The organism is Actinoplanes rectilineatus, from assembly GCF_000962825.1.
In the GTDB taxonomy this organism is placed as follows: Bacteria; Actinomycetota; Actinomycetes; order Mycobacteriales; family Micromonosporaceae; genus Actinoplanes; species Actinoplanes rectilineatus.
In genome coordinates this window covers 1-115,343 of the sequence record NZ_JZKF01000016.1, presented here as the reverse complement: position 1 = coordinate 115,343, position 115,343 = coordinate 1, and the positions used below count along the sequence as shown (strand labels likewise).

At 71.3% G+C, this 115,343-nt stretch carries 97 protein-coding genes and 1 pseudogene (1 of these 98 running past the window's edge); 39 read left to right on the top strand and 59 right to left on the bottom strand.

The features are described 5' to 3' along the window. Window positions 1-870: the start of an acetolactate synthase large subunit gene (locus WH85_RS15085; RefSeq protein ID WP_045742481.1), read on the bottom strand. The gene continues 960 nt to the left of window position 1, outside the view; only the first 870 of its 1,830 coding nucleotides appear in the window; its start codon is at window positions 868-870; its stop codon lies off the left edge, out of view. Between the two features lie 143 nt (window positions 871-1,013). Next, on the bottom strand, window positions 1,014-3,368 hold the full coding sequence (locus tag WH85_RS15080; RefSeq protein WP_342669793.1) for a putative bifunctional diguanylate cyclase/phosphodiesterase: 2,355 nt from the start codon (window positions 3,366-3,368) through the stop codon (window positions 1,014-1,016). Window positions 3,369-3,469: 101 nt separating this feature from the next. Between WH85_RS15080 and ilvD the strand changes: the two genes are divergently transcribed. Together ilvD and WH85_RS15070 are read left to right on the top strand one after the other, a co-directional pair. After that, entirely contained in the window at window positions 3,470-5,317 is a 1,848-nt protein-coding gene (ilvD, locus tag WH85_RS15075) for a dihydroxy-acid dehydratase (protein ID WP_083449014.1), read from the top strand. A gap of 306 nt (window positions 5,318-5,623) precedes the next feature. Continuing rightward, window positions 5,624-6,637 (top strand): LacI family DNA-binding transcriptional regulator, encoded by a 1,014-nt coding sequence (locus WH85_RS15070; protein WP_045742478.1) that lies wholly within the window; start codon window positions 5,624-5,626, stop codon window positions 6,635-6,637. Here WH85_RS15070 and WH85_RS15065 read toward each other — a convergent pair. Next, the gene (locus WH85_RS15065) at window positions 6,634-9,126 is read right to left on the bottom strand and encodes a putative bifunctional diguanylate cyclase/phosphodiesterase (protein ID WP_245673942.1); all 2,493 of its coding nucleotides are present in this window, start codon (window positions 9,124-9,126) and stop codon (window positions 6,634-6,636) included. The two genes, WH85_RS15070 and WH85_RS15065, sit on opposite strands and share 4 nt — an antisense overlap. 161 nt (window positions 9,127-9,287) lie before the next feature. On the opposite strand from WH85_RS15065, the gene WH85_RS52910 reads away from it, so the two are divergent. From WH85_RS52910 to WH85_RS15050, 3 genes are read left to right on the top strand one after another with little or no spacing between them, the layout of a single operon-like run. After that, a complete protein-coding gene (locus WH85_RS52910) occupies window positions 9,288-9,674 on the top strand; it encodes a PH domain-containing protein (RefSeq protein WP_045742476.1) in 387 nt (128 codons plus the stop codon). Further along, window positions 9,671-10,915 carry a PQQ-dependent sugar dehydrogenase gene (locus WH85_RS15055; RefSeq protein ID WP_083449013.1) on the top strand — a complete coding sequence of 415 codons (1,245 nt, stop codon included), beginning with the start codon at window positions 9,671-9,673 and terminating at the stop codon, window positions 10,913-10,915. Before WH85_RS52910 ends, WH85_RS15055 begins: the two co-directional genes overlap by 4 nt. Before the next feature lie 48 nt (window positions 10,916-10,963). Then, window positions 10,964-12,580, top strand: a complete 1,617-nt coding sequence (locus WH85_RS15050; protein ID WP_052720468.1) for a metallophosphoesterase family protein — start codon at window positions 10,964-10,966, stop codon at window positions 12,578-12,580. A gap of 60 nt (window positions 12,581-12,640) precedes the next feature. On the opposite strand, the gene gatB is transcribed toward WH85_RS15050, so the two are convergent. The 12 genes from gatB to WH85_RS14990 form a co-directional block, all read right to left on the bottom strand. Further along, complete coding sequence (gatB, locus tag WH85_RS15045; RefSeq protein ID WP_425394645.1) at window positions 12,641-14,122, bottom strand: Asp-tRNA(Asn)/Glu-tRNA(Gln) amidotransferase subunit GatB; 1,482 nt, start codon at window positions 14,120-14,122, stop codon at window positions 12,641-12,643. 79 nt (window positions 14,123-14,201) lie between these two features. Next, on the bottom strand, window positions 14,202-14,849 hold the full coding sequence (locus WH85_RS15040; RefSeq protein WP_045742474.1) for a DUF4276 family protein: 648 nt from the start codon (window positions 14,847-14,849) through the stop codon (window positions 14,202-14,204). Continuing rightward, complete coding sequence (locus tag WH85_RS15035) at window positions 14,849-16,186, bottom strand: AAA family ATPase (RefSeq protein WP_052720467.1); 1,338 nt, start codon at window positions 16,184-16,186, stop codon at window positions 14,849-14,851. The genes WH85_RS15040 and WH85_RS15035 overlap by 1 nt, the downstream gene beginning before the upstream one ends. Window positions 16,187-16,203: 17 nt before the next feature. After that, on the bottom strand, window positions 16,204-17,667 hold the full coding sequence (gene gatA / locus WH85_RS15030) for an Asp-tRNA(Asn)/Glu-tRNA(Gln) amidotransferase subunit GatA (RefSeq protein ID WP_045742473.1): 1,464 nt from the start codon (window positions 17,665-17,667) through the stop codon (window positions 16,204-16,206). A gap of 2 nt (window positions 17,668-17,669) precedes the next feature. Next, on the bottom strand, window positions 17,670-17,969 hold the full coding sequence (gatC, locus tag WH85_RS15025) for an Asp-tRNA(Asn)/Glu-tRNA(Gln) amidotransferase subunit GatC (protein ID WP_045742472.1): 300 nt from the start codon (window positions 17,967-17,969) through the stop codon (window positions 17,670-17,672). Further along, window positions 17,942-20,017, bottom strand: coding sequence for a putative bifunctional diguanylate cyclase/phosphodiesterase (locus WH85_RS15020; protein WP_083449012.1), 2,076 nt, complete (start codon window positions 20,015-20,017; stop codon window positions 17,942-17,944). The genes gatC and WH85_RS15020 overlap by 28 nt, the downstream gene beginning before the upstream one ends. A 126-nt stretch (window positions 20,018-20,143) precedes the next feature. Next, entirely contained in the window at window positions 20,144-22,249 is a 2,106-nt protein-coding gene (gene ligA / locus WH85_RS15015; RefSeq protein ID WP_045742471.1) for an NAD-dependent DNA ligase LigA, read from the bottom strand. A 63-nt stretch (window positions 22,250-22,312) separates the two neighbouring features. Continuing rightward, window positions 22,313-23,308, bottom strand: a complete 996-nt coding sequence (locus tag WH85_RS15010; RefSeq protein WP_045742470.1) for a uroporphyrinogen decarboxylase/cobalamine-independent methonine synthase family protein — start codon at window positions 23,306-23,308, stop codon at window positions 22,313-22,315. Beyond that, complete coding sequence (mnmA, locus tag WH85_RS15005) at window positions 23,301-24,389, bottom strand: tRNA 2-thiouridine(34) synthase MnmA (RefSeq protein WP_045742469.1); 1,089 nt, start codon at window positions 24,387-24,389, stop codon at window positions 23,301-23,303. The genes WH85_RS15010 and mnmA overlap by 8 nt, the downstream gene beginning before the upstream one ends. A 9-nt stretch (window positions 24,390-24,398) precedes the next feature. Next, window positions 24,399-25,574: a cysteine desulfurase family protein gene (locus tag WH85_RS15000; RefSeq protein WP_045742468.1), complete on the bottom strand. Its 1,176-nt coding sequence runs from the start codon at window positions 25,572-25,574 to the stop codon at window positions 24,399-24,401. A 285-nt stretch (window positions 25,575-25,859) separates the two neighbouring features. Next, entirely contained in the window at window positions 25,860-26,810 is a 951-nt protein-coding gene (locus WH85_RS14995; RefSeq protein ID WP_045742467.1) for an electron transfer flavoprotein subunit alpha/FixB family protein, read from the bottom strand. Between the two features lie 21 nt (window positions 26,811-26,831). Continuing rightward, the gene (locus tag WH85_RS14990) at window positions 26,832-27,608 is read right to left on the bottom strand and encodes an electron transfer flavoprotein subunit beta/FixA family protein (RefSeq protein ID WP_045742466.1); all 777 of its coding nucleotides are present in this window, start codon (window positions 27,606-27,608) and stop codon (window positions 26,832-26,834) included. Window positions 27,609-28,019: 411 nt separating this feature from the next. Between WH85_RS14990 and WH85_RS14985 the strand changes: the two genes are divergently transcribed. The 3 genes from WH85_RS14985 to WH85_RS14975 are packed head-to-tail and all read left to right on the top strand — an operon-like array spanning window position 28,020 to window position 29,122. Beyond that, window positions 28,020-28,403, top strand: a complete 384-nt coding sequence (locus WH85_RS14985) for a YidH family protein (protein ID WP_045742465.1) — start codon at window positions 28,020-28,022, stop codon at window positions 28,401-28,403. Then, window positions 28,400-28,747: a DUF202 domain-containing protein gene (locus tag WH85_RS14980; RefSeq protein WP_045742464.1), complete on the top strand. Its 348-nt coding sequence runs from the start codon at window positions 28,400-28,402 to the stop codon at window positions 28,745-28,747. The genes WH85_RS14985 and WH85_RS14980 overlap by 4 nt, the downstream gene beginning before the upstream one ends. 39 nt (window positions 28,748-28,786) lie before the next feature. Beyond that, window positions 28,787-29,122, top strand: coding sequence for a PLD nuclease N-terminal domain-containing protein (locus tag WH85_RS14975; RefSeq protein ID WP_045742463.1), 336 nt, complete (start codon window positions 28,787-28,789; stop codon window positions 29,120-29,122). Window positions 29,123-29,137: 15 nt separating this feature from the next. On the opposite strand, the gene WH85_RS14970 is transcribed toward WH85_RS14975, so the two are convergent. The 3 genes from WH85_RS14970 to WH85_RS14960 are packed head-to-tail and all read right to left on the bottom strand — an operon-like array spanning window position 29,138 to window position 33,527. After that, on the bottom strand, window positions 29,138-30,751 hold the full coding sequence (locus WH85_RS14970; RefSeq protein ID WP_045742462.1) for an acetolactate synthase: 1,614 nt from the start codon (window positions 30,749-30,751) through the stop codon (window positions 29,138-29,140). A 16-nt stretch (window positions 30,752-30,767) separates the two neighbouring features. Continuing rightward, complete coding sequence (locus WH85_RS14965; RefSeq protein ID WP_045742461.1) at window positions 30,768-32,711, bottom strand: Hsp70 family protein; 1,944 nt, start codon at window positions 32,709-32,711, stop codon at window positions 30,768-30,770. Window positions 32,712-32,753: 42 nt separating this feature from the next. Next, window positions 32,754-33,527 carry an enoyl-CoA hydratase/isomerase family protein gene (locus tag WH85_RS14960; protein ID WP_045742460.1) on the bottom strand — a complete coding sequence of 258 codons (774 nt, stop codon included), beginning with the start codon at window positions 33,525-33,527 and terminating at the stop codon, window positions 32,754-32,756. A gap of 80 nt (window positions 33,528-33,607) precedes the next feature. Here WH85_RS14960 and WH85_RS14955 point away from each other — a divergent pair, with 80 nt between their 5' ends. The 4 genes from WH85_RS14955 (at window position 33,608) to WH85_RS14940 (ending at window position 35,958) form a co-directional block, all read left to right on the top strand. Then, window positions 33,608-34,069 (top strand): DUF6232 family protein, encoded by a 462-nt coding sequence (locus WH85_RS14955; RefSeq protein WP_045742459.1) that lies wholly within the window; start codon window positions 33,608-33,610, stop codon window positions 34,067-34,069. Further along, a complete protein-coding gene (locus tag WH85_RS14950; protein WP_045742458.1) occupies window positions 34,066-34,452 on the top strand; it encodes a DoxX family protein in 387 nt (128 codons plus the stop codon). Before WH85_RS14955 ends, WH85_RS14950 begins: the two co-directional genes overlap by 4 nt. Window positions 34,453-34,513: 61 nt before the next feature. Beyond that, a complete protein-coding gene (locus WH85_RS14945; RefSeq protein ID WP_045742457.1) occupies window positions 34,514-35,056 on the top strand; it encodes a PAS domain-containing protein in 543 nt (180 codons plus the stop codon). Further along, window positions 35,053-35,958 (top strand): methyl-accepting chemotaxis protein, encoded by a 906-nt coding sequence (locus tag WH85_RS14940; RefSeq protein ID WP_045742456.1) that lies wholly within the window; start codon window positions 35,053-35,055, stop codon window positions 35,956-35,958. Before WH85_RS14945 ends, WH85_RS14940 begins: the two co-directional genes overlap by 4 nt. Before the next feature lie 65 nt (window positions 35,959-36,023). Here the strand turns inward: WH85_RS14940 and WH85_RS14935 are convergent, their stop codons facing one another. The 3 genes from WH85_RS14935 to WH85_RS14925 are packed head-to-tail and all read right to left on the bottom strand — an operon-like array spanning window position 36,024 to window position 38,977. After that, on the bottom strand, window positions 36,024-36,923 hold the full coding sequence (locus tag WH85_RS14935; protein WP_045742455.1) for a ribokinase: 900 nt from the start codon (window positions 36,921-36,923) through the stop codon (window positions 36,024-36,026). Beyond that, window positions 36,924-37,802, bottom strand: a complete 879-nt coding sequence (locus WH85_RS14930; RefSeq protein WP_425394646.1) for an ABC transporter ATP-binding protein — start codon at window positions 37,800-37,802, stop codon at window positions 36,924-36,926. After that, window positions 37,799-38,977, bottom strand: coding sequence for an ROK family transcriptional regulator (locus tag WH85_RS14925; RefSeq protein WP_045742453.1), 1,179 nt, complete (start codon window positions 38,975-38,977; stop codon window positions 37,799-37,801). Before WH85_RS14925 ends, WH85_RS14930 begins: the two co-directional genes overlap by 4 nt. A gap of 173 nt (window positions 38,978-39,150) precedes the next feature. On the opposite strand from WH85_RS14925, the gene WH85_RS14920 reads away from it, so the two are divergent. From WH85_RS14920 to WH85_RS14905, 4 genes are all read left to right on the top strand, one after another. Further along, window positions 39,151-40,599: a glycoside hydrolase family 3 N-terminal domain-containing protein gene (locus WH85_RS14920; protein ID WP_045742452.1), complete on the top strand. Its 1,449-nt coding sequence runs from the start codon at window positions 39,151-39,153 to the stop codon at window positions 40,597-40,599. A 201-nt stretch (window positions 40,600-40,800) separates the two neighbouring features. Beyond that, entirely contained in the window at window positions 40,801-41,232 is a 432-nt protein-coding gene (locus WH85_RS14915; RefSeq protein WP_045742508.1) for a hypothetical protein, read from the top strand. Then, window positions 41,229-41,654: a thiol-disulfide oxidoreductase DCC family protein gene (locus tag WH85_RS14910; RefSeq protein WP_045742451.1), complete on the top strand. Its 426-nt coding sequence runs from the start codon at window positions 41,229-41,231 to the stop codon at window positions 41,652-41,654. Before WH85_RS14915 ends, WH85_RS14910 begins: the two co-directional genes overlap by 4 nt. Next, window positions 41,635-42,372, top strand: coding sequence for a TetR/AcrR family transcriptional regulator (locus tag WH85_RS14905; RefSeq protein WP_045742450.1), 738 nt, complete (start codon window positions 41,635-41,637; stop codon window positions 42,370-42,372). The genes WH85_RS14910 and WH85_RS14905 overlap by 20 nt, the downstream gene beginning before the upstream one ends. A 405-nt stretch (window positions 42,373-42,777) precedes the next feature. On the opposite strand, the gene WH85_RS14900 is transcribed toward WH85_RS14905, so the two are convergent. Next, window positions 42,778-47,727, bottom strand: coding sequence for an NAD-glutamate dehydrogenase (locus tag WH85_RS14900; protein WP_045742449.1), 4,950 nt, complete (start codon window positions 47,725-47,727; stop codon window positions 42,778-42,780). 199 nt (window positions 47,728-47,926) lie between these two features. Here WH85_RS14900 and WH85_RS14895 point away from each other — a divergent pair, with 199 nt between their 5' ends. Continuing rightward, on the top strand, window positions 47,927-49,831 hold the full coding sequence (locus WH85_RS14895; protein ID WP_045742448.1) for a penicillin-binding transpeptidase domain-containing protein: 1,905 nt from the start codon (window positions 47,927-47,929) through the stop codon (window positions 49,829-49,831). Window positions 49,832-51,295: 1,464 nt separating this feature from the next. Here WH85_RS14895 and WH85_RS53995 read toward each other — a convergent pair. From WH85_RS53995 to WH85_RS14875, 4 genes and pseudogenes are all read right to left on the bottom strand, one after another. Beyond that, window positions 51,296-52,193, bottom strand: a pseudogene (locus WH85_RS53995) (arginase family protein); the annotation flags it as partial. A gap of 10 nt (window positions 52,194-52,203) precedes the next feature. Next, entirely contained in the window at window positions 52,204-53,160 is a 957-nt protein-coding gene (locus tag WH85_RS14885; protein WP_045742446.1) for a tetratricopeptide repeat protein, read from the bottom strand. 73 nt (window positions 53,161-53,233) lie between these two features. Continuing rightward, complete coding sequence (gene icmA / locus WH85_RS14880) at window positions 53,234-54,907, bottom strand: coenzyme B12-dependent isobutyryl-CoA mutase large subunit (RefSeq protein ID WP_045742445.1); 1,674 nt, start codon at window positions 54,905-54,907, stop codon at window positions 53,234-53,236. A 200-nt stretch (window positions 54,908-55,107) separates the two neighbouring features. Further along, entirely contained in the window at window positions 55,108-56,277 is a 1,170-nt protein-coding gene (locus WH85_RS14875; protein WP_045742444.1) for an FAD-dependent oxidoreductase, read from the bottom strand. Window positions 56,278-56,329: 52 nt separating this feature from the next. Between WH85_RS14875 and WH85_RS14870 the strand changes: the two genes are divergently transcribed. After that, a complete protein-coding gene (locus WH85_RS14870; RefSeq protein WP_083449010.1) occupies window positions 56,330-56,911 on the top strand; it encodes a PadR family transcriptional regulator in 582 nt (193 codons plus the stop codon). Here the strand turns inward: WH85_RS14870 and meaB are convergent. Together meaB and WH85_RS14860 are read right to left on the bottom strand one after the other, a co-directional pair. Next, on the bottom strand, window positions 56,904-57,860 hold the full coding sequence (gene meaB / locus WH85_RS14865; RefSeq protein WP_045742442.1) for a methylmalonyl Co-A mutase-associated GTPase MeaB: 957 nt from the start codon (window positions 57,858-57,860) through the stop codon (window positions 56,904-56,906). The two genes, WH85_RS14870 and meaB, sit on opposite strands and share 8 nt — an antisense overlap. After that, window positions 57,857-59,032: an acetyl-CoA C-acetyltransferase gene (locus WH85_RS14860; RefSeq protein ID WP_045742441.1), complete on the bottom strand. Its 1,176-nt coding sequence runs from the start codon at window positions 59,030-59,032 to the stop codon at window positions 57,857-57,859. The genes meaB and WH85_RS14860 overlap by 4 nt, the downstream gene beginning before the upstream one ends. An 85-nt stretch (window positions 59,033-59,117) precedes the next feature. On the opposite strand from WH85_RS14860, the gene mce reads away from it, so the two are divergent. From mce to WH85_RS14840, 4 genes are all read left to right on the top strand, one after another. Then, window positions 59,118-59,606, top strand: coding sequence for a methylmalonyl-CoA epimerase (gene mce, locus WH85_RS14855; protein WP_045742440.1), 489 nt, complete (start codon window positions 59,118-59,120; stop codon window positions 59,604-59,606). A gap of 260 nt (window positions 59,607-59,866) precedes the next feature. Beyond that, entirely contained in the window at window positions 59,867-61,240 is a 1,374-nt protein-coding gene (locus tag WH85_RS14850; protein WP_045742439.1) for a coiled-coil domain-containing protein, read from the top strand. A 236-nt stretch (window positions 61,241-61,476) separates the two neighbouring features. Continuing rightward, the gene (locus tag WH85_RS14845; protein WP_245673944.1) at window positions 61,477-63,006 is read left to right on the top strand and encodes a coiled-coil domain-containing protein; all 1,530 of its coding nucleotides are present in this window, start codon (window positions 61,477-61,479) and stop codon (window positions 63,004-63,006) included. A 54-nt stretch (window positions 63,007-63,060) separates the two neighbouring features. Next, the gene (locus WH85_RS14840) at window positions 63,061-64,173 is read left to right on the top strand and encodes an AI-2E family transporter (protein WP_045742438.1); all 1,113 of its coding nucleotides are present in this window, start codon (window positions 63,061-63,063) and stop codon (window positions 64,171-64,173) included. A gap of 285 nt (window positions 64,174-64,458) precedes the next feature. Here WH85_RS14840 and WH85_RS14835 read toward each other — a convergent pair whose 3' ends face one another. Then, window positions 64,459-65,247 carry an alpha/beta hydrolase gene (locus WH85_RS14835; RefSeq protein ID WP_045742437.1) on the bottom strand — a complete coding sequence of 263 codons (789 nt, stop codon included), beginning with the start codon at window positions 65,245-65,247 and terminating at the stop codon, window positions 64,459-64,461. Between the two features lie 35 nt (window positions 65,248-65,282). Next, window positions 65,283-65,609 carry a hypothetical protein gene (locus WH85_RS14830; RefSeq protein ID WP_045742436.1) on the bottom strand — a complete coding sequence of 109 codons (327 nt, stop codon included), beginning with the start codon at window positions 65,607-65,609 and terminating at the stop codon, window positions 65,283-65,285. Window positions 65,610-65,636: 27 nt separating this feature from the next. Between WH85_RS14830 and WH85_RS14825 the strand changes: the two genes are divergently transcribed. From WH85_RS14825 to WH85_RS14815, 3 genes are read left to right on the top strand one after another with little or no spacing between them, the layout of a single operon-like run. Beyond that, on the top strand, window positions 65,637-67,130 hold the full coding sequence (locus WH85_RS14825) for an aldehyde dehydrogenase family protein (RefSeq protein WP_045742435.1): 1,494 nt from the start codon (window positions 65,637-65,639) through the stop codon (window positions 67,128-67,130). Between the two features lie 56 nt (window positions 67,131-67,186). Next, entirely contained in the window at window positions 67,187-67,873 is a 687-nt protein-coding gene (locus WH85_RS14820) for an ABC transporter ATP-binding protein (RefSeq protein ID WP_045742434.1), read from the top strand. Continuing rightward, window positions 67,870-69,438: a DUF6297 family protein gene (locus WH85_RS14815; protein ID WP_045742433.1), complete on the top strand. Its 1,569-nt coding sequence runs from the start codon at window positions 67,870-67,872 to the stop codon at window positions 69,436-69,438. The genes WH85_RS14820 and WH85_RS14815 overlap by 4 nt, the downstream gene beginning before the upstream one ends. 94 nt (window positions 69,439-69,532) lie before the next feature. On the opposite strand, the gene nucS is transcribed toward WH85_RS14815, so the two are convergent. Next, window positions 69,533-70,192, bottom strand: a complete 660-nt coding sequence (nucS, locus tag WH85_RS14810) for an endonuclease NucS (RefSeq protein ID WP_045742432.1) — start codon at window positions 70,190-70,192, stop codon at window positions 69,533-69,535. Window positions 70,193-70,252: 60 nt separating this feature from the next. Here nucS and WH85_RS14805 point away from each other — a divergent pair, with 60 nt between their 5' ends. Genes WH85_RS14805 through WH85_RS14790 form a run of 4 tightly spaced genes read left to right on the top strand, consistent with a single transcriptional unit; the run spans window position 70,253 to window position 75,503 of the window. Next, the gene (locus WH85_RS14805) at window positions 70,253-70,873 is read left to right on the top strand and encodes a DUF4126 domain-containing protein (protein WP_045742431.1); all 621 of its coding nucleotides are present in this window, start codon (window positions 70,253-70,255) and stop codon (window positions 70,871-70,873) included. Beyond that, window positions 70,870-72,189 carry a hypothetical protein gene (locus tag WH85_RS14800; RefSeq protein WP_245673939.1) on the top strand — a complete coding sequence of 440 codons (1,320 nt, stop codon included), beginning with the start codon at window positions 70,870-70,872 and terminating at the stop codon, window positions 72,187-72,189. The genes WH85_RS14805 and WH85_RS14800 overlap by 4 nt, the downstream gene beginning before the upstream one ends. Window positions 72,190-72,226: 37 nt before the next feature. Beyond that, window positions 72,227-74,758, top strand: coding sequence for an FtsK/SpoIIIE domain-containing protein (locus WH85_RS14795; protein ID WP_045742429.1), 2,532 nt, complete (start codon window positions 72,227-72,229; stop codon window positions 74,756-74,758). Beyond that, complete coding sequence (locus tag WH85_RS14790) at window positions 74,745-75,503, top strand: hypothetical protein (RefSeq protein ID WP_045742428.1); 759 nt, start codon at window positions 74,745-74,747, stop codon at window positions 75,501-75,503. Before WH85_RS14795 ends, WH85_RS14790 begins: the two co-directional genes overlap by 14 nt. A gap of 172 nt (window positions 75,504-75,675) precedes the next feature. Here the strand turns inward: WH85_RS14790 and WH85_RS14785 are convergent, their stop codons facing one another. After that, a complete protein-coding gene (locus tag WH85_RS14785; protein ID WP_045742427.1) occupies window positions 75,676-76,524 on the bottom strand; it encodes a 3-hydroxyacyl-CoA dehydrogenase family protein in 849 nt (282 codons plus the stop codon). Window positions 76,525-76,654: 130 nt separating this feature from the next. Here WH85_RS14785 and WH85_RS14780 point away from each other — a divergent pair, with 130 nt between their 5' ends. Next, window positions 76,655-77,011 (top strand): hypothetical protein, encoded by a 357-nt coding sequence (locus tag WH85_RS14780; RefSeq protein ID WP_045742426.1) that lies wholly within the window; start codon window positions 76,655-76,657, stop codon window positions 77,009-77,011. Window positions 77,012-77,063: 52 nt separating this feature from the next. Here the strand turns inward: WH85_RS14780 and murA are convergent, their stop codons facing one another. Continuing rightward, window positions 77,064-78,353: a UDP-N-acetylglucosamine 1-carboxyvinyltransferase gene (gene murA, locus WH85_RS14775; RefSeq protein ID WP_157411003.1), complete on the bottom strand. Its 1,290-nt coding sequence runs from the start codon at window positions 78,351-78,353 to the stop codon at window positions 77,064-77,066. Window positions 78,354-78,395: 42 nt separating this feature from the next. On the opposite strand from murA, the gene WH85_RS14770 reads away from it, so the two are divergent. Next, window positions 78,396-78,971, top strand: coding sequence for a cob(I)yrinic acid a,c-diamide adenosyltransferase (locus WH85_RS14770; protein WP_045742424.1), 576 nt, complete (start codon window positions 78,396-78,398; stop codon window positions 78,969-78,971). 105 nt (window positions 78,972-79,076) lie between these two features. Here WH85_RS14770 and WH85_RS14765 read toward each other — a convergent pair whose 3' ends face one another. From WH85_RS14765 to WH85_RS14700, 14 genes are all read right to left on the bottom strand, one after another. Beyond that, window positions 79,077-79,889: a PhzF family phenazine biosynthesis protein gene (locus WH85_RS14765; protein WP_045742423.1), complete on the bottom strand. Its 813-nt coding sequence runs from the start codon at window positions 79,887-79,889 to the stop codon at window positions 79,077-79,079. 629 nt (window positions 79,890-80,518) lie between these two features. Further along, window positions 80,519-80,986 (bottom strand): DUF2550 domain-containing protein, encoded by a 468-nt coding sequence (locus WH85_RS14760; protein ID WP_045742422.1) that lies wholly within the window; start codon window positions 80,984-80,986, stop codon window positions 80,519-80,521. Between the two features lie 8 nt (window positions 80,987-80,994). Beyond that, window positions 80,995-81,276 carry a F0F1 ATP synthase subunit epsilon gene (locus WH85_RS14755; protein WP_045742421.1) on the bottom strand — a complete coding sequence of 94 codons (282 nt, stop codon included), beginning with the start codon at window positions 81,274-81,276 and terminating at the stop codon, window positions 80,995-80,997. 81 nt (window positions 81,277-81,357) lie between these two features. Continuing rightward, window positions 81,358-82,473 (bottom strand): LCP family protein, encoded by a 1,116-nt coding sequence (locus WH85_RS14750; RefSeq protein WP_045742506.1) that lies wholly within the window; start codon window positions 82,471-82,473, stop codon window positions 81,358-81,360. Window positions 82,474-82,704: 231 nt separating this feature from the next. Then, window positions 82,705-84,153, bottom strand: a complete 1,449-nt coding sequence (atpD, locus tag WH85_RS14745; protein WP_425394644.1) for a F0F1 ATP synthase subunit beta — start codon at window positions 84,151-84,153, stop codon at window positions 82,705-82,707. After that, window positions 84,150-85,082, bottom strand: a complete 933-nt coding sequence (locus tag WH85_RS14740; RefSeq protein ID WP_045742419.1) for a F0F1 ATP synthase subunit gamma — start codon at window positions 85,080-85,082, stop codon at window positions 84,150-84,152. Before WH85_RS14740 ends, atpD begins: the two co-directional genes overlap by 4 nt. A 2-nt stretch (window positions 85,083-85,084) precedes the next feature. Then, window positions 85,085-86,635 (bottom strand): F0F1 ATP synthase subunit alpha, encoded by a 1,551-nt coding sequence (gene atpA / locus WH85_RS14735; RefSeq protein WP_045742418.1) that lies wholly within the window; start codon window positions 86,633-86,635, stop codon window positions 85,085-85,087. A gap of 78 nt (window positions 86,636-86,713) precedes the next feature. Next, entirely contained in the window at window positions 86,714-87,532 is an 819-nt protein-coding gene (locus tag WH85_RS14730; RefSeq protein ID WP_045742417.1) for a F0F1 ATP synthase subunit delta, read from the bottom strand. Continuing rightward, a complete protein-coding gene (locus tag WH85_RS14725; RefSeq protein ID WP_045742416.1) occupies window positions 87,529-88,089 on the bottom strand; it encodes a F0F1 ATP synthase subunit B in 561 nt (186 codons plus the stop codon). Before WH85_RS14725 ends, WH85_RS14730 begins: the two co-directional genes overlap by 4 nt. 25 nt (window positions 88,090-88,114) lie before the next feature. After that, window positions 88,115-88,351, bottom strand: coding sequence for an ATP synthase F0 subunit C (locus WH85_RS14720; RefSeq protein ID WP_045742415.1), 237 nt, complete (start codon window positions 88,349-88,351; stop codon window positions 88,115-88,117). 76 nt (window positions 88,352-88,427) lie between these two features. Next, window positions 88,428-89,216, bottom strand: a complete 789-nt coding sequence (gene atpB / locus WH85_RS14715; RefSeq protein ID WP_045742505.1) for a F0F1 ATP synthase subunit A — start codon at window positions 89,214-89,216, stop codon at window positions 88,428-88,430. Window positions 89,217-89,231: 15 nt separating this feature from the next. Then, on the bottom strand, window positions 89,232-89,393 hold the full coding sequence (locus WH85_RS14710) for an AtpZ/AtpI family protein (RefSeq protein WP_169792445.1): 162 nt from the start codon (window positions 89,391-89,393) through the stop codon (window positions 89,232-89,234). A gap of 276 nt (window positions 89,394-89,669) precedes the next feature. Further along, complete coding sequence (locus WH85_RS14705) at window positions 89,670-90,101, bottom strand: hypothetical protein (protein WP_083449016.1); 432 nt, start codon at window positions 90,099-90,101, stop codon at window positions 89,670-89,672. Window positions 90,102-90,148: 47 nt separating this feature from the next. After that, window positions 90,149-91,444: a serine hydroxymethyltransferase gene (locus WH85_RS14700; protein ID WP_045742413.1), complete on the bottom strand. Its 1,296-nt coding sequence runs from the start codon at window positions 91,442-91,444 to the stop codon at window positions 90,149-90,151. A gap of 134 nt (window positions 91,445-91,578) precedes the next feature. On the opposite strand from WH85_RS14700, the gene WH85_RS14695 reads away from it, so the two are divergent. Continuing rightward, a complete protein-coding gene (locus WH85_RS14695; protein WP_045742412.1) occupies window positions 91,579-93,057 on the top strand; it encodes an SDR family oxidoreductase in 1,479 nt (492 codons plus the stop codon). Window positions 93,058-93,155: 98 nt separating this feature from the next. Here the strand turns inward: WH85_RS14695 and WH85_RS14690 are convergent, their stop codons facing one another. Genes WH85_RS14690 through prmC form a run of 4 tightly spaced genes read right to left on the bottom strand, consistent with a single transcriptional unit; the run spans window position 93,156 to window position 96,251 of the window. Then, window positions 93,156-94,118 (bottom strand): L-threonylcarbamoyladenylate synthase, encoded by a 963-nt coding sequence (locus WH85_RS14690; RefSeq protein WP_045742411.1) that lies wholly within the window; start codon window positions 94,116-94,118, stop codon window positions 93,156-93,158. Next, window positions 94,115-94,711 carry an arsenate reductase/protein-tyrosine-phosphatase family protein gene (locus tag WH85_RS14685; protein ID WP_045742410.1) on the bottom strand — a complete coding sequence of 199 codons (597 nt, stop codon included), beginning with the start codon at window positions 94,709-94,711 and terminating at the stop codon, window positions 94,115-94,117. Before WH85_RS14685 ends, WH85_RS14690 begins: the two co-directional genes overlap by 4 nt. Before the next feature lies 1 nt (window position 94,712). Then, window positions 94,713-95,357, bottom strand: a complete 645-nt coding sequence (locus WH85_RS14680) for an L-threonylcarbamoyladenylate synthase (protein WP_045742409.1) — start codon at window positions 95,355-95,357, stop codon at window positions 94,713-94,715. Window positions 95,358-95,393: 36 nt separating this feature from the next. Then, complete coding sequence (gene prmC, locus WH85_RS14675) at window positions 95,394-96,251, bottom strand: peptide chain release factor N(5)-glutamine methyltransferase (RefSeq protein WP_083449015.1); 858 nt, start codon at window positions 96,249-96,251, stop codon at window positions 95,394-95,396. Between the two features lie 82 nt (window positions 96,252-96,333). Between prmC and WH85_RS14670 the strand changes: the two genes are divergently transcribed. From WH85_RS14670 to WH85_RS14660, 3 genes are read left to right on the top strand one after another with little or no spacing between them, the layout of a single operon-like run. Continuing rightward, complete coding sequence (locus tag WH85_RS14670; protein ID WP_045742408.1) at window positions 96,334-97,830, top strand: GGDEF domain-containing protein; 1,497 nt, start codon at window positions 96,334-96,336, stop codon at window positions 97,828-97,830. Next, window positions 97,831-99,087, top strand: coding sequence for an outer membrane protein assembly factor BamB family protein (locus WH85_RS14665; protein ID WP_045742407.1), 1,257 nt, complete (start codon window positions 97,831-97,833; stop codon window positions 99,085-99,087). It abuts the gene before it with no gap. Next, window positions 99,084-100,406 carry an outer membrane protein assembly factor BamB family protein gene (locus WH85_RS14660; RefSeq protein ID WP_045742406.1) on the top strand — a complete coding sequence of 441 codons (1,323 nt, stop codon included), beginning with the start codon at window positions 99,084-99,086 and terminating at the stop codon, window positions 100,404-100,406. Before WH85_RS14665 ends, WH85_RS14660 begins: the two co-directional genes overlap by 4 nt. A gap of 14 nt (window positions 100,407-100,420) precedes the next feature. Here the strand turns inward: WH85_RS14660 and prfA are convergent, their stop codons facing one another. Both prfA and rpmE read right to left on the bottom strand, forming a co-directional pair. Further along, a complete protein-coding gene (gene prfA / locus WH85_RS14655; protein ID WP_045742405.1) occupies window positions 100,421-101,494 on the bottom strand; it encodes a peptide chain release factor 1 in 1,074 nt (357 codons plus the stop codon). Between the two features lie 84 nt (window positions 101,495-101,578). Further along, the gene (rpmE, locus tag WH85_RS14650; RefSeq protein ID WP_045742404.1) at window positions 101,579-101,803 is read right to left on the bottom strand and encodes a 50S ribosomal protein L31; all 225 of its coding nucleotides are present in this window, start codon (window positions 101,801-101,803) and stop codon (window positions 101,579-101,581) included. A gap of 196 nt (window positions 101,804-101,999) precedes the next feature. Here rpmE and WH85_RS14645 point away from each other — a divergent pair, with 196 nt between their 5' ends. Genes WH85_RS14645 through WH85_RS14635 form a run of 3 tightly spaced genes read left to right on the top strand, consistent with a single transcriptional unit; the run spans window position 102,000 to window position 104,578 of the window. Beyond that, window positions 102,000-103,067, top strand: a complete 1,068-nt coding sequence (locus WH85_RS14645; RefSeq protein ID WP_045742403.1) for an RNA ligase — start codon at window positions 102,000-102,002, stop codon at window positions 103,065-103,067. Then, window positions 103,064-103,960, top strand: coding sequence for a phosphatase domain-containing protein (locus WH85_RS14640; protein ID WP_045742402.1), 897 nt, complete (start codon window positions 103,064-103,066; stop codon window positions 103,958-103,960). The genes WH85_RS14645 and WH85_RS14640 overlap by 4 nt, the downstream gene beginning before the upstream one ends. Continuing rightward, window positions 103,961-104,578, top strand: coding sequence for an RNA ligase family protein (locus WH85_RS14635; protein ID WP_045742401.1), 618 nt, complete (start codon window positions 103,961-103,963; stop codon window positions 104,576-104,578). On the opposite strand, the gene WH85_RS14630 is transcribed toward WH85_RS14635, so the two are convergent. From WH85_RS14630 to WH85_RS14605, 6 genes are all read right to left on the bottom strand, one after another. Next, on the bottom strand, window positions 104,562-104,957 hold the full coding sequence (locus WH85_RS14630; RefSeq protein WP_045742400.1) for a VOC family protein: 396 nt from the start codon (window positions 104,955-104,957) through the stop codon (window positions 104,562-104,564). The genes WH85_RS14635 and WH85_RS14630 overlap by 17 nt on opposite strands. Then, window positions 104,954-106,114: a nitric oxide synthase oxygenase gene (locus tag WH85_RS14625; RefSeq protein ID WP_045742399.1), complete on the bottom strand. Its 1,161-nt coding sequence runs from the start codon at window positions 106,112-106,114 to the stop codon at window positions 104,954-104,956. The genes WH85_RS14630 and WH85_RS14625 overlap by 4 nt, the downstream gene beginning before the upstream one ends. A gap of 128 nt (window positions 106,115-106,242) precedes the next feature. Continuing rightward, window positions 106,243-108,267, bottom strand: a complete 2,025-nt coding sequence (rho, locus tag WH85_RS14620; protein WP_045742398.1) for a transcription termination factor Rho — start codon at window positions 108,265-108,267, stop codon at window positions 106,243-106,245. Between the two features lie 295 nt (window positions 108,268-108,562). Beyond that, window positions 108,563-109,507 (bottom strand): homoserine kinase, encoded by a 945-nt coding sequence (gene thrB, locus WH85_RS14615; protein ID WP_045742397.1) that lies wholly within the window; start codon window positions 109,505-109,507, stop codon window positions 108,563-108,565. Between the two features lie 83 nt (window positions 109,508-109,590). Then, window positions 109,591-110,817, bottom strand: coding sequence for an MFS transporter (locus WH85_RS14610; RefSeq protein ID WP_045742396.1), 1,227 nt, complete (start codon window positions 110,815-110,817; stop codon window positions 109,591-109,593). Window positions 110,818-110,892: 75 nt separating this feature from the next. Next, window positions 110,893-114,108 (bottom strand): efflux RND transporter permease subunit, encoded by a 3,216-nt coding sequence (locus WH85_RS14605; protein ID WP_045742395.1) that lies wholly within the window; start codon window positions 114,106-114,108, stop codon window positions 110,893-110,895. A 174-nt stretch (window positions 114,109-114,282) separates the two neighbouring features. On the opposite strand from WH85_RS14605, the gene WH85_RS14600 reads away from it, so the two are divergent. After that, window positions 114,283-114,708, top strand: coding sequence for a MarR family transcriptional regulator (locus tag WH85_RS14600; protein WP_045742394.1), 426 nt, complete (start codon window positions 114,283-114,285; stop codon window positions 114,706-114,708). Window positions 114,709-115,343: the final 635 nt, after the last annotated feature.

The following is a 115,343-nucleotide window of genomic DNA, read 5'->3' as shown; positions in this document are numbered from 1 at the left end:
CGTGCCGTGCATGCCGGGCATGCCCAGGTGCTGCGGGTGCGAGTCGGGGAACGCGCCGAGCGCCATCAGCGTGGTGACCACCGGGATGCCGGTCGTCTCGGCCAGCTTGCGCAGGCCGTCGGTGGCTCCGGCCTTGAGGACGCCGCCACCCACGTACAGCACCGGGCGCTTGGCCGCGGCGATCAGACGGGCCGCCTCACGGATCTGCTTGCCGTGCGGGTGCAGGGTGGGGCGGTAACCCGGCAGGTCGAGCGTCGGCGGCCACTGGAAGGTGGTCGGCGACTGCTGCACGTCCTTGGGGATGTCGACCAGGACCGGGCCGGGCCGGCCGGTGGCCGCCAGGTGGAACGCCTCGGCCAGGATCCGGGGCAGCTCCTCCGGGGTCTGCACCAGGAAGTTGTGCTTGGTGATCGGCAGCGTGATGCCCTGGATGTCCGCCTCCTGGAAGGCGTCCGTCCCGATCGACGCACGCGACACCTGACCGGTGATCGCCACGATCGGCACCGAGTCCATGTACGCGTCGGCGATCGCGGTCACCAGGTTCGTCGCACCCGGCCCGCTGGTGGCCATGCAGACGCCGACCTTGCCGGTGGCCTGCGCGTAACCGGTGGCGGCGTGACCCGCGCCCTGCTCGTGCCGGACCAGGATGTGCCGCACCTTGGAGTCGAACAGCGGGTCGTACGCCGGGAGGATCGTCCCGCCGGGAATGCCGAAGAGGACCTCGACCCCGAGCGCCTCGAGCGACCGGACGAGCGCGCCGGCACCGGTGGTGGCGACCGGGGCCACTACGGCGGGGGCGTGGTTCACAGCCGCCGCGACGGTGGCCGGAGTGACTCGATGGGCGAGCGTTTCGGGAGTGGGTCTCGTCATGGCATTCAGACCTTTTCGGGTTGGTCGGGTCCGGTACTTGAGCAACAAAAAAGGTCCTCGTGCGATGCACGGGACCTAGCGCACTCTCCTATCTCTCAGGAGGGTGCGCTCAGATAAGTACTCGGGACGCGAAGCACATGCGACTAACCTTGCCCGATCTCACGCCCTGAGTCAACTGATCCCACATTTTGATCACCGGTCGGGGCGGCGAAGTCCGGATCGCTCGGCAACAGGGCCCTGACCTGCCGCATTCCGGGTCCGAGGCGTACCACCTGACTTCGCGCGGGTGCGTCGTTCGGCGGGCTGCTCCGCGGTGCCGGGACCGGTCGCGGCCCCGCCGGGCGCAGCGACCGCAGCCGCGTCTCGAAGTGCTCGGCGGGCACTCCCCAGCCGAACAGTGAGCCCTGCCCGAGACGGCAGCCGGCCTCCTCGACGACCGCCCGCTGCGCCGGGGTGCCGATGCCCTCGGCGAGCACCTCCAGACCCAGCCGGTGCCCGAGCCGGACCACCACGTCGACGAGCGGCGCGGCGGTGCCGGTCCGCGACTCCGGCTCGGCCACCAGCGCGTGATCGATCTTGAGGATGTCGACCGGGAGCGTACGCAGCTGGGTCAGCGACGAGTAGCCCGCGCCGAAGTCGTCGAGCGCGATGCGCACCCCGGTCCCGCGCAGCTCGGCGAGCCGGCCGACCAACTCCTCCATGTCGGTGGCCACGGCATGCTCGGTCACCTCCAGGACCAGGCGCTGCGGGGGTACGTCGTACCCGGCCAGCACGTCGGCGACCTGACCGGCGTAGTCCGCGTTGTGCAGCTCCTTGGGCGACAGGTTCACCGACACCCACACGTCGTGCCCCTGCGCGAGCCACTCGGCGAGCTGGCGGCAGGCCTGCTCCAGCACCCACGCGCCGATCCGGTTGATCAGCCCGGACTCCTCGGCGACCGGGATGAACTCGTCCGGGCGGACCGCGCCCAGCTCCGGATGGGTCCAGCGGAGCAGCGCCTCGGCGCCGACCGGCCGCATCGACGGCAGCGCCACCACCGGCTGGAACACCAGGCGCAGCTGCCCGCGATCGATGGCGTGGCGCAGCTCGCCCTCCAGGGTGCCGCGGCGTCGCAGCAACTCGTCGTAGCCGGGCTGGTAGCGCTCCACCCGGTTCTTGCCGCGCTGCTTGGCGTACCGCAGCGCGAGGTCCGCGTCGTGCAGCAGCTCACCGGTGTCGGCCACGCCCACGCTCGCGGACAGGAAGATCGAGGTGCCGTCGACCTCGTACGGCTCCCCGAGCACCGCCAGCAGCCGGTGCGCCGCCAGCACGGCCTCGTCCGCGTCACCGTGCATCAGGACCGCGAACTCGTCGCCGCCGAGACGCGCCGCCACGTCCCCGGCCAGCAGGTTGCGCCGCAGGCGGTCGCCCACCTCGGCCAGCACCGCGTCGCCCACGTCGTGCCCGCGCATGTCGTTGACGGTCTTGAAGCCGTCCATGTCGATGCCGATCAGGGCCGCGGTGTCGCCGGTCACGCGCAGCGCCTGCTGCAGTCCGCGCCGGTTGGCCAGGCCGGTCAACGGGTCGGTGTGCGCCAGCTCGCGGAAGTGCGCCTCCCGCTGCCGCAGCTGCACGGTGTAGCGCCGGACGTCGGCGAGAGCGAGGTACTGCCGGGCGACCAGGGCCAGGCCCTCGACGCTGGCGCCGAAGTAGCCGAGCACGTCCACGGCGCCGCCGCGGGCCAGGTGGTAGCCGAGCGCGGCGAGGACGGCGAGCATCGGGACGACGACGTAACCGCCGCCACGTTCCAGCACGTCACCGGTGGCCTGGACCGGACGGTCGGCGGCGCGTACCGCGTACGCCACCGTGATCAGACCGGTCGTCAGGAGCAGCACGCTGCCCAGCGCGAACAGCTCGTCCTGCCGGCAGATCCCGGTGGACAGCCATGCGGCGGCGACGGCCACCACGCTCACCCCGGCACCCACCCGGACGGTGTTGCGGCGTGGCCGGTGCGCGTGCAGGCCCAGGACGGCGGTCAGGCCCAGCGACAGGACCACCAGCACCGCCGGGAGGAGGATGGCCAGGCATCGTTCCGGGGTGGCGTCCCCCAGGACACGGGTGGGACGCGAGATCAGCACCCAGCCGACGAACCAGATCGCCGCGGCGATCACCAGTCCGTCGAGCACGTGCCGCAGGGCGGCGGCCGGCCCGCGGGTCGCGCCTGGCAGCACCACCGTGCCGGCCAGCAGCGTGAACGTGCCGGAGGCCATACCGATCGCGACCGCGGTGGCCAGCGTCTTCGCGTGCCCGGGATCGTCGTGATGACCGCTCAGCAGCGCGCTGGCCAGCCCGGCCAGGGCTGCGGCGGTGGTCACCGCGCCACCGGCGGCCAGCAGCAGGTGTGCCCGGCGGGCCGCGCCGGTGTGCCGGCGACCGGACTGCCCCAGGTAGGCCACCGCCGGCACGGCGACGAGCAGGCAGACGAGACCGGCCAGCTCCATACCGGACGGTGAGTGCACGGACACACTTTGCCGGATCTCCGTCGATTCCGACACCCCCGCCGTCCCGCGCTGTGGACGTCCCGGGCCGTCTCCGCCCTGGCCGGTGGCAGTATGGAGAAATGCCTGAGCTGCGCTCCCGGACCTCGACACACGGTCGCACCATGGCCGGCGCACGCGCCCTGTGGCGCGCCACCGGTATGACGGACGACGATTTCGGCAAGCCGATCGTCGCGATCGCCAACAGTTACACCCAGTTCGTACCGGGACATGTCCACCTCAAGGACCTCGGTGGCCTCGTCGCCGATTCGATCGCCGAGGCGGGCGGCGTCGGGCGCGAGTTCAACACCATCGCCGTGGACGACGGCATCGCCATGGGCCACGCCGGCATGCTCTACTCGCTGCCCAGCCGCGAGCTGATCGCCGACGCCGTCGAATACATGGTCAACGCCCACTGCGCCGACGCCCTGGTCTGCATCTCGAACTGCGACAAGATCACCCCCGGCATGCTGATCGCCGCACTGCGGCTCAACATCCCGACCGTCTTCGTCTCCGGCGGCCCGATGGAGGCCGGCAAGACGGTCGCCATCGAGGGGATCGTGCACGAGAAGCTCGACCTGGTCGACGCGATGAGTGCCGCCGCCAACGACGCGGTCACCGACGCCCAGCTGGACACCATCGAGCGGTCGGCCTGCCCGACCTGCGGCTCCTGCTCCGGCATGTTCACCGCCAACTCGATGAACTGCCTGACCGAGGCGATCGGCCTGTCGCTGCCCGGCAACGGCTCGACGCTGGCCACGCACGCGTCGCGCAAGGCGCTGTTCGAGGAGGCCGGGCGGCTGATCGTGGAGATCGCCCGGGACTACTACGAGAAGGACGACACCTCGGTCCTGCCCCGCGAGATCGCCAACCAGAGCGCCTTCGAGAACGCGGTGGCCCTGGACGTCGCGATGGGCGGCTCCACCAACACGGTGCTGCACCTGCTGGCCGCCGCCCGTGAGGCGGGGCTCGACTTCAGCGTCTCGGACATCGACGCCATCTCGCGCCGGGTGCCCTGCCTGTCCAAGGTCGCGCCGAACAGCCCGAAGTACCACATGGAGGACGTGCACCGGGCCGGCGGCATCCCCGCCCTGCTCGGCGAGCTCCACCGGGGCGGGGTGCTGAAGACCGACGTCCGCTCGGTCCACTCGCCCGACCTGGACAGCTGGCTGAGCAAGTGGGACATCCGTGCGGAGAACCCGTCGCCCGAGGCGCTGGAGCTGTTCCACGCCGCACCGGGCGGGGTGCGCACCACCGAGCCGTTCAGCACCACCAACCGCTGGGCGAAACTGGACACCGACGCGGTCGAGGGCTGCATCCGGTCGATCGAGCACGCGTACACGGTCGACGGCGGCCTGGCGATCCTCTTCGGCAACCTCGCCCCGGACGGCTGCGTGGTCAAGACCGCCGGCGTCGACGAGTCGATCTGGAAGTTCACCGGCCCGGCCCGGGTCTTCGAGTCCCAGGACGACGCGGTCTCCGGCATCCTCGGCAAGCAGGTGGTGGCCGGCGACGTGGTGATCATCCGCTACGAGGGCCCCAAGGGCGGTCCGGGCATGCAGGAGATGCTCTACCCGACGTCCTTCCTCAAGGGCCGCGGCCTGGGCAAGGCGTGCGCGCTGATCACCGACGGCCGCTTCTCCGGCGGCACGTCCGGCCTGTCCATCGGCCACGTCTCCCCCGAGGCGGCCGGCGGCGGCCTGATCGCCCTGGTCGAGACCGGCGACGAGATCATCATCGACATCCCGGGCCGCAGCATCACCCTGAACGTGCACGACGAGGTGCTGGCCCAGCGCCGGCACGAGCAGGAGCGTCGCGCCAAGCCGTACAGCCCGGTCGACCGGGATCGGCCGGTGTCGGCGGCTCTGCGCGCCTACGCCTCGATGGCCACGAGCGCGAGCGACGGCGCCTACCGCAACGTCCCGGAGTAGCCACCGATCCCCCGCAGGCGCTCGAGTGCCTGCGGGGGCTCTTCATCGGGTACGCGACGAAGCAGCACCGACGTCGGCGCCGTGTGCACTGAACCGGATAAGCCACTGTCACCCTGAGGCATGGTCGAAGCGGGTCGATACCCGGGAATTCCCGTCGGGTCGTTCGGGACGAAAAAGACTTACCGGTGAAGCGTTTACACGCGGCGATCAGTGGCGTAACACTTAACCGATCAAGTCCCTGATTCCGTCGCCGAAGGACTTCCCGCGACCGATAAGCTCGGCGGCAGTGGTCACAGAGGAGATCGAGTGAAGCGGCCCACGATCGCCGACATCGCGCGGCGGGCGGGCGTGTCGAAAGGCGCGGTCTCCTATGCGCTCAACGGCCAGCCCGGCGTCTCCGAGGCGACCCGCAAGCGGATCCTCGCCATCGCCCAGGAGATCGGCTTCAACGCCAACAGTGCCGCCCGCGCCCTCTCCGGCGCCCGGGCCCGCGCCGTCGGCCTGACCATCTGCCGCCCGGCCCGGATCCTCGGCATCGAGCCCTGGTTCATGGGCCTGATCAGCGGCTTCGAGGCCGAGCTGGGCGCCCGGTCCTACGCGCTCACGCTGCAGGTGGTGGCCACCCCCGAGCAGGAGGTGGAGGTCTACCGCCGCTGGTGGGGTGAGCGCCGCATCGACGGCGTGATCGTCACCGACATCCGGGAGAACGACGTCCGCATCCCGGTGCTGCAACAACTCCAGCTCCCGGCCGTGGTGATCGGCGGCCCCGGCGACACCGGCTCGCTGGCGCAGATCTGGTCCGACGACGCCGGCGCGATCACCGAGGCGGTCCGCTACCTGGTCGCTCTCGGACACCACCGGATCGCCCGGGTCAGCGGCGTGCCCGATCTGCTGCACACCCAGGTCCGGACCACGGCGTTCGCCGAGGTGTGCGCCTCGCTCGGACTGGACAGCGCGATCACCATCCCGGCCGACTACACCGGCGAGGAGGGCAGCCGCGCGACCCGGCGGCTGCTGATCGGCGGCGACCGGCCGACGGCGATCATCTACGACAACGACGTGATGGCGGTCGCCGGTCTCGCCGTCGCGCAGGAGATGGGCCTGTCCGTGCCGGGCGACCTGTCGATCGTGGCCTGGGACGACTCGCCGCTGTGCAGCCTGGTGCACCCGCCGCTCACCGCGCTCAGCCGGGACATCTCGGCGTACGGTGCGCAGGCGGCCCGCGAGCTGCTCAAATCCATCGACGGCGACCAGGTCGGCGACGTCGAGGCGGCCCGGGTGCACCTGACACCGCGCGGGAGCACCGCACCGCCCCGTTAGGTCCGGTGGCTCTCGAGATAGGCCTCCATGCGTTCGGCGGGTGCCGGGCGGCCCAGCACGTTCCCCTGGCCGTACGCGCAACCGGCGGCCAGCGCACGGTCCTTCTGTTCGGATGTCTCCAGCCCCTTGGCGACGATCTCCAGACCGAGCCTGCGGCCGAGGCTGACCACCACGTCCAGGACCGCCGGGCTGCCCTCGGCCTGCTCGGCGAGCAGGGCCGGGCTCAGCTTCAGCATGTCCACCGGCAGCCGGCGCAGGTGCGACAGCGACGTCTGGCCGGCGCCGAAGTCGTCCAGGGCGGCCCGGACGCCGAGTTTGCCCAAGCCGCTGAGGGCCGCCACGATGGCCGGCACGTCCTCCGCGATCCACGTCTCGGCCACCTCGACGACCAGGCGCTCCGGCCGGATCCGGTACTGCTTGAGGGTCTCCGCGACCCGTTCCGGGAACCTCGCGGTCAGCAACTCGCGCGGTCCCACGTTCACCGACAGCCAGAAGTCGTCGTCACCGGACCAGCCGGCCAGATGCCGGCAGGCCTCGTCCAGCACCCACTCGTCCAGTTCCGCGGTGATCCCCAGCGACGAGGCGATCGGCAGCAGCTCGCCCGGCAGGATCGTGCCCAGCTGCGGGTGCCGCCAGCGCAGCAGCGCCTCGACGCCCGCCGGGCGGCCGTCGCGCAGCCCGGTCACCGGCTGGAACGCCAGGTCCAGTTCGCCGCGGGCGGCCGCGCCGAGCAGCTGATGTTCCAGCTCCATCCGGCGGTGCAACTGGATCTCGACGTCGGTGTCGTACCACTCGACGCGGTCCCGGCCGATCTGGCGGGCCCGCTGCCGGGCCAGGTCGGCGTGCCGGAGCACCTCGTCGGAGTCGGCGCCGCCGGACAGTTCGGCCAGGCCCACGCTGGTGTGCAGGATCACCGCGGCGCCGGGCAGCCGGCAGGGCTCGCCGAGGGCCGCGACGATCCGGGTGGCCAGCGCGTACGCCGGAACCGCCGATTCGCCGGTCAGCACCGCGAACTCGTCCCCGGCCAGCCGGGCCGGCACGTCCTCGCCGCCGACCAGGCCGCGGATCCGCCGGCTCACCTCGATCAGGACCGCGTCGCCGACCTCGCGCCCGTGGGTGTCGTTGACCTCGGCCAGCCCGTGCAGGTCGATCACCAGCAGCGTGCCGGGCCGGCCCGGACGGCGGCGCCGTTCGAGCAGGTCCCGCATCAGGGCCGGCCGGTTCGCCAGGCCGGTCAGCTGGTCGATGAACGACAGCCGGTGCAGCGCCCGTTCCAGGTGGACCCGTTCGCCGACGTCCCGGACGTGCACCACCAGCGCACCCACCTCGGGGACGTCCCGCTGGTCGGAGATCGTCGACTCGGTGTCGCGCCACAGCTTCGCGCCGTCCCGGATCTTGGCGCTGAGCAGCACCGGCGGGCCGCCCTCGTGTTCGCCGGCCAGCACCGAACAGATCACCGCCCGGGCGTCGGCGACGTCCTCCGGGTGGATCAGGTCGGCGAACTCACGGCCGATCACCTCCTCGTCGCGCAGACCGAACAGGCGGGCGGCGGCCGGCGACTGCCAGCGGACGGTCAGCTGCTCGTCGAGGACCAGGGTGAGATCGGTGGCACCGGCGACCAGCGAACGGAAGTGCGCCTCGGCCACACGCAGGCGGCTCGCGTACCGGCGGATGTCGCGGACCACGAGCATCTCGCGGACGGTCAGCACGCTGACCATGACGAGGCCGAAGACGACCGCCTCGTTGTTGAAGTCGCGGACGGTGAGCAGGTGCCAGAGCGCGGCGAGCACGCCGACGGCGGCGGGCGCGGCCAGCAGCGGGTAACTCGCCAGGTACTGGTCCGGGTGCCGGGGTTCGCGCCGCTGAACGGCCGCTCCGTCCGCGGTCCGCAGGACGGCCATCCCGGCCACCATCGGCAGGCCGGCCAGCGGCAGGACACGCGCACCGGCACCAGCGGCCATCAGCTCGGCCAGAGCGCCGAGAGAGACCAGGACCAGTGCGGCGCCGCCGCCGGTCCACAACGCGGACCGGGTCCGCGGGTCGGCCCGCAGGACGATCACGACGACCATGCAGGCGCCGCCGGCCGCGATCAGCATCGCCGGGGCGGCGGCGTTCGCCGTGCCGGGCAGCAGGTACAGCGCGAAGCCGATGCTCACCGCCAGGCCCACCCCGTCGAAGGCGCGCCGGATCCGGACCTGCCAGCTCGGGGTGGCGCCGGGCAGCAGCGACACGCCGACCACCGAACAGGCGGTGGCCAGGGTGAGCGCGACGGTGAGCCAGAACAGCGGCAGCGGCCGGTCCCACCAGGGGACCGAGGCGGCGACGGCGGCGAACAGGGTGCCCGCCGCGGCGAACCCGCCCAGCCGGGATGCGGTCCACAGCGCCGTGCCGCCGACCGCGAGCGCCAGCGCCATCGGCGGGCTCATCAGGCCGCACGCTCCCGCGAGCAGCACCGCGGCGGCGGCGAGGCAGGCGGCGATCCGAGGCACGGCGATGTCCTCTGCTCTACGAGACCCGATTGCCCGGTCAACGAGGTTCCCCGCGCCGGGTTACGGCCGGTACACGGATCGTCGGACATCCAGTGACAGCGGTCAACCCGAGGTCGCGGGCCTGTTCCACCGCCTGCGACCTCGGGTGGGAGAATAGGCAGGTGAGCACTCGTCCCGTCCTCCGTGTCCGCAAATCCGGAGCCGTCCTGCTGGCGGCGCTGATCGCGGTGGTCAGCGCGGTCCCCCTGGCCGGTTCCTCGCGGGCGCTGACGCCGGTGCTGCTGATCCCGGTCGTCGTGCTCCTCTGGGCCTGGCGCGCCGGCACCGACGTCTACCCCGACGGGCTGCGGGTCCGCGCCCTGATCGGTGGCAGCCGGGTGCCGTGGACCCGGGTCGCCGAGCTCGCCCCGGACGAGCGCGGCCGGGTCTCCGCCCTGCTCGACAACGGCAACATGATCCGGCTGACCGGTGTCACCCGGGACAACCTGCCGATGGTGCTGGCCGCCGGTGGCCACCGGATCGAGGACCGGCCCAGCACCGATCAATGATCAGCGTGGCCGTTTCTCCACCGGAACACCCAGATCTCTTGGCTACCCTGGTCCGCAGTGAACGAGGGGGTGGTCTGGTCGTGCGTTTCCGCCGGGGCCGTGGCGCGGTCGCGACAGCCGGTGCCGTGCTGGCGCTGACAGCAGGGTGCAGTTTCGGGCCGCCCGGCCCGGACCAGGCCGGATCCCCGCCCAACCTGCCACGCCCGTCGGTCGCGCCGACCGCCGGGTCGTCCGGCGACGACCGTGAGGTCGCGATCACCGTGATGGCCAAGAGCCTCGAGGTGCCGTGGGGCATGGGGTTCCTGCCCGACGGGTCGGCCGTGGTCACCGAACGCGACACCGCCCGCATCCTGAAGGTCGGGCCGGAGTCCGACGCCAACGGTCTCACCGTGACCGAGTTGCAGCGCCTCGACGAGGTCAAGGCGTCCGGCGACGGCGGCCTGCTCGGCATCGCCGTCTCGCCCGGTTACGTCGACGACAAGACCGTCTACGTCTACTACTCCACCGAACGCGACAACCGGGTCGGCAAACTGGTGATCGGCGGCGCCCTGCAGCCGATCCTCACCGGCATCCCGCACTCCGCCGACCAGAACGGCGGGGCGCTCGCCTTCGGACCGGACGGTTTCCTCTACGTCGGCACCGGCGACGGCACCCCCACCGGCACCCAGGCCGGCAACGCGAAGAGCCTGGGCGGCAAGATCCTGCGGATCACCACGGCCGGCAGGCCCGCCGCCGGCAACCCGGTCAAGACCTCCCCGGTCTGGTCGTCCGGTCACCGCAACGTGCAGGGCCTGGCCTGGGACGCCCAGGGCACGTTGTACGCGACCGACCGCGGCCAGCCGCGTTTCAGCGAGCTGAACGTGGTGAAGAAGGGCGGCAACCACGGTTGGCCCACGGTGGACGGCTCCGGCACCGACACCAGGTTCGTCAACCCGTTGGTCTCCTGGCCCGCCGAGGCGTCGTCGTGCGGCGGCGTGGCCACCCTGGAGAGCATGGTCGCCACCGCCTGCCTGCTCGGTAAGAAGGTCTACCTGCTGAACGTCACCGGCAACGGCACGGTGCTCGGCAGCCCGCAGGAGCTGCTCACCGGCGAGTACGGCAGGCTGCGCGCGCTCGTCGCCGCACCGGACGGCTCGCTCTGGGTCAGCACCTCCAACCAGGAGGACGCCGGTGAACCGGACCCCGAGGACGACCGCATCATCCGGCTGGTCTTCTCGGACGGCGGCGCCGGCCGGAGTTGACGGCCATGACTGTTTCGCGCCACATCCGTTCGGGCAGGTGAGCCCCCGATGACTCAGGAACCGGTCGACACCGTGCCCGTCTGGCGCCGCTATCTGATCCTCTCCCGACGGGCCCGGATCCTCCTCCGGCACGGCCTGCGCAACCGCTGGACCCGCCGGGCCGGCCTCGCCGTCGCCGTCGGGCTGGTCAGCGTGACCGGCTCGATGGTCGGCGTGATGCTCTTCGCCCAGTCCGACCTGAACATCGGCCCGTTCAAGGCCGAGATGTCGATCACGCCGTCGGCCGACGGCGGCACCGAGATCGACATTCCGCCGCTCGGTTCCCTGCACCTGGACAGCCACCGCGGGCCGCTGCACCTCAAGGTGGCGCTCGGCTCACTGGACCAGAGCCGCACCGAGGCGCTGATCGACAACCCGTCCACCATCACCTCGGCCGGTGACCGGGCCGTCGAGGAGGTCGTCGACGCGGTGTCCCGCCTCGGCCTGCGCGCGGCCGGCCTGGCCGTGGCCACCACGCTCTTCTGCGCGGCGTTCGTCTTCCGTGACGTGCGCCGGACCGCGGCGTCCGGCGTCACCGCGCTGGTGCTGACCGGCGGCAGCCTGGGCCTGGCGGCGGCCACCCTCCGCCCCGACGCGATCAGCGAGCCCCGCTACGAGGGTCTGCTCGTCAACGCGCCCGCGGTGGTCGGTGACGCCCGCCGCATCGCGGACAACTACGGCCGGTACGCGGAGCAGCTCCAGCAGATCGTCAGCAACGTCAGCCGCGTCTACGCGACGATGTCGGCGCTGCCCGTCTACGAGCCGGCCGGCAACACGACCCGCCTGCTGCACGTCTCCGACCTGCACCTCAACCCGTCGTCGTGGGGCCTGATCCGGACCGTCGTGGAGACCTTCGAGATCGACGCGGTGATCGACACCGGCGACATCGTCGACTGGGGCAGCAGCGCCGAGACCTCCTACGTCGCGTCGATCCCGTCGATCGGGGTGCCGTACATCTACGTCCGCGGCAACCACGACTCGACGGCGATCCAGGCGGCGGTCGCCCGGCAGAGCAACGCGATCGTCCTGGACGACGGGCTGACCGAAGTGGACGGCCTGACCATCGCCGGCATCGGCGACCCCCAGTTCACCCCGGACAAGAGCGAGACGAACGTGGCCGGTGACGACGCCGGCCCCGAGGTGCTCGAGGCCTCCGGGGAGAAACTGGCCACCACGATCCGCGACTCCGGCAAGAAGGTGGACATCGCCCTGGTCCACGACCCGGCGATGGCCCAGCCCCTCTCCGGACTGGTCCCCCTGGTCCTGTCCGGACACAAACACCAGCGGTCGGTGACCATGCTGCCCGCGCCCACCGAGCCGGAACCGGACCCGTCCGCCTCACCCACCCCGTCACCGGCGGCCTCCGCCGACCTGACCCCGGTCACCACCCGGATCATGGTCGAGGGCTCGACCGGCGGGGCGGGACTGCGAGGCCTGGAGAACGACGCGGCCACACCGCTGACCCTCTCGGTCCTCTACTTCGACGAGAACCGCGAGCTGAAGGCGTACGACGACATCCAGCTCGGCGGCACCGGCGAATCCAACGTCACGATGCAGCGCAACGTGATCGGACTGGACGACGAGCCGGTACCGGCGCCCACCCCGTCGGTGGCGCCCAGCCAGTGACGACAGCACCGCCCGCCCCCACGGAGAACCACGGGAACGGGCGGTGCGGCGTACCAGAGATCAGGAAGCGCCGAGACGCTCCAGGATGAGGTCGCGGACGGTCTTGGCATCCGCCTGGCCGCGCGTGGTCTTCATGACCGCACCGACCAGCGCGCCCGCCGCCGCCACCTTGCCGTCGCGGATCTTCGCCGCGATGTCCGGGTTCGCGGCGATGGCCTCGTCCACCGCGGCCGTGAGCGCACCGGTGTCGTTGACCACCTCGAGCCCGCGGGACGCCATCACGGCCGCCGGGTCACCCTCGCCGGCCACGACACCCTCGAGGACCTGACGGGCCAGCTTGTCGTTCAGCTTGCCGTCGTCGACCAGCTTCTGCAGCTCCGCCACCTGGACCGGCGTCGCGCCGGCCTCGGAGAGTTCGACACCCAGCTCGTTGGAGCGCCGGGCCAGCTCACCGAGCCACCACTTACGCGCACCGGCCGGCGACGCGCCCGCCGCGATGGTCTCCTCGATCAGCTCGACGGCACCCGCGTTGGCCGCGGACTGCATGTCGCTCTCGCTGATGCCCCACTCCTCGCGGAGCCGGGCCCGCTTGACGCTGGGCTTCTCCGGCAGGGCCTCCCGCAGCGAGGTCACCCACACCGGGTCCGCGGCGATCGGCACCAGGTCGGGCTCCGGGAAGTACCGGTAGTCGGTGGCGGTCTCCTTGGACCGTCCCGAACGGGTGTCGCCGGTGGTCTCCTGGAAGTGCCGGGTCTCCTGGAAGATCTTGCCGCCGTCGTCGAGGATCCCGGCCTGGCGGATGATCTCGGAACGGACGGCACGCTCCACGGACCGCAGCGAGTTGACGTTCTTCGTCTCGGTCCGCGTACCCCAGTCGTCGCCCGGCAGGTTCAGCGACGTGTTCACGTCACAGCGCATCGAACCCTGCTCCATGCGCACGTCGGAGACGCCGAGGGCACGGACGATGTCCCGCAGCTCGGCCACATACGCCTTGGCGACCTCCGGGGCGAGCGCGCCGAGCCCCGGAACCGGCTTCGTCACGATCTCGACCAGCGGGATGCCGGCCCGGTTGTAGTCGACGAGCGACTCGGTGGCACCGTGGATGCGACCGGTGGCGCCGCCGACGTGCAGCGTCTTACCGGTGTCCTCCTCGATGTGCACCCGCTCGATGCCGATGCGGTACTCCTTGCCGTCCACGGTCACATCGACGTAACCCTCGACGCAGAGCGGCTCGTCGTACTGCGACGTCTGGAAGTTCTTCGGCATGTCCGGGTAGAAGTAGTTCTTCCGGGCCATCCGGCACCACTCGGCGATGTCGCAGTTCAGCGCGAGGCCGATCTGGATGGTCGCCTCGATCGCGGCGCGGTTCATCACCGGCAGGGCGCCGGGCAGGGCCAGACAGACCGGGCAGGTCTGGGTGTTCGGCTCGGCACCGAAGTCGGTCTTGCACCCGCAGAACATCTTGGTCTTCGTGCCCAGCTCGACGTGCGTCTCCAGGCCGATCACCGGCTCGTACCGGGTGAGGACATCCTCGTAGCTCATCGTCGGCTCCATCGGCTTGGCGTGCGGGACAACATTCCTAGATTAATCGGCCGGTCCTGACAAATGCGTTCGGGTCTCGTCACGAGGTCCGGCCCCTTCGCGGCCGATAGCCGAGGTCGGCGATGGCCCTGACCGTGCATTCACGAACGGCCAGAAACGAGGGTACGGTCGTGAGCACGTCCAGCGAGATCGCCTCGGCGAGTTCCTCGTAGAAGTCCTCGATCGGGCGGCCCAGCCGATCGACCAACCGGCGGATCGGCTCCTTCGGTTCGCCGATCCTCTCGACGTCCCTCGGGCGACCGGGCACCCCGAGATCGGCGTCGGCCCATCGGACCCCGAGCACACTCCGCAATGCATTCCCGTCGGCGAGCACCCAGGCCTCGGACTTGCGGACCGGGACGACCGGGACCCATCTCTCGGGGCGGGACGTCCCCCACGCCTCGGCGAGCGGGTCGAGCCATTCACGGCGTACCCGGTCGGTGTTGCCGTCCTGATCCCGGTGAACGAAGACCAGGTGGAAGGTGTCGGCGTTCGCCTCGACCACACCGATGATCTCCGGAACGGTGGGCGGGCGTTGCCGACGGCGGAGCACCGTGACCTGGTCGACGTCCACATCGTCGGCGAAGTCCGTCGCGCAGACGTCCTCCAGGGAACGGCGCAGCAGGAAGGGCAGGAACCGGTCGTCGGAGGAACCCTCGGCGATCAGAGCCGATGTCAGGAACCGCATCAGGCCTCCAGCGCCTGGCGTACTTCGAAGTCCGCGATCTCGGCGGGACTGATCAGGCGCCGGTTCGGATCCAGGTCGTCCTGAGCCGCCAACGCGGGCCGGCGGCCGGCCGAGATGAGCCGCGGTTGCGTCACCTTGCTGCGGGACCGGCCTGGAAGAATTCGTGTCACCGTCGTCAGGAAGACCGCATCCGGCCGAACCCCGTCGTCCTGAGCCGGTCCCAGCGCTCGCAGGATCGCCGGCGAGTGGCTGGTGAGGAGCACCTGTGTGAGCGGTGCGACGGGATCCTCGTCGCGCGACCGGACAGCCCTGTCGACCACCGCGCGAAGACGCTGAATCAACGTGATCAAGCGCTGCGGGTAGATGCCGTTCTCCGGTTCCTCAAAACACAGCACCCCCGAATGAGCGGGGTCGTAGGCCGCGGTGAGAAGTGCCGCCGCCCGGAGGGTGCCGTCGGAGGCGACCCGCGCAGAGACGGCTTCGCCGCGGCCCCGGGCCCGAAACTCGATCTCCCGGCGACGCCTCCTGCCGTCCTCGTCGATCTGCACGCCGCTGACGTCGGAGATGACACCGGCGAGATCCGCGGAGATGTCGCCGAGGACACCGTCCGGGCGATCCGGCGTGGCCGTCAACCCCGCGATCCGGTGCAATGTATTGGGTAGGTGCGCACCGTCAGAGCCTAGAATGTCGGGTTCGTCGTACCCGTCCGGTCGTCGTAGTGCCGCAGGATCGAGGTGCAGATTCCGCCAGGATTCCAGTTCCCGTTTCAGCGCGAAGAGCGTCGCCGACTCGCTCGTCGTCCCGATGACCGACAGAACGGTCGCCGTCGCGTTCGCCGCGGGTAAGGCCACGCTGTGGGCATCGGGGGATTCGTGCCGGATTTCGAATCGTCGCGCCGCGGGCGGCCCTACGGTGTCCAGGAAGCGGAAGTCGCCGTCCACCGCCCGGAGGGATTCGTGCACCACGTATGGCCGTGAGCCCACCGACTGCGGCCGAAGCTGGATGACCAACTCGTAGCGGACCCGAACGACGCTCAACTCCCGGGTCGCGCCGAACGCGTCGGTGATCGTGCCGTCCAGCAGCACCTCGACCGCGAACCGCATCTCCGTACCGCTGCGGCCCTCAGCGTCGCGGTGGAAGATCTCGGAGATGTCACCGCGGACGTGCTGGGCCGCCTCGGCGACCGGCTGACCGGCCAGCCGGGAGAGGAACCGGAGCGCATCGAACAGGTTTGACTTGCCGGCGCCGTTGCGCCCCAGCACCACCAGGAACGGCGGCACGTCCAGGGCGAAATCGCGGAAGGTCTTGAAGCCGTCGATCTCGATGCGAGTGAGCACTCCGGTTCCTCCTGAGACTAGAGCGCCGGCGGGGTGAGCGTGCCGACGGCGGACTCCAGCGCGGCGGCGACCCGGTACATCCGGTCGTCGGCCATGGTGGGGGCCATGATCTGGAAGCCGACCGGCAGGCCCTCGGAGAGCCCGCAGGGGACCGAGATGGCCGGCCCGCCGTACAGGTTCGTCGGGATGGTGAAGAGGTCGGCGAGGTACATCTGGTACGGGTCGCTGGTGCGCGACCCGAACGGGAACGCCGTGAACGGGGTGGTCGGCGAGACGAGGACGTCGACCTGCTCGAACGCGGACTGGAAGTCCCGGGTGATCAGGGTGCGGACCTTCTGCGCCTGACCGTAGTACGCGTCGTAGTAGCCCGACGAGAGCGCGTACGTGCCGAGGATGATCCGGCGCTTGACCTCCGGGCCGAAGCCCTCGTCGCGGGTCAGGGACATGACCTCTTCGAGGGAGCGGTTGCCGTCGTCGCCGGTGCGCAGGCCGTACCGCACGCCGTCGAAGCGGGCCAGGTTGGAGGAGGCCTCGCTGGGGGCGATCAGGTAGTAGGCCGGGAGGGCGTACTCGAAGTGCGGGCAGGACACCTCGACGATCTCGGCGCCCAGCTTGACCAGGGCGTCCAGCGACTCCCGGAACGCGGCGGTCACGCCGGGCTCGGAGCCGTCACCGGCGAACTCCTTGACGATGCCCAGCTTGACGCCGGTCAGGTCCCCGTTCTTGCCGAGCCGCGCGGCGGCGACCACGTCCGGAACGGACTGGTTGATCGACGTCGAGTCGCGCGGGTCGTGGCCGGCGATGACCGCGTGCAGCAGGGCCGCGTCCTCGACCGTCCGGGCGCAGGGCCCGGGGGTGTCCAGCGACGAGGAGAACGCGATCAGGCCGTAGCGGGACGTGCCGCCGTAGGTCGGCTTGGCGCCGACCGTGCCGGTGACCGCGCCGGGCTGACGGATCGAGCCGCCGGTGTCGGTGCCGATGGCCAGCGGCGCCTCGTAGGCGGCGATGGCGGCGGACGAGCCACCACCGGAGCCGCCCGGGATGCGACCGAGGTCCCACGGGTTCTTGGTCGGGCCGTAGGCCGAGTATTCGGTCGACGAGCCCATCGCGAACTCGTCCATGTTGGTCTTGCCCAGGATCGGCATGCCGGCGGCCTTGAGGCGCGCCACGATCGTCGCGTCGTAGGGCGGCTTCCACCCCTCGAGGATCTTGGAGGCGGCGGTGGTCGGGATGCCCTCGGTGGCCACCACGTCCTTCACCGCGATCGGCACACCGGCCAGCGGACCGGTGACCTCGCCCCTGTCGACCCGCTCCGCCGCGGCCAGCGCCTCGGCGCGGGAGACGTGCAGGAACGCGTGCACCCGGTCGTCCACGGCCGCGATCCGGTCCAGGTGCGCGGTCGCCACCTCGACGGCCGACACCTGCTTCGTCGCGATCAGGTCGGCCAGCGACGCGGCGTTCAGCCTGGTCAGGTCGGTCACAGTCACTCCTCCTCGTCCAGGATGCGCGGCACCCGGAACCGGCCCTCGTACGCGTCGGGCGCCCCGGAGAGGGCCGCCTCCTGCGTCAGGCTCGGAGTGGGAACGTCCTCGCGGTACACGTTGGTCAGCGGAACGGAGTGGGAGGTCGGCGGGATGCCGTCCGCGGCCACCTCACCGACCCGGGCGACCGACTGCAGGATCACGTCGAACTGCCCCGCAAATCGATCGAGTTCCTCTTCGGTCACGGCGAGCCGCGACAGGCGCGCCAGGTGCGCTACCTCTTCGCGGGAGATGGCGGCCATCCTGCCCCCTCGTTGCTTGACGGAATACACGTAAGCCGAGATTCTATTTCGCCCCGATTCCTCGGCCGGATCGGGCGGTACCGGTTCACCCAGTCCGTCAACGCGGCGGCGGGCATCGGGCGGGCGTGGAACCAGCCCTGGGCGGCGTGGCAGCCGAACGCGGCGAGCATCAGCCAGCTCGCCTCGTCCTCCACACCCTCGGCGACGGCCCGCAGTCCGAGCGCCTCGGCCAGGTCGATCACCGAACGGACGATCGCGGCGTCCCCGTGCGCGGTGGTCATCCCGAGGACGAACGAGCGGTCGATCTTCACCTCGGACAGCGGCAGGCGGCGCAGGTGCTGCAGGGACGAATAGCCGGTGCCGAAGTCGTCGAGCGAGATCGCCACCCCCATCCGGTGCAGCCGGGTCACCGTCGCGAGGACCCGGTGCGGGTCGGCCATCAGCGCCGACTCGGTGATCTCCAGTTGGAGCAGGTCGGCGGGGACCCCGTAGCGGTGCAGGAGCGCGCCCACCCGGTCGGCGATGTCCCCGGCGTGCAGGTCGCGGGCGCTGACGTTGACGGCCGCCCGCAGCGGCCGGCCCTGTTCGCGCCACCGGGCGAGCTGGCCGATCACCTCCTCCAGCACCCGGGCGGTGAGCAGGCGCATCACCGGCGTCGGCTCGGCCACCCGCAGCAGCTCCGCGGGCCCGACCAGGCCGCGGCGCGGGTGCCGCCAGCGCAGCAGCGCCTCGACGCCCACCACCTCGCCGGTCGCGATGGCGATCTGCGGCTGGTAGTAGAGCACTATCCCGTCGCCGGGCGGGTCCTGCCGCAGCGTGCTGCGCAGGTCGGCGAGCAGGGCGAGACGGTCCGGCGCGTGGTGGGTGGCGTCCGGCCCGTGCACCGCGATCTGGTCGCCGCGCTGTTTCGCCTCGTACATCGCGGCCTCCGCCTCGCGCAGCAGGGTGCTGCCGTCGCGGCGGCCGGACTGCAGGGCGATCCCGATCGAGGCGCTCAGCTCGACGGTGGTGCCGTCCAGCGGGAACGGGCGGCTCAGCGCCTCGGCCAGGTGCTGGGCGATGCCGCGGGCCGAGGACGGGCCGTCGACCCGGGTGGCGAGCACCGCGAACTCGTCACCGCCGAGCCGGACCACCAGGTCGTGGTCGGGGACGACGTCGGTCAGCCGGTCGGCGACCCGGGTCAGCAGGCGGTCGCCGGCACCGTGGCCGAGCGCGTCGTTGACCGTGCGGAACCGGTCCAGGTCGAGCAGGAGCAGGGCGCGGCGCCGGTCGGTGCCGGGGTCGGCGGTGGCGGTCTGCAACGCCCGGCGGTTGGGCAGCCCGGTGAGGGCGTCGAAGCGGGCGGCACGTTCGGATTCGCCGGCCCAGCGCACCGTCCGGTGCACGGCGTGCAGCGCGAGCAGGGCGAGCGGCAGCAGGGCCGGGCTGACCCGCGCGGCGACCAGCACCACCGGCCCGAGCAGCAGCAGGGCGGCGGTGGCCAGCAGGTCCGCGTGGCCGCGCCGGCGGTGCGGCCGGGGGCGCCCGTCGGTGGTCCAGCGGCGGACCAGGGCGGCCACCGCGTACCGGGCGGCGATCCAGGCGGCGGCCGCGGCGCAGGTCAGGGCCGCGTCGCGCCAGTCCGGGCCGGGTCCCAGGCGCAGTGAGGCGAGCCCGGCCACGGCGGCCGCCGCACCGAGCGCCACGGTGTGCTGGAGGGCGAGGTGCAGGGTGCGGCGCTGGGGTTGCCGCATGCGTACGCCCGCCACCGCCACCGCCGCCAGCTGGACGACCAGCGCCGGGGCCGGTCCCCAGGCCAGCAGGATGGCGAAGGTGAAGCAGATCGACGGCAGGATGACGGCGCTGGCCCGCCGGCCGGGCACCACGTAGGGCCGGGCGTCCACGACGAGCGCGAGTGCCGCCATCGCCCAGAAGGCGGTGGGCAGCCCGGCGAACGACGCGCTGTGGGCGGCCCAGAGCAGCAGGTCGGCGCCGAGGACGGCGACCGACGTGACGATCATCGTGCGCCGGAGTCGCGGTCCGGCCATCCGCGGGCAAGCGGCATCCATGTGACCTCCACGATGGCCTCGATCACCGATCGAATACACCATAGATCCATATGGCGCGTTGTACGCGAAACCGACTACCTGCTAATTAAACCGGCAATAGCCCCACGCTGCGCATTCGCCTCTATTTCACCCGGTAGTGTCCACCTCGGCGACCGCGCGGGCCGCCTCCGGACCGTCCGCCAACAGGACCGCGAACCCGGCCTCGTCGAGCACCGGCACCTTCAGCGACAGGGCCTTGTCGTATTTACTGCCGGGGTTGTCGCCGACCACCACGAACCCGGTCTTCTTCGACACCGAACCGGTCACCTTGCCGCCCCGCGAGGTGATCGCCTCGGCGGCCTGGTCGCGGGTGTGACCGGCCAGCGTGCCGGTCACCACGACGGTCAGGCCCTCCAGCGGGCGCGGCCCGGTGTCCACCCGCTCGTCGGCCATCCGCACCCCGGCCTCGCGCCACTTGCGGACGATCTCGCGGTGCCAGTCGACGGTGAACCACTCGCGCAGGCTCGCGGCGATCGTCGGCCCGACCCCGTCCACCTCCGCCAACGGGTCCACCGCGGCGACCGGCTGGGAGACGATCTCCTCGATCGCGGCCATCGAACCGAACTCGCGGGCCAGCGCCTGCGCCGCGGTCGGCCCGACGTGCCGGATGGAGAGCGACACCAGCACCCGCCAGAGCGGGCGTTCCCGCACGCCGGCCAGGTTCTCCAGCAGTTTGGTCGCGTTGGTGCCGAGGCTGCCGTCCTGGTTGACGAAGAACGGCGAGCGCCGCAGGTCGTCCTCGGTCAGGGCGAAGATGTCGCCCTCGTCGGTGACGATGTGCGCGTCGAGCAGCGCCTGGGCGGCCTTCCAGCCGAGCACCTCGATGTCCAGCCCGTTGCGCGAGGCCAGGTGGAAGACCCGCTCCCGCAGCTGCGACGGGCACGACCGGGTGTTCGGACAGCGGATGTCGACGTCGCTCTCCTTGGCCGGCGCGAGCGGCGTGCCGCAGGCCGGGCACTCGGTCGGCATCACGAACGCCCGGGCGTCGGCCGGCCGCAGCTCCATCACCGGGCCGAGCACCTCCGGGATCACGTCACCGGCCTTGCGCAGCACCACCGTGTCGCCGATCAGGACGCCCTTGCGGACCACCTCCTGGGCGTTGTGCAGGGTCGCCTGCGCCACCGTCGAACCGGCCACCTTGACCGGCTCGAGCACCGCATACGGCGTGACCCGGCCGGTGCGTCCCACATTCACCGCGATGTCGAGGAGCTTGGTGTTGACCTCCTCGGGCGGGTATTTGTAGGCGATGGCCCATCGGGGTGCCCGGCTCGTCGACCCCAGCCGGCCCTGGATCGCCACCGCGTCGACCTTGACCACCACGCCGTCGATCTCGTGCTCGACCGAGTGCCGGTTCTCCGCGTAGAACGCGATGAACTCCCGCACCCCGGCCAGATCGTCGACCAGCCGCCACCGGGTGCTCGTCGGCAGGCCCCAGGCCCGCAGCGCCTCGTAGGCGTGCGACTGCGAGGCCGGGGTGAACCCCTCGCGCGCCCCGATGCCGTGCACCACCATGCGCAGGCCCCGGGACGCGGTGATCCGCGGGTCCTTCTGCCGGAGGCTGCCGGCGGCCGCGTTGCGCGGGTTGGCGAACGGCGCCTTCCCCTGCTCGACCAGGGTCGCGTTGAGGCCGGCGAACGCCTCGCCCGGGAAGTAGATCTCGCCGCGCACCTCGAGCAGCTCGGGCACGTCGTCGCCGGTCAGCCGCTCCGGGATCTCGCGGATGGTCCGCACGTTGGGCGTGACGTCCTCCCCGGTGCGCCCGTCGCCGCGGGTCGCGCCGCGCACCAGCCGGCCCTTCTCGTAGGTCAGGTTGATGGCCAGGCCGTCGACCTTGAGCTCGCAGAGGAACGGGACCGGGCCGCCGGCGTCGCGGATCGTGCGCTCGGCCCAGGCGGCCAGCTCGCCCTCGTCGAAGACGTTGTCGAGCGACATCATCCGCTCGGCGTGCTCCACCGGGGTGAACAGGGTGGAGAACGACCCGCCCACGTTCTGCGTCGGGGAGTCGGGGGTGCGCAGCGCCGGGAACTCGGTCTCCAGCGCCTCGAGCTCGCGCAGCATCACGTCGAAATCGGCGTCGGACACCGTCGGGGCGTCGAGCACGTAGTAGCGATATTGATGCCCGCGAACCTCGTCGGCCAGCTCCGCGTGCCGGGCACTGGCCTGTGACGTGGGGTCCTTGACAGCGTCGGACACCGGAACCTCCTGAGACTGAAACCTAAGAAGGCACGGTAGTCGCCCCCACCGACAGAACGGGGGTCACACCTCGGCGATACGCCGTCCGGCCTCGGAGCAGGCCTTCAGAACATCCCGCGCGTACGACGGAGAGGCCCCCGCCAGACCGCAGGCCGGCGTGATCACCACCTGCCGGGGCAGCAGCGCGGCCGGGAAGCCCAGCCGCTGCCAGAGGGTCTGGACCCGGTCGGCGATCTGTTTCGACGTGATCCGGCCACCGGCGGCCGGGGTGGTCGGCGCCGCCCCCGCGAAGATCGCCAGCCCGGCCTCGATCGCCTCGCCGAGCGGGTCCAGATCGGTGAGCAGCGACAGGTCGAGGGCGACCGCGGTCGCACGGGCGTCCCGCACCACCTGCAGCGGCAGTCCGGGCGCGCAGCAGTGCAGCACCACCGGCACACCGACGGCCTCCACCACGGTCCGCAGGCCGGTCGCGGCGTCCGGGCCGTCCACCTCCCGGTAGGCCGACAGCCCGCTCTCGGTCGGCACCCGACCGGCCAGCACGGTCGGCAGCGACGGCTCGTCCAGCTGGAGCAGGACCGTCGCGCCCGGCACCCGTTTGCGCACCTCGGCGACGTGCCGGCGCAGACCCTCGGCGAGCGAGTCGGTCAGGTCCCGCACCGCGCCCGGATCACGCAGCATCCGGCCGCCGATCGGCAGTTCGAGGCTCGACGCCAGGGTCCACGGGCCGGCCGCCTGGATCTTCAGCGGGCCGGTGTAGCCGTCGGCCTGCTGGGTGAGCTGGTCCAGGTCGCGTTCGAGCAGGTCGGCGGTGCGGCGCATGTCCTTGCCGGGGCGGGACGCGATCTGCCAGCGGCCGGTGTAGAGCTGCACCGGCATCTCGACCAGGAACCCGGCGCCGCGGCCGATGATGTCCGCGCCCGGGCCCCGGGCCGGGAGCTCGGGCAGGTGCGGCAGGCCGGGCAGCTCACCGATGACGATCCGCTGGGCCTCGGCGATGTCGGTGCCGGGCAGCGAGCCGATGCCGGTGGCGACGCCGGCCTCCCACGGGAAGTCAGGCATGGGCGGACGCCCGGGTGCCGGCCGCGATGGTGGCCGAGCCGAGCACGATGTCGCCGTCCGGGTCAGGCTGGTAGGCGACGATGGCCTGACCGGCGGCGACGCCGCGGGCCGGGCTCTTCAGCCGGGCGGTCACCAGGCCGTCGGAGATCGACACGTCGGCGTCGACGACATCCCCGTGCGCCCGCAGCTGCACCTGAATATCCGACATCTCCGAAAAATTCATTTGAATCGGCCGAGTCGCCGTCACCGTGTCGACCTCGAGATCCTCGCGCGGCCCGACAGTCACCGTGTTCGTCACCGGAGTGATCGACAGAACGTAGCGCGGACGGCCGTCTGCGGCCGGGACCCGCAGGTCCAGCCCCTTGCGCTGACCCACGGTGAAACCGTAAGCCCCGTTGTGCGTGCCGAGCGTCTCCCCGGTGCGCCCGTCGACGATGTCGCCCGGCGCGCTGCCGAGCCGGCTCTCCAGGAAGCCACGCGTGTCACCGTCGGCGATGAAACAGATGTCGTGCGAGTCGGGTTTGTCCGCCACCGCCAGACCACGGGACGCCGCCTCGGCCCGGACCCGCTCCTTGGTCCAGTCGCCGAGCGGGAACATCGCCCGGTCAAGCTGCTCACGGGTCAGCACGGCCAGCACATACGACTGGTCCTTGGCCAGGTCGACGCTGCGGCGCAGCAGACCGTCGGCGCCCAGCCGCGCGTGGTGGCCGGTCACCACCGCGTCGAAGCCCAGGGCGATCGCCCGGTCCAGCACCGCCTCGAACTTGATCTTCTCGTTGCAGCGCAGGCACGGGTTCGGCGTGCGCCCCGCGGCATACTCCCCGACGAAATCGTCGACGACGCTCGCATGGAACTCCTCGGCCATGTCCCACACGTAGAACGGGATGCCGATCACATCGGCGGCGCGGCGTGCGTCCCGGGAATCCTCCAGGGTGCAACAACCGCGGGCGCCGGTGCGGAACGTCTGAGGGTTGCGCGACAGCGCCAGGTGGACGCCGGTGACGTCGTGCCCGGCCTCCCGGGCGCGCGCGGCGGCGACCGCTGAATCGACGCCACCCGACATGGCCGCAAGAACTCGCATGGACGAAGCCTATCTGGGTGTCTTCCACGCCCCTGCCCGGCGGGCCCGCTCGACCGCCCCCGGCAGCACTGCCAACAGCGCGTCCACGTCCGCCTCGACGCTGTCGTGTCCCAGGGTGAAACGCAGCGACGAGCGGGCCCGGGCGTCGTCGGCACCCATCGCCAACAGCACGTGGCTGGGCTGGGCCACCCCTGCCGAACAGGCCGAACCGGTCGAGCAGTACACCCCCTGCGCGTCCAGGAGCATCAGCAGCGCGTCGCCCTCGCAGCCGGGGAAGGAGAAGTGCGCGTTCCCCGGCAGCCGGTCGCCCTCGGCACCGTTGTAGATCACATCCGGGACGGCCTCACGAACCCCGGCCACCAGGACGTCACGCAGGGCGGCGACGCGGGCGGCGTATTCCGCGCGGGTCTTCACCGCGGACTCCACCGCTGTCGCGAACGCCACCACACCGGCCGTGTCCAGCGTCCCGGAACGCACGTCGCGTTCCTGGCCGCCGCCGTGCAGCAACGGCGTGCACGGCACGTCCCGGCCCAGCAGCAGCGCGCCCACCCCGACCGGGCCGCCCACCTTGTGGCCGGTCAGTGTCAGCGCCGAGGCGCCGCTCGCCGCGAAGTCGACCGGCACCTGACCGACCGCCTGCACCGCGTCCGTGTGGAAGGGCACACCCGCGGCCGCCGCCAGCCGGGCCAGCTCGGCGATCGGCTGCACCGTGCCGACCTCGTTGTTGGCCCACTGCACGCTGATCACCGCGAGCCGGTCGGCACGCTCGCCGAGCACCGCGGCCAGTGTCTCCGGCGTCACCCGCCCACTGCCGTCCACGTCCAGCGAGACCACCTCGGCGCCCTCGTGCGCGCCCAGCCAGTCGACCGCGTCGAGCACCGCGTGATGCTCGACCGACGAGGAGGCCACCGCGGTCCGCTCCGGCCCGGCGGTCCGGCGCGCCCAGAAGACGCCCTTGACGGCCAGGTTGTCGCTCTCGGTGCCGCCGCTGGTGAACACCACCTCGCTGGGCCGGGCCCCGAGCGCCGCCGCGACCCGCTCCCGCGACTCCTCGACCAGCCGGCGCGCGTTACGCCCGGCCGCATGCAGCGACGACGGATTGCCGACCTCCCGCGCCGCGGCGACATAGGCGTCGAGCGCGGCGGGAAGCATCGGCGTGGTCGCCGCGTGATCCAAATACGCCATCGTTCCCCAGCTTAGGCTCAGGTTCCGGAGATCAATTCAACGGATCAAATCAAGATCATGTCGTAGCGGGGTGGGCGGTACAGACCGTCGCTCCCGCCGAGGACCCGGCGGACTTCGCTGGCCGCTGGCGCGTCCACAACGCTCAGGCCACCGGGTGGCCTGCGTGAGTGGTTGCGCCCGAAATCAACCCCGGAACCCGGCTCCTGCTTCCGGGGTGGGGGACTTTGGGCGTACCCCTGAAAAAGGCCCGGCGGAAAGCCGCCGGGCCGTCTTCAGATGGTGGTTCTACTTACGCTTGCGGATCTCGTCGGCGGCCTGCGGGACGACCTTGTTGAGGTCGCCCACGACGCCGTAGTCGGCCAGCTCGAAGATCGGAGCCTCGGCGTCCTTGTTGACGGCGACGATCGTCTTCGAGGTCTGCATGCCGGCCCGGTGCTGGATCGCACCGGAGATGCCCAGCGCGATGTAGAGCTGCGGCGACACCGTCTTGCCGGTCTGGCCCACCTGGAACTGGTGCGGGTAGAAACCGGAGTCGACCGCCGCACGGGACGCGCCGACCGCACCGCCGAGCAGGTCGGCCAGCTCCTCGACCAGCGCGAAGTTCTCCGCGGAGGCGACGCCGCGGCCACCGGAGACGACGATCGACGCCTCGGTGAGCTCGGGGCGGGAGCCCTTCTTCTCGGCGACCCGCTCGACGACCCGGGTCAGCTTGTCGGCGTCGCTGACCGCGACGGTCAGCTCCTCGACGGCCGGGGTGGCCGGGGCGACCTCGGGGGTGACCGAGTTCGGGCGGATGGTGACGATCGGCAGGCCGCGGGTGACCTTGGACTTGACGATCGTGGAGCCGGCGAAGACCACCTGGGTGGCGGTGCCGTCGGCCTCGACCGCGACCGCGTCGGTGAGCAGGCCGTTGTCCAGCTTGATCGCCAGGCGGCCGGCGATCTCCTTGCCCTCCTGGGTGGAGGCGAGCAGCACGGCGGCCGGCGACACCGACTTCACCAGCTCGGCGACCACGGTGGCCTTGGGGGCGACCAGGTAGTTCTGCACGTCCTCACCGGACGCGGCGTAGATCTTCTCGGCGCCGTACTCGGCGAGCTTCTCGCTCACCGCCGCGACGTCGCCGAACACCACGGCGCTCGGCGTGCCGAGTCCGCGGGCGATGGTCAGCATCTCGAGCGTGACCTTCTTGACGCCGGTGGCCTCCGAGGCCTCGACGACGACCAGTACCTCAGCCATGTCTCTCTCCCCTGTCCCGGCTCAGACGAACTTCTCGGTGGCGAGGTACGCGACGAGTTGCTCGCCGGCCGTGCCCTCATCGACGATCTTGGCGCCACCGGCGCGCGGCGGCCGCTTGGCGAACTCGACGACGCTGCTGGAGGCACCGGCGAAGCCCACCTCGTCGGCGGAGACGCCCAGGTCGCCCAGGGCGAGGCTCTGCACCGGCTTCTTCTTGGCGGCCATGATGCCCTTGAAGGACGGGTACCGCGGCTCGTTGATGGTGTCCCAGACGCTGACGATCGCCGGGGTGGAGGCGGTGAGCACCTCGTAGCCCTCGTCGGTCTGCCGCTCGATGGTCAGCTGGGTGCCGTCCACGGTGAGCTTGCGGGCGCCGGTGAGGGCGGCCACACCGAGACGCTCGGCCAGCATGTGCGGGACCACCTGGACCCGGCCGTCGGTGGACTCGGCGCCGCACAGGATCAGGTCGGCGTCGAGCGTGCCCAGAGCGGCGGCGAGCACCTTGGAGGTGGCCACGGCGCACGAGCCGTGCAGCGCGTCGTCCTGCACGTGGACGGCCTTGTCGGGGCCCATGGACAGGGCTTTGCGGATCGAGTCGGTCGCGCCGGCCGGGCCGACCGTCAGCACGGTCACCTCGCCGCCGTGCGCTTCCTTGATCTTCAGGGCTTCCTCGATGGCGTATTCGTCCATCTCGTTGATGACGTTGCCCGAGCCGCGTTCGATCGTGTTGTCGCTCGCGCTCAGGGTGCGCTCGGCACCGGAGTCGGGTACCTGCTTCACCAGTACGACGATGTTCATCGCGCTCCTACGACCCTCCTGAATTGAACGCACCGTTGCAGTCGGCCCTGCCGCCCGCCCGAAGCCTGCCCGGCCGTTTCACATTGCGGCAAGGTTACCCGCCAGTAGCTTCAGTGTTGCCGGCCACCCAGAGTGACACACCTCACCCGTGAGGCGATCGGGATCGCTACAGTGGGCAATGAGGGGGTGTCACGACATGTCCGGCCAAAACGTAACGCTGGTGGACGGGTGGACGCCGCCCGCGTCCCATACTCCACCACGCCCGGAACACGCCGAGCCGCAGACCCACGGCCGCGTCGCCCCGGACTCGCCGTGGTGCCGGTGCGGCCATCTGCGCGAAGGCTGCGTCAGTGACGAAGTCCGCATCCTCTGGCACGGCATTCTCGACCCGGCAGGTCAATAATCGGCCACGTGTCAGGTGGCCTTTCGCTGTGGTTCGACCGGGATCCCCGCTCCGCGACGGGGCGCACCCCCGACTACCGGTTCTCGCTGGCCAACGAACGCACGTTCCTCGCCTGGATCCGCACCGGGCTGGCCCTGATCGCCGGCGGGCTGGCCTGCGCCCAGTTCCTGCCGCCGCTCCCGGTCGCCTACCTCCGCGAGATCATCGCGATCCTGCTGCTGGTGCTCGGCGGTCTCGTGGCGCTACGGGCCGTGGACCACTGGGCACGCACCGAACGGGCCATGCGGCTCGGCACCGCGCTGCCCCGCTCCCGGTTCCCCGCCGTGCTGGCGATCGTCGTCGCACTCGGGGCGGTGGCCCTGATCGCCGCGGTGCTCATCCAGGTCACATGAGCTGCGCGGAACACGCCCACGACCCCGGCGCCTGCCCGGCCGAGCCGCGGGATCCGGGCGCCTCACCGGAACGCACCCGCCTCGCCTGGCGGCGCACCACCCTGTCCGCCGCGGCGGTCGCCCTGCTCGCCGTCCGGCCCGCCTTCGACCCCGGCGCCGGACCGGCACAATGGCTGGTCACCGCCCTCGCCATGCTCGGCTGGACGGCGATGGCGGGCCTCTCGCTGCACCGCGCGCGAGGCCTGCGGGACAGGTTTCCGGCCGTCGCGCCCCGCTCGATCACCGCCTACGCGACGATCACGGTGGCCCTCGCGGTCCTCAGCGGATGGGTTGTCATGCTCTGATCGTCGCCGGGATGGCATACGCGGGGCATCATTGCGAGCATGGTCCGGTTGTTCATCCTTCTGGCAGCGGCGGCGCTCGTCCTGCTCATTCTGGCCCTCATCAGTGGCCTCGCCGCGGACCGCGTCCGGAACCTGCCGCGCGCGCTCTGGATCGTGGTGATCCTGCTCATCCCGATCGCCGGGCCGATCGCCTACCTCGCCTGGGGCCGCCCGGTCACCCGCAGCACTCCACGACGTGCTCCACGCCCCGCCTCCCCGGACGACGACCCGGACTTCCTGCGCTCGATGGACGTCGACAAGTCGCGGCGCGACGGCGAGTCGCTCAGCCAGTGGGAACGCGAGCTGAACCGCGACGACGAGCAGCAGCAGCCCTAGTGCCCGCCCTGCCGGTCAGGCGAGGTTCGCACTGCGCGGATAGGCGTCGGCCGGGTCGGTGAGCACGTTCACCAGATAGGGCACCCCGGCGTCGAAGGCCCGGCGCAGCGCGGGGGCGATACCGCTCGCCCGGTCCACGGTCTCGCCGGCCCCGCCGAGGGCGCGGACCACCGCGTCGTACCGCAACCCCGGCTGCAGGTCGGCGGCGACGTCGTAGCCGTACATCGCCCGCATCGGGTGCTTCTCCAGACCCCAGACACCGTTGTTGCCGACCACGATCACCACCGGCAGGTTCTGCCGGACCAGGGACTCCACGTCCATCAGCGAGAACCCGGCCGCCCCGTCGCCCAGCAGCACACAGATCTGCCGGTCCGGGAACGTCACCCGGGCCCCCATCGCGTAACCCATGCCGGTGCCGAGACAGCCGAACGGCCCCGGGTCCAGCCACGTCCCCGGCCGGGCCGGTTCCAGGTACCGGCCGGCGTACGAGACGAAATCCCCGCCGTCGCCGATCGTCACCGCCTCCGGTTCGAGGATCCGGCGCAGTTCCCCGTACACGCGGGCGGGTCTGACCGGATCCGACGCGGCCGTCATCTCCTCGGCGTCGCGGGCCCGCCCGGCGTCCTCAGCCGACCGCAGCCCGGCCAGCCAGTCCTCGTGCGAGGCCCGCGCCCCGGTGTAGCCGGCGAACGCGGCCAGGATCCGGCGCAGGTCACCGGCGGGCGAGACGGCGGGTTCGACGTGCGCGGCCCGCTGCGACGGGGCGTCCACCACGTGCACCACGGCGGCGTCGCCGAACTCGCCGAAACCGAGCCGGAAGTCGAGCGGCGTGCCGATCACCGCGACCACGTCGGCGGCGCTCAGGGCGGCCTTACGGGCCCGGGAGAACGCCAGGGGATGACCGGGCGGCAGGGCTCCCCGGCCCATCCCGTTGGTGAACACCGGCGCCCGCAGCGTCTCGGCGGCGGCCCGCAACTCGGCGACGGCGTCCCCGGCCCACACGTCCGACCCGGCGACGATCACCGGGCGGGCCGCGGTGGCGAGCAGTTTCGCGGCCCTGGCCACCTCGTCCGGGTCGGCCTCCAGCACCGGGACCGCCGGTTCGCCCGGCGGGGCCGCCTGCGCCGTGGAGAAGATCACTTCGAGGGGCAGGTCGAGGAAGACCGGGCCGCGGTGCGGCGTCCGGGCCACGGTGAGCGCCGCCGCGATCTCCCCCGGGATCGACGCGGTGGCGGTGACCGTGGCGGCGTACCGGGTGACCGGGGCGACCAGCGGGACGTGGTCGAGTTCCTGCAGGCTGCCCGCGCCCCAGCGGAACCCGGGCGCCCGGCCGGCCAGCACCAGGACCGGCGAACCGTTGAAGTGGGCGCTGGTCAGGCCGGAGATGCCGTTGGTCACGCCCGGCCCGGCCGTGAGCACCGCGAGACCGGGACGGCGCTGCAGCTTGGCGACCGCCTCGGCGGCGAAGACCGCGGACTGCTCGTGGCGCACGTCGTACAGGCCGAAGCCGGACTCGTGCGCGGCCGCGTAGAGCGGGAACACGTGACCGCCGGACAGCGTGAACATCTCGGTGACACCGTGCGCCCGCAACGCCGCGAGTGCCAGCTCCCCGCCGTGCCCTTCGATCATCACCGCTCCTCGCCGTCTACGCCACGCCCAGCAACCTCAGGATGTCGTTGAAGACGTCGATCGCGTCCTGCTCCAGGGGGTTGCCGTTGGCGTACCCGTAGGCGAGCACCAGCGCCGCGATCGGCACCAGGATCATGGTGAGCAGGCTCAGCACGATCTGCAGGAACCGCAGGAACCCACCACGGCGCCGGGTCTTCCGCGCCTTGCCGGCCGGGGCCTGCGGCTCCGTGGCCCGCGACGTGGCCGGGGCCGGGCGCGGCGCGGCGGCCACCGCACGGCCCTGCGACGCCGGGCGCACCGACCCCATCGCGGGCGAGACCGGACGGGTCTGCGCCGCCACCGGGGAGATCGGCCGGGCGTGTGCCACCACCGGGCGCGTCTGCCGCGGCACGCGCGGCGCCGGTCCGGCATTCCCCGGGAGTACGCCGGAAGCACCGTTCCGCTGCTGCGGCAGTGCCCACGCCTCCCGGGGCGGCGGTGTCGCGGCCGCGGTGGCGTCCGGGTCCGGCCGCCAGGAGGCCGGGTCGGCGTCCGGCCACGGGTCGACCGGCGGCCGTAGGTGCACCGGCAGGTCCTCCGGCGCGATGTCGTCGGCGACCGGCTCCGGCCGCAGGTCCACCCGCAGCTCGGTCTCGGCGTCGTCACCGGGCAGGTCGGCGGAGGTGAGACGGGCCGTCTCCCGGTCGTCCTCGATCTCCGCCGACGACGGCTCGTCGGCGGCGGCCGCGGCCGCCAGCACCGCGGACGGGCGGGACGGGACCGGCGTGGTGGCCGGCCGGCCCACCGGCACCGCGATGACGGCTGACGTCTCGGGCGGGGTGTCCAGGCGGTACTTCGACGGCAGGCGCATCTCGGTCGTCGGACCGGGTGCGGCGGGCTCGCTGGTCAGCAGGGCGGCACCGGCCAGGATGCTGCCCTCGGCCACCACCAGCTCCGGCTGCTCGATCACCACCGGCGGGTCGCCCAGCGCGCGGTGCAGCAGCGTCGCCACCAGCGGGATCCGGCTCGCGCCGCCGACCAGGAAGACCCCGGCCAGCCGGCCCTCCTTCAGGTCCGCCCAGCGCAGGATGTTCTCGGTCACCTTCACCGTCTGGTCGAGCAGCGGACGGGCCACCGTCTCCAGTTCGTCCCGGGTGAGGTGCGCCTCGACGTCGAGCAGCGGCACCACGAAGTCGGCCGACTGCGCCCGGGAGAGCCGCTCCTTGGCGATCCGGACGTCGTCCCAGAGCTGGCGCCGGGCCCGGCGCTCCTCGACCGTGCCCGGCTCCATCAGCGGGGCCCACTCGTCGGACTTCAGATGCTCCACGACGGCGGCGTCGACGTCCAGGCCGCCCAGGTCGTCCCGGCCGTCGACGGCGAGCACCTCGAACCCGGACGAGGTGCGGGCCACCACGCTGGCGTCGAACGTGCCGGCACCGAAGTCGTGCACCACCACGACCGAACCGATCGGCACGTCCCGGCCGAGGACCTCGGCGAAGTAGGTGGCCGCGGCGACCGGCTCGGCGACCAGACGGGCACCCTCCAGCCCGGCCCGGGCGGCGGCCTCGGCCAGCAGCGTGCGGCGGGTCGCACCCCAGGTCGCGGGGCAGGTCAGCGTGACCTCGGGGTGATACGGGCCGACGGCACGGTGCCACTCCTCAGCGACCCGGGCCAGCACCGCGGCGATCAGCTCGACGGTCTCGAACTCCTGCTCGCCGAGCAGCACCAGGCCGTCGTCCACCCGGCGTTTCGGGTTCGGCTCGAACCGGGCCGGGTCCAGCCGCGCGCTGTGCACGGCGTCCCGGCCGACCAGCAGGGTGCCGTCGGCGGTCGCGTACACCGCGGAGGGAAGCAGTGGGGAGCCGTCGACCAGGATCGGGCGGGCGCGGCCGTCCGGCCATCGCGCCACGGCGACGGTGTTCGAGGTCCCGAAGTCGACGCCGAGGGCGTACCGCTTCGGACCACCCTGGTCGATGGACATGACCGCAGTGTAGGCAATGACCGGCCGGAACCGTTTGATCCACTACCGCCCGGTGAACTTCGGCTTCCGCTTCTCGACGAAGGCGGTGGTTCCTTCCACCCGATCGTCGGTGGCGAACAGCCCCGCGAACAGGTGCGACTCCAACGCGAGTCCCGAGGCCAGGTCCATGTTCAGCCCGGCGTCGACGGCCTGTTTCGCCGCGCGCAACGCCAGAGCGGGCCCGGTGGTGTACGGCCGGACAAGGTCCACGGCTGTCGTGAACACGTCCGAAGACGGCACGACACGGTCGGCGAGTCCGATTCGCAGTGCCTCCTGCGCGTCCACCATCCGGCCGGAGAAGATCAGATCCTTGGCGCGGGCCGGGCCGACCAGACGGGCCAGCCGCTGGGTGCCGCCGGCCCCCGGGATCAGGCCCAGCCGGATCTCCGGCTGACCGAGCTTCGCGTCGTCGGCCACCACCCGCCAGTCGCAGGCCAGCGCCAGCTCACAGCCACCGCCCAGGGCATACCCGGTGATCGCCGCCACCACCGGCTTGGGGATCCGGGCGACCGCGTCGAACGCGCTGGAGAGCGCCTCGGCCCGGGCCACCATCTGCTGGTAACCGACCGTGGTGAACTCGGTGATGTCGGCGCCGGCCGCGAACACCGTCCCGCTGCCGCACACCACCACGGCCCGGACCGTGTCGTCGGCGGCCGCCTCGTGCGCGGCGGCCCGCAACTCCTCCTGGACACGGGTGTTCAGGGCATTCATCGGTGGCCGGTCCAGCCGGATGGTGCCGATGCCCTCAGCTGTCTCCCACCGTACGAACTCGCCCACCGTGCCTCCCTCGTCCGGTGCCGTTTCGCCGCCAGCCTACGACGGGTAACAGATACATTGGGTCCCCTGGGGAGGGAAAGATGACCACGTACTACCGGGATCCGGAAGTGCTGATCACCACATCCGGAGTCCGGATGAACGGCCGCGAGTTCCGGCTGCCCGACCTCCTCCAGGTCTGGTACACCCGGGGCGCACGCTCGTGGGGAGTGATCGTCTTCCGGGGCGCTCTGGGCCTGGCGATCCTGATGCCGCTGCTGCTCGGCGCCCTCGCCGTCGGCATCGCGCTGCTGATGGACGCGTCGATCGGCAACACCGCCGCGCTGGTCGTCGGCGGCATCCTGATCGGCCTGGCCACCGTCCCCGTCGCCGACCTGCTGCTGGAACGCGTCGACCGGTCCTACGACCGGGGCAGCCGCAGCATGGAGATCTGGGGACGGGTGCCGGACGGCGAGGTGCTGCTGCTGCGCACCACGAACGCGCAACGGTTCGGCCGGATCTACCGCGCCCTGCAACGGGCCCTCGAGCCGGCGGCCCACCGATGAGACGCGACGCCGCGGGCCTGGCCGCCCTGCTCGCCACCGCCGGCGTGCTGCACTTCGCCAGACCCCGCCCGTTCGACAGCATCGTGCCGCGGTCCCTGCCCGGGTCGCCACGCACCTGGACCTACCTGAGCGGCGCCGCGGAGATCGCCGTGGCGGCCGCGGTGGCCCACCCGCGCACCCGGCGTGCCGGTGGGCTGGCCGCCGCCGCGCTCTTCGCCGCCGTCTTCCCCGCCAACGTCAAGATGGCCGTGGACTGGCGGCACGCCCCGCCCGCGCGCCGGGCCGTCGCGTTCGGCCGGTTGCCGCTGCAGGTCCCGCTGATCGTCTGGGCGCTCCGCGCTTCCCGTCCCCGCCCCGATCAAACCTCCTCGCCGAAACCCTGACCTGCGGATTCCGCGATTCTCCCAGTGCCGGGTCGCCGGAACGGGAACCATCGAAGGCACTATGAAGGCCACTCGGGTACGCCCTACGGGCAAGGAACGGACGTTCAGCGACAACGAGCTGATCGTCACGAAGACCGATACGCGCGGTGTGATCACCTATGCGAACGACGTCTTCCTGCGCATCTCGGCATTGGACGAGGAGGACGCGGTCGGACAGCCGCACAACGTGATCCGTCACCCGGACATGCCCCGGGCCGTCTTCAAACTGCTCTGGGACACCCTCAAGGACCGGCGGGAGATTTTCGCGTACGTCGTGAACCTCGCCTCCGACGGCGCGCAGTACTGGGTGTTCGCCCACGTCACACCCTCCTTCGACGACAGCGGACGGGTGGTGGGGTACCACTCCAACCGCCGGGTCCCGACCCGGGCCGCGATCACCGCCGTCGAGGAGCTGTACGGGGTGCTGCGCAACGCGGAACGCCGCCACGACCGGGCGCAGGACGCGACGATGGCCGGCAGCGCCGCCCTCGACCAGGTGCTCGCCGAACGCGGCCGCACCTACGACGAACTGGTTTGGGAACTCGCCACAGGAGGACGCCGATGAGCCGTGAGGTGGAGACCGAGGAGGAGGCGCTCTACATGATCGCCGACGTGTGCCGTCGCGGCGCCGGTGGCGATCTCGAGGCGCGGGTGCCCCCGCTCGGCGAATCCGAGGCGGCGATGGACGCCCGGCTCGCCATCAACGAACTGCTGGACCGGACCGACGCGTTCGTCCGCGAGGCCGGGGCGTCGTCGGCGGCCAGCGCCAACGGCGACTTCCACAGGCGGTTCCTGGTCGCCGGCATGGGCGGGGCGTACCGCCGGGCCGCCGAGCAGATCAGCAACTCCGGCGACGCGATGAGCGAGAACGCCGCGAAGATCGGGGAGGCGGCCAAGGCCCGGCTGGCACTCGCCGACGAGCTGGAGTCCACGGTGCTCTCCGTCTCCGAGCAGATCTCCACCTCGGCCGTGGAGATGGGACGCTCGGCGAGCGGGCTCTCCGACTTCGCCCGGCACGCGGTCACCGACGCCGAACAGGGCCTGGAGACGGTCACCGAGCTACGGCGCTGCTCCGGTCAGATCCGGCACGCGGTCGACCTGATCAACCGGGTCGCCATGCAGACCCAGTTGCTCTCCCTGAACGCGTCGATCGAGGCGGCCCGCGCGGGCGCCGCCGGCCGCGGGTTCTCGGTGGTGGCCAACGAGGTCAAGACCCTGGCCAACGAGACCGGCGAGTCCAGCGGCGAGATCATGGACCAGGTCGACGCGGTGCAGCAGGCGTCCGCGGACGCGGTCCGGGTCCTCCGCTCGGTCACCGACAAGATCAAGGAGATGAGCGGGCTGATCGACGGGATCGCGTTCGCCGTCGAGGGCGGCGAGACGACCGAGGAGAGTGGCCTGACCCAGCTCGCCGACGTCCTCAAGGTGGAGGTCCAGCGTTTCCTGGTGACCGCCCGGGCCTCCTGACCACCCGGCCGTCAACCACGGCTCGTTCGGGGCCGGGCTCATCCGGGGCCGGGCCCGTGGACGGATCAGGCCGCGTGGTAGATCGACTCGATCTCGTCGCGGGTGGGGAGCGCGGAACTGGCGCCCACCTTGCGCACGCAGGCGGCGCCGGCGGCGTTGGCCCAGCGGATCGCGTCGAGGATGTCGCGCCCCTCGCCCCAGGCCACCGCCAGCGCGCCGGTGAAGGCGTCGCCCGCGGCCGTGGTGTCGGCGACCTCGACGCGGAACGCCGGGACGTGCGCGTCGGCGCCGTCGCGGTCGGCGTACCGGGAGCCGGCACCGCTGAGCGTCAGCACCACCCGGGGTACCAGGGCGAGCAGGGCGGCCATCACGTCACCGCCGACCGCGCCACCGGTGATCTCGTGCGCCTCGGTCTCGTTGACCACCAGCAGGTCGACCTCGTCGAGCAGGCCGGCCGGCAGGTCACGGGCCGGAGCCGCGTTCAGGATGGTGCGGGTGCCGCCGGCCCGGCCGGCGCGCAGGGCGGCGAACACCGTCTCCAGCGGGATCTCCTGCTGGCAGAGCAGGACGTCGGCGGCGGCGATCGTCGCGGTCTCGTCGTCGGTGAGGCCGGTGAACGAGCGGTTCGCCCCCGGGCTGACCAGGATCGAGTTCTCCCCGGCCCGGTCCACCATGATCACCGCGACGCCGGACGAGCCGTAACTGGTGCGGACCCGGCTCATGTCGACACCGGACGCGTCCAGCCGCGCGTTGAGGGTGACACCGAAGGCGTCCGACCCGATCGCGCCGAGGAACGCCGTCTTCCCGCCTGCCCGGGCGGCGGCGATGGCCTGGTTGGCCCCCTTGCCGCCCGGGATCATGACGAAGTCGTCGCCGAGCACGGTCTCACCCGGCCGGGGCAGGCGTTCGGCCAGCCCGACCAGGTCCATGTTCGCGCTGCCGGCGACGACGACCCGCGGGGTCATTCAGCCGGCCCGGGCCGTGTAGCGGTCACCGAACCGGTCGACCACCAGCGGCAGGCCGAACGTCTTCGACAGGTTGTCCGCGGTGAGCACCTCACCGAGCAGGCCGGCCGCGACCACGGTGCCCTCGCGCAGCAGCAGCGCGTGGGTGAAGCCGGGCGGGATCTCCTCGACGTGGTGGGTGACCACGACCATCGCCGGGGCGTCCGGGTCGAGCGCCAGCTCGGTCAGGTGGCCGATCAGCGTCTCCCGGCCGCCCAGGTCCAGCCCGGCGGTCGGCTCGTCGAGCAGCATCAGCTCGGGGTCGGTCATCAGCGCCCGGGCGATCTGGGTGCGCTTGCGCTCGCCCTCGGAGAGGGTGCCGAACTCGCGGTCCACCAGCGACGCCATGCCCAGCTGGGCGAGGAGTTCCCGGGCCCGGGCCTCGTCCTGCGGGTCGTACTCCTCGCGCCAGCGGCCGACGACCGACCAGGCGGCGGTGACGACCACGTCGAGGACCCGTTCGCCGGGCGGGATCCGGTCGGCGAGACGGCCGGTGGTGATGCCGACCCGGGTGCGCAGCTCGTTGACGTCGGTGCGGCCCAGCTTCTCGCCCAGCACGTACGCCGTGCCGGTGGACGGGTGCAGACCGGCCGAGGCGAGGTTGAGCAGGGTCGTCTTGCCGGCGCCGTTCGGGCCCAGCACGACCCAGCGTTCGTCCAGCTCGACCTGCCAGGACAGACTGTTGATCAAGAAGTTCCCGCTGCGGACCACGCTGACGCGATCGAACGCGATGACGGTGTCCTCGTCGGGCGGAAGGGATACGGCGGACTCAGGCACGCGTCCATCCAACCACGCGCCTGCCGAGACGCCCGACGGCGTGCCGGAAGCGATCCCGGTCAGTCCGTCGTCGAGCCGAAGACCTCGTCCCGGACGGCGTCCAGTGCGGTCCGCAGCGCGCCGTGCAGCACCGGCTCGGCGGCCACCTGCGTCACCACGATCCGCGGCGAGACCAGGGTGATCGCGGCGACCTCGCGTTCCACCCGCTCGGCCAGTTCGGGACCGCCGGCCCGGCCCACCTCGCCGGCCAGCACCACCAGTGGCGGGTCCAGCACCACGCAGGTGGCGGCGACGCCGAGCGCCAGGCGGCGGGCCAGTTCGTCGAGCACCGGCTCACCGGCCGGGCCGGCGGCGACCGCGGCACGCACCACGTCGGACGCCTCGGCACCGCGGAAGCCGTACTGCTTGCCGATCGCCCGGACCGCGTCCGCACCGGCCAGGGCCTGGAACGCGCCTTTCACCCCGCGGCGGGACGCGTTGTGCGGCACCTCGGCGCCGGCCACCGGCAGGTAGCCGATCTCCCCGGCGGCACCGGTGGCGCCCTGGTGCAGGCGGCCGGCGATGACCGTGGCGAGGCCGACGCCGCGACTGATCCAGATCAGGGCGAAGTCGCTCACTCCGGCGGCCGCGCCGGTGCCGGATTCGGCGACCGCGGCGAGGTTCACGTCGTTGCCGAAGAAGACCGGGGTGCTCAGGTCGCGGCGCAGTTCGGCGAGCAGCCCGCGCTGCCAGCGGGGCAGGTCGTGGGCGAACGAGATCTCGCCGGAGACCGGGTCGACCAGTCCGGGGGTGCCGAGCACGACGCGGCGGACCGAGGACATGTCGGTGCCGGCCTCGCCCGCGGCCTGGACCACGGCGTTGTGCACCACGCCGACCGGGTCGTCGGTGTCCTTGGTGCTCTGCTCGACCCGGCTGACGATCGCGCCGGTGATGTCGGCGCAGGCGGCCACGACGCAGTCCGGTCCGACGTCGACGCCGATCACGTGGGCGCTGCCGGGGGTCACCGCGTACAGCTGGGCGTTGGGCCCGCGTCCGCCGGCCTGTTCACCGACCCGGCGTACGAGTCCGCGCTCCTCCAGGCGTTCCACCAGCTGGGAGGCGGTGACCTTGCTGAGACCGGTCATCTCGCCGAGCTGTGCCCGGGTCAGCGGACCGCGGGTGAGCAGCAGGTCCAGCGCCGCACGGTCGTTGAGGGCGCGCAGCAACCGGGGCGTGCCCGGAAGGCGGGTGGCTGCCATAGCGTTGTCCCCTAATACTAAGGAATCTTTCCTGTTACAGTGTCGACGCTGAACACGCAGCGGAAGCGTAACGGTAGGCGACGCCGCGGAGCCGGAGGGTGCCCCATCGACTCCGAGCGATCATGGCAGCTCGCAGGCCGTACCGGCCACTGCCGTCGCACCCGGAGGAACACATGGCGACCGACCCCGGACTCCGCAGACTCGCGCTGGGCACCCTGCTCGCCGCGTTCGACGGCCCGTCCGCACCGGACTGGGCCCGCGCACTGCTCACCGAAGGGCTGGCCGGGCACACCCTGTTCGGCGCCAACGTGACCGATCCCGGCCAGCTCACCCGGCTCACCGCCGACCTGCGTGCGGCCCGGCCCGACGCGCTGATCGCGATCGACGAGGAGGGCGGCGACGTCACCCGGCTCGGGCACCGGACCGGCAGCCCGTACCCCGGCAACGCGGCGCTCGGCGCGGTCGACGACCCCGAACTCACCCGCCGGGTGTACGCCGCCATCGGCTCCGACCTGGCCACCGCCGGGATCAACCTGAACCTCGCGCCGACCGTGGACGTCAACACCGCCGCGGAGAATCCGATCATCGGCACCCGCTCGTTCGGCGCCGATCCGGACCTGGTCGCCCGGCACAGCGCGGCCGCGGTCACCGGACTGCAGGTGGCCGGCGTGGCCGCGTGCGCCAAGCACTTCCCCGGCCACGGCGCCACGGTCACCGACTCCCACCTCGAACTGCCGACCGTGGACGTGCCGCTCGACGTGCTCCGCGAGCGGGACCTGCCACCGTTCGCCGCGGCGGTGGCCGCCGGGGCGCAGGCCGTGATGAGCGCGCACATCCGGGTTCCGGCGCTCACCGGCGAGCGGCCGGCCACGTTCAGCCGCGAGGCGCTGAGCGGCCTGCTGCGCGGCGAGTACGCCTTCCGCGGCGCGATCGTCACCGACGCCCTGGAGATGCGGGGCGCCGCGGCGGTGGCGGGCGGGATCCCGCAGGCCGCGGTGGCCGCGCTGGACGCCGGTGCCGACCTGCTTTGCATCGGCGCCCAGGTGAACCGGGAACTGGTCGAGGCGGTGGCCGCGGAGATCGCAGCGGCGACCGGGGACGGGCGGCTGGGACTCGATCGGCTGGAGGACGCGGCGGCCCGGGCCGCGGCCCTGGCGGCGTGGAGCGCGAGCCCGCGGGCCGTCACCGCGCACGACCCGGAGCTCGGCCTTGCGGCCGCCCGGCGTGCCCTGCTCGTCGAGGGTTCGGTGGCGGAGCTGGCGTCGCCGCTGGTGGTGCAGTTCGTCGCGGGCCACTCGATCGCCGAGGGCCGGGTGCCGTGGGGCCTCGGACCGCACCTGAACGGGACCGAGGTCGTCGAGGTGGTCGCCGCGTCGACGACCCTGGAGTCGCTGGCCGCCCGGGCCGGTGACCGTCCGATCGTGCTGGTGGGGCGCCGGATCCACCGCTCGCCCGCGATCCGCGGGCTGATCGAGAAGCTGGCGGTGGAGCGACCGGTCGGCGTGGTCGAGATGGGCTGGCCGTCGTCGTGGCGTCCGGCCGGCGTCCGGCTGTTCCTGACGACGTACGGCGCCAGCCTGGCGAACGGCCGCGCCGCGGCGGAAGCCTTGCACCTGGCCTGACCACCGGCGGGGGCCGGGTGGCGCCCCGCGGCCGCGACCCGGCGGGCGGCCGGCGCCCACGCGGCCACGCCGGGAGGCGTGGTCGCGGTTGTGGAGGGCTCGACGCGTACCCCGAAGATCTTCGGGGTCTGCACTTGAACGTGTTCAACAGAGGGTCTACGTTCATGAGGTCACTAGTTGAACGCGTTCAAGGAGGCGGCCGTGGACCACAAGGCTGCGATGTATCTCGTCTATCTGGCGATCAGCGTCGGGTTGACCGTGTGGGTGGCGATCACGCTGTCGCGCAACGGGCAGATCTTCCTGGAGGACGTCTTCGCCGACACCCGGCTCGCGCGGGCCGTCAACCACCTCCTGACCATGGGGTTCTACCTGCTCAACCTCGGGTTCGTGGCGGTCGTGATGCAGTCCGACAGCACGATCGGCAGCCTCAGCACGATGCTCGAGTCGCTCTCGCTGAAGATCGGGCTGGTGCTGCTGGTCCTCGGCGTCCTGCACCTGTGCAACGTGTGGCTCCTCGGCCGCTACCGCCGGAGCCGCCTGCGCCAGACGCAACCGGTCCCGCCGCTGCCGCCGGTCACCCACCTGCCGCCGGCCGGCCCGCACCTGCCGCCGACGGCACCGGCCCGAGGATGACCGTTCTCGCCGATCCGGCCGGTCACGGGGCCGGCCGGATCGGCTGTCTCGTGGTGCTCTCCGACGACGCCTGCCCGATCTGCCGGGCCGCCCGCCGCTGGCTGGAGGCCCGCGCCCAGCTCGTGCCGCTGCACTTCCTGGCGGCCGGATCGGACGAGGCCCGGCAGCGCTTCCCCGCCCTTGACCACGACGCCACGCTGCGCGACCTCACCGTGATCGCGGACACCGGTGCGGTGTACGCCGCCGACGGCGCCTGGCTGGCCTGCCTGTGGGCGCTCGCCGACTACCGGGGCCTGGCCGAACGCCTGTCCACGCCGGCGATGCTCCCACTGGCCCGCCGGGTGATCGCCGGGGCGGCGTCCGTGCGGAGGTCCACCAGGGAGCCCGGATACGGTGAGGCCTGTGACGACACCTGCCGCTGACCCGGAGAAGCCCGAGCCCGACGCCGCACCACCGCGCTCACGGGCCGGAGCGGCCCGGCGGGAACGCGGCGAGCAGACCCGGCAGCTGATCCTGGAGACGGCGCTACGGCTGTTCCGCGAGCGGGGTTACACGGAGACGACGATGCGGGCCATCGCCAAGGAGGCCGGGGTCGCGGTCGGGAACGCGTATTACTACTTCGACTCCAAGGAACACCTGATCCAGGGGTTCTACGACCGGAACCAGGTCGTGCACCGGGCGGCCGTCGCGCCGCTGCTGGCCACCGAGCGCGACTTCGCCGCCCGGCTGCGCGGGGCGCTGCACGCGGGCATCGAGGCCAACCAGCCCTACCACTCGTTCGCCGCGACGTTCTTCAAGTCGGCGGCCGAGCCGACGTCGCCGCTGAGCCCGTTCTCGTCGGCGTCGTCACCGGCCCGCGAGGCGGCCATCGCGATCTTCCGGGACGTGGTGGAGGGCTCGGACGCGAAGGTCGATCCGGAGTTGCGGGCGGCTCTGCCGGAGCTGCTCTGGCTGTCCTGGATGGGGGTGATCCTCTTCTGGGTCTACGACAGCTCGCCGGATCAGCGGCGCACCAAGCGGCTGATCGACGGCGCGGTGCCGCTGGTCGACCGGCTGGTCTCGTTGTCGCGGCTCCGGGTGCTCAGGCCGGCCCTCCGGCAGGTGCTGGCGTTGATCAAAGATGTGCAGCGCGACGACTAGCTCCATCACAGCCCGTAGCCATGCAGCTCAATTTGTCGGAAATATCCGGAAATTTGAGGTGGGGTGGGGTCGGCCGAACGGTCACTTCGGCTACGGAGAGCTTTCGGCGACGCCTAGGGATCACGTAGCGTCATGTCTGCAGGTGGATCTGGGGACGTCGCGGATCTCGGCTCGGGACCAGCTCGAACCGCGACGCAGACGGTGAACCGGGCGCGGCAGGACTTCGGGAGCAGTCGCCGCAGCCCGGTTCACCGAACCTCACTCTCGTGACCGCACGCCGCGGCGAATCCCGCCGGCCCTCGCAGCGCAGTGCACCACCGGCCCTGCTGAACAACACGGCACAGCTGGACAAGGCGGCACAGCTGGACGGTGACGGCCCCGCTGTCGGGGCCGCCACCGGTCGTCTCAGGCTGCGGAACTCGTCTTCACCAGGGTGCGGATCTGCCGCAACAGGACGGACAGCGCCGCCAGATCGGCCGGCGAATCCTCGACGTTGCCCATCGCGTTCGACGCGCGGGCGATGGACGCCGCGTTCTTCTGCTCCCACTCGGACACCCGGTCCTCGGCGGACGTCTCCGACGCCGTCGACTGGAGCACCTCCGCGGTGAGGGCCGCGAGCGCCGCGTACAGGTCGTAACGCAGCGCCATCCGGGCCAGCGTCTGCCACCGGTCGTTGCGCGGCAGCCGGGAGATGTGCGACAGCAGCGTGTCCACCCCGAACCGGGCGGACAGCACGAAGTACACCTGGGCCACCTCGAACGGGTCCTTCTCGACGGCCGCGGCCGTCTCCAGGATGTCGAGCAGGCCGAACCCGTAGAACACCCGGCTGATCCGCCCGGCCAGGTCCTCGGGGACGCCCTTGCCGGCGAGCGTGTCCGCACGCCGTTCCAGGGCCTGCTGCTCCGTGCCGACGAGCACCCGCGGCAACTCGGGCAGCAGCCGGGACACGCCGCTGCCGAGCTTGGCGATCTCACCGGCCACGTCGATCGGCGAACGCCGGGTGCTGACCAGCCAGCGGACCGCCCGGTCGAGCAGGCGCCGGGTCTCCAGGAAGACCAGCGTCTGCGCGGAGGTGGCCACCTTGTTGTCCAGCGCCTCGGCGGCCGCCCAGATGTCGCGCAGACCGAACACGTCGCGGACCACCACGTAGGCACGGATCACGTCGGCGCCCGACGCCCCGCTCTCCTCCATCGCCCGGTGGACGAACGACGTGCCACCCCGGTTGACGATCTCGTTCACCAGCGCCGTGGAGATGATCTCGCGGCGCAGCCGGTGACCCGCCATCCGCCCGGCGAAACGCTCCCGCAGCGGAGTGGGGAAATACCGGGTCAGAACCTCTGTGGTCCAGCTCTCGTCGACGAGCTCGTCGGCGAGGACCTCACGCTCCAAGGAGATCTTGACGTACGCGAGAAGCACCGCGAACTCCGGCGCCGACAGACCCTCGCCCGACTCGTACCGGGCGGCGAGCTCCTTGTCCGACGGCAGAGCCTCCAGCTCCCGGTTGAGCACGCCGCGTTCCTCGAGCGACTTGAGCATCCGGCGGTGCACCGGGAGCAGCGAGTGCGCCTGCGACCGGGCGTTGCCGAGTGCCATCGCCTGCTCGTAGTTGTCCCGCAGCACCAGGGCGCCGACCTCGTCGGTCATCTGGGCGAGCAGTTCGTCGCGTTCCGGAACGGTCATCTCGCCGTCGGCGACCGCCCCGCCCAGCAGGATCTTGATGTTGACCTCGTGGTCGGAGCAGTCCACGCCGGCCGAGTTGTCGATGAAGTCGGTGAACACCAGACCGCCGGCCCGGGCGAACTCGATCCGCCCGCGCTGGGTCAGGCCCAGGTTGCCGCCCTCGCCGGCCACCTTGACCCGCAGGTCGGCGCCGTTGACCCGGATCGCGTCGTTGGCCTTGTCACCGACCTCGGCGTGCGACTCGGAGGCCGCCTTCACGTAGGTGCCGATGCCGCCGTTGAAGAACAGGTCGACCGGCGCCTTGAGGATGGCGCGCATCAGCTCGCCGGGGCTGACCACCGCCGCGTCGCCGAGGCCCAGCCGCTCGCGGATCTGCGGGCTGACCGGGATCGACTTGGCGCTGCGCGGGTAGACGCCGCCGCCCTCGCTGATCAGGGACGTGTCGTAGTCGGCCCAGGAGGAACGCGGGAGGTCGAAGAGCCGTTTGCGTTCCGCGTACGAGATGTCGGCCTGTGGGTCGGGGTCCAGGAAGATGTGCCGGTGGTCGAAGGCCGCGATCAGCCGGATGTGCTCCGACAGCAGCATGCCGTTGCCGAACACGTCACCCGACATGTCGCCGACGCCGACCACGGTGAAGTCCTGGGTCTGGGTGTCGATGCCGAGATCGCGGAAGTGCTTCTTGACCGACTCCCACGCGCCACGGGCGGTGATGCCCATCTTCTTGTGGTCGTAGCCGGCCGAACCGCCGGAGGCGAACGCGTCGCCCATCCAGAAGTCCTTGCGGACCGAGATCTCGTTGGCGATGTCGCTGAACGTCGCGGTGCCCTTGTCCGCCGCCACCACCAGGTAGGGGTCGTCGCCGTCGTGCCGGACCACGTCCTCCGGCGGAACGATCTTGCCGCCCTGGATGTTGTCGGTGACGTCGAGCAGCGCGGTGATGAAGCGCTTGTAGCACTCCACCGCCTCGTCGCGGTCGCCCGGCTTCTGCTTGAGCACGAAGCCGCCCTTGGCGCCCACCGGCACGATCACGGAGTTCTTCACCATCTGCGCCTTGACCAGGCCGAGGACCTCGGTACGGAAGTCCTCCCGCCGGTCCGACCAGCGCAGACCGCCGCGGGCGACGGCACCGAACCGCAGGTGCACACCCTCGAACCGCGGCGAGTAGACGAAGATCTCGTATTTCGGGCGGGGCTGCGGCATGTCCGGGACGGCCTGCGGGTCCAGCTTGAACGCCACGTAGGACTTCGGACGGCCCTCCGCCCCACGCTGGAAGAAGCTGGTCCGCAGGGTGGCCCCGATCAGCGTCAGGTAGGACCGCAGGATCCGGTCCTGGTCGAGGCTGTCCACCTGGTCGAGCCGCTCGGTGATCTGATCGTGCAGCTCACCGGCCCGGCGACCGCGTTCGGCCGCCTCGACCTGCAACGCCGGCGAGAACCGGGTCTCGAAGAGCTGCACCAGCAGACGGGCGATCTCCGGGTACGCCGTGAAGGTCGACTCGAGATAACGCTGCGAGAAGACGTTTCCGGTCTGCCGGAGATATTTCGCGTACGCCCGGAGCACCACCACCTGCCGCCAGGTGAGACCGGCCCGCAGCACCAGCTCGTTGAAGCCGTCCACCTCGGCCTCGCCCCGCCAGGTGGCGGCGAACGCGTTCTCCACCTGGGGACGGACCTCGGCCAGCTCGCGGTGGCCGGACGGCGGCAGCAGACCGAAGTCGTAGAGGTAGATGACCCCGTCGGGACGGCGGATCTCGTACGGCCGCTCGTCGGTGACCTGGACACCCAGCGAGTGCAGGACGGGCAGCACGGCGGAGAGCATCATCGGCTCGCCGTACCGGTAGACCTTGAAACGCACGTCGCGCTCGTCCGGTTCCGGGGTGCCGCCCGAGCCCAGCCGCCGGCGCCGGAACAGGTGCATGGAGAGCTGGCCCGGCTCCTCGAGCAGTTCCAGCTTGGCCAGGTCCTGCATGCCCTCGTACGGCGTGTGGGAGTTCTTGTAACTCTCCGGGTACGCCGCGGAGTACCGGTTGAACAGGTCCTTCGCCGGTTCGTCGCCGAGCTTGCGTTCGAGCACCAGCGAGAAGTCGTCGTCCCACATCCGGGTGGCGTCGGCGAGCTGCTCGGCCAGCACGTTCGGGTCCTGCGGGCCGGGCGGGTCGGCCGGGTCGGTCCGCACGATGAAGTGCACCCGCGCCAGCATCCGCTCGGTGACCCGGGTCGTGTAGTCGACGCCGACACCGTTCAGCTCGCGGAGCAGGATCTCCTGCATGCGCAGCCGGTTGCCGGTGGTGAACCGGTCCCGGGGCAGATAGATCAGGCAGGAGATGAACCGGCCGTACCCGTCGCGGCGCAGGAACAGGCGCAACTGCCGGCGGCCGGCCATCCGCAGCACGCCGATGACCGCCTCGTACAGGTCATCGGTCTTGATCTGGAAGAGCTCGTCCCGGGGATACGTCTCCAGGATCTGCAGGAGGTCCTTGCCGGAGTGGCCGCGCGGCGACAGACCGGACCGGTCCATCACCTCCATCACCTTGCGCTTGACCACCGGAAGCTCGCGGACACTGGTCCGGTAGGCCGACGACGAGAAGAGCCCGAGGAAGCGCCGTTCCCCGACCACCTCACCATTGATGTCGAAGACCTTCACCCCGATGTAGTCGAGGTACGCCGAGCGGTGCACGGTGGCCCGCGAGTTCGCCTTGGTTATCACCAGCAGGCGTTTCTCGAGGGCACGTGCGTACGCCTCGGCGGCCATCTCGTCGGAGATCCTGCGCGGCTTGCTGTCCCCGCGCAGGATGCCCAGCCCGGTGCCGTGCACCGCGGTCAGGACGCCGCCGTCCAGTTTGTACTCGCGGTAGCCGAGGAACGTGAAGTGGTCGTCGGCGAGCCAGCGGAGCAGCTCGATCGAGTCGGTGACGTCCTTGTCCGGCACCGGCAGCCGGCGCGGCGACTCGCAGGAGGCGGCCAGCTCGTCGGCGATGGTCTCGGCGCTCCGGCGCATCCGCGGCCAGTCCTCGACCGCGTCGCGCACGTCGGTGAGCACCCGGCGCACATCGTTGATCAACTGCTCGCGGGCGTCCGCCCGGCGGACCGGGTCGATCTCGATCCGGATCCAGCTCTCCACGACGTCGCCCTCGATGGCGTCGTCCGGCTCGACCTCGGCCTCGAGCTCCGCGAGCGCGCCCAACGGCTCGCGCCGCACCACGATCAGCGGGTGCACCATCAGGTAGACCTGCAGGTTGTGCGCGGTCAGCAGCGCTATCACCGAGTCGACCAGGAACGGCATGTCGTCGATGACGATCTGCAGGATCGTGTGGCCCTGCGCGCCCATCGGCTCGGTCACGGCGAGCTTCAGCTCGCCGGGCAGACGGTTTCGAGCCAGCTCCCGATGCTGAACCGCGGCCTCGAACATCTCCTCGGGCGTGTAACCGACCAGCTCCTCGTCCGGTGCGAACCGCCAGAAGCGGTCGATCAGCGAAGCGGTGGTGTGGTCGTCGCCGGCCCGCTGGACCGCCTGCGCCACCAGACGCTCGGCGTCCGGCAGGGGCTGGTCGAGCTCGCCCTCCGTGGAGTCGTTCGAGGCGCCCAGACGCCCGGTCAGGGCGGTCCCGGGCCCGGGCACGAGTTGATCGGGCTCGGTTTGATCAGAATCAGTCGCTGCCTGGTCGGTGACAGCCATGTCCAGCGCTCCCCTCACCCACGGCACTGTGGGTTCGAACGTGTCTCGCACAGAGTAGTTCGCCCGGCGGGACGGATCTCACACCCCGGGTGTGCCAGCACGCCGATGTGCTGTTATGCGCCGTATAAACCACTGCGGTATCCCGTGACGGGCGCGTGCCTACTACGGTTCCTTCTGCTGCCCACGGGAAGGGACACTCATGCGCCGCTCCACGGCCGGATTCGCCACTCTGCTGATGATCGCCGCCGGCGGACTGGCCGGCTGTTCCTCCGATCCGCCGGAGGACGTCGTCCAGGAATTCCTGACCGGGTGGAAGAGCGGCGACGTCAACGAACTCGCCTTCGTCACCGCGGAGGGTGGCCGGATCGCGGCGGCCGACGTGCTCAGCAAGATCCGGGAGCTCTACGGCGACCTCGATCAGCAGCCGCTCGAGGTGAAGGTGGCCGGCGCCACCACCGAGACCGGTGACAACGCCAGCACCCCCATCAACGTCGGGTGGACCCTGCCGGGGGACGTGCCGTGGACGTACCAGAGCACGGTCCGCAGCATCCGCAAGGACGGCGACTGGCAGATCATCTGGGAACCCGCCCTGCTCCAGCCGCAGCTGACCAGCGGCGACAAGCTGCGGCTGCGCCGGGTCGCGGCGGACCGCGCGGGTGTCGTCGACGCGACCGGGAAGGCACTGGTCGGACCGCACGACGTCGTCGTGGTCGGGGTCAGCCCGGAGAAGATCACCGATCAGGCGGCCCTGGAGAAGGGTCTCGTCGCGGCGTTCAAGAAGATCGACGTCGACCTCGACCTGAGCGATCTGGCGGACCGGGCCGGCAAGGCGGACCCCGGGGCCTTCCTCGATGTGCTCACCCTGCGGGCCACCGACTACGCCAAGATCAGAGATGATGTACGCGGACTCGACGGCACCGTCTTCCGCCAGGAGTCGCGACTGCTCGCCCCCACCCGGGTGTTCGCCCGCGCCCTGCTCGGCACGGTCGACGCCGCCACCAAGGACGACATCGACGCCCGCCCGGACACCCTCGTCGTCGGCGACCAAGCCGGACACGGCGGCATCCAGCAGAAGTACGACGACGTGCTCCGCGGCACCCCCGGCATGGCCGTGGTGATCGCCAAGGAGGCCGCGGACGGCACCACCGAGGACACCAAGATCTTCTCCGCGGACCCGGTCGCCGGCAAAGCCGTCAAGATCACGATCGACACGGCGGTCCAGAACGCCGCCGACACCGCCACCGCCGCCGAGAAACAACCGAGCTCCCTGGTCGCCGTCCGGATCAGCGACGGCGCGGTGCTGGCCACCTCCAACGGGCCGGACGCGGGCGGCGTCAACACGGCGCTCAGCGGCCAGGTACCGCCCGGGTCGACGTACAAGGTGGTCACCGCGTACGGGGTGCTGTCCAAGAAGGTGGTCACCGCCGACACCACCGTCAACTGCCCCAAGTCGATCAAGGTCAACGACCGCGAGTTCAAGAACTCCAACGACTTCGAACTCGGCAAGGTCCCCTTCCACACCGACTTCGCCAAGTCCTGCAACACCGCGTTCGTCAGCCTCGCCCCGAAACTCACCGCGGCCGGACTGCAGGAGGCGTCCACGGCACTCGGCATCGGCGCCAGCTACGACCTGGGCGTCGAGACGTACGCCGGCCAGGTCTCCGACGGCGGCACCGCCACCGAACTCGCCGCGGCCGTCTTCGGCCAGGGCAGCACCGTGGTCAGCCCACTGACCATGGCGGTGGCCACCGCGGCGGTGGCCAAGGGCCGGTTCCAGCCGCCGAAACTGGTCCTCGACCCGGCACCCGCCCAGCCCGGCACCGCCGGACCCGAGTTGGACAAGGAGGCGGTGACCGCCCTGCGCGCGATGATGCGCGAGGTCGTCACCAGCGGCACCGGTAAGTCCCTGAAAGATGTGAAGGGCAAGCCCGTCCACGGCAAGACCGGCACCGCCGAGTTCAAGACCGGCTCCGACGAGACGCACGCCTGGTTCGTCGGCTACCAGGGCGACGTGGCGTTCGCCGTGATGGTGCAGAAGGGCGGCGCCGGTTCCGAGGCCGCCGTCCCGATCGCCAAGCGCTTCCTGACCACCCTGAACAAGTAGTTCCCCCACCACAGAGCCGGGGCCGATCGGCCCCGGCTTCTCCATGTCCAGGCGTGTCCGGCACGGGCGTGTCCAGCACGGGCGCGTCTGGCACGGGCGCGTCCAGCACGGGCGCGTCCAGCACGGGCGGCGGGCCTGTCCGGCACGGGCGGCGGGCCTGTCCGGCACGGGCGGCGGGCCTGTCCGGCACGGGCGGCGGGCCTGTCCGGCACGGGCGGCAGGCGTGTCCAGCACGGGCGCGAGGTCCATGGACGCGGTGCTGTGGCATCCCCAGCTCAGCTGGCCCGGTTCGCCCGGCACGCACTCACCCAGCAGATTTCCGCGCGGCACGCCGATCCGGCGAACGCCGCTCGATGGTCCCGGCAACACCTTCATCAGCAGAGCCGTCCGGGAATCGGCGCCGCCGGGCCGCACGGAGAGTCGGACCGTGGGAGGGAAGTCAGGCTGCGCCGGGCGGGAGACCGGGGCCGGGGATGTAGGGGTTCCAGAGAGCGCCGGCGGCAGGCGGATCCATCGGCGGACGGGGACGGAGCATTCCCGGGCGGGTGGCCGGCAACGGTTCGGAATCGAGCAGCGGCGCGGAGCCCAACGGCCGGCTGAGCAGGCGGATGTCGGGCCGCCGCGGTTCTCCGGGATCGGCGGTCGCCGTCACGGGAACCACCCGTTCCGCCTCGTCAGCCGCGGTGGACTCATCGGATATGTCGGGTTCGGCGACCGAGGCGGCGTCCGTAGTCGGGACAAAATCATCCACAGTCTGCGCCAGCTCATCCTCAGGCCGAGGCAACTCATCCGCGGGCCGGACCGGCTCATCCGCGGGCTCGGTCAACTCATCCTCGGGCTCAGCCGACTCATCCGCGGGCTGGGCCGACTCATTCGCGGGCTCAGCCGACTCATCCGCGGGCTCGGCGAGTTCATCCCCCGGCTGGGTGACCTGATCCACCGGCTCGGCGATCTCGTCGGCGGGTTCGACAGCGTCGGTCTCACCATCGAGGGACTCGCCGGTCGCCGCCCCACCCGCGAAGGACTCGGCAGCACCCTCAGCGGGATCCACGACGGCCGGTTCAGAGTCGGACGGCCCGGACTCATCCCCGTCCGACTGATCCGCCGACTGATCTATTTCAGCCACAAGATCTTGAGCGGACCCGTCCTCGCCGACCGGCTCCCCGTTCTCGACGACAGCCTCAGGCTCGGCGTCGACCTCAGAATCGGCGTCGACCTCAGGCTCAGCACGGGCCACAGGCTCAGCACGGGCCACAGGCTCGGCACCGGCCACAGGCTCAGCACCGGCCACAGGCTCGACGGCCACCTCGGGAGCCACGACAGCCACCGGGTCGGGAACGGCTTTGGGAACGACGTCCGCCTCGGGGATGACCACGGGTAACAGCGGCGTCGCCAGGTCCTCGCGGGCCGCCACCAGGTCCGGCCGGTCCGTCGCCCGCACCGCCGACAGTCCGCTCACCACCGCGGACGCGATCTCCGCCGCATAGCGGCCGTCCGGGTCGTAGTCCGGGTCGAAGACCGTGATCTCCACGCCCAGGCAGTGCGGGGACTCGACCAGGCCGCTGAGGAGCAGTTCCAGTTCGGGGAAGGCGATGCCGCCCGGGTCCGGCGCGTCCACCGCCGGCATCACCGCCGGGTCGAGGACGTCCACGTCCATGTGCACCCAGTACCCGGCGCAGTCGACCAGCTGGTCGCGGGCCCACTGGGCACTGCGGGCCGCGCCCTCGGCGCGCAGTGCGGGCACCGGCCGGGTCACTATCCCCGCGGCCTGCAGGTCGAGGCGGTACTCGTCCTGGGCACGGATGCCGAGGACGACCACGTCGATGTCCCGGAAGTAGGGCCGGCGGCTCTCGATCGCGGCCAGGTTCGCCTGGCCGCGGCCGGTCACCAGGGCCAGGTCCTCGCCCGCGGCGGCGCCCACGTAGGAGGCGTTGCCCGGGTGCCGGAAGTCGGAGTGGCCGTCGACGAAGACCAGGCCGACCCGCCCGCCGACCGCCTCACCGAGGCGGTGCATGGCGAGGCCGGCGCCGATCAGGATGGAGCAGTCCCCGCCCAGTATCACCGGGAACTCGCCGCCGTCGATGATCGCGCCGATCCGGTCGGCGAGGGCCCTCGAGTAGGCGGCGATCTCCGGGGCGTGTGCGACGCCGTCGCCGGGTCGCCAGTCGCCGGGGTCGTAGCGGGGTGGGGTGAGGCAGCCCGCGTCCCGGGCGGCGAGCCGGGTCAGCAGGCCCTGATCGCGGAGGGCGCCGGGCGCTTTGCCGCAGCCTGGCACCGACGTCGCGGTCGGCGGGCGCAGGCCGAGATTGGACGGTGCGTCCAGAACGGCGATGCGGCGCACGACGCCCTCCCCTTCTCCGATTGTCGAGGGCTCAGAAGAGGGCGCTGGCGAGCGCGCGACGCGCGCCTGCCACCGCCGGGTCGTCCGGGCCGGCCATGCTGAAGAGCGACAACAGATGCTTGCGTACGGCGTCGCGTTCGTCGCCTGCCGACCGGCGGACCGCGGCGACCAGCCGTGCGTAGGCCTTGTCGGCCTGCCCGTTGAGCACCTCGACGTCGGCGGCGAGACGCTGCGCCTCGATGTCGTCCGGGTCGGCCTCGGCCTTGGCGAGCGCGGCGGACGGGTCGGCGTCGCCGATCCGGCGGTAGAGCTCGACCTGGGCGAGTCCCGCTTCGGCGGCGGTGTCGGCCGGCGATTCGGCGAGGATCTTCCGGTAGGCCGCTTCGGCCGCGTCCAGGTCGCCGGTCATCAGCGCGTCGTCGGCGGCGTCCAGGCGCGGGTCCTCCGGAGCGGCCACGCTGACACCGGCGGCGTTGAGGACCGCGTCGATGTACTGGCGGATCTGTGCCTCGGGGAGGACGCCGGTGAAGCCCTCGACCGGCTGGCCGCCGATGACGGCCAGCACCATCGGGATGCCCTGCACCCGGAAGACCTGGGCGAGACGCGGGTTGGCGTCCACATCGACCTTGCCGAGGATCCAGGAGCCGCCGCCCTCGGCCGCGAGTCGTTCCAGGACCGGGGAGAGTTGCTTGCACGGCCCGCACCACTCGGCCCAGAAGTCCAGCAGGACCGGGATGGTCAGCGACTGTTCCAGCACGACGGTCTGGAAGTTGTCCTCGGTGACCTCGATGATGGTCGCCGGGGCGAGGCCCGGGACCGTGCCCGGGAGGCCGGGGCCGCCGCCGCCGGGGAGACCCTCGGCCGGGGCGTCGCCATTCGTGGCGGGACGGCTCGGCTCGGCCGGCTTGGCCGGGGCCGAGGGGCGCAGCGCGCTGAGATCGACCGCGCCGCGGGTGAAGATCGACGGAGTGGTCCGTGGGTCGCTCATGGTTACCTAGTCTCGCACGCAGTCATGGCTGTTCGCGCCGCCACCAGGCGGCCGATATCGGACGTCACAACCGTCAGAACCGGGCCGGCTCGCGGTAGATTCCCCATTCACCTTTCAGTGCCCCGCAGATCTCTCCCAGGGTGGCCTCGGCCCGGGCCGCGTCGAGCATCGCGGGGATCATGTTCTCGGTGGTACGCGACACCGCCAGCAGCCGGTCCAGCGCGGCTCCGACGCGTACCCCATCGCGGTCGATCTTGCGAGCGCCCAGCTCGCGCCGCTGCACCACCTCGACCTCGTGGGAGACACGAAGGATCTCCAGGTCTTTGGCGACGGTGCCGGTGTGGGCGTTGACGCCGACCACCCGTTTCGCGTTCTTCTCCAGCGACTGCTGGTACGTGAAGGCGGCCTCGGCGATGTGCGCGGTGAACCAGCCGTCCTCGATGCCCCGCAGGATGCCCTGGGTGATGCTGCCGTCGTGGCCGAGGTCACGGATCCGGGTGAAGATCTCTTCCGCCTCGGCCTCGATCCGGTCGGTGAGGGCTTCGACATACCAGGAGCCGCCGAGCGGGTCGGCCACGTTGACCACCCCGGTCTCCTCCATCAGCACCTGCTGGGTCCGCAGGGCGATCTCGGCGGATTCGTCGGTGGGCAGGGCGAGGGTCTCGTCGAGGGCGTTGGTGTGCAGCGAGTTGGTGCCGCCGAGCACCGCCGCCAGTGCCTCGACCGCGGTGCGGACCACGTTGTTGACCGGCTGCTGGGCGGTGAGCGAGACGCCCGCGGTCTGGGTGTGGAACTTGAGCCAGAGCGCTTTCTCGCTGGTGGCACCGTAGTCGTCACGCAGGTGCCGGGCCCAGATCCGGCGGGCGGCGCGGAACTTGGCGATCTCCTCGAAGAAGTCGACGTGCGCGTCGAAGAAGAAGCTCAGGCCCGGGGCGAAGGTGTTCACGTCGAGGCCCCGGGAGAGGCCCAGCTCGACGTATCCGAAACCGTCGGCGAGCGTGTAGGCCAGCTCCTGCGCGGCGGTCGACCCGGCCTCCCGGATGTGGTAGCCGCTGACCGAGAGCGGCTTGTAGCGGGGGATCTCGGCGGCGCAGTACTCCATCAGGTCGCCGATCAGGCGCAGGTGCGGCTCCGGTTCGAACAGCCACTCCTTCTGTGCGATGTACTCCTTGAAGATGTCGGTCTGCAGGGTGCCGTCGAGCTTGCCGATCTGGGCGCCCTGACGTTCGGCGGCCACCAGGTACATGCAGAAGACCGGCACCGCCGGACCGGAGATGGTCATGCTGGTGGTGACGTCCTGCAGCGGGATGCCGTCGAACAGGACGTCCATGTCGGCGGCCGAGTCGATCGCGACACCACAGTGGCCGACCTCGCCGAGTGACTGCGGCTCGTCCGAGTCGCGTCCCATCAGGGTGGGCATGTCGAAGGCGACGCTGAGGCCGCCGCCCCCGGCCGCCAGGATCATCTTGTAGCGCTCGTTGGTCTGCCGGGCGTTGCCGAACCCCGCGAACTGGCGGATGGTCCAGGTCCGTCCGCGATATCCGGTCGGATGAAGACCTCGGGTGTACGGGAATTCGCCCGGCCAGCCGATGCGTTCGAAGCCGGGCAGTGCGGTGCCGTCCGGTGGCCCGTAGACCGGGTCGACGGGGCTGCCGGAGAGCGTGGTGAAGTCGGCGTCCCGTTTGCGGGCGGCGTCGTAGCGGCGTTGCCAGCGTTCCCGGCCGGCGGCTATCTCGGCGGCGTCCATGCCGTCATCGTAGAACAGAACTGAACGATCGCTAAGGCTATGACCCACTTGTGATGGTCGATATGAGTGGCATCTGCAGAATGTCTATCCGACCAGGGGTTTCCCTGTTGTCCGGGGGCCACCCGGACGCCACAGTGGGACGCGGACATCCCTTCCCCGGCCCCGGTAGCGTCCGCCACGCTGCCGGGGCTCCCCGTCTCTCAGACGCGGTGCTCGAGGATCCAGGCCTGCGGGTCACCCTTGCGGGACAGCATCCGCATCACCACCGGGAACATCGCGTCCCGGATCGCCGACCCGACCGGCCCGGTGGTCTTGCCGCTGCCGTTGCGCCGGCCCTGCCGGACCACCCGCTCCACTCGCGTACGCCGCAGACCCTCGTAGGCGGCGAGAGCCTCCGGGACGACGGCCGACCGGTCCAGGCAGCGGCCCAGCGTCACCGCGTCCTCGATCGCCATCGACACGCCCTGCCCGGCCGACGGCGAGACGGCGTGTGCCGCGTCGCCGAGCAGGACCGCCCGGCCGGACCGCCAGACCGGCACCCGGCGCAGGTCCTCGGTGTTCCACGGGCCGAGGATCTCGTCGGTGGCCCGGATGATCTCGGTGGCCGGGAAGGCGTCATCGGCGAAGAGGCCGAGCAGGTACGCCCGCCAGGACTCCGGCGTGAAGTCGCCGGGCCGCACCGGCCGCCTGCTCGGCGGGTTGGCGAACCACCAGGTCTCGCCACCGGGCGCGGTCACCCAGCCGAAGAACGACCGGCGCCCGAAGGCCATCCGGACGAGCCGGTCCGGAGCCGTCTCGACCGGCCGGGAGGTGAAACCGCCCGCGTTGAGCAGGCCCACGTACGCCGGCTCCGGACCGCCCGGGTTGAGCACCGCCCGGGTCCGGGAGCGCAGACCGTCGGCACCGATCAGCAGGCCGCCCTCGGCGGTCGTGCCGTCGGCGAAGACGGCCGTCACCCGGTCCGGCGTCTCGGTGAACCCGGTCAGCCGCCGCCCGTGCTCGATCGGGATGCCCCGAGCGGCCACCTCGGCGCGCAGGGCGGCGTAGAGGTCACCACGGCGGATGGTGGTGCTGGTGATCCCGTCCGGGGTCGGACCGCCCAGCGGCAGCACCGCGAGGCGGCGGCCCCGGCCGTTGCTCATCTCCACGGTGGGGGTGGCGAACCCGGCGGCGAGCACATGTGCCGGGTCGAGGTCGAGTGCGGAGAGGGCCGCCAGCCCGTTGACCGCGACGGTCAGGAAGGCGCCTCGCTCGTCACTGTCGGCCGGGCGGGCCTCGTAGACGCGCGGCTGCCAGCCGATCCGGTGCAGGGCGAGGGCGGCGACCGGACCCGCGATGCCGCCCCCGATGACGATCGCTTCTTTAGTCATAAGATGACTATTGATGAGATGACTAAAAATCGTCAAGGCCTAAGCTGCACGGGTGAAGCGGTCTCCCCTGGCGATGGTTCTGCTGGCGCTGCTGGTGGAGGCGCCGATGCACCCCTACCGGATGCAGCAGATGATCAAGGAGCGCGGTCAGGACCAGTTGGTCAACGTCGCGCAGCGCAACAGCGTCTACCAGATGCTGGAGCGCCTGGTCCGGGAGCGGCTGGTCCGGGCCGGCGGCACCAGCCGGGAGCCGGGACGGCCGGAACGCACCGTCTACGAGGTGACCGACGAGGGCACCGCGACACTGCACCGCTGGCTGGCCGAGATGCTTCCGGAACCGGCCCGCGAGTTCCCGGAGTTCCCGGTGGCGCTCGCCTTCCTCCCCACGCTGACCCCGGTGGAGACCCGTGAACTGCTGGAACGCCGCCTCGCCGCGCTGACCGGCCGCCTCGCCGAGATCGAGGGTCAGGCGCCACCCGGCCTGCCGCGGCTCTTCCTGATCGAGGACGAATACCGCGCGACCGTGTTGCGGGCCGAGATCCAGTGGCTGCGGACGGTCGTCGCGGACCTCGCCGACGGGACGCTGACCTGGGACCGGGCCTTCATCGAGGAGACGGCCTCCCGGTTCACCTGAGACTCGCCAGCAACTCCCCCGCCGCCGTGTGGGGATCGGAGCGCCCCTCGGCGACCCGGGCGGCCAGGTCGTCCAGCAGGGTGCCGTCGTCCAGGTCGCCGATCCGGGCCCGCAACCGGCCCAGCGCCAGCGCCGAGATCTCCGCCGCGGCCCGCCGGCAGCGCCGGGCCCGCAACGCGCCGCTGTCCGCCAGCCATTCCTCGTGCCGGCCGAGCGCGGCCAGCACGTCCTCCACGCCCTCGCCCTTGACCGCCGCCGCTCGGACCACCGGGGGACGCCAGTCGCCGGGGGCGCGTTCGCCGAGCGCCAGCATGCCCTGGATGTCGCGGTAGGTGGCGTCGGCGCCGGGCCGGTCCGCCTTGTTGATCACGAAGACGTCGGCGATCTCCAGGACCCCGGCCTTGACCGCCTGGATCGCGTCGCCCATCCCGGGCGCGAGCAGCACCAGCGTGGTGTCGGCCAGCGAGGCGATCTCCACCTCGGCCTGGCCCACCCCGACCGTCTCGACCAGGATCACGTCGCAGCCCGCGCCCTCCAGGACGCGGACGGCCTGCGGGGTCGCGGCGGACAACCCGCCCAACTGCCCGCGGCTGGACATCGACCGGATGTAGACGCCCCGGTCGGCACTGTGCTCCTGCATCCGGACCCGGTCGCCGAGGATCGCACCGCCGGTGAACGGGCTGGACGGGTCGACGGCGAGCACGCCGACCCGGTCGCCACGGTCCCGCAGCGCGCGGACCAGCTCGTTCGTGGTGGTGGACTTGCCGACACCGGGGGCGCCGGTCAGGCCGACCACCCGGGCGTGTCCCGCGTACGGCGCCATCGCGGCGGCCACCTCGGGCAGCGCCGGGTCGTCGTCCTCCACCAGGCTGATCAGCCGGGCCACCGACCGCGCGTCACCCTCCCGTGCCCTGGTGACCAGGGTGGTGACGTCGCGGGCCCGGGTCACGCGCCGGGCACCTTGATGATCAACGCGTCGCCCTGGCCGCCGCCGCCGCAGAGTCCGGCCGCGCCGAGACCGCCACCGCGACGGCGCAGTTCGAGGGCCAGGGTGAGCACCAGGCGGGCGCCGGACATCCCGATCGGGTGCCCCAGCGCGATGGCGCCACCGTTCACGTTGACGATCTCCTCGTCCACCTTCAGCTCACGGGACGACTGGATGACCACCTGGGCGAACGCCTCGTTGATCTCGATCAGGGCGAGATCGTCCACCGTGTGGCCGGCCTTGTTCAGGGCGTGCTTGATGGCGTTGGCCGGCTGGGACTGCAGCGAACTGTCCGGTCCGGCCACGTTGCCGTGCGCGACGATCTCGGCGAGCCAGGTGATCCCCAGCTCCTCGGCCTTGGCCCGGCTCATCACCACGACCGCGGCGGCACCGTCGGAGATCGGCGAGGAGGTGGCCGCGGTGATCGTGCCGTCCGGGGTGAACGCCGGGCGCAGGCCGGCCAGCGAGCCGGCGGTGGCCTCCGGCCGGACCCCCTCGTCGGTCTCCACCGTCTCGCCGGCGCCCGCCGGGACCGGGGTGATCTCCTCGGCGAACCGGCCGTCCCGCTGAGCGGCGGCGGCCCGCTGGTGACTGAGCGCGGCGAAGGCGTCCTGCTCGGCGCGGGTGATCCCGAGCCGGACGCCGGTCGCCTCGGTCGACTCGCCCATCGAGATGCCCGCCCAGGGATCCATCAGGCCGTCGACCGCGGCGTGGTCGCGGACCAGCACGTCACCGAACTTGCGGCCGGCCCGCTGGTCGGCGAGCAGGTGCGGTGCGTTGGTCATCGACTCCATGCCGCCGGCCACCACGACGTCGAACTCACCGGCCCGGATCAGCTGGTCGGCCAGGGCGATCGCGTCCAGCCCGGACAGGCACACCTTGTTGACGGTCAGGGCCGGGGTGCTCATCGGGATGCCGGCCGCGACGGCCGCCTGCCGGGCCGGGATCTGGCCGCAGCCGGCCTGCAGGACCTGCCCCATGATCACGTATTCCACCCGGGCGGGGTCGATCCCTCCGCGCCGCAACGCGGCGGCGATGGCGTGCCCACCGAGGACGGTGGCGGGCAGGTGCCGGAGATTGCCGAGCAGGCGCCCCATCGGGGTCCGGGCGCCACTGACGATGACGGAGCTGGTCATTGTCTCGATCCGATCTGCGACGTCCGGGCGTTCAGGGGTACACCCGGGGTGGCCTTAACGATGGGTCAGGTTCGAGACTAACGGCATGACAGACACCCCATCAGCCAGCAACGGGTCCGACAATGTCACATTGCCGGACATCGAATTGCTGCGGATCGACCACGTCGGCATCGCCGTACCCGATCTGGACGAGGCCATCACGTTCTATGAGAAAAGTTTCGGTTTGCGCTGCGTGCATCAAGAGACGAACGACGAGCAGGGCGTCCGGGAGGCCATGCTCGCCGTCGGCGACGGCGACGGACCCCGTCTCCAGTTGCTCGCACCACTGCGGCCGGACTCGGCGATCGCGAAGTTCATCGGGCGCTCCGGGCCGGGGCTGCAGCAGCTGGCGTACACAGTGGCCGACGTCGAGGCCGCCACGGACGCGTTGCGGGCCCGCGGACTCCGAGTGCTCTACGACACGCCACGCCGGGGAACGGCCGGGTCACGCATCAACTTCGTGCACCCCAAGGACGCCGGCGGGGTCCTGGTCGAGCTCGTCGAACCCGCCACCGGGGGTACCCCGAACGAGTGATTCACCCTGACGCCGGCCCCGGCGCCTGGCAGGATCGGGGCCATTGAGCAGCGCCGACGACGCCGGTCGTGCGCCGTGGATCGCCGGGAGCGCCGAGTGGGCAGGTGGCGGCGGGACGACACCGTGCCGACCGGTCCAGCCGATCTTCTCCGCCGAACGGCCCGGACCCCGGTTACGGTCCAGGTCAAAGCTGATCTACGATCCGGTTCGGATGCCCTACGGCTCTTGCATGTCCGTCCCCTTCTCGCCAGGATGGCGCAATGCCCCAGCAGCAGGATCAGAACCTGGCCTTCTTCGAGACCGCGAATTCGCAGCACGATTTCACCGTCGTTCTGCGTGGCTACGACCGTCATCAGGTCGACGGACACATCGGGCGGCTGCTCGCCGCGCTGAACCAGTCCGAGCAGGCCCGCGGTGAGGCCGAACAGCGGATGAACGACGCGCAACGCCGTCTCCGCCAGGCTGAGCAGCGCCTCACCGCGCTGGAGCAGAAGCTCGCCGACAGCAACAAGCTGCTGGAGGAGAACAACAGACCGACGCTCTCCGGGCTGGGCACCCGGGTCGAGCAGATTCTGCGGCTCGCCGAGGAACAGGCCAACGACCACCGCAGCGAGGCCAAGCGAGAGTCCGAGGGCATCCTCTCCGCGGCGCGCCTCGAAGCCCGCGAGATCACCGACAAGGCCCGTGCCGAGGCCGCCGCGATGAAGGCCACCGCCGAGCGCGAGGCCGGCCAGGTCCGCACGCACGCCGAGCGCGAGGCCGCCGAGACCCGGGTGCAGGCCCGGCGCGAGGCCGACACGCTGCGCTCGGACGCCGACCGCGAGACCAAGCAGCTGCGCGCGGTCACCGCGCACGAGGTCGCCGAGCTCAAGTCGACCGTCGAGCGCGAGGTCGCGTCGCTGCGCGCCACCGCCGAGCGGGAGATCACCCAGGCCCGGGCCAAGACCGCCCGTGAGTCGGAGGAGAAGCGCGCCGAGGCGACCAAGCTCCTCACCGACGCGCGGGACAAGCGCGACAAGGACCTGCAGGCGCTGGCCCTGGAGATCGCCGAGCGTCGCGAGAAGGCCGAAGGCGAGGAGTCCCAGCGGCACGCCGCCCAGGTCGCCGCCACGCAGAAGATGGTGGCCGAGGCCGACCAGCGCGCCCGCGCCGCCGAGGAACGGGCCCGCGAGATCGAGCAGCGCGCCGAGCAGCGCCGCGTCGAGTCCGAGCGTCACTCGATCGAGACCGTCGAGAAGGCGCGGGCCCTCGCCGAGAAGACCGTGTCCGAGGCTCGGGCCGAGGCCAACCGCCAGCTCGGCGACGCCCGCACCGAGGCGGAGCTGACCACCCAGGCCGCACGCCGCGAGGTCGAGGACCTCACCCGGCAGAAGGACGCGGTCACCAGCCAGCTCGGCCAGATGCTCTCCGGCCTCTCCGGTCTGGTCCCGGGTGTCAACCCGGTCGCCAAGCTCGCCGAGGTGGCGAAGGCCGCCGAGGCCCCGGCGCAGCGCGCCCCGGAGCAGCCGGCCGCCCCGCAGCAGGCCGCCCAGCCGGTCACGCAGCAGGAGGCTCCCGCCGCGCAGCAGCAGCAGCAGGAGGCCGCCCCGGCCGAGACCGACGCCGAAGCGGTGGCCGCCAAGACCAACTCTTGAGTGATCTGACTGGCCTCTCCGGTTGCGAGACCGTCGCTTATAAGCGACGGTGAAGCCTCCGGGATGGTCGCGACGAATCGGGCCGTATCGGAGTTTCTCCGGTACGGCCTCGTTCGTTGTCGCCGCGTAGCCTGGGTGGTTCGTGGCAAGCCGAGGTCAGACAAATCGCAACTACCCGCAGAGTCCCCGCCTGCTCGGTGTGTACCGGTATGCCACGGGACGATGCGTATGTGAGGATGGACAGCATGTCGCACGGCGGTGAAATCTTCGGTCTCGGCGGGGACGCGGCCTCCGAACCCAGCTTCGAGACCGCGCTGCGCGGATATGAGAAGAAGCAGGTCGAGCGCTATGTCGCCCGCGCCGAGAACGAGATCGCCGCGCTGGCCGCCGAGCGGGAGCAGGCCTACTCGCAGATCCAGGCGATGGCCGCCCAGATCGAGCGCCTCCAGCAGGAGATCACCCAGGCCCGACGGGAGTCCGGGATCACCGGCGAGGTCTCCTTCCGGCACCTCGGCCCGCGGGTGGAGCAGATCCTCGCCCTCGCCGAGGAGCAGGGCGAGGCGATCAAGGCGTCGGCCACCGACGACATCGCCGGCCGGCTCGCCGAGGCGGAGCGGATCCGGGCCGAGGCCGAGGCGCACGCCCACAACGCCGTCCGCGACTTCGAGATCGCCCTCGCCGCCCGCCGCGCCGAGGAGGAGAAGGCCGACGCCGCCAAACGGTCCGCCACCGACAAGGCCGTCGCCGCCGCCCGGCAGAGCGCCGAGCAGATGCGCTCCGAGGCCGAGGCGGTGCTCAACCGGGCCCGCAGCGAGGGGCAGCACCTGGCCGAGAAGGCCGCCCAGGACGCCGCCCGGTCCCGGGCCGAAGTGGACGGATACGTGCAGTCCACTCGCGTCCAGACCGAGCAGGAGATCAAGGCCCTGCGGGAGAAGGCGCAGCAGGAGATCGCCGCCAAACTGTCCGAGACGGAACGCCAGCAGAGCGATCTCAAGGCGGCCGCCGAGCAGGAGGTGGCCCAGCGCCGGCACTCCGTCGTGGAGGAGCTCAACCAGATGCGCACCGGCGTCGAGAAGCAGTGCGCCGACCTGCGCAACGAAGCCGACAAGTACGCCGAGGACGTGTTGCGCCGCTCCGACGAGCAGGCCACCGCGGTCCGCAAGGAGATGGCCGCCCAGCAGGAGAAGATCAGTCAGGCCGGCCGTGAGCTGGAGGCCGCGCAGGCCAAGGTCGCCGAGGCCGAGCAGCGCCGGGCCACCGCCCAGGAGCGCGCGGCCGCGGCGGAGCGCGAGACCGAGCTGGTCGCCGAGCGCCTGACCGAGGCGAAGCAGCAGCTGGAAGCCGAGCAGAAGCGGGTCAGCGAGGCCAAGCGGGCCGGCGAGGCAGCCGAGCGGCACGCGGCCGAGGTCCGCCGCCAGGTGCAGAAGGAAGCGAAGCGGGTGGCCGAGCTGGCCGCCGCGGCGGTGCTCGCGGCGGCGGCGTCGCCGGCCGACGAGGACGACGCCGACGCGGAGAAGGACCGGACCACGTCGCTGGTGTCCGCCGGCACGACGGCGTCGGGCACCGCCTCGGTGCCGGGATCGTCGTCGGCGCCGGGCACGGCGACCGGGTCCGTCTCGGGAACGGCCTCGGTGCCGGGTTCGGTGCCGGCCGCGGCGGTCGCTCCGGCCGCACCCGCGGAGCCGGGCGGACAGCCGGGCAAGGTGAGCGCTTCGGCGAAGGTGACGGTGCCGCAGGCGAGCCGGGTGCCCGCCGACGCGGAATAGACACGCCCCGGCTGCGGCGATAGCGTTCCTTCGATGTAATTCGTGGAGGATCCGATGTCAGCCGAGCCGCCTGCACCTCCCGAGGAGACCACTCCGGACGAGCCGAACGGGGACGACAACCGTTTCGGTTCGCCCGGGGAGCCGATCAACCGGCGCAGCCCGTTCGTCTTCGGTTTCCTGTTCGGGCTGGGCGTCATCCTCGCGTACGCGCTGTTCCTCGGGGTCCGCAACGCCGCCTCGATCCTGATCCTGATCTTCATCGCGCTGTTCCTGGCGATCGGTCTGCACCCGGCGGTGGCCCGGCTGCACGGCTGGGGCGTGCCACGCGGGATCGCCGTCGCGGTGGTCGCGCTGGCCGTGGTGCTGCTGCTCATCGGCGGCGTGGTGGCGCTGATCCCGCCCCTGGTCACGCAGACCACCGAGATGATCAACAACGCGCCGGACATGGTGGAGAGCCTGCGGCACAACCCCACGATCAACGACCTGATCCAGCGGTACGACATCGCCGGCAAGGTGCAGAGCGCGGTGAACGCCGGCACGATCGGCAACGCGCTCGGTGGCGTCGTCGGCGGCGCGCGGCTGATCTTCGGGACGCTCTTCAACATCCTCACCGTGCTGGTGCTGACGATCTACTTCCTGGCCGCCTTCGAACGGATCGCCGCCACCGGATACCTGCTCGTCCCGGCATCACGGCGGGAACGGGTCCGCCTGCTCACCGACGAGATCCTCACCAAGGTCGGCGCGTACATGGTCGGTGCGCTGGCCATCGCGGTGCTGGCCGGGGCGAGCACCTTCGCGCTGGGGCTGGTGCTCGGGTTGGCGTACCCCTTCGCCCTCGCCGTGGTGGTCGCGGTCTGCGACCTGATCCCGCAGATCGGCGCCACCCTCGGCGCCGTGATCGTCAGCCTGGTCGGCCTGGCCTCGTCGGTGCCCGACGGCATCGTCTGCATCGTGTTCTTCATCGTGTACCAGCAGGTGGAGAACTACCTGATCTACCCGCGGGTGATGCGCCGCTCGGTGCAGGTCAGCGACGTCGCGGCGCTGGTGGCGGCCCTGCTCGGGGTCGGACTGTTCGGCGTGGTGGGCGCCCTGGTCGCCATCCCGATGGTGGCCGCCATCCAACTGATCATGCGCGAGGTGCTGGTGCCGAGCATGGCCCGGCGCTAGACCCGTTTCGTGGCCAGCGTCCGAAGCCCATCCGCGTGGTGATTTCGGGCGTCCTGGACGCCCCAATTCAACACACCCCTGACGGTGTGGTGAATACGGGCGCACTGGACACCCCAAATCAACACACCCCTCACGGTGTGATGAATACGGGCGCACTGGACACCCCAAATCACCACACCCCTCACGGTGTGATGAATACGGGCGCCCTGGACGCCCGAAGTCACCACGCGGACCCTGATGACGAAACATGTCCAGCCCTCACCAGAGCCTGGCCACGAAACGTGTCTAGTCCCGGGGTACGTCGGCGAACGCGGCGACGGTCCGGTCCGAGTACGCCGACGCGTCCCCGGTCTCCATCGGCCCGTCCCAGGTCCGCGGCAGCGGCAACGCCGTCTCCGGGGCGACCCGGCGGACGATCTCGTCGAGGACCTTCTCCGCGTCGCCGACCCACAGGTGCTTGCCGCCGGCCATCGGCACGACCTCGCACTGCGGGATCGCGGCGAACCGTTCGGCGGCCTCGTCCGGGCGCAGGTAGTCGTCGAACTCCGGGATCAGTGCGGTGACCGGCTTGCCTTCGGCGGCCCACGCGGCCAGGTGCTCCGGCTTCGAGAACCGCAGCGGCGGGGAGAGCAGGATCGCGCCGGTGACCGACGGGTCCAGCCCGTACATCAGGGTCAGGTCGGTACCGAACGACCAGCCCACCAGCCAGATGTTCGGCAGGTCGGCGAACTCCGCGTACTCGATGGCGGCGGCCACGTCGAACCTCTCGTCGACCGCGCCGGAGAAGCTGCCGCCGCTGGTGCCGCGGATGCTGCTGGTGCCCCGGGTGTTGAACCGCAGCACCGCGACGCCGGCCAGGGCGGGCAGCCGCCAGGCGGCCTTGCGGTAGACGTGGCTGTCCATCATCCCGCCGTGGGTGGGCAGCGGGTGCAGGCAGACGAGGGTGGCGACCGGTTCGCGGTCCAGTGGCCGGGCCAGTTCGCCGACCAGGGTCACGCCGTCGGCGGTGTGCAGCTCGATGTCCTCGCGGTGGGCGGGCAGGATCGAGTTGGCACGGATCTGGTTGCTAGTCATAACGCCTTCAGTCGATTTCAAGGGCGGTCGGTTGGTCACCCGTAGCGGGGGGCGTTGCGCGAGCGCTCCACGCCGGGAGCACGGCGGTCACGGGCCCGCCAGCAGCCCGTGTGCCAGTGCCGCCGGTCCGCGGCGTCCCCGAAGTCGTCGGCCGGCCAGGCCACCACGTGTGCCACGCCCGGCCGGATCTCCTGCACGCAGCCCGGGCAACGATACGTCTTGGCCGCCGCCCCACCGAAGATGTTGCGCACCATCCACTCACCGTCCCGCCACTGCTGAACACGATCCTCGGTCAGGCCGGGACGGTGGACGGGGTTGTCGTCGGGATCCGGGCGACGCGGACGGTTTCGGCGGGGGCTCACTACTCAAGAGTACGTAGACTGCCGTTCATGACGGCGACTCACGTTCCCGGGCTGCCCCGTGTCGAAGACGGGCAGTTGATCTCGACGAATCCGGCCACCGGCGAGGAGGCCGGCCGGGTGCCGGTCGCCGACGAGACGGCGGTCACCGACGCCGTCACCCGGGCCCGCGCGGCCGGCCTGTGGTGGCAGGGCCTGGGCTGGGAGGGCCGCAAGACGCGGCTGCTGCGCTGGCGTTCCCTGATCGTGCACCGCATCGACGAGCTGGCCGCTCTGACCCACAGCGAGTCCGGCAAGCCCGTCACCGACGGGCTGATGGAGGCCGCCGCCGCGATCGAGCACCTGGACTGGGCGGCCCGCAACGCCAAGCGGGTGCTCGGCCCCCGGCGGGTCCGCACCCGGCTGCTCGTCGCCGAGCACACCGGCCATCTGGAGTACCAGCCGTACGGCGTGGTCGGCGTGATCGGCCCGTGGAACTATCCGATCCTCACCCCGGTCGGCCCGATCAGTGGCGCGCTCGCCGCCGGCAACGCCGTCGTCCTCAAGCCCAGCGAGTACACCCCGATGGTCGGCCAGTGGCTCGCCGACACCTTCGCCGAGGTGGTCCCGGAGCACCCGGTGCTGCAGGTGGTGCACGGTCTCGGCGACGTCGGCGGTGCGCTCTGCCGGGCCGGCGTCCACAAGATCGCGTTCACCGGGTCGACCGCCACCGCCAAACGGGTGATGGCCGCCTGCGCGGAGAACCTGGTGCCGGTGGTGCTCGAGGCGGGCGGCAAGGACGCGCTGATCGTCGACGCGGACGCCGACGTGGCGGCGGCGGCCGACGCCGCGGTCTGGGGTGCGATGACCAACGCCGGGCAGACCTGTGTCGGCATCGAGCGGGTCTACGCGGTCGCCCCGGTCTACGACCGGTTCGTCGAGGCCGTGGTGGCGAAGGCCGCCACGCTGCGCACCGGCGAGGAGATCGGCCCGATCACCATGCCGAAGCAGCTCGGCATCATCCGCGAGCACATCGAGGACGCACTGGCCAAGGGTGGCCGGGCGGTGCTCGGCGGTGCGGACGCCGTGCAGGCGCCGTACGTCTCGCCGACCGTCTTCGTGGACGTGCCGGCCGACGCGGCGGCGCAGCGCGAGGAGACCTTCGGGCCGACCCTGACGATCACCAAGGTGGCCGACGCCGACGAGGCGGTGACCAGGGCCAACGATTCGCCGTACGGCCTGGGCGGCGCGGTCTTCGGCAAGAGGGACGCGATCCGCATCGCCCGCCGGCTGCGTTCCGGGATGGTCGCCGTCAACGGCACGCTCACCTTCGTCGGCATGGGCAATCTGCCGTTCGGCGGTGTCGGCGAGTCCGGTTTCGGCCGCATCCACGGCGAGGACGGCCTGCGCGAGTTCGCCCGCGCCAAGTCGATCACGGTACGCCGGGGACCGTCCCTGCTCCCCGCGATGACCTTCGAGCGCACCCCGGCCCAGGTCCGGCAGATCGTCAAGGCGCTGCGCCTGCTCTACGGCCGTAAGCCGTAGAGCAGGTCCCGGGTTGCGGATCGCACGACCCGCGACCCAGGACCTAGGCTGACCGGGTGGTCGATCATCCGGCAGTCGAGGTCAGCGGTCTGCACGTGAACTACGGCTCGACGCCGGTGCTCGTCGACGTGGGACTCACCGTCCCGGCCGGCACCGGTGTCTGCGTGACCGGTGAGAACGGCATCGGCAAGTCGACCCTGCTGCGCTGTGTCAGCGGCCTGCAGCGGCCGGATGCGGGCACGATCCGCGTCTTCGGCGGCGACGCCACCGACACCCCGGACTTCTGGCGTGCCGTGGTCACCACGGTCGAGCCGCCGACCTGGTATCCCGGTCTCACCACCCGGGAGCACGCCGAGCTGGTCTGCATCGCGCACGGGGTCGACCCGGACGCTTCCGGTGTCGACGAGGCCCTGGACCGGTTCGGGTTGTCCGCGCAGGCCGACGCGATCCCGCCGTCGCTCTCCTCCGGACAGAAGCAGCGTCTCACTCTGGCGATGGCCCTGCTGCGCCCCAGTTCGCTGCTGATCCTCGACGAGCCGGAGCAGCGTCTCGACCCGGACGGCCGGGCCGCCGTGGCCGCGATGCTCGCCGATTACCTGGCCGACGGCGGTTCGCTGCTGCTGGCCAGCCACGACGACAGGTTCGCTGTGGCGTCCGGCGCCGCACTGGTCACCATGGACACGTTGAGCGGGCCGAGCACGCCGGAGTCGCCGAACGTGTCGGGAACGCCGGTCACGCCGTGACCACCGTCGTGCCGTTGCGCGAGGTCCGCTCCTGGATCCGCCGTACCCAGTCCGCCCATCGTGATCGCGGCGAGACGCTGTCCACGATCTACGTGATCGTGCTGAGCCTGGCTGTCGCCGCGGCCATGTTCCACGAGCGGCTGTCCGCGCTCTTCAGCCCGGTGGCCGCCGGCATGAGTGAGTACGGCGCCGTCGCCGGGGCCGTCCTGAGTTTCGCCCTGCTCTTTCTGGGGATGCGCCGCGCCGGACCGGTCACCCTCTCCCGCCCCGCTGCGTACTTCCTGCTCACCGCCCCGATCAGCCGCCGTTCCCTGCTGCTCCCGTCGCTGTCGACGGGCACGATCGGCGCGGGCCTGGTCGGTGCCGCGATAGCCGCGGCTCTGCTCGGCAACGCCGCACCCGATTCCCTGGACCGATCAGTCTCGGTCACGCTGACGGTCGCCGGCCTGCTTGCGGGTGCCGCGCTCTCCCTGGTCGCCGCGATCGTCCAGGCCTCTTCCGGCAACGGTCGCGCCGCCGATCGTGTGGTCACCGTCGCCGCGGCCGGTGGCTTGGCCGCGCTGGTCGCCGAGGCCGCCGGGTGGACGCCGCCCACTCCGGCCGGGTGGCCCCGGACCTCCGTCGTGGTCCCTGCGGCGGGTGCCCTCGCCGTCGCCGTCGTGGTGCTCCTCCTTCTGGGGGTACGCCGCGCGGCGCAGACTCCGAACGACCGTCTCCTGGAGGCCGCCGCGACCACCGGCACCCTGTTCGACACGGCGTACGCCATGGAACCCAGCTTCCTGTCCGACATGCTGACCCGCCGCTACTGGTCCACCCGGCGCCTACGCTCCGCCCACCTGTCCCGCTGGGTATCGCCCAGCGGGGGTTCCCCGGTCACCGGCCGGCGGTCCTTCTCCCGGCTCGTTCCGCGGCTTCCGGTCCTGGCCGCGCAGGATCTCCTGCTGGCGCGCCGCCGGGTCCCCCACCTGCTCCGCCTGGCCGCCGCCACCACCGTCCCGCTGCTGGTCGCCCGCGGTCCGCACTGGTCCCTGGCCGCGGCCCTGCTGATCGGCACCCTGATCGCCGCCCGCACCACCTCGGCCACCGTCCGCACCGACGCCGCCAACCCGGTCCTGCTCCGCATGCTGAGCCTGACCTCCCGTCAGGCCGTCACCCAGCGGCTACTGGTCCCGGCCGCCCTGGGCACTCTCTGGGCCACCACGGCACTGATCTGGCTGTCACTGGCCGGCACCCTGCCGCCGGGACCGTGGCCCCTGCTCGGTCCCGCTCTGGGCGCGGCCGCCGCCGTCGCCGCCATGCGTCACGGCCGGGCCGGCTTCGTCCGCAACGACATGCTCTCCCTGGACACCCCGATGGGCGCCCTCTCCCCCGGCCCGATCCTGAACGCCGTGGCCGGGCCGGACCTCATGCTCCTGCTGGCCCTGCCCGCCCTCATCCTGATCGGTTCCGGTCTGCCGCCCACTCCCGCAGCGGCTCTCCTGCACACCACCGCAGCCATCGCCGGCGCCTTCGTCTACCTCTCCCTGACCACAGCTCCCACCCGAACGGAACTCTCCCGCCGCTGAACCGTCCAGCGGACACGTCTTCTGAGCCGCCGTGAGCGGCTCAGGTGGACTCGGCCCGGAACCGTCCCGGCCGGCGCGCAGCCGGCCGGCCCACTCAGAACAGGGTCAGAGCGTCGCTCTCCATGCCCCGAAGCTTGTCGTAATCCACGACCACACAGCGGATCCCGCGATCAGTGGCGAGAACCCGAGCCTGCGGCTTGATCTCCTGAGCCGCGAACACCCCCTTGACCGGGGACAACAGCGGATCACGGTTCATCAGTTCGAGGTACCGGGTCAGCTGCTCGACCCCGTCGATCTCCCCGCGGCGTTTCACCTCGACCGCCACCGAACCGCCCGATGCGTCCTTGCAGAGCAGGTCCACCGGCCCGATGGCCGTCATGAACTCCCGCCGGACCAGGGTGAACCCGTCCCCCAGCGCATCCGGGTGCTCGGCGAGCAGCTCCTGCAGGTGCGCCTCCACCCCGTCCTTGACGAGTCCCGGGTCGACGCCCAGGTCGTACCGGATGTCCTGGAAGATCTCCTCAAGGGTGATCCGCAGCTCTTCGCCGGCCTTGTTGCGCACCTTCCAGACGCCCGGCGCCTCCTGCAGTTTGCAGGGCGGGCTCATCCAGTTCAGTGGCTTGTAGGCACGGTCGTCGGCGTGGATGGACACCGACCCGTCGGCTTTCACCATGAGGAGCCGCACGGCGGGCGGGAGATGGGCGGACAGCCGCCCCACATAATCCACGGAACACTTCGCGATGACCAGGCGCACCGGCCGACACTATCCGACCGCCGTTCGGCGGCGTTCGCATGGCGGTGCCATGCTGGCATCGTGTTCGAAGTATTGACCGGCACCGGTCTGGCCGCCTCCGCCGGACTGAATGCCTACATCCCCCTGCTGACGATGGGCCTGCTGGCCCGTTACACCGATGCCATCGAGCTTCCGGCCGCCTCCGCGTGGCTCGCCAACGGCTGGACCCTCACGATTCTGGCGATTCTGCTGGCCATCGAGGTGGTCGCGGACAAGGTCCCGGTGGTGGACCACTTCAACGACATGGTCCAGACGTTCGTCCGGCCGACCGCGGGCGGTCTGGCGTTCGGTGCCGGTTCCGCGTCGGAGACGGTGACCGTCGCCGATCCGGGCGCGTTCTTCACCTCGCACCAGTGGGTGCCGATCGTCGCCGGCATGGTGATCGCGCTGGGCGTGCACGGCGTGAAGGCCGCGGCCCGGCCGGTCGTCAACGCGTCGACCGCCGGGTTCGGCGCTCCGGTCGCCAGCACCGCCGAGGACTTCGGCAGTGTGGTGCTGTCGCTGCTGGCCATCGTGCTGCCGGTGCTGGTCCTGATCGGTCTGGGTGTGATGGTGTGGTTCGCCGTCTGGGTGGTGCGGCGCCGCAGCCGCCGCAAACGGGAGCGGCTCGAGGCTGTCGACACCCGTCAGTTGTTTGGTTGACTTCTCCGGTGGCCGCCCTCGCCGTACCGCTGTTCGTCCTGACCTGGTGGCTCGGCTGCTACCTGATCGGACGGGATCCCCGGCGGTGGGTGCTGCGATGGGCGGCGGCCATGCTCTGGGCGTACGCGACAGGGTTGCTGATCTGGGTCCTCGCACCCGGCGGCGCGCTCGCCCGGATCTCCCTCTGCCTGCCGGCGCTCGCCTGGGCCGGTGCCGTGGTGGCGATGCTGCCGTTGACGCCGGCCGAGCGGCGGCAGATCGACCGGGGCGCGCTGGCGCTCGGCGTGTGTTTCCTGGCCGTGGTGATCGCGTTGCCGGGGGCGGGCCGGCTGCTCGCCCTGACCCCGCTGGCCGGCGGCTTGGTCCTGCTGTGGAAGCAGCATGATCAGATTCGGCCGGCGCGGTTGCCGCTCGCGCTGACGGCGACGGCCGGGCTGTACGCCGTCGCCCTCGCCCTGCTGCTCCTCGACGGCGAGGGTGTCGCGCTCGCCGCGATCGGCGTGGATCTGCTGGTCGTCGGTTACCTGGTCGCGGTCGCCCACGCCGTGGAGAACGGCGAGCGCCTGCGTCCGGATCTGCGCCGCTCGCTGGCTGCCGCCGTGGTCGTCGCGGCGTTGATCGGCGGGCCGGCCGCGGTGGTCCTGGCGCGTTCCGGCGACGGCCCGGTCGTGGTGGCGCAGTTCGTGGTGCTGGCCGTGGCCGCGTCGGTCGCCGGGCTCGCCGGCCGGGTCCGCCGTCTGCTGGATCGTCTGGCGCTCGGTGAGGACGGCTCGTTGCGCACCGAGCGGGCGGCCCTGTTCCTGAACGCGGATGTGCTGTTGCGTCACCGGGAGCGCCGGCGTCTGGGGGCGTTGGGCGAGCCGGAGTTCCTGCGGCTGACCCGGCGGGCGCTCGCCGACTTCGGTGATCTGGACCGGTTGGCCCGCAGCCCGTTGACGGATCTGCCGCGGGTGGAGCGCCGGCTGGCGGGCCGGGAGCATCAGCCGCGGGCCCGGGCGAAGGAGTTGCGGGCGGTGTTGCGGGAGTCGGTGTCGGTGTTGCGCCCGCCGGGCCCGTTCGGCACCGGTGAGGACTGGCGGTTCTACAACGTGCTGCAGTTCTGTTGTGTGCTCGGCCTCGATCCCTATGCGCGGCGGCTACGGACGGACGGTCTGAGCCGTGAGGCGCGGCTGGCGGTGGACTGGTTCCGCCGGTTCGTGCCGCGGGACGTCACCCGCCAGTGGCAGCGTGAGGCCTCGATGGTGGTGGCCGGACGGCTGTGGGCCGAGGTGCGTGATCACGACACGCCACCACTGAACCTGATAAAACGGCCATAGTGTCTAAAATCCCCCAATATGGCTCTCGGGGGAACGCGTGGGTAACCACCAAGCGCTCGTCGCCTCGGTCCGGCAGGAGCTCGCCGAGGCACGCGGCACGGCGCGGGCGGTGCTGGCCGCGGCCGAATCGTCGCGCAACGAGGCGGAACAACGCCGGCGTCTGGTACGGGACGCGTACACGACCTGTCTGAACCAGCTGGCGGAGGCCCGCGAGTCGACCCGCGGCGACATCCAGCGTCGCTACCGGGGCGAATCCGTCAAACTCGCCGGTCATCTGCGCGGGCTGGCCACCGTCAGCGCCGCCGGGGCGGCCGGTGCCTCCTGGCGGCTGTGGTCCCCGACCGAACCGGACCCCGGCGACTCGCCCGGGCTGCTGCGCATCGGCACCCTCGCCTTCGACGAGACCGCCGGACTGCCCGCCCTGATCCCCCTGCTCGGCGCCGCCCACCTGCACCTGGACGGGCCGTCCACGGTGGTCGCCGACATGGTCACCGCGATCCTGCTGCGGGCACTCGGCAGCGTCCGCCCCGGCGACGTCCGGCTGACCGTCTACGACCCGGTGCACCTGGGCGGCACGCTCGCCCCGTTCGCGCCGCTGGGCGTCTCGTTCGTCGGACCGGGCGGCCTCGGCACCCTCCTGGACGACCTGGTGGAACACATCTGCCGAAGGGTCGCCAACCACACCACCACCGGCCCGGAACCGTGGCGCGTGGTGGTGCTCCTCGCCGACCGGGCCACCGCCGCCGAACTGACCGCCCCGCAACGGGCCCAGCTGGACCGGATCGTCCGCACCGGGGTCGCCTGCGGGGTGCACCTGGTGGTCCGCGGGCTGGACCTGGAGGACCACCCGACGGTCGAACGGATCGTCGCCGGCGACGAGACCGTCACCTGCTCCTCCCTCGGCGACCTGGAGGTCCGGCTCGACCCGCTGCCCCCCGCCGACCGGGTCACCGCGCACTGCCGGAGCATCGCCGACCGCCAGAACGCCAACCCGGCCGCGCCCACCCTCGACGACCTGGAACCGGAACGCCCCTGGGCCGAGTCCTCCCGGTACGGCCTGTCCGCCCCGATCGGCGACAGCACCGACGGCACCCTGGTCGACGTCCCGCTCGGCGACGACCCGCCGCACGCGCTGATCGGCGGTCCGCCCGGCTCCGGCAAGACCAACCTGATCCACGTCTGGCTGGCCGCCCTGTCCACCCGGTACGGCCCCGAAGAACTCGCCTTCTACCTGCTCGACTTCAAACAGGACGCGGCGTTCGCCCGGTACGCCCCCGGCCCCCGCGACCCGAGCTGGCTGCCGCAGCTGCGGCTCGCCGGCGTCAACGTCGCCGGAGACCGCGAGTTCGGCCTGGCCACACTGCGCCACCTCGGCGAGGAACTACGCGCCCGGGCCCAGGCCGCGAAACGCTGCGGCGCCGGCAAACTGGCCGAGCTGCGCACCCGCGACCCGGCCGGGCACTGGCCGCGGATCGTCGCCGTGATCGACGAGTTCCCGGTGCTGCTGACCGGGCGGGACGCCGCCGCCGAGGAGGCCGCCGACCTGCTCGAGGACCTGGCCCGCCGCGGCCGGGCCCAGGGCATCCACCTGGTCCTCGCCTCCCAGGAGGTCTCCGGCATCCAGGCGCTGTGGGGACGCCCCGGACTGATCGGCCAGTTCACCCTGCGGATCGCGCTGCCCAAGGCCCGGCGGGTCCTGGCCGACGACAACCTGGCCGCCGCGGTCATCCCCCGCTTCCACGCGGTGGTGAACACCGAGTCCGGCACGCCGGGCGCCAACCGGGTGGTCCGGCTGCCCGACGCCGGCGATCCGGCCGCATGGCGCACCCTGCAACGGCGACTGTGGCGGGACCGGCCGGCCGGCTGCGAGGAGCCACGGCTGTTCGACGGGGACGCGGTGCCCCGGCTGCCGTCCGCCTACCGCCGCCGCACGGGAAACACCGTCGGCTCCTCCCCCGGGGCGGTCCTCGGCGAACGGATCGACGTGGCGGCGCAACCGGCCCGGCTGCGGCTCGGGCGGATGGCCGGACGGAATCTGGCGGTGGCCGGTACGCGTACCCCGGAAGCCTGCGACATCCTGGCGGCCGCGGCACTCAGCCTGGCCGCACAGGGGCCCGCGCGGTTCACCGTCGTCTGCCTGGCCACCGAGGCGGAACACGCCGCCGCACGACTGGTCGCCGACCTGCCGGACGCCGACCGGCAGGACACCGCCGACCTGCGCCTCGACCTGACGGCCGGTGAGGTGCCGCGGTACCTGATCGGTTACGGCCTGGACGCCACCGCGCCGGAACACCGGACCGCCCTGCACACCCTGCTCACCGACGGACCCGAACAGCGCGTCCACGTGCTCGGCTGGTGGCGGTCCACCGCGCCGCTGGCCGGGCACCTCGACGCGATCGGCGCCTGGGTGGCCCTCGACGTCGAAGCGTCCGACCTGGCCGCGCTCCACCCGCAGACCGGCGGACCGGTCTGGCAGCCCCGGACCCGGCGCGCGCTGTTCTTCGACCGCTCGGTCCACCGCACACCCGAAGTGATCATCCCGTACGAGGTGAACAGTGACCACACGTGACCGGCAGCCGCTGGGCCGCGACTATCAGCTGATGGTGAGCGCCCTCGCCGAGGTGAACCGTCGCCGCGACGTCGAACTCGACCATGCCGAAAAGGCCTACCAGGACAGTGCCGCCCGTGCGGCCGGTGAGGTGGCCCGCGCCGAGAGCGACGCCCTGGCCGCCGACCGGTGGGCGGGCGCCGCGGCCGCTCAGGTGCTCGACGTGGACCGGGAGGCCGCCCGGCTCTGGGACCAGCTGCGCCGCGCCCGCGGCATGCGGGTCCGCGCACTGGGCGAGATGCCGGAACCCGCCCCGGTCGAAGCACTGCCCCGGGTGGCGTTGCAACGCCGTCCCGGACCCGACGAGACCCCCGACCCGGGCCGCCAGTCACCCCGCGTCCTGCTCGCCCGTGCCGCCGACCGCATCGACGACGTGATCGTCCGCCCGGCCGGCCGTCGCGGCCCGACCCGATGGACGACGATGCTGCTGCTGCCGCTGGTCGGCGCGCTGGCGGCGGGATTCACCGGCCTGGTCGCCGCGGGCCTGGTCACGTTCGGCGAGACGGCACCGCTGGGTGGCCCGCTGATCCGCGGACTGGGCTGGGTGACCTTCCTGGTCGCCCCGTCGGCCGGCGTCCCGGTGGCGGCGTTCCTCGCCCACCAGCGCCTGCACTCCCGCATGGACATCGGCGGCATCGCCCTGACCCTGGTCGGCGGCATGATCGCCGCCACGCTGCTCTCCCTGTCCTTCGCCGCGACCCGCTGACGGTCCCTTTTCTCGTACGAGCCACACCTCTCTCAACCGCAACGGCCACGTCCCCCGCCTCCGGCGGCTACCGGAGGCGGGACGCGGCCGTCCGCTGGTCTCCGAGGATCAGGGCTGGTTTCGGAGGATCGGGGCTGGTTTCGGAGAGGATCAGTGCTGGTTTCGGGGAGGATCAGTGCTGGTAGAAGCCTCGGCCGGTCTTGCGCCCCAGATCGCCGGCCGTGACCATGCGCTGCAGCAGCTCCGGCGGGAAGAACTTGGCGTCGCCGGTGTCCCGGTGGATGTTGCCCATCGCGTTGAGCATCACGTCCAGACCGGTCAGGTCCAGGGTCGCCAGCGGGCCCATGGCGTGACCGAAGCCCAGCTTCATCACCGTGTCCAGGTCCTCGGCACTGACCACACCCGACTCGACCAACTGGATCGCCTCACCCAGCAGCGCCGAGAACAACCGGTTCGAGACGAACCCGGCCACGTCCCGCTTGACCTCGACGCACGTCTTGCCGACACCCTCGGCGTAGTCACGCGCCGCCGCCAGGGTCGCGTCCGACGTCTGGTAGCCGCGGACCAGCTCGACCAGCTTCATCATCGGCACCGGCGAGAAGAAGTGGATCCCCACCACCGACTCGGGGCGGGCGGTGACCGCGGCGATCTGGGTGATCGGGATGGCCGACGTGTTGGTGCCGAGCACCGCATCCGCCTTGCAGATCTTGTCGAGGGCCTTGAAGACCTCGTGCTTGGCCTCGACCTTCTCGAAGATCGCCTCGACGACCACATCCGCCTCGGCGGCCGCGTCGAGATCGGTGGTCGGGGTGATCCGGGCGAGAACGGCCTCGACGTCGTCCGCGGCGATCCGGCCCTTGGCCGCGAACCGGGAGAGCGAGTCCTTGATGGCGCTCATGCCCCGGCCCAGTGACGCGTCGTCGACGTCGCGCATGGTCACCTGCCAGCCGGCCTGCGCGGAAACCTGCGCAATGCCGGAACCCATCAATCCGGAACCGATGACCGCGAGCCGACCCGCCATGCCGCAACCTCCCACGCGAGAACAACCGAACCGAGAGGAGTCTAGCGAGCCGCTTAACGAAGATTCAGCCTCCGATCCCGATCGGGGCGATTCCAGGGAAATCGGAGATCGGGAGTGCCACACTGTGCGCATGGCCACGAGCGACGGCTGGTACCTCATCGGACCATTGATCGCCGTCGGTCTGGTCGGCTTCCTCGGCGCGGTCTTCTGGCGCATGGGACTGCAACCCACCCCCGGGCGGGAAACGGTCCGGGACGGGTACGCGGACGGCCTGGCGATCTTCGGCGAGCGCGACGACTACGGTCTGCTCTGGCCCGCCGCCGTCACCGACGACCCCGAGGTGGCCGACGAGATCCGGCGGCTGCTCGCCGATGCGGGCATTCGAGCGACGAGCGCCGTCCGGCGGGACGGCCGGGTGACCGTGCTGGTCTTCTGCGAGGAGGTGGAGGAGGCACGCCGGCTGGTCGGCGACTCCCCCACCCGGTGACCACTCGACGGCTCCCACGGGGACCCGCCCACCGGCATCGCCCGGCGACCGTTCAGAAGTCGAACGTCGGCTCCGGCACGTCGGTCCGCTCGACCTCGACGCCCAGACGCTTCAGGTCGGCCACGAAGTCCGGGTAACCACGGTCGATGTGGTGCACCTCGCCCACCTCGGTCACCCCGTCCGCGCACAACCCGGCGATCACCAGTCCCGCCCCGGCCCGGATGTCGGTGGCACGCACCGGCGCCCCGGAGAGCCGCGCCTGACCGTTGACGACCGCGTGGTGCCCGTCGGTACGGATCTCCGCACCCAGCCGCACCATCTCGTTCACGAACATGAACCGGCCGTCGAAGATGTTCTCGGTGATCAGCGAGGACCCCTCGGCCACCGCGGCCAGACCGATCGCCATCGGCAGCAGGTCGGTCGCGAACCCCGGGTACGGCAGGGTCACGATGTCGACCGCCTTGGGGCGGTCCTCGATGCGTACCCGGAACCGGTTGTCGCCCGGCTCGACGGTCGCGCCCGCGGTGACCAGCTTGTCCAGTGCGATGTCCAGGAACTCCGGCCGCACCCCGTGCACGGTCACGTCGCCGCGGGTCATCGCCGCGCCGAACGCCCAGGTGCCGCCGACGATCCGGTCACCGACCGTGGTGTGCCGCACCGGGCTGAGCGGCCCCGGCACCCCCTCGATGATCAGCGTCGACGAACCGGCACCGTCGATCTTCGCGCCCATCGCGGTGAGCATCTCGCAGATGTCGACGATCTCCGGCTCGCGGGCCGCGTTGTCGATCTCCGTGACGCCGCGGGCCAGCACCGCCGCCATCAACAGGTTCTCCGTCGCACCGACGCTCGGGAAATCCAGCCAGATCTTGGTGCCGCGCAGGCCACGGGGCGCCTTGGCGATCACGAAACCGTGCTCGTTGGAGATCTCCGCGCCCATCCGGGCCAGGCCGGAGACGTGCATGTCCAGCCCCCGCGAGCCGATCATGTCGCCGCCCGGCAGCGCGACCCGCACGTGACCGCGGCGGGCCAGCAGCGGCCCGAGCACACAGATCGACGCCCGCAGACGGCGCACCAGGTCGTAGTCGGCCTCCGCACCCGGCTCCGCCGGCACGTCGATGATCGCCTCGGTGCCCCGCAGCTCGACGTCGCACCCGAGACGCCGCAGCACCTCGGCCATGATCGCTATGTCGGTGATCCGGGGAACATTCGACACCACGCTGCGTCCCTCGGCCAGCAACGCGACCGCCATCAGCTTGAGCGCCGAGTTCTTCGCGCCACCGACCGTCACGTCACCGGTGAGCGGTGCTCCACCCTTGACCCTGATCACATCCACGCGGGCCATGGTAGGAGCCGCCCGCCGCATCCGCCTCGTAGGGTGGCACCCATGGCAGTGCATCTCACCCGGATCTACACCCGCACCGGCGACGCCGGCCAGACCCGGCTGGTCAACAACGAGGTCGCCGCGAAGACCGCGCCACGGATCGCCGCCTACGCCGACGCCGACGAGTGCAACGCCGCGCTGGGCGTGGCCCTCGCCCTGGGTGAGCTGCCCGAGGACGTACGCGCGGTGCTCGGTGTCATTCAGAATGATCTCTTCGACCTGGGCGCCGATCTCGGCAACCCGCTCACCGACGAGAAACCGGAGTACCCGCCACTGCGAGTGACCGAAGCCTATGTGACCCGGCTGGAGGGGTGGTGCGACGAGTTCAACGACCGTCTCACCCCGCTGAGCAGCTTCGTCCTCCCGGGTGGAACCCCGGGCGCGGCGCTGCTGCACGTGGCCCGCACGGTGGCCCGGCGGGCGGAGCGGTCCGCCTGGACCCTGATCGAGCAGGAACCGGAGCGGACGGCGACGCTGCCGGCCAAATACCTGAACCGGCTGAGCGACCTGCTCTTCATCCTGTCCCGGGTGGCCAATCCCGGCGGCGACGTCACGTGGGTCCCCGGCGGATCTCGTTAGGAGCCCGCTCACCGGTACGACCCACCGGCTCACTCCGCGGCTGGAAGCGCCGGCGCGTTCTGGTGGAGTCGGTGGTCTGCGCGACGGGTGCTCGGCTGATGGGGGTCAGGGCAGGAGTTCGCCGTCGATTACGGTGACGGCGCGGCCGGCTATCAGGGTGCGGTCACCCAGCAGCGTCACCCGGACCAGTCCGCCGCGGGCCGAAGCCTGGAACCCGGTCAGCTCGGTACGCCCGAGACGCTCCCCCCAATAGGGCGCCAGAGCCGCGTGGAGCGACCCGGTGACCGGATCCTCGTCCACCCCAGCACCCGGCGCGAAGAGGCGGGACACGAAGTCGTAGCCGCCCCCGGAGTCACCGGCCAGGGCCGTCACCGCGATGCCCCGCTTCGAGACCCCCGCCAGACCTCGCATGTCGGGGACGACCGCGCGGACCGTCGCCTCGTCGGCCACCTCGACGATCAGATCGCTGGTGTTCGGGCCGGCCAGGTGCACCCCGAGGATCGGCACGCCGAACGCCTCGGCAAGCGCCGGATCGGTGGGGACCGCCGTCAGCGACTCGGTCGGGAAGTCCATCGTGATCGCACCGTCCGGCGCCACGTGGGCGACGAGCACTCCGCTGCGGGTGGCGTACCGCGCCTCGGTGATCTTCTCGGACCGGGCCAGGACGTGCGTGGTGGCCAGGGTCGCGTGGCCACAGAGGTTCACCTCGACGGCCGGCGTGAACCAGCGCAGCGCCCAGTCGGCGTCCCCGCCCTCCGGCAGCCGGTGCACGAACGCCGTCTCGGAATGGTTGACCTCGCCGGCCACCCGGAGCATCCAGTCGTCAGCCGGGAATCCGTCACCGGGCAGGACGACGACCCCTGCCGGGTTCCCCGCGAACGCCTGCTCGGCGAACGCGTCAACGATCCTGATCCGCATGCCTCGACGCTAACCGTGTCCCGGCCCCGTTCCGACACCCAATCCCCGACCGGTGGCCCCGACGACGGACCAGCCACGCTGATAGCCCGACAAGACAGCACACGGAAGTTGAGCGTGGCGACTGGACACGTTTCGGGTGCGAAGCCCATCCGCGTGGTGATTTCGGGCGCGCTGGACACCCGAAGTCACCACACCCCTGGTGGTGTGTTGAATACGGGCGCGCTGCACGCCCCAAATCACCACACCCGTGGGGGCGTGTTGAATACGGGCGCGCTGGACACCCGAAGTCACCACACCGGTGGGGGCGTGTTGAATACGGGCGCGCTGGACACCCGAAGTCACCACACCCGTGGGGGCGTGTTGAATACCGGCGCGCTGCACGCCCCAAATCACCACACCCGTGGCGGTGTGGTGAATACGGGCGCGCTGGACGCCCCAAATCAACACACCCGTGGAGGTGTGGTGAATACGGGCGGGATGGGCGGCTGAAGTCACCACGCGGACCCTGATGACGAAACGTGTCTAGATCAAGGAAGCGAACCGGATCGACGCGGAACCGGATCGACGCGAACTAGATCGAGGACGCAAAGACCGTGGCAGTTCTCGGCGGGGCGAGGCCCAACACCGCGTCAGCTCTCGGCCGGCCGCGGCCCGAACACCGGACGGCCGGAGACACTGCCCGGATCTCCGGGCGGCCCTGCCTCGAGCCAGGAGAGGAAGCCGGTGACCGTGGTCTCGGCCATCGCGATCTCCAGATCCACGTCACCCGTGCGGCACCGGAGCACGACCCAGTGGCCCGGCATGCCGAGGCGTTCCGGCCCGACCGGCAGGCGACGTTCCTCGACGGTCAGCGTGCGCCGGTCGAGCACCCGTTTGGGGCGGATGGCCAGGCTGAACATGCGGTGGAACCGGAGCTCGTCACCGGCGAACTGGCCCAGGCCGGGCGACCAGCCCCGGCCGGGCACCATGGTGCTGATCCGCACCTGGAGCCGAATGGTTCCGCCGCCGACCATCAACAGGCGGCGGCGGAAGAAGACTGCTGACAGGAGCGCGAGCAGCGCGACGACGCAGATTCCGAAGACTTCCAGAATCCGCATCGCCGGTGTCAGTGAGACTCGGGCGTGGCGGGAGTGGCGCTCTCGGCCAGGATCGTGACCCCGTTGGCGTCGATGGAGAGGAACCCACCGGCCACGTCGTAGGTCAGCTGGTCTCCGCCGGCGAGCTTGACCCGCACCTGCGAAGGCTCCTTGAGCAGGCCCAGAAGCGGGGAGTGGCCGGGGAGCACACCGATTTCACCTTCAGTGGTGCGCGCCACGAGCATCTCTGCCTCGCCGGACCACACCTTCTCCTCGACGGCGACGACTTCGACGTGCAGCTGGTTGGCCACGCTGTCTCCCCTTGTGCGCTGCAGAATCTAACGAGTGAAGTCTAAACGGCAGCCCGCACCGCACTGGTACGGGGTGCCTGATCAGCTCTCCTGGGCGACATAATCGGGATTGTCGAGCAGGAATTCCGCGATCCGGTCTTCCTTGACGGCCGTGAAGAAGTCCGCCGACGACGGCTCGAACTGCTCGCCGAGGTACTTCGAACCCTCGAAGAGACCGCCGCCCGGGATCTTGATCAGGGTCATGTCGTCGGTGTTGACGCCCTTGAGGGCCAGGCCCCAGTCGACGAGGCCGTTGCCGCCGCCGTCGAAGGTGAGCGAGTCGCCCGCGGCGTCCAGCACCTTGAGCAGCTTGGTCGGGTCGGTCACCACGTCCTTGCTCATGGCCTGCTTGGCGATGGCCTTGACGAACTGCTGCTGGTGCCGCTGGCGGTCGTAGTCACCGTTGGGCAGGCCGTAGCGCTGACGCACGTAGTCGAGCGCCTCCCAGGCCTCCAGGTGGTACGTCCCCTTCTTGTAGACCTTCTGCTCCCCGATGTACGGGTGGGCGCAGCTGTTGTCGGCACACTCGGGCCGCCGGTCGCGGGCCTTGCCGTTCGGCTTGAGGTGCTCGGACTTCACGTTCTGGTCGATCGTCATGGTGACGCCGCCCATCGCTTCGACGATCTTCTTGAAGCCGCCGAAGTTGATGATCGCGCCGGCGTCGAACTCCTTGACGCCGGTCAGCTCGGTCATCGTCTTGGCGAGCAGCTGGAAGCCCTGCTTCACGTCGTGCTCACCGTTGCCGACCGAGCTGCCGAAGGACATCGCGGCATTGATCTTCGACTTTGTCCCGTTGAAGCCGGTCTTGGAGAACGCCGGAATCTGGACGTAGAGGTCGCGCGGGATGGAGAACAGGAAGATCTGGTCCATGCTCGCCGGGACGTGCGCCACGATGATCGAGTCGGAGAGCGGGGCCGTCTTGTCGTCGCGCGGGTCGATGCCGGCGAGCAGGATGTTGATCGGGCCCTTGATCTCGCTGGACTCCTTGGTGCTGGCCTCGGCGGAATCACCGATGAGGCTGCCACCGCCGGCGTCCACGGAGCCGGTGTACTTGGCCAGGACGGCCTGACCGCCGACCAGGACGACGCCGCTGCCCACCATGAGGACGCAACCGAAGACGGCGCTGATCCGGGCCCACAGCGGGGCTCGACGCCTCATCGACTTTTTCTTGATCTTGGCCAACGCGATCCCCAAACTCGTCCGGAACCGTTCTATGACCCCGGGTGGCTCGCAGGATCATCCCAATGCGCGGCCAAGCATACCCAAGCAAAACGCAAACTCCGGTATCTCATAACGCTTTCCCAGGAAGCCCAAACCGGACAAAGAAACAGAATGCAGAAGGGCCGCTCCGCTCAGTGAGCGGAACGGCCCTCAGGGTGACGAAAAACGTCAGCCCTTCATCAGCTCGTGCGCGTTCTTCTCGAGGTCCTCGAGGCCACCGCACATGAAGAAGGCCTGCTCAGGGTAGTTGTCGTACTCACCCTCAGCAATCTTCTTGAATGCCTCGATGGTCTCCTTCAGCGGGACCGTCGAGCCCGCGACGCCGGTGAACTGCTCGGCGGCGTAGGTGTTCTGCGACAGGAAACGCTCGATCCGGCGCGCCCGGGCGACCGTGATCTTGTCTTCCTCGGAGAGCTCGTCCATGCCGAGGATCGCGATGATGTCCTGCAGATCCTTGTACTTCTGGAGGATCCGCTGGACCTCACGGGCGACCGTGTAGTGCTCGACACCGACGAACTCCGGCGCCAGGATCCGCGAGCTGGAGGCCAGCGGGTCCACGGCCGGGTAGATGCCCTTGTCGGAGATCGACCGCTCGAGGTTGGTCGTCGCGTCCAGGTGGGCGAACGTGGTGGCCGGCGCCGGGTCGGTGTAGTCGTCGGCGGGCACGTAGATCGCCTGCAGCGAGGTGATCGCCTTGCCACGGACCGACGTGATCCGCTCCTGGAGCTCGCCCATCTCGTCGGCCAGCGTGGGCTGGTAACCCACGGCGGACGGCATACGGCCGAGCAGGGTGGAGACCTCGGAGCCGGCCTGGGTGAACCGGAAGATGTTGTCGATGAAGAGCAGCACCTCCTGGTTCTGGACGTCACGGAAGTACTCCGCCATGGTCAGAGCAGTCAGCGCGACCCGCAGACGGGTGCCCGGCGGCTCGTCCATCTGGCCGAAGACCAGGGCGGTCTTGTCCAGAACGCCACCCTCGTCCATCTCCAGGATGAGGTCGTTGCCCTCACGGGTACGCTCGCCGACGCCGGCGAACACCGAGGTGCCACCGAAGTTACGGGCCACCCGGATGATCATCTCCTGGATGAGCACCGTCTTACCCACGCCCGCGCCACCGAACAGGCCGATCTTGCCACCGCGCACGTACGGCGCGAGCAGGTCGAGCACCTTGATGCCGGTCTCCAGCATCTCGGTCTTCGGCTCGAGGTCGGCGAACGCCGGGGGCTTGCGGTGGATCGACCAGCGCTCCTGGATGTCCAGCGTCGACGGGTCGACGTTGAGCACCTCGCCGAGGGCGTTGAACACGTGGCCCTTGGTCACGTCGCCGACGGGCACCGAGATCGGCGCGCCGGTGTCGGTGACCGCGGCGCCGCGGATCAGGCCGTCGGTCGGCTGCATCGCGATGCCGCGGAGCAGGTTGCCACCCAGGTGCTGGGCGACCTCCAGCGTCAGCGTCTTGGTGCCACCGGAGAGGGTGACATCAACGTGCAGCGCGTTGAAGATGGACGGCATGGCGTCACGGGGAAACTCGACGTCGACGACCGGGCCGATGACCCGGACGACGCGGCCGACAGCGGTCTCCGCCTTCTTAATGGGCTCAGCTACAGCAGTCATCACACATCACTTCCCGCCGCGGCCAGCGCGTTGGCGCCGCCGACGATCTCACTGATTTCCTGGGTGATCGCAGCCTGCCGCGCGGAGTTCATCTCGCGCGTGTACCGCTTGAGCAGATCGTCGGCGTTGTCCGACGCGCTCTTCATCGCCCGCCGCCGCGATGCCGACTCACTGGCGGCCGAGTCCAGCAACGCCGCGTACAGACGCGTGTTGAGGTACTTCGGGAGCAGTGCGTTCAGCAGCTCGTCGGCTTCCGGCTCGAACTCGTACGCGGGCCGCAGCTCGGAGGAGTTCTCCTCCGGCTCGTCCTCGACCTGCACCGGCGCGAGCGGCTTCGCCTGTGCGGTCTGCGTCATCAGAGACTTGAACTCGGTGCTCACGATGTGCAGCTCGTCCACGCCCGCGATGCCCTCCGGGCCGAACGTGCCCTCCGTGGCCGAACCGGCCGAGAACGCCTCGATCAGCGCGTCACCGATGCGCTTGGCATCGGCGAACGACGGACGCTCGGAGAACCCGGTCCAGCTCGCGGCCACGTCCCGGTTACGGAAGCGGAAGTAGCCGGTGCCCTTACGGCCCACGACGTACAGCGCCACCTCCTTGCCCTCCGAGCGGAGCTGAGTCATCAGCTGCTCGGCGGCCCGGATGGCGTTGGCGTTGTAGGCGCCGGCCAGGCCCCGGTCACTCGTGATCAGCAGGACACCCGCCCGCTGGACGCGCTCACGCGCGACCAGCAGCGGGTTGTCGACCGAGGCGTTCGACGCGAGCGCGCCCAGAACCTTGGTGATCGCCTCCGAGTACGGCCGGGAGGCGTTCACCCGCTCCTGCGCCTTGGCGATGCGGCTGGTGGCGACCAGCTCCTGCGCCTTGGCGATCTTCTTGGTCGACTTGACGGTGCGGATGCGCCGCCGTAGCGCCTGTACCTGACCGGCCATGCTTAGTTACCGCCGGCCTGGAAGACCTGCTTGAACTCGGTCACCCCAGACTTCAGGGATTCGATGTTGTCGTCGCTCAGCAGGTTCGTCGACTCGATCGAGGTGTAGACCTCGCTGCGGTGCTGCTTCACCCACTGCAGGAACTCCTGCTCGAAGCGGCGGACATCACCGACCGGGACGTCGTCGAGCTGGCCGGTCGTGCCGGCCCAGATCACGATGACCTGGTCGACAGTGGAGTACGGCGAGTACTGCGGCTGCTTGAGCAGCTCGACGAGGCGGACGCCCTTCTCGAGCTGAGCACGCGACGCCTTGTCCAGGTCGGAGGCGAAGGCGGAGAACGCCTCCAGCTCACGGAACTGGGCGAGGTCGAGACGCAGACGGCCGGAGACCGTACGCATCGCCTTGACCTGCGCCGAACCGCCGACCCGCGACACCGAGGTGCCGACGTTGATCGCCGGGCGGACACCCGAGGCGAACAGGTCGGTCTCGAGGAAGATCTGGCCGTCGGTGATCGAGATGACGTTCGTCGGGATGAAGGCCGAGATGTCGTTGGCCTTCGTCTCGATGATCGGCAGACCCGTCATCGAACCGCCACCCAGCTCGTTGGAGAGCTTGGCACAACGCTCCAGCAGGCGGGAGTGCAAGTAGAAGACGTCACCCGGGTACGCCTCGCGGCCCGGCGGGCGGCGCAGCAGCAGCGACACGGCGCGGTAGGCCTCGGCCTGCTTCGTCAGGTCGTCGAAGACGATCAGGACGTGCTTGCCGTTGTACATCCAGTGCTGTCCGATGGACGAGCCGGTGTACGGGGCGATGTACTTGAAGCCGGCCGGGTCGGACGCCGGGGCGGACACGATGGTCGTGTACTCCAGCGCGCCCTGCGCCTCGAGGGTGCCCCGGATGCTGGCGACGGTGGTGGCCTTCTGGCCGATCGCCACGTAGATGCAGCGGACCTGCTTCTCCGGGTCGCCGGAGTCCCAGTTCGCCTTCTGGTTGATGATCGTGTCCAGCGCGACCGTGGTCTTGCCGGTCTTACGGTCACCGATGATCAGCTGGCGCTGGCCGCGGCCGATCGGCGTCATGGCGTCGATCGCCTTGATACCGGTCTGCAGCGGCTGCTTCACCGGCTGGCGCGCCATCACGTTCGGCGCCTGGAGCTCGAGCTCGCGGAAGCCTTCGTTCGCGATCTCACCGAGACCGTCGATCGGCTTGCCGAGGGCGTCCACCACGCGGCCCAGGAAGGCGTCGCCCACCGGGACGGAGAGGACACGGCCGGTGCGCTTGACCGGCTGGCCCTCCTCGATGTTCGCGTAGTCGCCCAGGATCACGGCGCCGATCTCACGGACGTCGAGGTTCGACGCGACACCCAGGGTGCCGTCGGCGAACTCGAGCAGCTCGTTCGCCATCGTCGAGGGCAGGCCCTCGACGTGTGCGATGCCGTCGCCCGCATCGGAGACGATGCCGACCTCCTCGCGGGAGACCTCGGGCGAATAGGACGAGACGTAGCGCTCTAGCGCCCCCCGGATCTCGTCCGAGGAGATGGTCAGCTCGGCCATCCTCTGCCTTCTCTGTCTAGCTCGGGACGTCGCCGCCACCGAGGGGCTTCTCGATAAGGAATCGAGGGGAAAGGACTGCTAAGCGAACGCCTGCTTGGCGGCGTTCAGCCGACGCAGGATCGTGCCGTCGTAGAGGTCGGAGCCGATCCGCACGCTGACGCCACCGAGGACCGACGGGTTGACGTCGACCTTCAGCGAGACCTCGCGGCCGTAGAGCGTCGCGAGCTTCGCCCCGAGGGCCTGCTCGTCAGCCTCGGTGAGCGGCTTGGCCACCGTCACGTACGCCACGTCGCGGTCCCGCTTGGACGCGGTCAGCTCGATCAGCCGGTTGAGCGAGGCGGCGAAGCCTCGACCGCCGAAACCGTCGAGTGCGACCTCGACCAGCCGCTCCGTCACCCGGTGAGCCTTGCTCAGGAGCAAGTCCTGAACAAGCTTAACCCGCTGGGCGGTCGGAGCATTGGCGTCACTGAGCGTGACGTCCAGGGACGGGCTGCCGGCGACGATCTGGCCGAAGCGGAACAGCTCGTCCTCGACCTCCGCCAGCTTGTCGTCCCGGGCGGCCGCCGCGAGCAGCGCCTCGACCCCGAGACGCTCGGTGGAGTCGAGCAGCGCGCCGGGCTTGGCGTGCCGGCCGGCGACGAGGGCGGCCACGGCGTTCACCGTGGTCTCCCCCACCTTTCCGGCGACCAGCGAGCGGAGCAGCTCGGCACGGTCCTCACCGGGGCGCGACGGGTCGGTCAGCGCCCGGCGCAGCGGGATCTGGGCGCGCAGCAGCCCGGCCACCGACAGGATCTCGTCGGCGACCGCGGCCAGCTGCTCGGCCGAGGCCGACGCGGTGTCCGCGGTGAGCCGCTCCGACGCCGCACCGTAGGCCTCGCGGCTCACGCTCGACATCAGCGCCGCCCACCCGCGACGTCAGCCGCGCCGAGCTCGTTGATGAAACGGTCGACGGTGCCCTGGGTGCGGGCCTCGTCGGCGAGAGCCTCGCCGACGATCTTGCTGGCCAGGTCGACGGCGAGGCTGCCGACCTCGGTGCGCAGTTCACGCACGATGGACTCACGCTGCGCGGCGAGCTGCTCGTTGCCGGCCGCGATGATGCGGTCCGACTCCTCGCGAGCCTTCGCCAGCACGTCCTGACGGATGCCCTCGGCGTCCGCCCGGGCCTCGTCACGGATGCGCGCGGCCTCGGTGCGAGCCTCGGCGAGCTGAGCCTTGTACTGCTCGAGCAGCTCGTTCGCCTCGGCCTGAGCCGTCTCGGCACGCTTGAGTCCGCCCTCGATGGCGTCCACGCGAGCCTGGAACGTCTTCTCCATCATGGGGAAGACGAACTTCATCAGTACAAAACACAGCACGGCAAAGGCCACCGACCCGACGACGATCTCCTGCCAAACAGGAATGATCGGGTTGTGGACCGTCTTGGCGCCTTCTTCAGCTGCCAGATAGAAGTCGATCATAACCACCTCCTAACAAGGCAGAAGGTCAGACGATCGGGCCCTGCCAGATGAAGCCGAACGCGATACCCAGAAGGGCCAGCGCCTCGATGACGGCGAAGCCGATCCAGACGTAGGGCAGGGTCAGGCGGGACGACTCCGGCTGGCGAGCGGTGGACTGGATGTAGGCCGAGAAGACCAGACCGACACCGATGCCGGGGCCGATGGCAGCGAGACCGTAACCGATGGCGGCGGTGCTGCCCTCAACGGCGGCGAAAAGGTCCATTGCTAGTTCCTCCTGGTATCTCGCGTGACTGTCACGCGGGACGACAACGGGGTGTTACGGAGTTCCTGGGTGGTGCTCAGTGCTCGTCCGCGAGCGAGCCTTGGACATAGCTCGCGGTCAGCACCGTGAAGACGTAGGCCTGCAGGCAGATCACCAGGAACTCCAGCATCGTGAGTGCGATGGTGAGCACCCAGGAGAGCAGGGAGATCGGCGCGAGCAGTGCGTTGGCGTTGATCATCGCGAAGCCGCCGAGGGTGAAGACCAGCAGCAGCATGTGACCGGCGAACATGTTGGCGAACAGACGAACGGCGAGCGAGAACGGCCGGACGATGAAGTTCGAGAAGAGCTCGATCGGAACCAGCAGCGGCAGGATGAACCACGGCGCCGGCGGGATCAGAGCGTGCTTGAAGTACTTCAACGGACCGTGGTGCCGCATGCCCACGTAGATGAACATCACGTAGCTGATCACCGCGAGGATCGCCGGGAACGCGATGTGCGACATCGGCGAGATCTGGACCAGCGGCACGATGCCGAAGAAGTTGTTGACCAGAATGAAGAGGAACAGCGTCGTCAGGTACGGCGCGAAGCGCACACCCGCCGGGCCGATCATCTCGACCGCGATGTTGTTACGAACGAAGCCGTAGGCGCTTTCGGCCATCCACTGCTTCTTCGTCGGGACCAGCTGCGGCTTCCGGTAGGACACCAGGAAGAACACGATGATCAGCGCGACAGCCACCCACACCAGGAGGGTGACCTTCGTGAACCAGTAGTTGTTCTCCGCGCCCCACGGCAGGATGCTGGGCAGGTAGAAGTCCTCGACGCTGGGCGGGAACTCTGCCGCGAGGACCGTCGACTGACCGATCACCATGGCCCTTTCCTGTCAGGCGCCGAGCCGGCGCACGATGAGGTACACACCCCCGGCAACCCCGAGGACCGCGCCGAATCCGGCGAAGATGCCTCTGGTGCCGACGAAGTGGTCGACAAGCCAGCCGATCCCGCCCCAGACGACCATGCCCGCGATGAGGTAGGAGACCGCGGTCATGCCCACACCCGTGTCGGGTGGGTTCGGACCGTTGTCGCCGCGGGATTCGTGGGGAGGTTCTTGGCCGGTCATGACGGCCCGAACGATATCAGCAGGTAACACGAAGCAAAGGGGGACCCCCCGCACAACCGCAGTTGTCCAGGCGTCAGGGGTCTCGCGACTGGAGGACACGGTACTCCTGTCGCGCACAAAGGGAACACGGCACGGCCGAACGGGTCACCGTTTCGTGGCTTCTGATCGAGCACCACCCCTTGGAACAGGGGGAACATGAGTGTTCTAGATCACCTCAGGGCGGGTTCGCCGGTACATCCACCAGGCTTGCACACCGGTCCAGACGATCACCCCGGCCACGATGCCCAGACCGAGGGCCGTCTTTCCCTCCCAGTCCGCCGAGACACCGAAGGCCAGAACGACTCCCAACAAGGTGTATTTGACCATATATGTGAGAAGTCCGAGGGGCATCAGCAGAGATGGCCGCACGGTGTCCGCCCAGGCGATGACGAGCGTCGACATCGTGTAGCTCAGGATCACGACCAGCACGCCGGTCGCGGCGCCCACCGCTCCGGCGGGCCCCTGCGCCAAAAAGCCGGCCGACGCGGCACAGAGCAGCAACGCCGCGGAGACGGCGGACAGGAACGGCAGATGCTCCACCCGCCAGCGCGGGTCGGCCGGCAACGCCGGCAGGTCGGGCAACGGGGTGTCGTCCACCTCCTCCGGGAGATGGACCTCCTCGACCAGATCGTCCCGACTGCCGGTCAAACCCTCGCCCCTTCCTCCTGCCCCGCGTAGCAGGGGAACCGCCGGATGAGCCCGGACACCTCCTCCGCCACCTCCGCGAGGCGACTCGTGCCGCCCATGGTGTCCGGATCACTGCGCACCGCGGCGCCGACCAGCGCCGCGATCCGCCGCATCTCGTCCTCCCGCATGCCCTGCGAGGTGACGCTCGGCGTGCCGACCCGGATGCCGGAGGCCACCGCCGCCCTCTCCGGGTCGTACGGGATCGCGGCTTTGTTGATCGCGATCCCGGCCCGGGCGCAGCGCGCCTCCGCATCCCGGCCGTGGACGCCCAGCCCGCGCAGATCGAGAACGGCGAGATGGGTGTCCGTGCCGCCGGTGACGGGACGCATCCCCTCCCCGGCCAGACCGTCGGCCAGCGCCCGCGCATTGCGGACGGTCTGCAGAGCGTACCCCCGGAAGGCCGGTGTCCCCGCCTCGCGCAGGGCGACCGCCTTCGCCGCGACGGCGTGCATCATCGGACCGCCCTGTGCGAACGGGAAGACCGCCTTGTCGATCCGCTTGGCCAGGTCGGCCCGGCACAGGATCATGCCGCCCCGGGGGCCGCGCAGCGCCTTGTGCGTGGTGCAGGTGACCACATCGGCGAACGGGACCGGCGACGGGATGGCCCGGCCGGCCACCAGGCCGATGAAGTGCGCCGCGTCGACCAGGAGGTAGGCACCCACCTCGTCGGCGATCTCCCGGAACCGGGCGAAGTCGATCAAGCGTGGGTAGCAGGTCGCGCCGCAGATGATCAGTTTCGGGCGGTGGGCGAGGGCGAGATCACGGACCTCGTCGTAGTCGATCTCCTCGGTGTCCCGGGCGACGTGGTAGCCGATCGGATGGAACCACTTGCCGGAGAAGTTGGCCCGGCTGCCGTGGGTCAGATGACCGCCGTGCGGCAGGCCCATCGCCAGCACCGGATCGCCCGGTTCGGCCAGTGCCGCGTACGCCGCCAGATTGGCCGAGGCCCCGGAGTGTGGCTGGACGTTGGCGTGCTCGGCGCCGAACAGTTCCCGGGCCCGGTCGACCGCCAGTTCCTCGGCCCGGTCGACCTGCTCGCAGCCGCCGTAGTAACGCTGCCCGGGGTAACCCTCGGCGTACTTGTTGGCCAGGGTCGAACCGAGCGCGGCGAGCACCGCCGGCGAGGTGAAACTCTCGCTCGCGACCAGATGCAGGGTCTCCCGCTGCCGGGTCAGCTCGCCGAGCAGCACGGCGGCGATGTCCGGATCGGCGCGCTCCAGCGCGGCGAAATCCGGGCCCCAGAAGGTGCCCATCAGGCCTCCCGCGTTCTTCGGCCGTACCGCATCCCCCGCCGGAAACGAGCATATGGCTTCGCACCCGGGGTCGGCGGGCACAGTCTCGAGTACGGGACGACATCGGTCTCCCGATACGGAAGGGGTTCACTCTGATGCGTTGCCTGGTCACCGGCGCGACCGGTTACATCGGGGGCCGCCTCGCCCCGCGTCTGCTCGAGGCCGGCCACGACGTCCGCTGTCTGGCCCGCAGCGCCGGCCGGCTGCGGGACGTGCCGTGGGCCGACCGGGTCGAGATCGTCGAGGGCGACCTGTTGAAACCGGACACGCTCCGCGCCGCGATGGAGGGTGTCGACGTCGCGTACTTCCTGGTCCACTCGCTCGGCCAGCGGGACTTCGAGCGCCGCGATCGGGACGCGGCACACCATTTCGCGGACGCCGCCCGCGCCGCCGGGGTGAAGCGGATCGTCTACCTGGGCGGTCCCGAGCCGGATGCCGGCGACCGGCCCTCGCCGCACCTGCGGTCCCGTTCCGAGGTGGCGCACATCCTGCTGGACAGCGGGGTACCCACCGCGGTGCTGCGCGCCCCGGTGATCATCGGTTCCGGGTCGGCGTCGTTCGAGATGCTCCGCCACCTCACCGAACGGCTGCCCGCCATGATCACGCCGCGCTGGGTGCACAACCGGATCCAGCCGATCGCCGTCCGCGACGTGCTGCGGTACCTGGTCGGGGCGGCCGGGCTGCCCGCCGGGGTGAACCGCGGTTTCGACATCGGCGGCGCCGACGTGCTCACCTACGCCGACATGATGCGCCGGTACGCCCGCGTCGCCGGACTCCCGCCGCGGATCATCGTGCCCACCCGGGTCCTCAGCCCGTGGCTCTCCGCGCACTGGGTCGGCGTGATCACCCCGGTGCCCAGCGGTATCGCCCGCCCGCTGGTCGCCAGCCTGGTGCACGAGGCGGTGGCCCGGGAGAACGACATCGCCGACCTGATCGACGGGCCGGTCCTCGGTTTCGACGAGGCGGTCCGCCTGGCCCTCGGCCGGATCCGCGACGCCGACGTGGAGACCCGCTGGTCCAGCGCGCTGGGCCGGGACACCGCCGCCGATCCGCTGCCCAGCGACCCGGACTGGGCCGGCGCCAGCGTCTACATCGACGAGCGCTGCCGGGAGGTGCCGGTCTCCCCGGACCGGCTGTGGCACGTCGTCGAGGGGATCGGCGGCGAGAACGGCTGGTACTCGTTCCCGCTGGCCTGGTCGGTGCGCGGCTGGCTGGACCGGCTGGTCGGCGGCGTCGGCCTGCGGCGCGGCCGCCGGGACCGGCACCGGCTGCGGGTCGGCGAGGCCCTCGACTGGTGGCGCGTCGAGGAGATCACGCCGGGGTCGCTGCTGCGGCTGCGCGCCGAGATGCGGGTGCCCGGGCGGGCCTGGCTGGAGATGACCGTCGTCCCGGACGAGGCGGGCGGCAGCGTCTACCGGCAGCGCGCGATCTTCCTGCCCCGGGGACTGGCCGGACATCTGTACTGGGCGTCGGTGCTGCCGTTCCACGGGATCGTCTTCAACGGGATGGCCCGCAACATCACCCGGTCCGCCGAGTCGGCGCCGAACGAACCGGTCGGCGCGCACTCCGGGTGACCCGGCAAGGGGCCGCGGCCGCCGGACGGCTGGGACCGGGCAGGCGGCCGCGCTCGGGGCCACCACTGGCGGCCTTCGACGCGTACCCCCTGAGGGTTTCAGACGGCAGTGGCGCGCGAGAGACGATCTCGCACGGCCAACCACTCCTCGGAGCCGGGTGGGGACTGGATCAGGATCGTGCTGACGCCCGCGTCGTCGAGGCGGTGCAGGGCCGCGTAGAGATCGGCGGCGTATTCCCGCGGATCGGCGGAGAGGATCTCCAGCTTCGCGGCCCCGCCCTGGTAGGGGGCCTTCTCGTGGGTCAGCACCCCGGCATCCGGCGGAAGATCGGAAAGATCCGAGACATCGGGTACGAGCACCGCCCGCGCCCGTGGCGCGTAGTGCCGCCGGCTCATCCCCGGAGACGGCCGGGCGGTCCCGTCGGCCGTCGCGGACGACGGCAGACCGATCGTGCCGGTGACGTCACGGAGTTCCCGCAGGCCCAGCGCCCCGGGACGCAGCAGCACCGGCACCGGATCGGTCAGGTCGACGACGGTCGACTCGATGCCCCAGGCGCACGGGCCGCCGTCCAGGATCAACGGCACGTCGGGCAGGCTGCGCCGGACGTGCTCGGCGGTGGTCGGCGAGATGCTCTCCGACCGGTTCGCACTGGGCGCGGCGAGCGGCAGACCGCACTCCCGCAGCAGACGCAGCGCCACGTCGTGGGCGGGCACCCGGACCGCGACGGTGTCGTTCGCCGCGCCGATGCCGGGCAGGTGCCGGGCCCGCCGGACGACCATGGTGAGCGGGCCGGGCCAGAACCGGGCCGCCAGTTCGTCGGCGGCCGCGGGCCAGACGTCGGCCAGCGCGCGGGCCGCGGCCACGTCGGCGACGTGCACGATCAGCGGGTTCCACGACGGGCGCTGTTTCAGGCGGTAGATCTCGGCGACCGCGGACTCGGTGAACGCGTCGGCGCCGAGCCCGTAGACGGTCTCGGTGGGGAACGCGACCACCGAACCGGCCCGGAGGATCTCGGCGGCGCGCCGCAGACCCTCCTCGTCCGGCCGGCGGACGACGGTCACGGCAGCAGCAGGACGGCGAACGGGACGGTGCTGTCCTCGATCTCGTCGCCGACCCGCTGGAAGGTCTGGTCGCCGCGGCCCCACGGGTCGTCCAGGTCGTCGCCGGCCTGGGGCGCGTCGGCGCCGCGCAGCCGGGCGATCTCCTCGACGATGGCGGTGCCGCGGGCGTGCACCTCGTCGGGTTTGACCCCGGCGGGCGGCAGGGCCGCGGCGTCGACCCCGGCGAGCAGACGGCCGAACTCCCCCAGCACGAACGTGCGGGCGGCGGCGTCCGGCCGCAGGGCGACCACATAGTCGAACTGGTCGGCGGTCGCGGTCAGGATCAGATCGGCGTCGTCGAGGAAGTCGCCGCGCAGCTTGCGGGCCAGGAAACCGTCGTCGGAGCCGCCGCGGGCGCGGACCTGCCGGGCAGCCGGCGGGTTCATCTCCTCGCCCTCGTGCCAGCCACCGGTGCCGGCGCTCACACTGCGCAGCAGCTGCTCGCCGTCGACGTCACCGGACCGGTCGCGGACGGCGCGGGCCAGCAGGCGCTCGGCCATCGGGGACCGGCAGATGTTGCCCATGCAGACGTGCAGAACGGTGAACGGCGCCACGTCAGGCCTGCCCGTCGACGATGTCGGACACGACGTCCCGGAGTTTCTCCAGCGGGATGGCGCCGGCTCGCAACAACCGGGGCACGTCACCGGTCACGTCGACGATGGTGCTCGGCGCCGGGTCGGCGGCCGGGCCGGCCTCCAGGTAGACGCGCACCGCATACTCCAGTTGGTCGCGGGCCTCGTCGGCGGTGACCGGCGCGGGCGAGCCGACCTTGTTGGCGGTGGTGACCGCCATCGGGCCGACCTCGCGCAGCACCTCGAGGGCGACCGGGTGCAGCGGCATCCGGACCGCGATGGTGCCGCCGGTGTCGCCGAGATCCCATCGCAGGCTGGGCGAATGCTCCACGATGATGGTCAGCGCGCCCGGCCAGAACGCGTCGGCCAGTTCGCGGGCCGCGCGGGGCAGCGAGTAGACCAGACCGTCCAGGGTGTGCCGGGAACCGACGAGCACCGGGGGCGGCACCCGGCGGTCCGACCCGCGGGCGTGGTGCAGCTGGGTGATCGCGTGCGGGGTGAAGGCGTCCGCGCCGACCCCGTAGACGGTGTCGGTCGGCATCACCACCAGCTCGCCGCTCTTGGCCGCCTCGACGGCCGCGGCGATGCCACGGTCCCGGTCCGCCACGGTGGCGCAGTCGTAGAGCATCACGAGATGCAGTCTGCCATGCGCCTTTCCGCTGCCCTAGACGCGGCGGGCGGTCGCGTAGCGGGGACGGCCGGTGAGATCGTCGTGGGCCGTCACCTCGGTGAACCGGCCGTCCGCGCGGAGCAGGCCGGGCACCGCCGTGCCGTGCACGTCGTCGTGTTCGATACCGACCACTCCACCCGGTTTGAGCAGTTCGGCGGCGCGGTCGATCACCGGACGGATGACGTCCAGCCCGTCGTCGCCGCCGAACACCGCCTCGGCCGGGTCGTGGTCGGACACCTCGGGCGGGACGGGCGTGTCGTCCGGGACGTACGGCGGGTTGCACAGCAGCACATCGACCGCACCGTGCAGTTCGGACAGCAGCCCCGGCGCGGTGACGTCCGCCTCGACGACCTCGACCGCCGCGAAGCCGGCCGCGTTGCGCCGCAGGTAGGCCAGCGCCGCCGGCGACCGCTCCACCGCGATCACCCGGCCGGCCGCGCTCTCGTCGGCGACCGACAGGGCGATCGCCCCGCTGCCGCTGCACAGGTCGACCACGACCGACCCCGGGGCGGCGTGCTCGATCCCCCACCCGGCCAGCAGCTCGGTCTCCGGGCGCGGCACGAACACCCCGTCGCCCACCTCGAGTTCCAGGTGCCGGAAGGCGGCCGTGCCGAGCAGGTGCTGCAACGGGATCCGGCGGGCCCGGTCAGCGACCAGCGAGCGGAAGCGGTCCAGCTCGGCGGAGCGGATCGTGTCGATGAGCAGCAGGCGCCCGCGCGACACGCCGAGCACGTGCGCGGCCAACAACTCCGCATCGACCCGGGGTGATTCCACCCCGGACGCCGCGAGATCCGCGACGGCGGCCGCCAGCGCGGGGCTCAGGCGAGTACGGGGGTGTTCGTCAGGCTGCATCACGGCATAATCATGGGACGTCGCGAACGCTGGGGACCGGCCGGGTGACCCGGCGACGCGCCGAGGCCGTGGGAGGCGCCGGGTGGGTTGGTTGGACCAGCTCGCGGAACACGTCGAGGATCTGCGGCGGGCCGAGCAACTGCAGCAGAACGGGCAGTCCGCGCAGGCACTACCGATCCTCGATGCGGTGCTGGCTGCCACCGACGATCCGCCGACCCGCGCATACGCGCTCGTCCAGCGGTTCGGCGCACTGATCAATCTCGGCCGTGTCGCCGAGCTGGCCACCGCGATGACGGCCGCCTCCGCCGCGGTGCGGGAGGTGCCGGACCCCTACCTGCGCGGTCAGATGCACGCGTTCGCGGCGCTCGGCGCCCACCTGCAGAACAATCTGGACCGTGGCGTCACCCACCTGGTGCAGGCCTCCCGGGCACTCGCCGCCGTCCCGGACCGGGACACCGAGACCGCCTGGGGCTGGCACGACCTGGCCATGGCCTACTCCTACCTGGGTTTCCACGGGCAGGCGCTGACCGCGATCGAGCAGGCCCGCGAGGTGGGGGCCAGCGTCGGCATCACGCCCGAGGTCTTCGCCGCGCCCGGCATCCGGCTGCGCAACGCCGTCGCCCTCGACCACCAGGGCGACACCGACGGCTGCCTGCGGGTGCTGCGCGACATCGACGCCGAGTTGTCCCGCTACGTCGCCATCGACCAGCTGCGGCCGAGCAGCCGGGCCGTCTACGGCTACGCCCTGGCCCGGCGGGCCGCGCTGGGCGAGCCCACCGAGGCCGACGCGGCCCGCTGGCTGACCGGCGGCGGCGACAGCGTCCGCACCCGTGACCTGCGGCATCTCGGCTCGGTCTGCCTGACCATCGCGGCCGGCAAACCGGAACGCGCACTGGCCCTGCTGGAGGCCGTCGCGGTGTCGGCCCAGGTCCTCGGCGCCCCCGAACCGGCCCGGCTGCGCAGCATCTGCCACGCCGCCGCGGGCGACCACGCCGCGGCGCACCTCGCCGACCGTTACGCGTTCCGCCTCGCCGCCCAGCGCATCGACCAGCTGCGCGACGGCTACCTCGACGGGGTGGCCGCCCGGCTGGACGCGCAGGAGACACACCGCGACCCGCACCGCTACGGCGACGAGTCGATGGTCGACCCGCTCACCGGCCTGCCCAACCGCCGCCAGCTGGAACGCTACGTCGACACCCTGCTGTCGCGGGGCGAACGGGCCGCGGTCGGCGTCTGCGACGTGGTCGGTTTCACCACGGTCAACACCCGGCACGGCCGGCACCTGGGCGACCTGGTGCTGCAGCGGATCGCCGGGGTGCTGCACCGGGTGATGCGCCGCGGTGACTTCGTGGCCCGGTTCGCCGGCGACGAGTTCGTGCTGGTCCTGCCGGGCGCCGGGCCGAACCAGGCGGCCGAGGTGGCCCGCCGGATCGGGGCGGCCGCCACCTCGGAGAACTGGCAGGCCCTGGTCCCGGGCACCCCGATCGGCCTGGCGGCCGGCTGGTCCGAGGTGGGCGCCAACGGGCGGGGCCTCAGCGCCGCCCTGGCCTCCGCGGCGGCGAGCCGGAAGCCGACGTAGATGACGCTGATCGACCTCGGCGAGCCGGGTGCCGGCCCGGACGGTCGGATCAGAGCGGACCCCCAGGGGGTACGCCGTGCCGGCGTCACCCTGGTCGCGGCGCTCACCCTGCTCGGCTGCACCGGTTCGGTCCGGCCGGGCCAGCCCGGGGTGCGTCCGCTGTGGAGTGCCGTGTTCCAGGACGGTGACGGACTCGAACTGGCCGGCGACACCGCCTACCTGCTGCGCGGGCGGGACGGCGCGGACACCGAACTGATCGTCTACGACCTGGCCACCGGCGCCGAACGGTGGCGCTGGAACACCACGGACACCGTCGGCTTCCAGCAGACCCGGGACGACGCCGGCCTGCTGATGCTCGGCCTCTACCCGCAGGACGGCACCGCGGTCACGGTCGCGCTGCGCACCGACAGCGGCGCGGAGGCGTGGCGGATCAGCGGCGACATCGTGCCGGCCGACTTCGCCGACCCCGGCATGCTGATCACCGAGGACGGGCGGCTGCGGCTGATCGACGTGGCCGACGGCCGGACCCTCTGGACACGGACCGAGGCGTCCACGGACGTGGTGGTGGGCGACCACCGGGTGGTCACCACCGACACCCGCGGAGACGTGACGGTGCTGCGCTACGCCGACGCCGCGGTCCTGACGAGGCGGCGGATCCCCGCACTGGCCACCGATCCGGCCGCCAACCGGTACGTGATGCTGACCGCCGAGCAGGGGCTGCTGCTGGCGTACCACGACGCCGGGAACGGCACCGTGTCCAGCGTCTACGACCTGGACAGCCTGGAGGAGGTCCGGGCGATCGACGCCGGCGACGGTCCGCTCTCCGGGTGCGGGACGGTGCTGTGCGCGTTCACCAGGTCGGGCCTGGCGGCGTACGACCCGGGCACCGGCCGGCGGCTCTGGTCCGACCCGGAGGCGAACGGCTGGTCCGGGCTGAGCGTCGACCGCATCCTGCTCGACGACGACAGCGGGACGGCGCACACGCTCGTGGACAGCCGCACGGGAAGGCGACTGGTGGAGAACCTGCGCGGCCGGCCGGTGGACGACGAGAACGCCGGCTCCCGGGTGCTGCTGCTGCGGCCGATCACCGATCTCCAGGACCGGGTGGCGGTGACCCGGCTGGACATGGTCAGCGGCCGCCACGTCACCCTCGGGGCGCTGGCCGTGACACCGGCGCTGCAACGCTGCCGGACCGTACCCGGCTATCTGGTCTGCGAGGGTCTGGGCCGGCTGGACGTGGCGGCGGTGCCCTCGTGACCGTCATCGAGCTGGGCGAGATCGGTGAGGCCGGGGAACGCCGGTCCGGGTCCGGCCCGCGGGCGTCCCGGCGTCTGCTGACCGCCGGGGTGGTGCTGTTGTGTGCGCTGGGGCTCGGCGCGTCGGCCGGCTCGGCCGAGCCGGCCACGGTCCGTGAGGTCTGGTCGGCGCCGATGCAGCCGGACGACTGGGTGGTGGCCCGCGACGACGGCCTCTTCGCGTACACCACCGTCGACGGCCGGGCGCGGCTGACCGCGTACGAGACGGCCACCGGCACGGTCCGGTGGGCCCGCGACTATCCGGAACCGCTGACCTGGCTCTCCGGGGAGCGCAGCGGCCTGCTGCTGGCACCGGAGGACGAGCAGGTGCACACCGTCAGATACGACGACGGCTCGGTCGGCAGCCTGATGTTCGCCGCCGCGACCCGGGCCCTGGATCCGCGGACCGGGGCCGACCTGTGGCGGCAGAAAGGCGATGTCCAGCCGTCCGGCACCGGTGGGCTCCTGCTGGCCGACCGGGACGAGACGGGTGGTCTGGAGAAGCTCCGGCGGATCGATCCGCGCAGCGGCTCGATCCTCTGGGAACGTGACCTCGGCGGCTCCCAGGTGCTGGCGGCCGGCAGCGAGCACATCGTCACCGGCGACCGCCGGGGACGGCTGCGGCTGCTGCGCTACGCGGACGGCTCGGTGCTCTCCGAGCGGACGGTGCCGTGGCAGGCCAGCCTCCCGGGCGACAGCCGCGACACGGTCCTCCTGCTGCACGGGGGCCTGCTGGTGGTCGGGCAGATGCGGTCGGCCGACGGTGTGCTCACCGGGTACCGCCCGGACACCCTGGAGAAGGTCTGGGAGACGCCGAGCGGTCCGGTCGGGTTCCTCGCCGGCTGCGGGCCGGTGATCTGCGTCGACGCCGGTGACGCCCTGCTGGGGCTGGACGGCGCCACCGGGCGGTCCCGGTGGGTTCGCGAGCGGCTCCACCTGGCCTTCACGATCGGCCCGGACCGGGTGCTGGCCTCGACCGCCTCGGCCCCGCGCACCGAGCAGGTCCTGCTGGACACGGCCACCGGCCGGCGGATCGGTGGGCCGGCTCCGGGCTACCCGCTGGGCCTGGAACTGGAGAAGGCCGACCGGCTGGTGCTGTTCCACAAGGTGGTCGGCGCGACGGCCCCGCTCAGTGTGATCAGCGTCCTGGACACGATCACCGGGCGGTATGTCCGGGCCGGCATCCTCGAGTCGGTCGAGCAGGGCGTGTGCAACGCCGCCGGGCGGCACCTGGTCTGCGACCGCGACGACCGCCTGGTGGTGCTGGCGGTCGGCGACTAGGACCTGGTCGTCGCCTACGCCTTGCCGGCCAGCCGGGCCTGCCGGTCGGCGGCGGCCAGCGCGTCCAGCACACCGTCCAGTTCCCCGCCGAGCACCAGATCGAGGTTGTACGCCGTGTACCCCACCCGGTGGTCGGTGATCCGGTTCTGCGGGAAGTTGTAGGTGCGGACCCGCTCCGAACGGTCGACCGTGCGGACCTGCGCCTTGCGGGCGTCACCGGCCGCCGCGTCCGCCGCCTCCTGTGCCTGGGCCAGCAGCCGGGACCGCAGGATGCGCATCGCGGCCTCCTTGTTCTGCAGCTGGCTCTTCTCGTTCTGGCAGCTGGCCACGGTGCCGGTGGGCAGGTGGGTGATCCGGACCGCGGAGTCGGTGGTGTTGACCGACTGGCCGCCCGGGCCGGACGAGCGGTACACGTCGATGCGCAGGTCACCGGGCTCGATCTGGACCTCGACGTCCTCGGCCTCCGGCAGCACCAGCACGCCGGCCGCGGAGGTGTGGATGCGGCCCTGCGACTCGGTGACGGGCACCCGCTGTACGCGGTGCACGCCGCCCTCCCACTTCATCCGGGACCAGACGCCGTGGCCGCCCTCCGGCGCGCCCTTCGTCTTGACCGCGAAGGAGATGTCCTTGACGCCGCCGAGGTCCGACTCCTGCGAGTCGATCACCTCGACCACCCAGCCGCGGCGTTCCGCGTACCGGGTGTACATCCGCAGCAGGTCGCCGGCGAAGAGCGCGGACTCCTGGCCGCCCTCGCCCGCCTTGATCTCGATGATCACGTCTTTGGCGTCGCTCGGGTCGCGCGGGATGAGCATCTCGCCGAGCTTCTCCTCGAGCGCGGGCAGCACCGCCGCGACCGCCTCGACCTCGGAGGCGAACGCCGGGTCCTCGGCTGCCAGCTCCTTGGCGGCGGCCAGGTCGGCGCGGGCCGACTCCAGCTCGGTGTGTGCGGCGTACAGCGGCGCGAGCTCGGCGAACCGGCGGCCGACCCGCCGGACCAGCGCCTGGTCGGTGTGGATCGAGGGGTCCTCCATCCGCTTCTCCAGGTCGGCGTACTCGTCGAGAAGCATGGTCAGACGGTCGGTGCTCATCGAATTTCCCCCAGCGGCGACACGGACGCGGACACACGCGAACGGCGCCCGTCCCGAGAGCCGGGACGGGCGCCGTTGAAGCGGTTACTTCTTCTTCGCGGCGTTGACCTTCGCGTACTTCGCCTGGAACTTCGCCACCCGGCCCGCGGTGTCGAGGACGCGCTGCTTGCCGGTGTAGAACGGGTGGCAGGCGCTGCAGGTCTCGACGCGGATCTCGTCGCCCTTGGCGGTGCTACGGGTGGTGAAGGTGCTGCCGCAGGAGCAGATCACGTTGGTGGTCGTGTACTCCGGGTGGATGCCGCTCTTCATGTCTTCTCGGTCCCTCTCGATGATCGGGTCGCCGGGTCGCCGTTCTTCCACGATTGGCGTGAACCGGAACCCCTACTGGCCGATGTATCAGTCTGCCATGACCTCCGTACCCGACGGAAATCAGGCGGCGCAACTGGATACGCCCTGGATAACGTGAGCACCCCTTCCGGAATTCCCGCAGAGAACAGGCACCGTGATGACCCTGCTCCACGACGTCCTCGATCCGGCCGAACTCGCCGCCGCCATCGACGGAGGCCTGGTCAGGGTGCAGCGCCATCCCACCCTCGACCTGCGGATCCACAACTACACCGAAGCCTGCCAGTACGCCGCGGCCTGGACGCCGGTGACGCTGGCCTGCCGCGGTCTGATCGTGGACGCGGACGGCCGGGTGCTGGCACGCCCGTTCCCCAAGTTCTTCAACCACACCGAGGGGCACGCTCCGGTGCTCGATCCGGGCGCCGCGGTCAGCGTGACCGACAAGGCGGACGGCAGCCTCGGGGTGATCTACCACGACGGCTCCGGCTACGCCGTCGCCACCCGGGGGTCCTTCGCGTCGGCTCAGGCCGTTCATGCCACCGACCTTCTGCGTACGCGTTATGCGCAGTTCCGTCCGCCGGCCGGCCTGACCGTGCTCGTGGAGATCATCTATCCGGACAACCGGATCGTCGTGGACTACCGCGGACTCGACGATCTGGTGCTGCTCGGGGCGGTCGACATCGCCACCGGCCGCTCGTACGGGCCGTCCGCGGTGCCCGGCTGGCCGGGACCGGTCGTCGAGTCGTTCGCCTACGCGACCCTCGCCGAGGCGCTGGCCGCCGAGCCCCGTGCCGGGCGGGAGGGCCTGGTGGTGCACTTCACCGAGGCCGACCAGCGCGTGAAGATCAAGTACGCGGACTACGTACGGTTGCACCGTCTGGTCACCGGCCTCACGCCGCGGACCGTGTGGGAGATCCTCGCCGCCGGCGGCGACCTGGACGACCTGATCGCCCCGCTGCCGGACGAGTTCCACCGGTGGGTCCTCGGCATCGCCGCCGAGCTGACCGCCCTCGTGGACGCCCGTGCCGCCGCGGTCGAGGCCGCCTACGAGAAGATCGTCGCCACCCTCCCGCAGGGCTGGGGACGCAAGGAGTTCGCCGCCGAGGCGCTGCGCACCGATTTCCGGGGCGAGCTCTTCCTGCGGCTCGACGGCAAGGACTACCGTCCCGGCCTGTGGCAGCGTGCGCGGCCGGCCGGTGACGGCAGCATGGGGGAGAACGAGGAATGACGCGACTGCTGATCACCCGGGGGCTGCCCGCCTCCGGCAAGACCACGTTCGCCCGCAAACTGCAGCCGGACGTGCTCCGGGTCAACCGGGACGACCTGCGGCGCATGCTGCACGGTCGGCGCCTCTTCACCCAGGCGGCCGAGGCGCAGGTCACGCACGCACAGCGGTCGTCGGTCGAGGCCCTGCTGCGGGCGCACGCCAGCGTCATCGTCGACGACACCAACCTGCGCGCCAAGACGGTCCGCGAGTGGGCCGAGATGGCCGCCCGGTTCAACGCGTCGTTCGAGGTGCACGACTTCACCGACGTGCCGGTGGACGAGTGCGTCCGGCGCGACGCGGAGCGGCCGGAGGACGACCGGGTCGGCGAGGACCCGATCCGCCGCATGCACCAGCGCTACCTGGCCGGCAAGAACCTGCCGCTGCCGATCCCGTTCGTGGACCGGGGCGGTCCGGGCGTGGTCTACGAGGCCGACGAGTCGCTGCCGCCGGTGGTACTGGTCGACATCGACGGCACCGTCGCGCTGATGGGCGACCGCAGCCCGTACGAATGGTCCCGGGTCGGTGAGGACTCGCCGAACCCGGCGGTGATCGCCGCCGTCCGGGCCATGCACGCCGCCGGCCACGCGATCGTGTTCTGCTCCGGGCGGGACGCGGCCTGCCGTGCGGAGACCGAGGCCTGGCTGGAGCTGTTCGTGGGGGTGCCCTACGAGGCGCTGTTCATGCGGCCGGAGGGCGACAGCCGCAAGGACTCGATCGTCAAGCGCGAGATCTTCGACGAGCAGATCCGTGATCGTTGGCGGGTCGTGGGGGTGTTCGACGACCGCCGGCAGGTGGTACGTATGTGGCGATCGCTGGGCCTGACCGTGTTCCAGGTGGCGGAGGGTGATTTCTAGGTGAAGTACCCGCGGACGTTCCACCTGCCGGACTCCCCCGGCGCCTCGGGCGACGACCGGATCCAGCCGGATCTGTCGTGGCTCGACGGCGAACTGGTGGTGACCGAGAAGATGGACGGCGGGAACCTCACCTTCACCCGGGACTCGATGTACGCCCGGTCGCTCGACTCCGGCACCCACCCGTGGGACCGGCCGGCCAAGGCGTTGTGGGCGATGACGGCGTACCGGATCCCGGATCAGTGGCGGGTCTGCGGCGAGTCCATGTGGGCCCGCCGCAGCGTCGCCTACGCCGACCTACCCGGCGTCTTCCTGGTCTTCGGCATCTGGGACGAGACGGACACCCTGCTGGGCTGGGACGACACCGTCGACTGGGCCCGGCGCCTGGAGTTGCCGATGGTGCCGGTGCTCTACCGCGGCGGCAGCATCACCGAGGCCCGGACGGCCTGGTCCGCGCAGCGCGACGACGACACCTCGGAGGGCTTCGTCATCCGGGCCGCCGGCCGGATCACGGCCGCCGACTTCGACCGCAAGGTGCTCAAATGGGTGCGCCCCGGTCACGTCCGCACCGAGGCGTCCTGGCGGCACCGGGACGACTTCCCGCTCAACGAGTTCGCTTGAGCTCCTCCTCGCTGCGCAGCACACAGAACTCGTTGCCCTCCGGGTCCTGGAACACCACCCAGCCGGTGCCGTCCGGCTGACGCAGGTCGGCGACCGGTTTGCCGCCCAGCCCGATCACCCGTTCGACCTCGGCGTCCCGGGTGCCGTCGGCCGGCCGCAGGTCGAAGTGGAGGCGGTTCCATTCCGCGCCCTTGGGTTCGGCCACCTCGATGAAGAGCACCTTGTGCCGCCCGTCCCGCGACATGATCAGGCATTCCTCGTGGCCCGGCTCGTTGGGATCCGCCGGGTCGTCGACGTAGTCCAGCAGTTGCCGCCACCACTCGCTCAGCGCGTAGGCATCGGTGGCGTTCACGGTCGTGTGTGAGATGAACGACGTCATCCGCTCAACCTAGGACACCCCTGGGCCAGGCGCGCGGCCTCGTCGTCCAGATAGAACGCCGGGCGCAGGTCCATCTCCTGGTAGTAACGGTGGAAGACCCCGGTGATGCCGCCGGACATCGGCGGGACGATCCAGGTCCAGTCGGCCGGCACCGGACGGCCGGCCCGCTCCTCGTTGCGCAGGTGCGTGAGGAACCGCTGCGACTCGGTGTGGTGGTCGGACATCTTCACCCCGGCCCGCTCGAAGCTGTGCAGCACCGCCCGGTTCAGCTCGACCAGGGCGCGGTCCCGCCACAGCGTCGACTCCCGGCTGGTGTCCAGCTCCATCCGGGCGGCCAGCAGCGGCAGCATGTCGTACCGGTCGCCGTCGGCCAGATTGCGCGCACCCAGCTCGGTGCCCATGTACCAGCCGTTGAACGGGGCCAGCGGGTAGTGCACCCCGCCGATGGTGAGCCGCATGTTCGCGATCGCCGGCACGGCATGCCAGCGCAGGCCCAGTTCGGCGAACCAGGCGTACTCGGGATGGGTCAGCGGCACCTCACGGACGGCGCGTTCCGGGAGTTCGTACAGCCGGACGCCCTCGGCGGGGGTCTCGATGACCAGGGGCAGGACGTCGAAGGCCTCGCCCTTGCCGCGCCAGCCACAGGCGTGGACCGCCGCGGTGAGCGCCTGCTGGCGGGGGTCGCCGATCGTCTGCCCGGCGTCGGTGCGGTACCCGGCATAGCGAATCAACTGCTCGTTCCAGACCTTGGCGTACGGCAGGCCGGGCTGAGCGGCGGCGAAAACGCTGATCACCGGGCGGATCGCGGTGTCGCCCGCGGCCCGCAGATGCCCGACGAGGAGCGAGAAGATCTCATCGGCGGTACGGGCCCGGCGCCGGTCCAGCACCAGCAGGCTGCGCCAGTAGAGCCGTCCGATGCAGCGGCTCGCGTTGCGCCACGCCATCCGGGCGCCGTGCGTCAGCTCCTCGGTGGTGTGCACGTAGGTGCCGGTGGCGGCGATCTGCGCGCGGACTATCGCCAGCCGCGGCTCCACCGGCCCGAGCCGGGGGTTCTCGGTGTAGCAGCGGCGCAGGAAGTCCTCGGCCTCCTCGGGATCGGCCGGCGCATCGCGGTCCCAGGGTTCGGTGGGCTGGTCCCGGTAGCCGGGCACGGTCATCGAGCGCCTCCGAGGTAGCGAATGGATACCGGAGGTTCGCACGACCCCGTACGGGGCGAATCAGACAAGTTGTGCGACAAAAGCGACGCAGCCCACCCGATCGGGTGGGCTGCGTCGCTTTTGCGTGGTTACTCGCCAGGAGTGGACTTGGCGATCTGCATCAGGAACTCGATGTTGGTACGCGTCTGCTTGAGACGGTCCATCAGCAGGTCCAGAGCAGCGCCCGACTCCAGCGAACTGAGCACCTTGCGGAGCTTGTGGATGATCGCCAGCTCCTCCTTGCCCAGAAGGATCTCTTCCTTACGGGTGCTGGAGGCGGAGACGTCCACGGCCGGGAAGATGCGCTTGTCAGCGATCTTGCGGTCGAGCTTGAGCTCGGCGTTGCCTGTGCCCTTGAACTCCTCGAAGATGACCGTGTCCATCATCGACCCGGTCTCCACCAGCGCGGTCGCGAGGATGGTGAGCGAGCCACCGTTCTCGATGTTGCGCGCCGCGCCGAGGAAGCGCTTCGGCGGGTACAACGCGGTCGAGTCGATACCACCCGACATGATCCGGCCGGAGGCCGGCGCGGCCAGGTTGTACGACCGGCCGAGACGCGTCACCGAGTCGAGCAGCACGACCACGTCGTGGCCCAGCTCGACCAGCCGCTTGGCCCGCTCGATGGCGAGCTCGGCGACCGTGGTGTGGTCCTGCGGCGGACGGTCGAACGTGGCCGCGATGACCTCGCCCTTCACCGTGCGCTGCATGTCGGTGACCTCTTCGGGCCGCTCGTCCACCAGCACCACCATCAGGTGGCACTCCGGGTTGTTGTGCGTGATGGCGTTGGCCAGGGCCTGCAGCACCATCGTCTTACCGGCCTTCGGCGGGGAGACGATGAGCGCGCGCTGGCCCTTACCGATCGGCATCACCAGGTCGATGATGCGGGTGGTGAGGATGTGCGGCTCGGTCTCCAGCCGCAGACGCTCCTGCGGGTAGAGCGGCGTGAGCTTGTAGAACTCGGGACGCCGGCGGGCCTCGTCGGGCTCCATCCCGTTGATGGTGTCCAGACGGACCAGCGGGTTGTACTTGTCCCGGCGCTGCTCGCCACCGGTGTCCCGCGGGGCGGACCGCACCGCGCCGGTGACCGCGTCACCGCGGCGCAGACCGTACTTCTTGACCTGCGACATGGACACGTAGACGTCGTTCGGGCCGGAGAGGTAACCGGTGGTCCGCACGAACGCGTAGTTGTCCAGCACGTCCAGGATGCCGGCGACCGGGACGAGAACCTCGTCCTCGGACACGTGCGGCTCCCGGCCGCCACCGTCGCGGCGGTTGTCGTCGCGCTGGTTGTCGTCGCGGTCCCGGCCACGGCGGCGGTCACGGAACCGGCTGCGCCGGCTCCGGCGGCCGGCGTCGTCGTCGCCGTCGTCGTCGTGGCCCTGGTCGGCGCGCGGACCACGGTCGCCGCGGTCGCCGCGGTCCCCCCGATCGCCGCGGTCACCACGGTCGTCGTTGCGGTCGCGCTGACCGTCACGCTGGTTGCGCTGCCGGTCCCGGTTGCGCTCGCCGCGCTCCGGGCGGTCGCCCCGCTCGGGGCGCTCGGCACGCTCGACCGGCTCGGTGGCCGGGGCCTCGGGGGTGGAGGTCGCGGCGGGGGCCGCCGCTGCGGCGCCGGCGGGCGCGGCCTCCACACTCTCGGCGGGCGCGGTCTCCCGCGTGCTCTGCCGGGAGCCACGCTCACGGCGGCTCCGGGACGGACGCTCCGCCGCCGGAGCGGCAGGCTGCTCGGCCGGGGCGGCAGGGGCCGTGACGGCCGGGGCGGCTGCGGTCTGCGGCGCGGGGGTGGTCTCCGCCGGGGCGGCCTTGACCGGTGCGGCCTGCGCCGGGGCGGGAGCCGTGGTGACGGTCTCGGAGCTGTTGGAGCGCGGACGCGGGGCCGTCTCGGCCGGGGCGGAGCCGCCGCTCTGACGCTCGGAGATCGCGGTGATCAGCTCACCCTTGCGCATCCGGGCGGTACCGGAGATGCCGAGGGAGGCGGCGAGGCTCTGCAGCTCGGGCAGCAGCATCGCGGAGAGCCCGGTGCCGCCACGGCGGCGCTTCGTGGCAGTCGCGGTGGTGCCTGCGCCGTCAGCGACGTCAGAAACACCCGACGTCACGTCGGTGGTGTCGCTCAATGGATTCCTTCCGTCGGAAAAAACCGAGATCACCCGGAACTGCAGCCTGGGCCGGGTGCCCTCGGAACCCGCTTCGCAGCAGCGGCGCGGGAGTTCGTGCAGCACGGCAGCTCGACCGGTATCCCTGCCCGTCAGGGCTTGACGGGTAGGTCTCGGCGATTGCAGCGATTATCAACTGCTGCCCGGCGTGTGCCTTGATGAGAGTTGAGACAGGCCATGAAGGCCCAGAAATCTCGGGGGTGCGCCGAACCGCAGAGATCGCTTGCTTCGCGGCTGTGCTAGGTCTTGAGCGTAGTCAACTCGTGCGACCTGCGGCAACAGGGCCCCGCTCGGCGTGTTCCACCATACCCCCTTTCACACGAGCACCGGCGTCATCCACGCCCAGCACTTCGCCGCGCCACTGCGCACCCGCTGCGAAATCGGCCGGGACCTCGGACAACGCCAGCACGGTGGGACCCGCGCCGCTGATCACCGCGGCCACCCCGGCAGCCCGCAGCGCCGCCACGAGGGCCGCCGATTCGGGCATCCCGGCGGCACGGTAACCCTGGTGGAGCCGATCCTCGGTGGCCGGGAACAGCAGGGACGGGTCCCGGGTGAGGGCGTGCACCAGCAGCGCGCCCCGGCCGGTGTTGAAGGCCGCGTCGGCGTGCGGCACCTCGGCCGGCAACGCGGCCCGGGCGGTCGCGGTGTACCCGCGCTCGGCGGGGACGAACACCGTCGGCCGCACGCCGTCGGCCGGCGACAGGCGTACCGCCCGGGAACCGGTCTCCTCGGTCCAGGCGATGGTGAAACCGCCCAGCAGGCAGGGCGCGACGTTGTCCGGGTGCCCCTCGAGCCGGCCCGCGATGCGCAGCGCGGCCGCGTCGTCGAGCAGCTCCAGACCACCCCGGACCAGGCCACGGGCCAGTTGTACGCCGCCGACGATGGCCGCCGACGAACTGCCCAGCCCGCGCGCCTGCGGGATCCGGTTGACGCACTCGACCGCCAGGCCGGGCGGACGCTGCCCCAGCTCGTCGAAGGTCGCCAGCATCGAACGGATCACCAGGTGATCGGCGCCGGTCGGCAACTCCCCCGCACCCTGACCGGTGACGGTCACCGAGAATTCGCCGTCGGTCACCCGCGCGGTCAGATCGTCGTAGAGCGTCAGCGCGAGACCCAGCGCATCGAAGCCGGGCCCGAGATTGGCGCTGGTCGCCGGAGTGCTGACCGAGACCGGTTCAGTGACGAAGGACAGACCCATCGCCACATGCTATGGGGTGATCATCTCAACCGAAGCGCCCCGCCCCTGGTAATCCCGCATGTCGAATCGACGACGCTCCGGATTCATGCCTTTTCACTCGCGACGGGGGTGCCCGCCGTCCACCGGGTCACGATCCACCAGCCGACCGCGTAGACCATGGTGATCGAGGCGCAGGTGGCGATCACCACCGACGGGTCGACGTGGTCGATCACCGCGCCGGCGCCCAGCTGACTGATGGCGATCGCCAGCGTCGCCAGCATCATGTCGGTGGCGAACACCCGGCCGCGCAGCTCGTCCGGCACCTCACCCTGCAGCGCGTAGTTCGACAGCACCCAGTTGCTGCCACCGGCGAAGTGCGCGACGAAGACCAGCACCAGCACCGCCGGGAACCACGGGACGAACGCCACGCCGAGGTAGCCGACGCCGTACAGGCCCATCGACAGGGCCAGCGCGGTCAGCAGCCAGCGCGGCCGGTCCAGCACCGGCCGCATCACCATCGGCCCGATCAGCGCACCCGCGCCCCGCAGCGCGAAGAGCAGGCCGGCCCCGATCGCGCCGGCCCCGTGCGCCGCCGCGATCAGCGGGAAGACTGTCAGCACGCCGTTACCCAGGCCGACCGCGGACTTCACCGTGACCAGGGCCCGCAGCCGGGGCCGGGCGCCGATGTAGCGCAACGCCTCGAGCAGGGCGTGCATGGTCGGCTGCGGTGCCCCGCCGGCGCGCGGCGCCTGCAACGGGCGCCGGATCAGGCCGGTCAGCAGGCTTCCGGCCAGGAGCAGGACCGCGGTCACCGCGAAGCAGACGTACGGCCCGGCGGCGCTGCTGACCACGCCGCCCAGGGAGGCGCCGACCACCGTCATCGTCCCCCAGGCCGACCCGGCGACGGCGTTGGCGGCCGGCCGGTCCACCGGGTCCACCACGTTGGGCAGGGCGGCCGAGGCGGCCGGCGAGTAGAACGCCTTCGCCACCGCCATCGCGCCGACCGCGACCAGGGCCAGCGGCGCCGTCGCCGCGGACCGCACCGCGAACAGCAGCAGCACCGCGGCGAACGAGGCGAAATTGGCCAGCACCAGGATCCGGCGCCGGTCCAGCCGATCGGCGATGGTGCCGGTGAACGGCAGGAGCAGCGCGGTGATCCCGGTGTCGGCGGCGAGCACCAGAGCGCCCCAGGCGCCACTGCCGGTCAGTTCCGGCAGGAGCACCAACAGCGGGACCATGACGAACCAGTCCGCGCCGAAGACCACGAGTTCAGCCGCGAAAAGGCGACGGAAATCACGATTGCGGGTAAGGACCGAAAGGGTGGGTGGCACCTGGCGACTTTACGTGGTCCCCGGACACGGCGATGCCCGGCCGCGAAGGACCGGGCATCGCTGATCATCAGGTGGTCACTCCTGCTTCTTCGGCATCTTCAGCACCTCGAACTGGTCGGTGTAACCGCGCAGTGCCCCGCCGTCCTTCACCGCGGAGTCGTCCGGCACGGTCACCGGCTCCTCCTCGGCCGGCGCCTCGTCCCCGGCCGGCTCCGGGGCGGCCTTGCCGGCCCGCTTCGCCGCCCGCTTGGCCCGCGACTTCTCCTTGCGGTTCTCGACCAGGGTGTAGAGCGTCGGCACCAGCACCAGGGTCAGCAGCGTGGAGCTGACCAGACCGCCGATCACCACGATGGCCAGCGGCTGCGAGATGAAGCCGCCCTCGCCGGTGAGGCCGAGCGCCATCGGGATCAGGGCGAAGATGGTCGCGATGGCGGTCATCAGGATCGGGCGCAGCCGGTGCCGGCCACCCTCGATCACCGCCTCCTGCACACCCATGCCCGCGGCCCGGTAGTGGTTGATCAGGTCCAGCAGCACGATGGCGTTCGTCACCACGATGCCGACCAGCATCAGCACACCGATCAACGCCGGAACGCCGAGCGGGGTGCCGGTGAGCAGCAGCAGGCCGATCGCGCCGGTCGCCGCGAACGGGATCGACACCAGCAGGATCACCGGCTGCAGCAGGCTGCCGAAGGTCGCCACCATGATCACGAAGACGATCGCGATGGCGGCCAGCACGGCCAGGCCGAGCTGCTCGAACGCCTCCTGCTGGTCGGCACTGACACCACCGACGGTGTAGTCGGCGCCGGCCGGAAGGCTGATGGCCTCGAGCTTCTTCGTCAGGTCGGCGTTGACCGCGGACAGGTTGGAACCGGTCACCGTGCCGGTGACGGTCGCGGTGCGGTCGCCGTCGACCCGGTTCACCGTCGCCGGGCCGGCCACCTCCTCGACGTCGGCGACCTGGTCCAGCGGGACGACGCCCTTGGCGGTGGTCAGCGGCAGGGCCCGGACCGCGGCGGCGTCGGCCGGCGCGGTGCCGAACGAGATCACCACGTCCTGGGTGGAGCCGTCCACCGCGATCTGCCCGGCCGGGGCGGACCGGAACATCGAAGCGACCGTCTGACCGATCTGAGCCTCGGTGAGACCCGCCGCCGCGGCGGCCTTGCGGTCCACCACCACCTGCAGTCGCGGCACGCTGGTGGACAGCGTGGTGTCCACGTCGGTGACCCCGCCGATCCCGGCCATCGCGGCCCGCACCTGCTCGGTGGCGTCGGCGAGCACGTCGGTGTCCGCGGCGTTCACCTGGACGGAGAGGCCGCTGCTGCCGACACCGGAGCTCTCCTGACCGATCTTGATCTCACCGGCGTCGGTCAGCTTCGCGAACTCGTCCCGCAGATCGCCGGTGATCTTCTCAACGTCGGCGTCCTCGTCGAGAGCCACGTTGAAGCTGGCCGTGCCACCACCGCCACCACCGGCGAACGGGTTGGCCGAGTTGCCGCCGACCGTCACCTGGTACGTCTTGACGCCCTCCCGCGAGGCGAGCAGGCTCTCCACCTTCTTGGCCGCCGCGTCGGTGGCCGCCAGACTGGCGCCGGCCGGCAGCTCCTGGCTGATCGTCAGGCTGTCCTGCCCCGACTCGTCCAGGAAGTTGGTCTCCAGCCGGGTGGACAGGGCGAACGTACCCATCAGGACGGCGATGCCGATCAGCACCGTGGTCCACCGCTTGGTGGTGGCGAACCGGATCACCGGCAGATAGCCGCGCTGCAGCGGGCTGCGCAGCTCCTTCTCCTCCGCGGCCTTGCGGACCGCCTCGCTGTCGGCGCCCGCGGCCGGCGGCTTGAGGAACCAGTACGCCAGCACCGGCACGATGGTCAGCGCCACGAACAGCGAGGCCAGCAGCGCCACCGTGACGGTGATCGCGAAGGACGAGAAGATCTGCCCGACCAGGCCGCCGACCAGAGCGATCGGGGCGAAGACGGCCACCGTCGTCAGGGTGGAGGCGAGCACCGCCCCGGCCACCTCACGGACCGCGCCGAGGATGGCGTGCACCTTCTCCTCGCCGTACTCCAGATGGCGTTTGATGTTCTCCAGCACGACGATCGAGTCGTCCACCACCCGGCCGACCGCGATGGTGAGCGCGCCGAGGGTGAGCAGGTTGAGGGTGTAGTCACCGATCCACAACGCGATCAGCGCGACCAGCACCGACAGCGGGATGGAGACCGCGGTGACCAGGGTCGACCGGATGCTGAGCAGGAAGACCAGGATCACCACGACGGCCATCAGCAGGCCGAGCAGGCCCTCGGTGGTCAGGCTCTCGATGGACCGCTCCACGTACGGCGCCTGGTCGGTGATCACGGTGAGGGTGGCGCCGGAGGACTCCTCCAGGCTCGCCAGGATGTCCCGGACCTCGTGCGAGATCTCCACCGGGTTGCCGTCCGGGCGTGCGGTGACCGCGATGCCGAGGCTGTTCACCCCATCGGTGCGGGTGTACGACTCGGCGGCCGGCAGCTTGCTCTCCACGCTCGCCACGTCACCGAGACGCACCGGGCCCTTCGAGCCGGTCAGGTAGACGCCCTCGAGCTGCTCGACGGTGGTGATCGGGGTGCCGACCTGCACGGTCAGCGACTGCTCCCCCTCGGTCACCGCGCCGGCCGGGATCGACACGCCGTTGGCCTGCAGCACGCTGGTCAGCGACGCCGGGCTGACACCCGCCGCACCGAACTTCGCCAGGTCGGGGGTGATCACGACCTGCTCGGCGCGGGCGCCGGTGACCTGGGTGTCCCGGACGCCGACGATGGCGTTGAGCTCCGGCACCACGGTCTCGTTGAGGCGCCGCAGCAGGTCGCTCTCGTCCGAACCGCCGGTGGCGGCGAGCACGATCGCCGGGATGTCGTCGGTGCCGCCGGCGAACACCTGCGGGTCGACGCCCTCCGGCAGCTGCGCCTGGATCCGGTTGAGCGAGGTGGTCACCTGGTTGACCGCGGACTCGATGTCCGTGCCGAACTCGAACATCACCACCACGCTGGAGGCGTTCTCCCGCGAGGTCGACGTGACCGTGTCGATGCCGTCGATGCCCTTGACGGCGTCCTCGATCGGCTTGGTGACCTGCTCCTCGACCGTCTCCGGCGACGCGCCGGGCAGCACCGCGCTGACGAACGCCGCGGGCAGCTCGATCGACGGGAAGAGCTGCTGCTTGAGTGAGGGGATCGCGTAGAGGCCGAACGCACTGATCACGACGGCGATCAGTGCGACCAGACCTCGGTTGGCAAGGCTGAGCCGTGTCAGACCGGACATGGGAACTCCCCCGATGAAAGTTCGGTTGATACTGATAGTTTGCCTGACGCGAACAAATGGTTTTTGACCGGGGCCTCCTGGTAGCGTCCGTCATCAGCTGGCAGCACACACGCCATCAACACGTCACAAAAGGAGCAGGCGCTGAGCCAGAAAGAGAAGCTCATCGCAGACATCATGGGCGCGCAGATCAGGCTCGAGCACCTGTTCGCCGACGATCGGTCGGACCCGCTCTTCTCCTCGCACCTGACGATGTCGCAACTCAAGATCATGCTGCTGCTCTCCCGCAACGGCGCCCTCGCCGGAAGCGAACTGGCCCGCATGGTCGGCGTCGGCGCGGCCGCACTGACCGGCATGATCGACCGCCTGGTCGTGCAGGACCTGGTGACCCGCACGGAAGACCTCCAGGACCGCCGGGTGCGCCGCATCGGCCTCACCAGAGCGGGCACGGAGCTCATCGAGGGAATCATCACCGCCGGCGCGGAGAAACAGCGCGTCCTCCTCAGCCGGCTCTCAGCCGAGGAGTTGGAGATCGTCGCTCAGGCGATGGAGTTGCTGATCCGCGAGGCGCTGGCCACGGACTTCCCGTCACCCTCTCCTTAGGGTACGAGTGAGAGCGCCCGCCGACGCCCGCTCCACCGTCTGACGCAGCTCGGCGGCCCCGGCCCGATCCACGGCGCCCGACACGATCCGCACTTCCCGGCGGCTCCGTGGCGCCCGGCGGCTCCGTGGCGCCCAACCGCTCCGTGACGCCCGGCGGCTCCGTGACGCCCCGCTCGATCCGATCCGCGTTGCCCAGCCGTCGTCAGCGGTTCCCGCAGCCCGGCAAAACCGCCGCGGACGACGGCCGCCCACCCCGAGCCGTCGTCAACGGCTCCCTCAGCCCGGCAAAACCGCCGCAGACAACGGCCGCCCACCCCGAGCCGTCCACCACAGCACGCCCAAGCCCACCGAACAGCCCCCAACAACGGCCGGGCACCCGCAGCCGTCCACCACGGCACGCTCAAGCCTGCCAGACAACACTCAACCAACGGGCTGCAAGACCCCGGCCGTCGGTCACGGCGCACATGCGAACGCGGGACAGCACTGAACGACGGGCGAACCCACGCAGCCGTCGTCCAAGGCACCTCTACGGGCGCGGCTAGTGTCCTGCGCCGGAAATTCGGTCACAAAATCTGGCGATTGATTCGAGGATCTCCTCGGCGGTCTTGGTCCAGATGAACGGGCGCGGGTTGGCG

Excerpts from the sequence above, each read along its gene's own strand:
- ilvD (WP_083449014.1), top strand. The coding sequence starts at position 3,470 with ATGCCTGAGCTGCGCTCCCGGACCTCGACACACGGTCGCACCATGGCC.
- WH85_RS15055 (WP_083449013.1), top strand. The coding sequence starts at position 9,671 with ATGATCAGCGTGGCCGTTTCTCCACCGGAACACCCAGATCTCTTGGCT.
- WH85_RS15050 (WP_052720468.1), top strand. The coding sequence starts at position 10,964 with ATGACTCAGGAACCGGTCGACACCGTGCCCGTCTGGCGCCGCTATCTG.
- gatB (WP_425394645.1), bottom strand. The coding sequence starts at position 14,122 with ATGAGCTACGAGGATGTCCTCACCCGGTACGAGCCGGTGATCGGCCTG.
- WH85_RS15040 (WP_045742474.1), bottom strand. The coding sequence starts at position 14,849 with ATGCGGTTCCTGACATCGGCTCTGATCGCCGAGGGTTCCTCCGACGAC.
- gatC (WP_045742472.1), bottom strand. The coding sequence starts at position 17,969 with ATGGCCGCCATCTCCCGCGAAGAGGTAGCGCACCTGGCGCGCCTGTCG.
- WH85_RS15020 (WP_083449012.1), bottom strand. The coding sequence starts at position 20,017 with ATGGATGCCGCTTGCCCGCGGATGGCCGGACCGCGACTCCGGCGCACG.
- WH85_RS15010 (WP_045742470.1), bottom strand. The coding sequence starts at position 23,308 with ATGCCTGACTTCCCGTGGGAGGCCGGCGTCGCCACCGGCATCGGCTCG.
- mnmA (WP_045742469.1), bottom strand. The coding sequence starts at position 24,389 with ATGCGAGTTCTTGCGGCCATGTCGGGTGGCGTCGATTCAGCGGTCGCC.
- WH85_RS15000 (WP_045742468.1), bottom strand. The coding sequence starts at position 25,574 with ATGGCGTATTTGGATCACGCGGCGACCACGCCGATGCTTCCCGCCGCG.
- WH85_RS14995 (WP_045742467.1), bottom strand. The coding sequence starts at position 26,810 with ATGGCTGAGGTACTGGTCGTCGTCGAGGCCTCGGAGGCCACCGGCGTC.
- WH85_RS14990 (WP_045742466.1), bottom strand. The coding sequence starts at position 27,608 with ATGAACATCGTCGTACTGGTGAAGCAGGTACCCGACTCCGGTGCCGAG.
- WH85_RS14980 (WP_045742464.1), top strand. The coding sequence starts at position 28,400 with ATGAGCTGCGCGGAACACGCCCACGACCCCGGCGCCTGCCCGGCCGAG.
- WH85_RS14975 (WP_045742463.1), top strand. The coding sequence starts at position 28,787 with ATGGTCCGGTTGTTCATCCTTCTGGCAGCGGCGGCGCTCGTCCTGCTC.
- WH85_RS14970 (WP_045742462.1), bottom strand. The coding sequence starts at position 30,751 with ATGATCGAAGGGCACGGCGGGGAGCTGGCACTCGCGGCGTTGCGGGCG.
- WH85_RS14965 (WP_045742461.1), bottom strand. The coding sequence starts at position 32,711 with ATGTCCATCGACCAGGGTGGTCCGAAGCGGTACGCCCTCGGCGTCGAC.
- WH85_RS14955 (WP_045742459.1), top strand. The coding sequence starts at position 33,608 with ATGACCACGTACTACCGGGATCCGGAAGTGCTGATCACCACATCCGGA.
- WH85_RS14950 (WP_045742458.1), top strand. The coding sequence starts at position 34,066 with ATGAGACGCGACGCCGCGGGCCTGGCCGCCCTGCTCGCCACCGCCGGC.
- WH85_RS14945 (WP_045742457.1), top strand. The coding sequence starts at position 34,514 with ATGAAGGCCACTCGGGTACGCCCTACGGGCAAGGAACGGACGTTCAGC.
- WH85_RS14940 (WP_045742456.1), top strand. The coding sequence starts at position 35,053 with ATGAGCCGTGAGGTGGAGACCGAGGAGGAGGCGCTCTACATGATCGCC.
- WH85_RS14935 (WP_045742455.1), bottom strand. The coding sequence starts at position 36,923 with ATGACCCCGCGGGTCGTCGTCGCCGGCAGCGCGAACATGGACCTGGTC.
- WH85_RS14925 (WP_045742453.1), bottom strand. The coding sequence starts at position 38,977 with ATGGCAGCCACCCGCCTTCCGGGCACGCCCCGGTTGCTGCGCGCCCTC.
- WH85_RS14920 (WP_045742452.1), top strand. The coding sequence starts at position 39,151 with ATGGCGACCGACCCCGGACTCCGCAGACTCGCGCTGGGCACCCTGCTC.
- WH85_RS14910 (WP_045742451.1), top strand. The coding sequence starts at position 41,229 with ATGACCGTTCTCGCCGATCCGGCCGGTCACGGGGCCGGCCGGATCGGC.
- WH85_RS14900 (WP_045742449.1), bottom strand. The coding sequence starts at position 47,727 with ATGGCTGTCACCGACCAGGCAGCGACTGATTCTGATCAAACCGAGCCC.
- WH85_RS14895 (WP_045742448.1), top strand. The coding sequence starts at position 47,927 with ATGCGCCGCTCCACGGCCGGATTCGCCACTCTGCTGATGATCGCCGCC.
- WH85_RS14885 (WP_045742446.1), bottom strand. The coding sequence starts at position 53,160 with ATGAGCGACCCACGGACCACTCCGTCGATCTTCACCCGCGGCGCGGTC.
- icmA (WP_045742445.1), bottom strand. The coding sequence starts at position 54,907 with ATGGACGCCGCCGAGATAGCCGCCGGCCGGGAACGCTGGCAACGCCGC.
- WH85_RS14875 (WP_045742444.1), bottom strand. The coding sequence starts at position 56,277 with ATGACTAAAGAAGCGATCGTCATCGGGGGCGGCATCGCGGGTCCGGTC.
- WH85_RS14860 (WP_045742441.1), bottom strand. The coding sequence starts at position 59,032 with ATGACCAGCTCCGTCATCGTCAGTGGCGCCCGGACCCCGATGGGGCGC.
- mce (WP_045742440.1), top strand. The coding sequence starts at position 59,118 with ATGACAGACACCCCATCAGCCAGCAACGGGTCCGACAATGTCACATTG.
- WH85_RS14850 (WP_045742439.1), top strand. The coding sequence starts at position 59,867 with ATGCCCCAGCAGCAGGATCAGAACCTGGCCTTCTTCGAGACCGCGAAT.
- WH85_RS14845 (WP_245673944.1), top strand. The coding sequence starts at position 61,477 with ATGGACAGCATGTCGCACGGCGGTGAAATCTTCGGTCTCGGCGGGGAC.
- WH85_RS14840 (WP_045742438.1), top strand. The coding sequence starts at position 63,061 with ATGTCAGCCGAGCCGCCTGCACCTCCCGAGGAGACCACTCCGGACGAG.
- WH85_RS14835 (WP_045742437.1), bottom strand. The coding sequence starts at position 65,247 with ATGACTAGCAACCAGATCCGTGCCAACTCGATCCTGCCCGCCCACCGC.
- WH85_RS14825 (WP_045742435.1), top strand. The coding sequence starts at position 65,637 with ATGACGGCGACTCACGTTCCCGGGCTGCCCCGTGTCGAAGACGGGCAG.
- WH85_RS14785 (WP_045742427.1), bottom strand. The coding sequence starts at position 76,524 with ATGGCGGGTCGGCTCGCGGTCATCGGTTCCGGATTGATGGGTTCCGGC.
- WH85_RS14780 (WP_045742426.1), top strand. The coding sequence starts at position 76,655 with ATGGCCACGAGCGACGGCTGGTACCTCATCGGACCATTGATCGCCGTC.
- murA (WP_157411003.1), bottom strand. The coding sequence starts at position 78,353 with ATGGCCCGCGTGGATGTGATCAGGGTCAAGGGTGGAGCACCGCTCACC.
- WH85_RS14770 (WP_045742424.1), top strand. The coding sequence starts at position 78,396 with ATGGCAGTGCATCTCACCCGGATCTACACCCGCACCGGCGACGCCGGC.
- WH85_RS14765 (WP_045742423.1), bottom strand. The coding sequence starts at position 79,889 with ATGCGGATCAGGATCGTTGACGCGTTCGCCGAGCAGGCGTTCGCGGGG.
- WH85_RS14760 (WP_045742422.1), bottom strand. The coding sequence starts at position 80,986 with ATGCGGATTCTGGAAGTCTTCGGAATCTGCGTCGTCGCGCTGCTCGCG.
- WH85_RS14750 (WP_045742506.1), bottom strand. The coding sequence starts at position 82,473 with ATGAGGCGTCGAGCCCCGCTGTGGGCCCGGATCAGCGCCGTCTTCGGT.
- WH85_RS14740 (WP_045742419.1), bottom strand. The coding sequence starts at position 85,082 with ATGGCCGGTCAGGTACAGGCGCTACGGCGGCGCATCCGCACCGTCAAG.
- atpA (WP_045742418.1), bottom strand. The coding sequence starts at position 86,635 with ATGGCCGAGCTGACCATCTCCTCGGACGAGATCCGGGGGGCGCTAGAG.
- WH85_RS14725 (WP_045742416.1), bottom strand. The coding sequence starts at position 88,089 with ATGATCGACTTCTATCTGGCAGCTGAAGAAGGCGCCAAGACGGTCCAC.
- WH85_RS14720 (WP_045742415.1), bottom strand. The coding sequence starts at position 88,351 with ATGGACCTTTTCGCCGCCGTTGAGGGCAGCACCGCCGCCATCGGTTAC.
- WH85_RS14710 (WP_169792445.1), bottom strand. The coding sequence starts at position 89,393 with ATGACCGCGGTCTCCTACCTCATCGCGGGCATGGTCGTCTGGGGCGGG.
- WH85_RS14700 (WP_045742413.1), bottom strand. The coding sequence starts at position 91,444 with ATGGGCACCTTCTGGGGCCCGGATTTCGCCGCGCTGGAGCGCGCCGAT.
- WH85_RS14695 (WP_045742412.1), top strand. The coding sequence starts at position 91,579 with ATGCGTTGCCTGGTCACCGGCGCGACCGGTTACATCGGGGGCCGCCTC.
- WH85_RS14680 (WP_045742409.1), bottom strand. The coding sequence starts at position 95,357 with ATGCTCTACGACTGCGCCACCGTGGCGGACCGGGACCGTGGCATCGCC.
- prmC (WP_083449015.1), bottom strand. The coding sequence starts at position 96,251 with ATGCAGCCTGACGAACACCCCCGTACTCGCCTGAGCCCCGCGCTGGCG.
- WH85_RS14665 (WP_045742407.1), top strand. The coding sequence starts at position 97,831 with ATGACGCTGATCGACCTCGGCGAGCCGGGTGCCGGCCCGGACGGTCGG.
- prfA (WP_045742405.1), bottom strand. The coding sequence starts at position 101,494 with ATGAGCACCGACCGTCTGACCATGCTTCTCGACGAGTACGCCGACCTG.
- rpmE (WP_045742404.1), bottom strand. The coding sequence starts at position 101,803 with ATGAAGAGCGGCATCCACCCGGAGTACACGACCACCAACGTGATCTGC.
- WH85_RS14645 (WP_045742403.1), top strand. The coding sequence starts at position 102,000 with ATGACCCTGCTCCACGACGTCCTCGATCCGGCCGAACTCGCCGCCGCC.
- WH85_RS14640 (WP_045742402.1), top strand. The coding sequence starts at position 103,064 with ATGACGCGACTGCTGATCACCCGGGGGCTGCCCGCCTCCGGCAAGACC.
- WH85_RS14630 (WP_045742400.1), bottom strand. The coding sequence starts at position 104,957 with ATGACGTCGTTCATCTCACACACGACCGTGAACGCCACCGATGCCTAC.
- WH85_RS14625 (WP_045742399.1), bottom strand. The coding sequence starts at position 106,114 with ATGACCGTGCCCGGCTACCGGGACCAGCCCACCGAACCCTGGGACCGC.
- thrB (WP_045742397.1), bottom strand. The coding sequence starts at position 109,507 with ATGGGTCTGTCCTTCGTCACTGAACCGGTCTCGGTCAGCACTCCGGCG.
- WH85_RS14605 (WP_045742395.1), bottom strand. The coding sequence starts at position 114,108 with ATGTCCGGTCTGACACGGCTCAGCCTTGCCAACCGAGGTCTGGTCGCA.
- WH85_RS14600 (WP_045742394.1), top strand. The coding sequence starts at position 114,283 with ATGGGCGCGCAGATCAGGCTCGAGCACCTGTTCGCCGACGATCGGTCG.